General features: G+C 37.3%; 82 protein-coding genes and 1 pseudogene (2 of these 83 running past the window's edge). 9 read left to right on the forward strand and 74 right to left on the reverse strand.

The annotated features are described in order from the left end of the window. Positions 1 to 2,367, forward strand: the 3' portion of a protein-coding gene (locus LB452_RS01900) for a carboxypeptidase-like regulatory domain-containing protein (RefSeq protein ID WP_224460027.1). 366 nt of this gene lie to the left of the window's left edge; only the last 2,367 of its 2,733 coding nucleotides appear in the window; the start codon falls outside the window, past its left edge; the stop codon is at positions 2,365 to 2,367. On the opposite strand, the gene mscL is transcribed toward LB452_RS01900, so the two are convergent. The 22 genes from mscL to LB452_RS02010 form a co-directional block, all read right to left on the reverse strand. Continuing rightward, a complete protein-coding gene (gene mscL / locus LB452_RS01905; protein WP_224460028.1) occupies positions 2,364 to 2,789 on the reverse strand; it encodes a large-conductance mechanosensitive channel protein MscL in 426 nt (141 codons plus the stop codon). The two genes, LB452_RS01900 and mscL, sit on opposite strands and share 4 nt — an antisense overlap. Before the next feature lie 29 nt (positions 2,790 to 2,818). Next, complete coding sequence (locus LB452_RS01910; RefSeq protein WP_224460029.1) at positions 2,819 to 3,814, reverse strand: LacI family DNA-binding transcriptional regulator; 996 nt, start codon at positions 3,812 to 3,814, stop codon at positions 2,819 to 2,821. Between the two features lie 68 nt (positions 3,815 to 3,882). Beyond that, complete coding sequence (locus LB452_RS01915) at positions 3,883 to 5,196, reverse strand: T9SS type A sorting domain-containing protein (RefSeq protein ID WP_224460030.1); 1,314 nt, start codon at positions 5,194 to 5,196, stop codon at positions 3,883 to 3,885. A gap of 96 nt (positions 5,197 to 5,292) precedes the next feature. Next, on the reverse strand, positions 5,293 to 6,219 hold the full coding sequence (locus LB452_RS01920; RefSeq protein ID WP_224460031.1) for a glycoside hydrolase family 17 protein: 927 nt from the start codon (positions 6,217 to 6,219) through the stop codon (positions 5,293 to 5,295). A gap of 6 nt (positions 6,220 to 6,225) precedes the next feature. After that, positions 6,226 to 8,721, reverse strand: a complete 2,496-nt coding sequence (locus LB452_RS01925) for an MFS transporter (protein WP_224460032.1) — start codon at positions 8,719 to 8,721, stop codon at positions 6,226 to 6,228. Between the two features lie 11 nt (positions 8,722 to 8,732). Beyond that, positions 8,733 to 10,226, reverse strand: a complete 1,494-nt coding sequence (locus LB452_RS01930; protein WP_224460033.1) for a glycoside hydrolase family 30 protein — start codon at positions 10,224 to 10,226, stop codon at positions 8,733 to 8,735. A gap of 23 nt (positions 10,227 to 10,249) precedes the next feature. Then, positions 10,250 to 11,533, reverse strand: coding sequence for a glycosyl hydrolase family 17 protein (locus LB452_RS01935; protein ID WP_224460034.1), 1,284 nt, complete (start codon positions 11,531 to 11,533; stop codon positions 10,250 to 10,252). A 7-nt stretch (positions 11,534 to 11,540) separates the two neighbouring features. Further along, positions 11,541 to 14,996 carry a hypothetical protein gene (locus LB452_RS01940; RefSeq protein WP_224460035.1) on the reverse strand — a complete coding sequence of 1,152 codons (3,456 nt, stop codon included), beginning with the start codon at positions 14,994 to 14,996 and terminating at the stop codon, positions 11,541 to 11,543. A gap of 43 nt (positions 14,997 to 15,039) precedes the next feature. Beyond that, positions 15,040 to 15,798, reverse strand: a complete 759-nt coding sequence (locus tag LB452_RS01945) for a PKD domain-containing protein (protein ID WP_224460036.1) — start codon at positions 15,796 to 15,798, stop codon at positions 15,040 to 15,042. Between the two features lie 15 nt (positions 15,799 to 15,813). Then, positions 15,814 to 16,674, reverse strand: coding sequence for a glycoside hydrolase family 16 protein (locus LB452_RS01950; RefSeq protein ID WP_224460037.1), 861 nt, complete (start codon positions 16,672 to 16,674; stop codon positions 15,814 to 15,816). A gap of 17 nt (positions 16,675 to 16,691) precedes the next feature. Continuing rightward, the gene (locus tag LB452_RS01955; protein ID WP_224460038.1) at positions 16,692 to 18,134 is read right to left on the reverse strand and encodes a carbohydrate-binding protein; all 1,443 of its coding nucleotides are present in this window, start codon (positions 18,132 to 18,134) and stop codon (positions 16,692 to 16,694) included. An 8-nt stretch (positions 18,135 to 18,142) separates the two neighbouring features. Then, positions 18,143 to 21,313, reverse strand: a complete 3,171-nt coding sequence (locus tag LB452_RS01960; RefSeq protein WP_224460039.1) for a glycoside hydrolase 5 family protein — start codon at positions 21,311 to 21,313, stop codon at positions 18,143 to 18,145. 452 nt (positions 21,314 to 21,765) lie between these two features. Further along, positions 21,766 to 24,039, reverse strand: coding sequence for a beta-glucosidase BglX (gene bglX / locus LB452_RS01965; protein ID WP_224460040.1), 2,274 nt, complete (start codon positions 24,037 to 24,039; stop codon positions 21,766 to 21,768). Positions 24,040 to 24,225: 186 nt separating this feature from the next. After that, positions 24,226 to 25,149: a glucan endo-1,3-beta-D-glucosidase gene (locus tag LB452_RS01970; protein ID WP_224460041.1), complete on the reverse strand. Its 924-nt coding sequence runs from the start codon at positions 25,147 to 25,149 to the stop codon at positions 24,226 to 24,228. A 12-nt stretch (positions 25,150 to 25,161) separates the two neighbouring features. Further along, the gene (locus LB452_RS01975) at positions 25,162 to 26,739 is read right to left on the reverse strand and encodes a PKD domain-containing protein (protein ID WP_224460042.1); all 1,578 of its coding nucleotides are present in this window, start codon (positions 26,737 to 26,739) and stop codon (positions 25,162 to 25,164) included. A gap of 12 nt (positions 26,740 to 26,751) precedes the next feature. Then, the gene (locus LB452_RS01980) at positions 26,752 to 28,245 is read right to left on the reverse strand and encodes a RagB/SusD family nutrient uptake outer membrane protein (RefSeq protein WP_224460043.1); all 1,494 of its coding nucleotides are present in this window, start codon (positions 28,243 to 28,245) and stop codon (positions 26,752 to 26,754) included. A 10-nt stretch (positions 28,246 to 28,255) separates the two neighbouring features. After that, positions 28,256 to 31,300, reverse strand: coding sequence for a SusC/RagA family TonB-linked outer membrane protein (locus tag LB452_RS01985; RefSeq protein WP_224460044.1), 3,045 nt, complete (start codon positions 31,298 to 31,300; stop codon positions 28,256 to 28,258). 236 nt (positions 31,301 to 31,536) lie between these two features. Continuing rightward, positions 31,537 to 34,392 (reverse strand): helix-turn-helix and ligand-binding sensor domain-containing protein, encoded by a 2,856-nt coding sequence (locus tag LB452_RS01990; protein ID WP_224460045.1) that lies wholly within the window; start codon positions 34,390 to 34,392, stop codon positions 31,537 to 31,539. Continuing rightward, the gene (locus LB452_RS01995) at positions 34,364 to 35,740 is read right to left on the reverse strand and encodes a sugar porter family MFS transporter (RefSeq protein WP_224460046.1); all 1,377 of its coding nucleotides are present in this window, start codon (positions 35,738 to 35,740) and stop codon (positions 34,364 to 34,366) included. Before LB452_RS01995 ends, LB452_RS01990 begins: the two co-directional genes overlap by 29 nt. Positions 35,741 to 35,935: 195 nt before the next feature. After that, complete coding sequence (locus LB452_RS02000) at positions 35,936 to 36,475, reverse strand: YceI family protein (RefSeq protein ID WP_224460047.1); 540 nt, start codon at positions 36,473 to 36,475, stop codon at positions 35,936 to 35,938. 99 nt (positions 36,476 to 36,574) lie between these two features. After that, positions 36,575 to 37,837, reverse strand: a complete 1,263-nt coding sequence (locus LB452_RS02005) for an OprO/OprP family phosphate-selective porin (protein ID WP_224460048.1) — start codon at positions 37,835 to 37,837, stop codon at positions 36,575 to 36,577. Between the two features lie 12 nt (positions 37,838 to 37,849). Next, on the reverse strand, positions 37,850 to 38,434 hold the full coding sequence (locus tag LB452_RS02010) for a YceI family protein (RefSeq protein WP_224460049.1): 585 nt from the start codon (positions 38,432 to 38,434) through the stop codon (positions 37,850 to 37,852). A 224-nt stretch (positions 38,435 to 38,658) separates the two neighbouring features. On the opposite strand from LB452_RS02010, the gene LB452_RS02015 reads away from it, so the two are divergent. Further along, positions 38,659 to 39,708 (forward strand): NAD(P)-dependent alcohol dehydrogenase, encoded by a 1,050-nt coding sequence (locus LB452_RS02015; RefSeq protein ID WP_224460050.1) that lies wholly within the window; start codon positions 38,659 to 38,661, stop codon positions 39,706 to 39,708. A gap of 98 nt (positions 39,709 to 39,806) precedes the next feature. On the opposite strand, the gene LB452_RS02020 is transcribed toward LB452_RS02015, so the two are convergent. The 3 genes from LB452_RS02020 to trpS form a co-directional block, all read right to left on the reverse strand. Beyond that, positions 39,807 to 40,202, reverse strand: a complete 396-nt coding sequence (locus tag LB452_RS02020; protein ID WP_224460051.1) for a DUF2237 family protein — start codon at positions 40,200 to 40,202, stop codon at positions 39,807 to 39,809. A 415-nt stretch (positions 40,203 to 40,617) separates the two neighbouring features. Next, positions 40,618 to 41,124 (reverse strand): hypothetical protein, encoded by a 507-nt coding sequence (locus LB452_RS02025; RefSeq protein WP_224460052.1) that lies wholly within the window; start codon positions 41,122 to 41,124, stop codon positions 40,618 to 40,620. A 224-nt stretch (positions 41,125 to 41,348) separates the two neighbouring features. After that, a complete protein-coding gene (gene trpS / locus LB452_RS02030) occupies positions 41,349 to 42,317 on the reverse strand; it encodes a tryptophan--tRNA ligase (RefSeq protein ID WP_224460053.1) in 969 nt (322 codons plus the stop codon). Between the two features lie 79 nt (positions 42,318 to 42,396). On the opposite strand from trpS, the gene LB452_RS02035 reads away from it, so the two are divergent. The 3 genes from LB452_RS02035 (at position 42,397) to LB452_RS02045 (ending at position 45,041) form a co-directional block, all read left to right on the forward strand. Continuing rightward, positions 42,397 to 43,134 carry a lysophospholipid acyltransferase family protein gene (locus LB452_RS02035; protein ID WP_224460184.1) on the forward strand — a complete coding sequence of 246 codons (738 nt, stop codon included), beginning with the start codon at positions 42,397 to 42,399 and terminating at the stop codon, positions 43,132 to 43,134. A gap of 392 nt (positions 43,135 to 43,526) precedes the next feature. Beyond that, positions 43,527 to 44,285 carry a YebC/PmpR family DNA-binding transcriptional regulator gene (locus LB452_RS02040; RefSeq protein WP_224460054.1) on the forward strand — a complete coding sequence of 253 codons (759 nt, stop codon included), beginning with the start codon at positions 43,527 to 43,529 and terminating at the stop codon, positions 44,283 to 44,285. 54 nt (positions 44,286 to 44,339) lie between these two features. Next, on the forward strand, positions 44,340 to 45,041 hold the full coding sequence (locus LB452_RS02045) for a hypothetical protein (protein WP_224460055.1): 702 nt from the start codon (positions 44,340 to 44,342) through the stop codon (positions 45,039 to 45,041). On the opposite strand, the gene LB452_RS02050 is transcribed toward LB452_RS02045, so the two are convergent. From LB452_RS02050 to LB452_RS02065, 4 genes are all read right to left on the reverse strand, one after another. Then, positions 45,038 to 45,517, reverse strand: coding sequence for a DUF4199 domain-containing protein (locus tag LB452_RS02050; RefSeq protein ID WP_224460056.1), 480 nt, complete (start codon positions 45,515 to 45,517; stop codon positions 45,038 to 45,040). The two genes, LB452_RS02045 and LB452_RS02050, sit on opposite strands and share 4 nt — an antisense overlap. 174 nt (positions 45,518 to 45,691) lie before the next feature. Then, positions 45,692 to 49,051: a preprotein translocase subunit SecA gene (secA, locus tag LB452_RS02055; RefSeq protein ID WP_224460057.1), complete on the reverse strand. Its 3,360-nt coding sequence runs from the start codon at positions 49,049 to 49,051 to the stop codon at positions 45,692 to 45,694. Positions 49,052 to 49,142: 91 nt separating this feature from the next. After that, positions 49,143 to 49,364 carry a DUF2795 domain-containing protein gene (locus LB452_RS02060; protein WP_003441576.1) on the reverse strand — a complete coding sequence of 74 codons (222 nt, stop codon included), beginning with the start codon at positions 49,362 to 49,364 and terminating at the stop codon, positions 49,143 to 49,145. Positions 49,365 to 50,199: 835 nt separating this feature from the next. Then, the gene (locus tag LB452_RS02065; protein ID WP_224460058.1) at positions 50,200 to 50,760 is read right to left on the reverse strand and encodes a cob(I)yrinic acid a,c-diamide adenosyltransferase; all 561 of its coding nucleotides are present in this window, start codon (positions 50,758 to 50,760) and stop codon (positions 50,200 to 50,202) included. 186 nt (positions 50,761 to 50,946) lie between these two features. On the opposite strand from LB452_RS02065, the gene LB452_RS02070 reads away from it, so the two are divergent. After that, positions 50,947 to 51,312, forward strand: a complete 366-nt coding sequence (locus tag LB452_RS02070; protein WP_224460059.1) for a four helix bundle protein — start codon at positions 50,947 to 50,949, stop codon at positions 51,310 to 51,312. 312 nt (positions 51,313 to 51,624) lie between these two features. Here the strand turns inward: LB452_RS02070 and LB452_RS02075 are convergent, their stop codons facing one another. The 5 genes from LB452_RS02075 to LB452_RS02095 all read right to left on the reverse strand — a co-directional run bounded on the left by LB452_RS02075 (position 51,625) and on the right by LB452_RS02095 (position 59,410). After that, on the reverse strand, positions 51,625 to 53,892 hold the full coding sequence (locus tag LB452_RS02075; RefSeq protein ID WP_224460060.1) for an inorganic phosphate transporter: 2,268 nt from the start codon (positions 53,890 to 53,892) through the stop codon (positions 51,625 to 51,627). A 431-nt stretch (positions 53,893 to 54,323) separates the two neighbouring features. Next, positions 54,324 to 55,610, reverse strand: coding sequence for an OmpA family protein (locus tag LB452_RS02080; protein WP_224460061.1), 1,287 nt, complete (start codon positions 55,608 to 55,610; stop codon positions 54,324 to 54,326). Between the two features lie 953 nt (positions 55,611 to 56,563). Further along, positions 56,564 to 56,752, reverse strand: coding sequence for a hypothetical protein (locus LB452_RS02085; protein ID WP_224460062.1), 189 nt, complete (start codon positions 56,750 to 56,752; stop codon positions 56,564 to 56,566). Positions 56,753 to 56,941: 189 nt separating this feature from the next. Continuing rightward, positions 56,942 to 58,063 carry a hypothetical protein gene (locus LB452_RS02090; protein WP_224460063.1) on the reverse strand — a complete coding sequence of 374 codons (1,122 nt, stop codon included), beginning with the start codon at positions 58,061 to 58,063 and terminating at the stop codon, positions 56,942 to 56,944. A gap of 1,173 nt (positions 58,064 to 59,236) precedes the next feature. After that, positions 59,237 to 59,410, reverse strand: coding sequence for a hypothetical protein (locus LB452_RS02095; protein WP_224460064.1), 174 nt, complete (start codon positions 59,408 to 59,410; stop codon positions 59,237 to 59,239). 471 nt (positions 59,411 to 59,881) lie between these two features. Between LB452_RS02095 and LB452_RS02100 the strand changes: the two genes are divergently transcribed. After that, positions 59,882 to 60,637, forward strand: a complete 756-nt coding sequence (locus tag LB452_RS02100) for a hypothetical protein (RefSeq protein ID WP_224460065.1) — start codon at positions 59,882 to 59,884, stop codon at positions 60,635 to 60,637. A gap of 477 nt (positions 60,638 to 61,114) precedes the next feature. Here the strand turns inward: LB452_RS02100 and LB452_RS02105 are convergent, their stop codons facing one another. The 21 genes from LB452_RS02105 to LB452_RS02205 form a co-directional block, all read right to left on the reverse strand. After that, positions 61,115 to 61,735: an acetyltransferase gene (locus tag LB452_RS02105; protein ID WP_224460066.1), complete on the reverse strand. Its 621-nt coding sequence runs from the start codon at positions 61,733 to 61,735 to the stop codon at positions 61,115 to 61,117. A 194-nt stretch (positions 61,736 to 61,929) separates the two neighbouring features. Beyond that, positions 61,930 to 62,544 (reverse strand): sugar transferase, encoded by a 615-nt coding sequence (locus LB452_RS02110; RefSeq protein WP_224460067.1) that lies wholly within the window; start codon positions 62,542 to 62,544, stop codon positions 61,930 to 61,932. Positions 62,545 to 62,623: 79 nt separating this feature from the next. Further along, positions 62,624 to 62,989, reverse strand: a complete 366-nt coding sequence (locus tag LB452_RS02115) for a GIY-YIG nuclease family protein (protein WP_224460068.1) — start codon at positions 62,987 to 62,989, stop codon at positions 62,624 to 62,626. Between the two features lie 151 nt (positions 62,990 to 63,140). Next, positions 63,141 to 64,370, reverse strand: a complete 1,230-nt coding sequence (locus LB452_RS02120; protein WP_224460069.1) for a glycosyltransferase family 4 protein — start codon at positions 64,368 to 64,370, stop codon at positions 63,141 to 63,143. A gap of 5 nt (positions 64,371 to 64,375) precedes the next feature. Next, on the reverse strand, positions 64,376 to 64,942 hold the full coding sequence (locus tag LB452_RS02125; RefSeq protein ID WP_224460070.1) for an acyltransferase: 567 nt from the start codon (positions 64,940 to 64,942) through the stop codon (positions 64,376 to 64,378). Further along, positions 64,939 to 65,814, reverse strand: a complete 876-nt coding sequence (locus LB452_RS02130) for a glycosyltransferase family 2 protein (protein ID WP_224460071.1) — start codon at positions 65,812 to 65,814, stop codon at positions 64,939 to 64,941. Before LB452_RS02130 ends, LB452_RS02125 begins: the two co-directional genes overlap by 4 nt. A gap of 1 nt (position 65,815) precedes the next feature. Continuing rightward, the gene (locus LB452_RS02135; protein ID WP_224460072.1) at positions 65,816 to 66,922 is read right to left on the reverse strand and encodes an EpsG family protein; all 1,107 of its coding nucleotides are present in this window, start codon (positions 66,920 to 66,922) and stop codon (positions 65,816 to 65,818) included. Continuing rightward, positions 66,919 to 68,031: a glycosyltransferase family 4 protein gene (locus LB452_RS02140; protein WP_224460073.1), complete on the reverse strand. Its 1,113-nt coding sequence runs from the start codon at positions 68,029 to 68,031 to the stop codon at positions 66,919 to 66,921. Before LB452_RS02140 ends, LB452_RS02135 begins: the two co-directional genes overlap by 4 nt. Next, positions 68,018 to 69,088 (reverse strand): polysaccharide pyruvyl transferase family protein, encoded by a 1,071-nt coding sequence (locus LB452_RS02145; protein WP_224460074.1) that lies wholly within the window; start codon positions 69,086 to 69,088, stop codon positions 68,018 to 68,020. Before LB452_RS02145 ends, LB452_RS02140 begins: the two co-directional genes overlap by 14 nt. 5 nt (positions 69,089 to 69,093) lie before the next feature. Then, the gene (locus LB452_RS02150; RefSeq protein ID WP_224460075.1) at positions 69,094 to 70,011 is read right to left on the reverse strand and encodes a glycosyltransferase family 2 protein; all 918 of its coding nucleotides are present in this window, start codon (positions 70,009 to 70,011) and stop codon (positions 69,094 to 69,096) included. Next, a complete protein-coding gene (locus LB452_RS02155) occupies positions 70,008 to 70,961 on the reverse strand; it encodes a glycosyltransferase (protein WP_224460076.1) in 954 nt (317 codons plus the stop codon). Before LB452_RS02155 ends, LB452_RS02150 begins: the two co-directional genes overlap by 4 nt. 109 nt (positions 70,962 to 71,070) lie before the next feature. Next, positions 71,071 to 72,129 (reverse strand): sulfotransferase, encoded by a 1,059-nt coding sequence (locus tag LB452_RS02160; RefSeq protein ID WP_224460077.1) that lies wholly within the window; start codon positions 72,127 to 72,129, stop codon positions 71,071 to 71,073. Positions 72,130 to 72,137: 8 nt separating this feature from the next. After that, the gene (locus tag LB452_RS02165) at positions 72,138 to 73,235 is read right to left on the reverse strand and encodes a DegT/DnrJ/EryC1/StrS family aminotransferase (protein ID WP_224460078.1); all 1,098 of its coding nucleotides are present in this window, start codon (positions 73,233 to 73,235) and stop codon (positions 72,138 to 72,140) included. Then, on the reverse strand, positions 73,235 to 73,786 hold the full coding sequence (locus LB452_RS02170) for an acyltransferase (RefSeq protein WP_224460079.1): 552 nt from the start codon (positions 73,784 to 73,786) through the stop codon (positions 73,235 to 73,237). The genes LB452_RS02165 and LB452_RS02170 overlap by 1 nt, the downstream gene beginning before the upstream one ends. After that, on the reverse strand, positions 73,776 to 74,195 hold the full coding sequence (locus tag LB452_RS02175) for a sugar 3,4-ketoisomerase (protein WP_224460080.1): 420 nt from the start codon (positions 74,193 to 74,195) through the stop codon (positions 73,776 to 73,778). The genes LB452_RS02170 and LB452_RS02175 overlap by 11 nt, the downstream gene beginning before the upstream one ends. Further along, positions 74,195 to 74,584, reverse strand: coding sequence for a sugar 3,4-ketoisomerase (locus tag LB452_RS02180; RefSeq protein ID WP_224460081.1), 390 nt, complete (start codon positions 74,582 to 74,584; stop codon positions 74,195 to 74,197). Before LB452_RS02180 ends, LB452_RS02175 begins: the two co-directional genes overlap by 1 nt. 29 nt (positions 74,585 to 74,613) lie before the next feature. Continuing rightward, positions 74,614 to 76,056, reverse strand: a complete 1,443-nt coding sequence (locus LB452_RS02185; protein WP_224460082.1) for an MOP flippase family protein — start codon at positions 76,054 to 76,056, stop codon at positions 74,614 to 74,616. Between the two features lie 3 nt (positions 76,057 to 76,059). After that, positions 76,060 to 76,404, reverse strand: a complete 345-nt coding sequence (locus LB452_RS02190; RefSeq protein WP_407692597.1) for a phosphomannose isomerase type II C-terminal cupin domain — start codon at positions 76,402 to 76,404, stop codon at positions 76,060 to 76,062. Between the two features lie 77 nt (positions 76,405 to 76,481). Next, positions 76,482 to 77,894, reverse strand: coding sequence for a UDP-glucose 6-dehydrogenase (locus tag LB452_RS02195; RefSeq protein ID WP_224460084.1), 1,413 nt, complete (start codon positions 77,892 to 77,894; stop codon positions 76,482 to 76,484). 1,275 nt (positions 77,895 to 79,169) lie between these two features. Further along, positions 79,170 to 79,457 carry a HepT-like ribonuclease domain-containing protein gene (locus tag LB452_RS02200; protein ID WP_224460085.1) on the reverse strand — a complete coding sequence of 96 codons (288 nt, stop codon included), beginning with the start codon at positions 79,455 to 79,457 and terminating at the stop codon, positions 79,170 to 79,172. After that, positions 79,447 to 79,755, reverse strand: a complete 309-nt coding sequence (locus LB452_RS02205; RefSeq protein ID WP_224460086.1) for a nucleotidyltransferase family protein — start codon at positions 79,753 to 79,755, stop codon at positions 79,447 to 79,449. The genes LB452_RS02200 and LB452_RS02205 overlap by 11 nt, the downstream gene beginning before the upstream one ends. 1,244 nt (positions 79,756 to 80,999) lie before the next feature. Between LB452_RS02205 and LB452_RS02210 the strand changes: the two genes are divergently transcribed. Continuing rightward, the gene (locus LB452_RS02210) at positions 81,000 to 83,339 is read left to right on the forward strand and encodes a zinc-dependent metalloprotease (RefSeq protein ID WP_224460087.1); all 2,340 of its coding nucleotides are present in this window, start codon (positions 81,000 to 81,002) and stop codon (positions 83,337 to 83,339) included. A gap of 817 nt (positions 83,340 to 84,156) precedes the next feature. Beyond that, complete coding sequence (locus LB452_RS02215; protein ID WP_224460088.1) at positions 84,157 to 84,576, forward strand: CBS domain-containing protein; 420 nt, start codon at positions 84,157 to 84,159, stop codon at positions 84,574 to 84,576. 483 nt (positions 84,577 to 85,059) lie between these two features. On the opposite strand, the gene LB452_RS02220 is transcribed toward LB452_RS02215, so the two are convergent. From LB452_RS02220 to LB452_RS02310, 19 genes and pseudogenes are all read right to left on the reverse strand, one after another. Beyond that, positions 85,060 to 90,921 (reverse strand): T9SS type A sorting domain-containing protein, encoded by a 5,862-nt coding sequence (locus LB452_RS02220; protein WP_224460089.1) that lies wholly within the window; start codon positions 90,919 to 90,921, stop codon positions 85,060 to 85,062. A gap of 319 nt (positions 90,922 to 91,240) precedes the next feature. Next, on the reverse strand, positions 91,241 to 95,605 hold the full coding sequence (gene dnaE / locus LB452_RS02225) for a DNA polymerase III subunit alpha (protein ID WP_224460090.1): 4,365 nt from the start codon (positions 95,603 to 95,605) through the stop codon (positions 91,241 to 91,243). 717 nt (positions 95,606 to 96,322) lie between these two features. Further along, a pseudogene (gene tnpA, locus LB452_RS02230) lies at positions 96,323 to 96,788 on the reverse strand (IS200/IS605 family transposase). A 237-nt stretch (positions 96,789 to 97,025) separates the two neighbouring features. Next, a complete protein-coding gene (locus LB452_RS02235; protein WP_224460091.1) occupies positions 97,026 to 98,108 on the reverse strand; it encodes a bifunctional 3-deoxy-7-phosphoheptulonate synthase/chorismate mutase type II in 1,083 nt (360 codons plus the stop codon). Then, positions 98,098 to 98,967 (reverse strand): prephenate dehydrogenase, encoded by an 870-nt coding sequence (locus LB452_RS02240; RefSeq protein ID WP_224460092.1) that lies wholly within the window; start codon positions 98,965 to 98,967, stop codon positions 98,098 to 98,100. Before LB452_RS02240 ends, LB452_RS02235 begins: the two co-directional genes overlap by 11 nt. Further along, complete coding sequence (locus LB452_RS02245) at positions 98,964 to 100,124, reverse strand: pyridoxal phosphate-dependent aminotransferase (protein WP_224460093.1); 1,161 nt, start codon at positions 100,122 to 100,124, stop codon at positions 98,964 to 98,966. Before LB452_RS02245 ends, LB452_RS02240 begins: the two co-directional genes overlap by 4 nt. Then, a complete protein-coding gene (locus LB452_RS02250) occupies positions 100,121 to 100,939 on the reverse strand; it encodes a prephenate dehydratase (protein ID WP_224460094.1) in 819 nt (272 codons plus the stop codon). The genes LB452_RS02245 and LB452_RS02250 overlap by 4 nt, the downstream gene beginning before the upstream one ends. A gap of 405 nt (positions 100,940 to 101,344) precedes the next feature. After that, positions 101,345 to 101,626 (reverse strand): Uma2 family endonuclease, encoded by a 282-nt coding sequence (locus LB452_RS02255; RefSeq protein ID WP_224460095.1) that lies wholly within the window; start codon positions 101,624 to 101,626, stop codon positions 101,345 to 101,347. 47 nt (positions 101,627 to 101,673) lie between these two features. Beyond that, positions 101,674 to 101,859: a hypothetical protein gene (locus LB452_RS02260; RefSeq protein ID WP_224460096.1), complete on the reverse strand. Its 186-nt coding sequence runs from the start codon at positions 101,857 to 101,859 to the stop codon at positions 101,674 to 101,676. 113 nt (positions 101,860 to 101,972) lie between these two features. Beyond that, positions 101,973 to 103,322 (reverse strand): M24 family metallopeptidase, encoded by a 1,350-nt coding sequence (locus LB452_RS02265; RefSeq protein WP_224460097.1) that lies wholly within the window; start codon positions 103,320 to 103,322, stop codon positions 101,973 to 101,975. Between the two features lie 208 nt (positions 103,323 to 103,530). Continuing rightward, positions 103,531 to 104,763 (reverse strand): ATP-dependent Clp protease ATP-binding subunit ClpX, encoded by a 1,233-nt coding sequence (gene clpX, locus LB452_RS02270; protein ID WP_224460098.1) that lies wholly within the window; start codon positions 104,761 to 104,763, stop codon positions 103,531 to 103,533. Positions 104,764 to 104,766: 3 nt separating this feature from the next. After that, a complete protein-coding gene (locus LB452_RS02275) occupies positions 104,767 to 105,441 on the reverse strand; it encodes an ATP-dependent Clp protease proteolytic subunit (protein WP_322965860.1) in 675 nt (224 codons plus the stop codon). Between the two features lie 113 nt (positions 105,442 to 105,554). Beyond that, positions 105,555 to 106,877: a trigger factor gene (gene tig, locus LB452_RS02280; RefSeq protein WP_224460099.1), complete on the reverse strand. Its 1,323-nt coding sequence runs from the start codon at positions 106,875 to 106,877 to the stop codon at positions 105,555 to 105,557. A 106-nt stretch (positions 106,878 to 106,983) separates the two neighbouring features. Further along, complete coding sequence (locus tag LB452_RS02285; RefSeq protein ID WP_224460100.1) at positions 106,984 to 107,568, reverse strand: CPBP family intramembrane glutamic endopeptidase; 585 nt, start codon at positions 107,566 to 107,568, stop codon at positions 106,984 to 106,986. 110 nt (positions 107,569 to 107,678) lie between these two features. After that, complete coding sequence (locus LB452_RS02290) at positions 107,679 to 108,029, reverse strand: phage holin family protein (protein WP_224460101.1); 351 nt, start codon at positions 108,027 to 108,029, stop codon at positions 107,679 to 107,681. Between the two features lie 85 nt (positions 108,030 to 108,114). Then, on the reverse strand, positions 108,115 to 109,671 hold the full coding sequence (locus tag LB452_RS02295) for an SGNH/GDSL hydrolase family protein (protein WP_224460102.1): 1,557 nt from the start codon (positions 109,669 to 109,671) through the stop codon (positions 108,115 to 108,117). A gap of 9 nt (positions 109,672 to 109,680) precedes the next feature. Further along, positions 109,681 to 110,937 carry an OmpP1/FadL family transporter gene (locus tag LB452_RS02300; RefSeq protein ID WP_224460103.1) on the reverse strand — a complete coding sequence of 419 codons (1,257 nt, stop codon included), beginning with the start codon at positions 110,935 to 110,937 and terminating at the stop codon, positions 109,681 to 109,683. A 248-nt stretch (positions 110,938 to 111,185) separates the two neighbouring features. Further along, positions 111,186 to 112,850: an SGNH/GDSL hydrolase family protein gene (locus LB452_RS02305; protein WP_224460104.1), complete on the reverse strand. Its 1,665-nt coding sequence runs from the start codon at positions 112,848 to 112,850 to the stop codon at positions 111,186 to 111,188. An 18-nt stretch (positions 112,851 to 112,868) separates the two neighbouring features. Beyond that, a protein-coding gene (locus LB452_RS02310) for a TonB-dependent receptor (protein WP_224460105.1) crosses the window boundary here: on the reverse strand, positions 112,869 to 115,343 show its 3' portion. Its footprint extends 324 nt past the window's final position; the window shows 2,475 of its 2,799 coding nt (coding positions 325-2,799); its start codon lies beyond the right edge, outside the window — the gene reads right to left on this strand; it ends in the stop codon at positions 112,869 to 112,871.

Here is a 115,343-nt window from a genome sequence, read left to right on the forward strand (position 1 = left end):
CTAGAAGAGGTCATTATACAAGACGAGCGACCTATTTCTGTAAAAAAAGATACTGTTATATTCAATGCTGATAGTTTTAGGCGTGGGACCGAGGTTGTTGTAGAGGATTTACTTAAAAACCTTCCTGGGGTTAGTGTAGAAAGCGACGGTACCATAAAAGTGGGGGATCGCGAAATTGAACGCTTGATGGTAGGCGGAGATGACTTGTTTGAAAAAGGCTATAAAGTCCTGAGTAAAAATATGACGTCGGATGCTGTGGATAAAATTGAAATTTATGATAAGTATTCTCACAATCGCTTACTAAAAGGCATAGAAGAAAGCGACCGCGTTGCCATGAATATTGAGCTCAAAGAGGATTACAAACAGCAATGGTTTGGGAATGCAGATTTAGGTGCAGGTGGTTTTGATGAGTTCTATCATAAAAACAGAGCGAACTTAATGTCCTTTGGACAGAAAAGTAAATACTATTTTTTGGCCAATTCCAATAACATAGGAGTAGATGCTATTGGAGACATAAGCCAGATGATTTGGCCTATGCGTTTTAATCAATCTGGAACTGTAGGCGATGGCGAAAGGGCAAATGCCTTGCTGGGTCTTAGTACTGATGTACCTCAACTTAAACGTGAGCGAACTAATTTTAATGATGCGCGTTTAGTCTCTCTGAATGCAATTCATAATCTTTCTGAAAAGATGAAACTTAGAAGTATAGGTTTTTTCAATTGGGATGAACAGGACTTCTTTAGAAACCAGACCACACAGTTTGTTCTAGATGAACAAAACTTTACCAACACAGAGGATTTTTCTCTAAATAAAACAAAATTTCTAGGTTTTGGAAAACTCGATTATACCTATGATATTGAGGATAACATTATGCTGGAATACACAGGAAGTTTCAACAGTAGTGATGGAAATTCTGAGAGTAGTCTGGTGTTTAATGGTAATTCCACTTTAGAAAACTTACAAAGCGATAACCAGCTTATCGATCAAAAACTACTTTACACGCATAAGCTGAATGAAAAGGAAGTGGTGTTACTAAGCGCTAGATATATCAATGAAGAAAGACCTCAATCTTATGTTAATAATCAATTTCTATTTGAAGATTTGTTTGAAAACACTCAAGATGCAGATGCAGTTGGTCAATCGAGTAAAAATCAAATGAATTTTTACGGCACCGAAGCTGAATATAAAAAACGCAAAGACAATGAACAGCTCATTGAGTTTATTACAGGTCTTACTTACCGAGAAGACCATTTGAGTTCTTCATTTCAACTACGTGATGAAGCCGAAAATGATATCATTTTGCCTCGAGATTTCCAGAATGAAACGACTTATACGGTATTGAATGCCTATGCAAAAACTAAATACCTTTATCCTGTTACAGAAGACTTAAAATTTATAGGAAATCTATCTGCTCATCAACTAGTGAATAGCTTATCTCAAAATGATTTACCAGAACAGAATCAAAGTTTATTCTATTTACAACCTAGTTTAGGTTTACGATGGAAACTTAATTCTAAAAACACATTCATAAGTAATTACACTTATTCAACCAATAATGCCTCCATTATAGATGTCTATGAAAATAATATTTTAACCAATTTCCGGGGATTCAATCGGGGTATTGCCGAGCCTACTCAGCTGAATGCTTCCAATTACCTGCTGACGTATCGATTAGGCAATTTTGGAGATAAATTTTTTGCTAATGCTACGATCAATTATATGCAAAATCATGATTTCTTTAGTAGCCGATCTACTATAGAGCAAGATTTTCAACTTTCTGAAAAACTTTTGATAGAAGACCAGGAACTCATTTCTGTAAACACGACTATAGATAAATACATTAAGGCGTTTTCATCCAATTTAAAATTAAAACTCAATTATAGTCAAATCAATTTTGTCAACTTTGTCAATGCTTCAGGAGCAAGAGAAATAAATAACCAAAGCTTTGTGTATGGGCTTGAGTTAAGATCTGGATTTTTATCGGGGTTTAATTATCATCTGGGAACTGAATTTAGAACTTCAGAAGTTAAAACCACTCAGAGCAATTTCAGAAACAGGTTTAGCAATACAGATAATTTTTCCTTTCTGGATTTGAGTTATGTCTTTTCAGATCGATTTAATATGACCTTAAATACGGAGCGTTATTACTTCGGAAATCTGGATTCTGGCAATAACACGTATTACTTTTCAGACTTTTCGGCGATGTATATCACTAAAGACAAAGCATTGAATTTTGGATTAAGTGCCAAAAACCTATTCAACACCCAAACCTTCACCAACTTCTCCATAAGTGATATTTCAACAAGCACAACCAGTTACAGGTTATTACCGCGGATTGTAATGCTCAATGTCAACTTTAAATTCTAAGACTCTTTTCGATCTTTCAATAAATCGCGGATTTCCGCCAAAAGTTGAATGTCTTTTGGGGTTGAAACAACAGGGTTGGTTTCGTCCTGAGCTTTAGTTCTGAGTCGGTTTAAACCTTTAATCACCAGAAAAATACAAAGTGCAATAATTAGAAAATCTATAGATGTTTGAATAAAGTTGCCATAAGTTAGCTTTAAGGCTGGCTGTATGACGATTTCATCCTGAATGACTTCTTCTTTCAAAACTATATTCAATTCTTTAAAATTGATGTTTCCTAATACCACACCGAGCAAAGGCATGATGAGGTCATTTACCAAAGAGGTCACTATCTTGCTAAAGGCAGCACCAATGATGATACCGATAGCCATGTCGAACATATTGCCTTTGATGGCAAATTCTTTAAATTCTTTAATGATTTTCATTTTAAATGAGTTTGAGCTTAAAATTCAGCTTAAGAAATATGAATCTCAAATGGCATTTCAAAAGTCACCGGTTTGGCATCAATTTCTTTGGACTCAATACGCTTGATAAGCATTTCTGCAGCCTTTTCACCGATTTTCATGGCTTTCTGATCAATATAATTGATTTTAGGATAACTCAATAAGGCATTTTTTTCGTCTGAAAACCCTATCAACATGATTTTATTCATCATCTCAGGTTTTTCTGACTGGACAATGCTTTGAAACATGAGGGAAGAGGTGTTATCCGCTGAGATAACAGCATCAAAATCATGTAAGGAAAGAAAAGCTTTGATAAGACTGTGTGGCTGTGAAGATCCTGTAAGGTCCAATTCTAAATCTGGATCTGGCTCCAAACCATGATCTATAAGTGCTTTCTGGTAACCACCTTTTCTCAGCAAACCAATAGGTAAGTTTTCAATAGAACTCACAAAGGCAATTTTGGTCTTTTGTTTTGAAATCAAAATTCTTGTGGCATCGTAGATAGACTTTTGATCATTAATAACAACCTTATCGCAGTTGATTTCAGAAGTCGTTCTATCAAATAACACCAAATCTTTTTTATTGAGACTGATCTGATCCAAATGAAGAAAATCTTGTTTTGAAAGGGTTTCTGTTGACAGGGAAATTATAAAACCATCCACTCTCCCTTGTAGCATTAATTCTACGCTTTTTACTTCCTTTTTGAGCTGCTCGTGACTTACACAGATGATCGTATCATAACCTTTAATGGTTGCATACTCTTCTATACCATGAAGAACTTTTGCAAAAAAAGGGTTTAAGATATCTGGCACAACAACACCAATAGTGTTGGTTTTATTGACTTTGAGTGCGAGTGCAGTTTTATTGGGTCTGTAATTATAAAGCTCTGCCGCTTCCTTGATTCTTTTTTTGGTTTCCTCACCAATATCTTTAGCATCATGGAGTGCCTTCGAGACTGTAGATACAGAAACGTTGAGCTGTTTAGCAAGTTCTTTTAATGTTATCATATTGAAAAAAATAAAAAAGCGTATGCTCGATCATATCAAACATACGCTTTTTGGCTAATTTATTGAATTTATTCTTTTATTAATTTAATAGTTTTCGTCTGATCAAACTCATTCGAAACCTTAGCTAAATACACTCCACTAGATAAACCATTCGTGTTTATCACAGCTTCTGAAGCATTCACATTTACCTCTCTCACTAAACGTCCTGTGATATTATACACTTGAACACTTTTAATAGTCTCTGTCGTTCTAATATTCCAATCTCCTTTAGAAGGATTTGGATAAACTTTAAATTCAGCTTGAGTAAATTTATTGTTGCTTAAAGGAGTATCGCTTGAGAAATAGATATTATCAAAATAAACGATTTTAGAGTATAAATCAGATGTTGTTCCTAATTTATACTGGAAAAAAAGTGATTTATCAAAACCCAAGTTTTCGAAAAAAGATAGCGGTACATCAACACTGACCCATGAACCAACTTGTAAAGTACCATCACTTCCTCCTAATGTAAGTTCATAATTATATTCGTTAGTTCCGCCATCGTTATCTATTAAAATAAAAAGCACTTGTTCACCCATAGATCCTGGATCAAATCTATCGTCAACGTAGTAATCGAAATGAACTCTATCGTATTGACTTATATCAACAAGATTTGAAGGCTCTCTACCTTGGCCCCAACCTGCTGCAGAAAAGTCTATTTTTATTGTTTGATTGCCTGAAATATCAACAAATGAAGCTTCTCCAAAAGAATACTCAGGTACCCAAATGTTCGTATAATTGTTTGTATCATTATAAATGCTTAAAACATCTGAATTTGCTTCAGTTGGGTCTGGCGCAGAAACGGTAATATCTTCAATGGGCTCAGGAACTGGATCTCCGTTTGGTCCATCAATATCATCTATGTAATATGTACCAGTTGCGGTATTACCAACTCCAGCGTCTGCAAATAAGACCAGCGTTGGATAATCATTTGCTAATCCAGCTGGAAAATCAAGTGTAATGGTTTGCCATCCGTCAATCGTGGTGTCGAAATAAAGCTCGGCAGCACCTGGACCATTAGTTGCACCTTCAAATTTCAATAAATGTGTTCTTGTAGTAGCATCTGGTGACCAAAACCTCAATGTAATCGTATTATTTGAATCGTCAGATAAATCTACATATGTAGCTAAATTAATGCTAGCTCCATCAAAATCATTCCCTGCACTGGTTAACTCTAAAACTTGGTTTGTAGGATCTGTTGGATCTTCAACTACATTTGCTGTAGCATCATTAAAGCCAGAAAAAGAATCATCCTCTGCAACCTCAAAATCTAGCGGTAATTCTTGAGCCATAATTCCAAAAGGAATTACCATCAATAAAAATAAATAAGTAATTTTTTTCATAGTAAAAATTTAAAGGATTAATAATAATTTTCTTAAATATAGTAATAACTACAACGCAACAGTGTTAAATTAACCCATACAAAAACTATACGCTTTCTATTTCTTTACATACTTTATTTTTTCGTTTTTATCCCATAGACCCCAGTAGGCGCCTACGATACCCTCTGCTCCAACCTTCCAGGACTCGTCAAAAGAGGAAAAATAAAAACTTTCAATTCCTGCTTTTTTACACCATAACTGTGTGTTAATGAAATATTTAAGCGCATTTTCATACGACGGTTCTGCACCGCCTAAACTTTCTCCTTTACTAGGCCAGCCTGTTTCGGTGATAATTACTTTTTTACCTCTTCCAGCGTTCATGGCCTGACCAAACATTTGCTGCATATGGGTTAACGCATAGTCATGATGGCATTTCTCCCAAAACGGATAACAATTGGATAAAATAACATCACACATGTCTGTTAAATCCGGATGTACGGAGAATTCATAATAAGCATCAACATAACCTACGGGAATATGTGAAGGAATAGAATCTTTGACTTCTTGGATATGTTCTTTTAATTCCTCAAGAGGGATATCGTCTCTGTATAAAACTTCATTTCCAACAGCGGCGATATCTACAAGCCCATTATTTGCCATTTCTATAAGCGCATCCAACTCTTCTCTGTTTTTTTCCTTATCGTCACTTATCCAGGCTCCCACCAAAGTTTTAATCCCTAATTCTTTCGCAACTTTTGGAACGAACTCGTTGCCTTCAATGCATGAAAACGAACGAACCCACTTGATGTGCGGTTTTAGAATGGTCATACGACGTCGCACCTGCTCTTCTGTAATATGGTCTCCTGGTTTCTGACCATCTTCATACATACTGAAGCAGATTCCATGAAAACCATCTTTCATGATCGAATCGAATAAATCTTGTAATTCTTCAATGGGGACTTCCGGCACAAAATCAAGATTTTGTACGGAGGCTAAAAATTGTTCTTGCTGTTTAGTTATTACCTGTTCTTTTCTGTATGACATAAGTGATTAATATTTAAGTTTTTCTTTCTCGTTCCATAGACCCCAACTCTGTCCAACATCTCCTTCATGATGAATTTTCCAGGACTCATCAAAAGAAGAAAAATAAAATAGTGGAATATCCTCCTGATCGGCCCAATTCTGAATATCGATAAAATATTTCATCGCGTTAGTTTGAGATGGTTCTGCCTGCTCTGTACTTTCACCATCACTCGGCCAACCAGTTTCGGAAATAATAACGGGTTTACCTCCAGATTTTTCTTTGATAAGTTGATACATATAACGCGTATAGGCAGGTGAAATATTTATATCAGCTCCTTCCCAGAAGGGATAGCAGTTAATAGATATCATATCCAAGGCTGGAATAAGTTCAGGATGAATATCGAAAATGTAATACGAGTCTACATAGGTTACAAGAATCTCTTTGGGGATTGCTTGTCTTACTCTTGAAATATACTCTAAAACCTCATCAACACTCAGCTCCTCGCGAAGTAGAACTTCATTTCCGATAACCGCAATATCCACAAGACCATCATTGGCCAGTGAAATAAGATTTTCAATTTCCTTTTGATTTTTGGATAGATCGTTACTAATCCATGCTCCTACTGCAGTTTTAAGGCCTTTATCTTTTGCAATCTTTGGAATGTATTCGTTGCCATTGGTACAAGAAAATGATCTTACCCATTGAGTATAAGGCTGAATGATTTTCATTCTACGAACTATTTGACTTTCGGAAAGAGTATCGCTTAAATCCTGACCCTTTGTATAGGGACTAAAACAAATACCATGAAGACCTTCGTGTAGCTTAGTGGAAAATAAAGCTTTGATCTCTTTGTTTGATTTATTGGAAAAATCAAGATCATATTGTCTATCTGGTGTTATATTGAGTTCTGGTAACAATAGATGAGATCTCTTCAAATAGGCTGAAGAAGTTATGTTTTTAGGTTTTACTCTTCTTCGCTTTAGTTCTTCTCCTATTTTATTCACTCGTTTTTCATCAAGATTATAACCCCACATCACCAAAAATGCAGCTGCAGCAGTACCGGCAGGAACAACGATATCTGCAATCCTTAGATTGGTCATTGTCTCCACCGTTTGATCTGTGATATTCTGGTCAAAACCAACAATTTTTAGAATGACTCCACTTAGTATAATTGCTAAAGCCTGTCCAACTTTAACCATCCACCAGTAGATCGCTCCAAAGGTGCCTTCTTTACGAGGCAGGCCGTTTTCAAGTTCGTCCAAATCACAGACATCTGCTGTCATGGACATCATCAAGGTAAATAAACCACCCATACCAAATGCAAAAAAAGGAATTGGCAAAAAAATTAGCCAGGGCACACCATTAGAGACATCAATTGTAAACCAAGTCGCCCCAATACTTTTCAAATGAGGATTTAAAAAATTAAACACTGTACCCAATCCACCAGTTAAGCTTTCACCTAATAACGTTTGATTGAATTGTTCATTTAACTCAACATCAAAGCCCCACCATTTTAAAATATATCCTATGATTGATAAAAATGTAGAAATAAGAAAAGCATTTCGTTTCCCAATTTTGGTTGCCATTTTAGAAACTATAGGAATAACGATTAAGGCAGTAATTACTGCGTTAAGAGAATTAAACCAGGCAGGCCATGTCCCGGCCACTTCCCAGCTTCCCTGATACATATAAAACACAATGATAAATACTGAAAAAGCGGCTACCAATTGAAAACCATTGAACACTAAAAAGGTTGCTCCACAAAGCTTCATAAAAGGTTTGTTCTTGGATACTTGAACTATACCCTTATATAGTTCTCTCATGTTGGATCCTAATGTTTTCAGAGAGATCCTTTCCCTATCTTCCATTTCTCCTGCATCTATCCCTTTGCAAAAAAGAGCAGGTAAAACTCCAAAAACTATACAAATTCCTCCTACGATATAGGCCATGGTTCTAACACCTTCAGCTGGATTATCAAAGGTATCCGGATCAGGTATAATAACATACAGCCAGGGCACTATAATCCAAGCTATTTGTCCCATGGAGTTGGCAAGACTCATCAAACGAGTCCTTTCGTTATAATCTGGAGACATTTCGTAGCCTAAGCCAACCAGTGGTGTTGCAAACATGGTATTCCCAACCAGGAATAGGATTTGCAAAATCATCACGTACCAAAAATTATAGGTCATTGATGCATTTTCATTCAATTGCCACATCAGAATGAATAGTAGCCCACTTATAATTGCACCTGAAAAAATATAAGGCCTTCGCCTTCCATATCTAGATTTTGTATTGTCAGAAATAAATCCCATGATTGGGTCCGATAGCGCATCAAAGATTCTAGGTAAGCCACCCAAAAGCCCTGCCCAGACTGGATCCATTCCAAAAGCCGTAAGGATAAATACTTGCAGATAAACACCTAAGACCCCTGGCAATAAGTTCAGAACAAAATGACCCGCACCAAAAGCCGCCTTTTGACCTACTGGAACTTTATCTTCTTCGGGAGTTTTAATTTCAGACATACAATCTCAATTTAATTGGCGATAGTTATCGTTTGAATAGCTTGTGGACTTATAGATATAGTTCTGGAAACATCATTCAAAGTAAGGTCAAATACTTTCTGTTCTTCTGAAGGATTAAATACGATCACCACATGGCTACCATCTGGATTGGTTGCAGCACTGACTTGCAAATCGACATCCGTGGATTCAAAAGCGATGCGTTTTGCTCCCGGTCTTATGTATCTACTGAAGTGAGACATGGTGTAATACAAAGGTGTGAAATATACCTCATCTTGGTCTGGATCGACAATCACAGGCGCTATACACCAGTTTTCAAACCAGTTCGGCCCACCTTGACGATCCAGAACCATGTTCCAATCTATCCAGCCATCTACTTCATTGTTCATGCACCCTATAATATCGCGCGCATACCTATACACCGGTCTGTATTTGGGGTGAAGGTATTTGTTTTCCTCACTAGCCCAGTCGTAACCCCAGTCAGTGGCTTCTTTTTGCCAGTACCAGTCATCATCTTGCCAAACCGGAACCTGGGCGTCAATGCAACCCTCGGTTTCAATTAAGTATTTTTCTGGAGCTTTATTTTTAGCATATTGTAATTGGTCTCCAAATATTTTATAAGTACTGGCGTACCAATGTACAGCAGTTCCATCAAAGTATTTTCTAGACGTTTCGTCTCTGTACATTTCGTCCACCCATTCATCCAGATGTTCTCTATTTTGGTCGTAACCTAAAATTGCTAAATCGCTTTTACCATCTTGTTCCAGCTGAGGACCAAGATGATTGACTACAAAGTCAGTCATTTCTTTAGGCGAGAAGTGCATACTCTCCCAGTTGCTATCATTTCCTAAAGGCTCATTTTCGACGGTAAACCCCCAAATATCTATACCTTCAGCTTTGTAGGCATCGGCATATTTGGAGAAGAAAAGCGCCCAAGTGTCGTAGTATTCTGGCTTCAACTTCCCTCCAACCCATTTGTTGTTATCTTTCATCCAAGGCGGTGCTGTCCATGGTGAAGAAATAATTTTGAAGCCATCTTTTGAGGCGTTCATCGCCTCTTTAATCATGGGGATCAAATCATCTTTATCCTCTTCTATACTGAAATTTTTAAGGAGCGTATCTCCTTCAACAGGGGCATAAGAATATTGACTTAAAGAAAAGTCACAAGAATTCATATGAGTTCTGGTCAAAGAATAACGTGCTCCAGAATCTGCAAAATAAGCATCGATGACTTTTTGACGATTTTCTTCGCTCAATCGATTCAGTAAAGAGGCAGATGCTTCCGTAAAAGAACCCCCAAAACCAGTAAAGGTCTGAAAGGTTTGTTCAGGATTCAAGCTTATTTTTGAAGTGGATTTAGCCTTGCTAAAGGTTTCTATTTTCGATAATTGATTTCCACTTCTTGAAGTTTCAAAAACTTCAACTTCTGAAACTTCAGTCTTCTTAGCACAAGAACTAGCAATCATAAGTATAATTAAGACGATTGATGAAAATTTTAAAGACTTCATAATATGGATTTTTAATCATTCAACTAATGGTTCACATTAATTTCTTTTTTAACCGGAGGCATACTAACATCTAAGAGTAAGTCCTCGATTTTACCATCATAGGTTTTAATAACAGGTTGGTCACCTCTTTCCAATCCTTCAAAAACACCCTTATCTACTGCATCCCAGAGCACATATTTAGCTTTACCTTCTACGGTAAATATGCCAAAATAATTCTCAGATCCGCTTGGGTTTTGCGCATCTTTCCATGGCTCATCAAAAGCCTGGAAATAAAAGCACTTTATTTTGTTTTTAGTCGCCCATTCTCGCATTTTATCATAGTACAATGCTTGTTTGTATTCATCTGTAGCTTTGGATCCTTCATGACCATAATGCCCGTTTGAGAAACTTGCCCAGCCTGTTTCTCCAATATGAATAGGCTTGTTTACCCCCAAAGTTTTCATATAGCTGGCAACACTGTCATACTGAGAAATCGCGTAACTCAAAGAGCGATTCATCGCTTTATCAATCTTTTCGGTATTGCTTAGTTGACTTTCTTTGTGTAAAGTCCCCCAAAAGATCGGATTGTAATGCGTGTCGTGCATCGGATAGGTATGAATAGAAAGGTAATCCACACTTTTAATGAGCTCTTCCAGTTCTGGAGTATGGTATTCACTTTCACCACCTCCCCAAGAAGCAAAGTTATCTGAACTTGTAATCCAGAGATCTTTGCTAAGTTCACCTTCCTCCTTAAGAGCCTGGAGATGTTTGACCCATTTTAAAATAATGTGAGGTTGAACATAGTAGGCTTCCGCCCATTTCACCATAGCTTCATTCCCTACAGCAATAATTTTTACAATATCCGGAAATTGATTGGCTAGTTCTACCGCTCTTTCGATTTCAGTTGCATTACGCACGCTTTCTTCGTTATGATTGAGCGGTAACTCAGTCCATGCATTTTTACAATCTATCCATGCGCCTAGCATGACATACATTTCAAAATCTGGATATTCTATTTTAAGTTCCTTAATGGCCTGAAGAACATTGGCCGCATGGGGTAAACGAACATTGTAAGTTCTCAATACCTTAATGTCCATTGCATGTAAAATCTTCAAGTCTTCCTTAAGTTCACTTATCTCAGGTTGTATACTTCGAGTATTTTCACGGTAACCCCCATAAGAAATGGCTAGATATTCTGGTTTATTGAAAATCTCTTTTGCAGTTAAATTTCTATCTTTTTGCATTGATTCGAGCTCTTTTTGAGATTGTTGGCAAGAAGCTACTAAAACTAGACTTAAAGCTAAAAGGCTATGCATAGCTGACTTCATGACTTATTTATTTTAAAATGGAGGTTTCTACATGAACTGTGATCAATCTTACCTGACCAGATCTCTGGAAAATATCGTGGCTAATTGTCTTAGAAAGCTCAAGACCATGAATGGTTTCAGTTGAACCATCACTCATGTCAATTTCTATTTTGCTTTCAGCAGACATAATATAAACAATTGGCACCTGACAAAATGTAAATCCTAATGAACCGGGATGTAAGTCCATTTTATGCTTATCATTATTTAGATCTACATATCTAAAAACATGGACTTCATCCAAAAACTCAGTTTTCCTTAGCAGATAAGGTTGAAACTGAAGCCTTCCCTTTTTGACCTGAACACCCAATTCGCCAAATCGGCTAAGGATATCTTCTTTAACCTGACCTGTCATACCTGGTTGTTGTGCGCCTTTCCCGATAGGAGTATGTGAGTACGGATCTGTAGAAAAAGCACCGTAGAGTTTTGGAGATTTATGCACGCCAATACCTTCGTTGATTTCATAGTAATGCTCCAGTAAACGACCAACCACTTCTGCCGATGCTTCGTTATTTATAGCATCTAAACAAGTTTCTAAAACCGCTAATTGCAGTTTTGAAACCATATGCCAATAGATGGAACCTAAACCTTCATAGCCGTAAAATGTTCCCGAGCGTCCTGTAAAGGATTTATGGTTGAAAACCTCTTCGTAAATTTTCAAAATCAAATTCAATTCTTTTTCAACTAAACTTGAGTAAGCTGCTTCACCTTTAAGAGAAAGCAATGCTTGTTTTAACTTCTTAGCATTGTTGAAATTACCATTGAAGTGATACTGATTTTTAATGTCTTTTTCAATGATTCGTCTATCGCCATCTTCTACTAATTTTTGAAGCAATTCAGAAGATTTTACTGAAGCTTCAGGAACATGATTACGTTCCAAAAAGCCTTTTAAGTTTTTGAATGGGTAAAGTAAATAACTAAATTGGTCTGGTCTAAATAAGTCACTTTGTTTCAGGGCGTCCAACACCTCTAAAGACTGAGTTGATTCTAAGTAACCTGAACTTAATACAGCTACCTGGCCTTCGAGCATTTCTGAAAGATAATTAATCGAGACTTCATCGTCTTCAACGGTCATTAGATTATAAGCATGGTACAAATTGTCAGTTCGCTTGTTAGCCTCAATGGAATGCTCTAAATAATCTATACTTGTTTTAATAAACCCTTGAATTTGTTCTGCAGAAAGCTCAGTTTTCTCTCCTGAGAATCCTTTGGCATACACCTGAGTTCGGTAATGACTGGCAGCCTCTCCTAATTCATCCAAAATAACTTTACGCTGAACATCATTAAAACCAGATTTTATAAGGTCATGATGGGTAATGAAAGTATTATGCATTTTTGTAAAAAGCTGTGCCAATTCTTCTGAAATTGAGTAGTCTTCGTCGCCCTCTACATTTTCAAAAACCGTTTTGAAGAATTCTAAAAATCGTCTCAAATAAGATAACGTTACCATAGACACTCCGTTCCCTACCAAAGCATTGTTAGCATCGTTCCATTCCGGACGCTGGGTGTTCATCCAAATACCAGCTTCTGGAATAAAGTTGGATAGCTTAGCCAAAGTTGTTGCTAATATCTTTTCAACGAAATTGACGTGGATTATTTTACCCCTTTTGGTTTGAAGTAAGGCCCCATCAGCTCCTATTTTTTCACGCTTATCTCTGATTTTTGAATCCGCTTTATGGTCAAAATCGATAGTATCCTTTGGATCGCTTAAAATATCCTGGTAAGATTTAATTCTATAAGGAACATTGGCATATACAAATTCGGATTTTTTAAAGAGTTTAGCTAAACTTTGGGGCTGATAATCTTCATAAAATTCTAAAAATTTCAGCAAATAAATGATCTGATGATCTCCCCAGTAACCAATGTAAGACCACGGGTCGTCTGGTTCTATAGTTTCCCAATCGAAGCCATCTTTGGTTACCCGATAAGGGTTATACCCATCGAATGTAGTTGCATTCAGAAATTTATAGATCATGCTTTCGATAAACTCAGGATAGGAATGTGAAAGACTTTCCCAATTCTGAAAAATATCACGCCAATTGCCTTCGTAATTTAGAATTTTATGGCCTTGTTCATCTTTAGTATTGATAGAGAATTGATTCCAAGGTCGACTCGGGTCTCCGTGTCTGCGACTAAATTTCAGAGGTAAATACTCTGTACAGAGCCTTGTAAAATCTTCATTATTTATAGAATGCGCAAGTGCTTTCAATTGGCTTAAAGGAAATTCCTCTGGTAAAGCTTTTAACTTGGACTCCAGTTTTTTAGATAAAGGTTTATTGGCTTTAGACAAATAATCTCTAAAGTCCCATCCTTCTATTTGGTAATTATTATCAAAGATTCCACCGCGCATGATATTGAACATGGTGTTGGCATAATGACGGATGTCTCTTAAATTATCATTAGAACGTTGAAGTCCATCAGCTGCAGCATTGAGTCGAATCAGTTTTTCGGTGCCCGCTAGAATATCCTCTTCAATGATGTCCAAAAGATTTTCGTTGTGTAAATCTTGTTGAAGTTTAATCACTGACGCATGATTGTAATTGACATCGGCGACAATAAGCCATGTCTTTTTCTCTTCTGGCTCTAGATGAAGGGTTTTGTGAACAAAATACGCGCCCTTTTCAGCCTTGACATCGGTTTCTTGATGAATGTCCTGTCCAGTTCTGAAGTTTTCAAGTTGCAGAGAGGATAAAAGATAACCAGGATTATCTAGTCCTAACTGCCAAACTACATTTGCTTTTAAGGCCTCACTAGGTTCAGCTTTGTCGACTGGTACGGCACTTAAGGCAAAAATACCTAAGCCCGTGTTTTGATCGAGTTCGTTACGTTTATACGCATCAACAAGATTGCTACTCTGACTTTGCAAATCACTGACTACGCCAGCAGGTAATACATTTTGAAGACCATCTAAAACTTCAATTTTGACGGAAGATGGATTATGGTTGATCACTTCAGAAGTTTTTACAAAACCATATTTATCACTCGATGACCATCTGTAGGTAAAACTCAAGTTTAAACTGTGATTGATTTCTTCAAACATCAGTTTGTTTCCATAGATATTTTTGTACAAATGTCTTGTGATCTGATATTGCTCTAAAAACCTATTGGAGAAGGGCTCCCATACCTGAAAGCCAGCATCACTATGTACCTTAAATATGGTCTTACTACCAGTATAATGTGCAGATTCAGTTATTTTATCATCTGTATAATAGGGAAAAAGTGCATAATCTGCATTACGTCGACCTGCTGTAAGTCCTCCATTGCTAGATATAAACATCCAGTGGTTGGAATCGCTGACTATACTCATAAAAAATGGGCGTTGCGCATCATTATTGGTGATTTTTAAGAACTTCTCACCATTTATTCTCACTTGTTCCAATACACTTTCTTTGGTTGATTGTTGTGTCTTGTTGTCTTCTTGAATCATTCTTTGTTAATTGGTTCTACTTATTTAAGGTTCTATTATAAAGCTATTGCAAATCTAAGGATACGTTATCTATCCTAACCAGGCCAGCTTCACCGTTATTATCAAACAAAACTCTAGCATCTGGTGCACCAAACTCCTGAGAGCTTAAGGTTAACTCAAAAGTTTGTGGTGTATCCGTGAGGTTTACAGTTTGAATATCGTTGGAAAAATCACCGCCGCTTAGACCTATTCCTGCAATTATGGTTCTGTTTCTATCAGACCAGGCATCAAAAGTCAAAACATAAGGTTCGCCTTGAGTAATTGGTAATTTTTGACTGAGATTAACGAGGAATGGTTGATCGGGGTTGGGGTTGGTGATATTGACTTCGTAAAATGAATTGCCATTTTCAGTAACTACAGGTGCAGAAGCATTATCATTAACACCCACTATCCAACCTTGAGAACCATTCTCAAAATTACCATTCACTATCAAAATCAATTCAACCTCAACATCATCCTGAAATGTATCTATATCGCCATTGTCATTGATTGCAGTGAGCGACACTGTATAAGTACCATCCTCATCATAAGTTTTGACAGGATTAATCAAAGTGGAACTCGTAGCATCTCCAAAATCCCAAACAAAACTTGTCGCTTCATTGGATAAATTATTAAAACTAACGGTTCTATTATTTACTTCACTGACAAACCTGGCTTCAAAATCTACAAAATCGATACCGCTATCATTCTCTTCACACGAGAATTGAAACATGATCAAAACCATAAGAGGCACAACTATTAAGCTTTTATTTGATAATTTCATTTTAGTAAATTTTAGTTAATTGTAAACTCTTACGTAATCCACAACCATGCTTTGTGGAAAAACAGTTTCTGAATTCGGGTTTCCTGGCAAATTACCACCTATGGCTACATTAAGAATGATGTAAAATGGTCTATCGTTGAAAATCCAGTTTCCAGCACCATTAGTTTCTTCATCTACATCTTCTGGCGTAAGGGTATGGTACAAAACATCGTCTACATAAAAATTGATGCGATTTGGTGACCATTCCATTCCATAGACATGAAAACCTGTATCGAAACGGTCATTTTCTAAATTATATGCTTTAGAAATAGATTCAGCTCCAGAATATTGAGGTCCATGAATTGTACTAAAAACTGAAGTTGGCTCATCGCCTAAAAATTCCATAATATCAATTTCTCCACAAGCAGGCCATGGATTAACATCGCAGTCATTACCCAATAACCAAAATGCAGGCCAGTAGCCTTTTCCGTAAGGTACTTTAATCCGCGCTTCATATCGACCATATTTTTGTTCAAACAGATTTTGAGTGGTCAATCGCGCAGAAGTATAGTTATTGCCTTGAAAAGATTCTTGCCTGGCAGTGATGAGCAATACGCCATTTTCAACTTTCACATTTTGTGGTCTATCGGTGTAATATTGTAATTCATTATTACCCCAACCGGGTATGCCTTGGTCTGTGCCATCACCAATTTCAAAGTTCCAATGTTCCGGATTTGGAGCACCATCAATGTCAAACTCATCGGCCCACACCAAGTTGTCAAGCGTAACCACTTCCTGAGTTTCATCTAAATCGCAACTCAATATGCACATTAAAATTAGTAGAAAAATTGATGAATATTTCATCATATTAAGTTTACTATCTTTATTTATTTTCATAATCAATGGGTTTATATTTATTCAGTGTAGAAATAAATGTTATCTAAAAATATATTAGATATCGTAGGGTTATTAGGCCCATCTTCAGAATTAAAAAGGAGTAGACCAATCCTGTTTTTATCCCCAAGTCCCGAAAAGTCCGATAAAGGAATATCAAAACTGACCCATTGGTCTTCGACTAATTGATTTCCAGATATTAAAAAAGAGCCCACAGTTTCTGAAGCACCATAATTTGTAAGCTGTAATAATAATCTGTCGTTGGCTTGAATAGCTTCTTGAACATTAATATCTACATGTAAGTGAGTTAAATTAGTGGCATTAACAGGTTGAACTGCTTCTGACGGGAAGGTTACATCATTAAAAACAATGCCTACAAAATTTAGATCTGTATAACTTATTATAGACTCTGGTCCAACCGGGACAACACCGCCAAGCGTGTTTTGAAAGGGCTCAAAAAATGAATTGTATCTTGATACTGGAATATCCTGATAAGCATCACTAAATATAGAAACAACATTTTCTGCGGGCTGTGTTGGATCGGGAGCAAAATTGAAGCCTCCTTCAACATTAAGTGACAATGAACCTTGAGCTCCAACACCATCTAAGGAAGCAGATATTGTCACTTCGCCTTCACCTATAACTGATGCCAGGCCAAATTCGTCAACTGTAGCAACTCCTGGGTTTGAAGATGAAAAATCAAAAAAAGAAGGAGCTGCATTAACACTTACATTTCTACCAGATTCGGTGTTGAATGTTTGGGTAAGTCCAGTGAGCTGAAAAGGTACATTAATAAAACCTTGCTGTGATATGTTTTCACCATTTAAAATTCTTGGTTGTGGTTGAGCAATTGTTCCTAGATTTTCAAATCTTATTTCATCTATCCAAATTGTAAATCCAACACCATCTGTACTTGAAGTACCTGTTGAAAAGAAAAACATTCCTTTTTCCTGAATCAATTTTGAAGGATCTGGAATTGGTATGATTACTTTTCTCCAATCTGTTGATAATTGTATGTCTGTCCTTGCCACTGTGTATTTATCCAATTCAAAGTCGAACCCAAAACCAACTTCATCGAAAAGAGCGGTTCTTGAAGCCTTCACCCAAAAGGTTAAAGCATCATACTCTGTCAGATTTCTTCCTTCACCTCTATCTTTAAAAATACCACCAATAAAACCACCATCTGGATCATTTGGTGCGGGGATATCTAGTCTTATTGAAGAAGTGCCAACATAGGCTTCATTTTGGTCAGTTCCAAAACCTTCAGGGTTTGCCCCATCGGCAGGATTAAACGAGATGAAAAACTCATCTGTTAATCCCACAGGATTATCAGTATATACGTCTGCATTGGAAGGGAAAGTAGCCAATACCGCATCGTCGGATACGTCTCTTTCGCAACTTGTAGTCATGATCATAGAAAGGACAGCAAGTGCTATAAATTGAATATATTTTTTCTTTATCATCTTGAATATTATTTACCAATATTAAATCTTACATAAGTCATGATTTCCCATTCAGAACCATCTGGAAAGCCTACTGGACTAATTGCTGGATTAGTGTCGAAGGAACCAATCGGTGTTGCATTGGGTGAATATCTGGGAGAAAATTCATTTAATGACCGCCATATGCCTCTTATACCAACTTGTGTAGTGGGCAAAATATACCACTTTGGTTTTCCTAATGTAGTTGACAAATCTATCATGGTTTGGACAGGGAAAGTTAAGTTGAAATCCCTGTGGTAATCATAAGGACCCCAGTCGTTGATTTTCACATCCCCTCTAATCCAATATTTTTTATACCTCACGTCGAGATTGGCTCCAAACCTATCGGTCACTAACCGATCAGAGTCTCCATTAGCCTGACCGTTTCCGTAATAAAATGTACCCACGATGCTGAGATCAGGCCCTAAACTTGACACCATTCTAGCGTGAGCTTCCCATAAATCCTGAGCTGGGACTGTGTTTGCAAAAGGAAAAAATTCACGAGTGTCGAGAAAACCAATATGTGCATCCATCGTCGTTGGTAAGTGTCTGAATACAAAACCTGCACTCATTGCAAATTCAGCATCTTCAGATCTATTGTTATCCCAGTCATACATATAAGTTCCCGGAGTAGGATCGAAGGTGAAAAGAATTTCACCGGCTGTAGTTTCTCTATTAAAACGAACAGCAAATGGATCGTCGATAAAATTTCTTAATCGACCTGGAGCGTCACCATTATCTGGCATAGCGTCTACCAAAGGCTTTTGCCATAAAAAATTTGGGGCAATTTGCCATTTCCCAATATTATAGGTGAAACCAGATAAAAAATTGGATTGGTTACCACTTCCATTATCTTTTAATTTCCATCCTGTAAAGGTTAAAGTAGGGTCGAATCCCCCATTGGCTACAAGCCCTGAGATACCTCCTTGTGCATACCAGTTAAATTTACCGCCTTCATAAGTCAGTTTGGCTTTACCTCCCCAGTTATCGGATGCTTTTACATTATCTACTACGACATTGCCGTTATCATCGATATCTTGATAAGTACTTCCGTTAAGCGGACTTCCTGCCCATATACCACCTACCGTCAATCCAAATTTTCCAAAATCTCGTTCTAGAGCCAAAGTAGCTCTTTCCTGGGGCCACGGTGGAATCACACCACTTCGCACCTGATTCTGATCTAATATTCGTCGTCCGTTATCATCAAACTCTAATTCGGTTTCTAAGTCTCTATGGTAAATTCCTGTTACATCCCATTTTTGAATGGTCTTGGTATATTTATAAAGCATAGTAGGATTGGCACCCCACCACAATTGAGGACCAATGGCAGCTTTTAAACCATCAAGTTCTCCTTTGGCATCAATCTCTATTCCCGAGATTACACCTCCGTAGATATCTAAGTTCGGACCATAATTAGCTTCTGGATACAATCCAAAAAAATCACCTTCGTAACCCCAATGGTAATGACCTGTTCTGTAGAATCCTCTTAAGTCGAATAGATCGTTGTTCCATTCAAACTCAGCTTGGTAGACCTGCAAATTATTATTGTCTTGGATTATCGTTTCTCCGTCTGGAGTTTGGACTCGAATGGGTCTAGCTCTATTTTCATAAAAAATTTCGTTAATTGGATTTTCAGCGAGATCTCCAACGATGTTGAAGTCCACATTGAAAGTGACATTAGCTGCAGGTTTACCACCCACACCAATAAAATAGGATTGCATCTGGTCAAAACCCAATTGATTGGGATAAGAAGTGGAGTTTGGATCCGGATTGTCTGGTGTTGTAATTAAACTACCTCCAGTATAAAAGGTTGATAAATGAGCTGCTACTCTGCTAATTCCAACCTTTTGAGTTTCCCCACCACCTAAAGCGGCTTTATCTCCTCTAGCCCTTAAAACGGCATCCATCAAAGAAATATCCTCAAAATGCTTGGTCACAGTTAGACCATTAACATTTTCATCGTAAGGATTGAGTTCATGTGCTTCTTTTAGAGCGTAGTAAGCCGCCCTTGGGTATAAGTCGTACAAACCTCTTGCATTAGTTGGACCTTTGGCACACACTCCAAACCACTCTTCATTCATGTTATTTTTACCTTCCTTATGGTCTCTGTCATAACCTCCGTTTTCCCATGAGGCATTAGAATCGTGAACATCTAAATTATCTGTCTGTCCAAATTTCCACCAACCATCACTAAATTGGAAAGTAAAACCTCCAATAGAATTTTCAGCTCTTCCAAGTCCTGCAGCATTTGCGTAAATATCTTTCCAGTTATTCACCATGTAATAAGCCTGTGATTTCTGATCTTCTTGCATTTCGATGGCATTAAAAGCATCTGCTCCAAATTCTGTGAATAGAATTGGTTTGCCGTAGACCTCTTTTACTTTCTGAAAAGCATCTCCAAATGAGGCCCCTCTGTACATATTGGTTCCATAAATATCTACATCAGGACATTCTTCAGCGATAATATCAAGAAAGAGAACGTCACCGTTGCAAATTGCAACTGGAATATTGCTATTGATTTCCTTCATGTCTACAGCTGCTTCATTCATAAGGCGGTACATCGGACGACCCCTAATTTCACCAACAGCATTGATTTGATCTTCCTCGTCAGGGAAATCTTCTGTTTCAGCACCTGCCCAAAACAACCCATAATTGTTTTCGTTACCTAACAAGAATAACAGAAGCCCTGGAGTATCTTTATAATTCTGAGCTAGTTCATTAACTTCTGAGAGAAGTAATTCTACAGTGTCTGGATCATCGTATTTAGTTACTGGTGTCCATACTCCGTTTATCGTCAGTCCATACCGGCCAAAAGAATGGTTGAGCATGGTATAGATCCCATAATTTTCATAAATGTAAGTGATCCATTTTGGCTGAATGCCAGTGTAAAGTCTTACCGTATTAACCCCCATATTTTTCAGCAAGCCCATCTCTGCATCCAAAGCAGCCTGAATTATATCATCAGATTGTTCCCAAAGACTATAACTGAAATTTGTTCCTCTGGGAAAATAATCCCAGTTCATACCATTTACCATAAAATCTTTACCATCTACTTGAAGCTTCATTCCTTGCTCGTTAGAAATGACCTTTACATCATGAGCTTGTGAAAAACTAAAGCTCGTAAGAAGTAAAAAAGCGATTGCAGTTAGAAATTTTTTCATATCAAAGAATCTAAAAAATTCGTTATTCTCAAACTTAAAGGTTTTCGCCGTTAAACATTTGATTTAACACACTACAAAAAATATACACACTCGCTATGATTTTTTTTACTCCGAAAAATGAGTAAACCCGCTTAAGACCCTTAACTTAATATTAAGAAAGGATTTTCAGCGAGAGCTTTGATTTGGGTTGAGAGGATGTTTTGTATAGGAAATGTATAGCTGTAAACTGTTTAAAAAAAGGAAATTTCAAATTACTACACTTAAAAAGCAAAGATTTTAGTCATCACCTAATCAATACATTGATTATTCCTTATTTATTATACAAAATATATAGCATTTGATTATTAATAGCTTATAAAATATACATAAGTAGTAATTTCAATGAAAAAGATTATCAAATCAATTTTTAAAATGAAGATTTAATTCTTTTTTTTAACTATACATCTTTATTATTATAATTCTATACGCTTCGAGTTAGTATCCTGTGAATTGTATCCTAGAAATATTTCAAATTCACCGCTCTCAAAAATCCATTCACCGTTAGGCAAATAGTATCCTAGATCTTCTTCAGTAAGTGTAAAGCTTAAGCTTTCGCTTTCACCAGCTTTGATTTTTACCTGTTGAAAGGCTTTAAGCTCCTTTACAGGTCTTGAAATTTGAGCAACCAAATCTCTGATGTAGACCTGCACAGTTTCTGTGCCGTCCATATCTCCGCTATTTTGAACATCAACAGTGACTTCGATAGTGTTTGAGGAGGTTAACGGAGTTACTTTAAAATTACTGTAGATAAAGTTTGTATAGCTTAGTCCAAAACCAAAAGGATAGAGTGGTGTATTTTGTTCATCGGTATAATGTGACCTGAAGACGTCGTTTTGATTAGGATCATTAGGGCGTCCTGTAGATAAATGATTGTAATACAAAGGTAGTTGTCCGACATGACGAGGAAAGCTCATTGGCAACTTACCACTTGGGTTGTAATCTCCGTAGAGCACCTGAGTAATTGCTGAACCACTAAAGGTACCAAGTTGCCATGCCTCTACAATTGCTGGAATATGTTCATCTGCCCAGTTGAGTGTAAGTGGTCGCCCGTTCTGTAATACTAAAACGATGTTGGGATTCACTTTATAAACCGCTTCTAATAATTCCTGTTGTAATCCTGGTAATCCAAGTCTTGTTCTGCTTCTTGCTTCTCCGCTTTGCAATCCATGTTCACCAAGGTTCATAATGACAACATCTGCATTTTTAGCAGTTCGTACGGCTTCATCAAAACCTGATCTATCTGTTGTATTGACATTAAGTTCTTTTACAAATTTGGTTTCTCCTATAATTAGCTGAGGACCAGCTGCGTAATTAAGTGTATTATTTGCTTCATAAGCTTGCATAGCTTCCATCAAAGACTCAGCCGTTCCATCGTCAGCAGCTATTCTCCAACTTCCTAGTGGTGAAGTTTTATCCTGAGCGAGATCGCCAATTATAGCAATCTTTTGATTTGATTTTTGAAGCGGTAAAATATCGTTATCGTTTTTTAGTAAAACGATAGATCGTCGTGCAATATCTAAAACCTCATCTTTAAATTTAGGACTGCATACTAGTTCGTTTTCACGATCTTTAGATAAATATTTGTAAGGATCGTCAAAAAGGCCGAGTTCAAATTTAACTTTAAGAATACGTCCCGCTGCATCATCAATTAAGTTTTCATCTACTTCACCATCTTCTACCAGGCTTGCTAATTGCTCAATGAAATGATAAGACTCCATGTCCATATCAGTTCCAGCTAGGACAGCTTTTTTAGCAGCATCCCGACCGTCTTCTGCATAACCGTGGTTAACCATTTCACCTACAGAATCCCAGTCGGATACCACAAAGCCCTGAAAACCCCATTGATCTTTTAAAATATTCCTGAGTAAAAACTTATCACCTGTAGCAGGGATACCATTAAGAACGTTGAAAGCGTTCATTACACTTTTGACATCGGCTTCTAATGAAGCTTTAAATGGTGGAAGTATTACATTGTATAAAGTGGTAGTCCCCACGTCAACAGTGTTATAGTCACGACCAGCTTCAGCAAAACCATATCCTGCAAAGTGCTTGGCAGTTGCTGCAATAGTATGAGAAGCAGCTAAATCCTGACCTTGAAAACCATTTATTCTAGCTTTGGCAATTTGACTGCCAAGAAAAGGATCTTCTCCAGCACCTTCCATCACTCTACCCCAACGTGCATCTCTGGAGATGTCGACCATAGGCGCAAAGGTCCAGTTAATTCCTGCGGCTGATGCTTCTTCTGCGGCAATTTTAGCAGAACGCTTTATAGCTTCTAAATTCCAACTAGCAGCTTCTGCAAGTGGAATAGGGCTTATTGTTTTATATCCATGAATCACATCAAAACCAAAAATCAGTGGAATTCCAAGTCTCGACTCTTCAACAGCTATTTTTTGAACGGCTCTTACATTTTCAACGCCATGAACGTTGAGCATAGAACCTACCCAGCCTTTTTTGATGTAATCTAATTTTGTAGCAGCCTGACCTTTATCTGGCTCAGGACCCGTAAAATCCATAAATCCACTGTACTGGTTCATCTGGCCAATTTTTTCTTCCAAAGTCATTTTAGCTAAAAGCTCTTGAACTTGAGCGTCGATATTCTGTGAGGCATAGTTACTTTTAGGGTCTTGCTGGCAAGATAAAATGAGCATTGCAATACCCATATAAATAAAATGTTTAAAATTCATGTGTTGTTTATTATGCGATTTACTTTTCTAGTGACTCATTGAATTTTAATGTTACTTTTTATAGAAATAGTATTCATAAAAGAACCTTTAACAAATCAAATCAAACTTATTTTAAGCAATAATATCAAAAAAGAGGATATTAAAATCCTCTTTTTTGATATTGATATGGAGTTTATATTGTTGTGTCTATTCTGAAGTAATTATAAACCACCAGTCAAATTCAGAATTACCATCAGTTATTTTTAAAGTCATTTCATTAGGCTCAGAACGATCAAATATTTGATAACTGTGTGTTCCCGTATAGTATCCGATAAACCCTAGTCCTGATAGACTAATGGTTTCTGCACCACCAGGATTGATAAGTTGCCAAGTAGTTTGAAAATCATCCAAAGGTAAATTTTCTATATCTGCCCCATTAGGAGTTCCACCAGAACTTCCTAATTGATCAACATAAGCATCTCTACCAAAAACAGTTCCTGAAGTATCATCGTTATTGACGTTTGTGATAAATGTAAAAGTACCGTCTGATTCAAAAATATAGCGATCATCATACATTCCTACACCAACTTTTTCTTCTGGCGCAACACCAAAAAATTCAACAGGAATATTACCACCAACGGGACCTAAACCAAAATGACCAGGTACTGAAGATTTAATTCTCCACGTTTTTGAAGTGTCAGCGTCGGGATTATCAGGATCAAAATTATAAAGTTTAGTTTTTAATTCTACAGGTGGTTCATAGGTTGCTAAAACATCAACATCAAATGTTTCTGATGAAGAAACACCACCTTTACCATAAGCTATCACTGAAATGGTATAAGTATTAACACCTAAAGTGGAAAATATAAAAGATGCTGATCCTGATGGGGCATTCTTTTTATTGGATTGGTAAACGAAACCATAAGAGATTGCATTGTCTGCTTTAGCTGTAAATATAACTTCACCTGATCCATCACCATTAGGGTTTTCGCTATCAGCACCAATAATTTCTGCTGAAATATCAATATTGGATGGCGCTACGATTTCCCCAAACTGTTGATCGTCATCCTGGCAACCTACAACAAGGAGGAGAACCAGAAGACTTAAAATTATGTGATTGTATTTTTTCATTGTCTTAAAAATTTAATTGTAAAAATAGAAGTTATCGATATAAACGGTATCGTCAGCATCTGCTTCAACTAGGTTATCAAAAATTAACTGAGTAACAGCAGAAAGATCCATATCAAAATCAGCAAGTGGAATATCCACACTAACCCATTCTCCTAAAGTTAAAGCTCCAGCATTTTCTATATCTTCCTGAACTGGATCTAGTGCTGTATTAACTAGCTTAAGCCCAAGGCTTTCTGCATTAGGAGACCAATAGTCGAAATGGACATGTGTCATACTTGTTAAATCAGTTGGATTACCATAATCTGTCACAATTCCTAAGAAATCAAAGTTTGTAAATAACATGGCATTATTTCCATCTACTGAAACCTCCTCATAGCCTGAACCAGACCATACAGTTGGAAGCTCACTTACAGTAATTGAAGTATATGTATCACTATAAATTGAAATTACGTTTGATGCGTCTTGAGTAGGAACTGGAGCTGATGTAGTTGGCTCTTGCGCTACTTCTTTTGAAAAATATAAGTTATCGATATAAACGGTAGCTCTGTTTCCTGCTGTGTCAAATAACAACTGAGTCACCTGAGATCTATCCATGGCATAATCTGCTAGAGGGAATTTTACACTCACCCACTGGCCTGAAGTAATAGATTCTACAAATTCCATATCTTCTTCGCCAATAACAGTATTGACTAATTTAAAACCTAGTGCAGAAGCATCGGGAGTCCAATAGTCAAAATGCACATAGTCCATATCTGTCAAATCAGTTGGATTCCCATAGTCCGTGACTATACCGGTAAAAGCAAGATTAGAATACTTAATAGTATTATCACCCTCAATTACAACTTCCTCAAAGTTAGTGTCTGACCACTCTGTTGGTAATTCAGTAACTGTAATTGGCGTGTATCTATCACTATAAATAGCTATAACATTAGGAGAAGGTTCCGATGGTCTTGGTGCAGGAACGACGGGTACTAAAATCTCTTCAACAAAAAAGTTTTCTTCTACATAAGTTGTAGTTTGTGATGCAGCACCCATAACTTCAACTGAAATCGTATACGATCCAGATTGTTGATACGTGTAAGATAAAGTTTCCTCGATTGAACCACTAACTACAGACTCAACACCCTCTTCGCCAAAATCAACTTCAAAGCTTGTCGCAAAGTCAGCAGTGACAGAAACATTTACAGTATTGGATTCTACGCCATCATTCTCGATAGTAACTTCAAGATTTTCGGGTGCATTAAAGGACACTTCTATAGGCTGGACTGATTCTGTTTGCCTATCAGCCGCGTTCATAGCTACCAGGGTTAAATCAAAAGTACCTTCCGCGTAAATGTGTGAAAGTGATTCTCCAACGCTAATGGTATCTGAAAGTTCACTTCCATCGCCAAAATCAGCATAAAAAAAGTTCACATTTTCAGCTTTAGGCAGGATAGTTACCAGTCCTGAATTATCTTGAGTAAAACTAATCTTAGCGTCAATATTGGAAGGAGCCCCAATTGGTATATCTTGAAGACCCTCATCATCGGAACATGATACAGTAAACACTGTAATCATGAGTAGGTATAGTATTAAAAATTTCTTTTTCATCTCTATTATGTATTAGTAGTTTGCGTTTTGTTCCCAATTTCCTTGAGAAAATTGAATTTCTTCAAGTGGTACAGGGAAAACTTCATTTTTGTTTGGAGTAAATCCATCAATCACGTTAGCTGCTCTTCCAGTTCTTACTAAATCAAAGAAACGGTGTCCTTCACCTACAAGCTCTAGTCGTCTTTGAGTATATATCTCTTCGGTTAACTGACCTCCAGATAAGTTAACATTAGGCAAGCCTGCTCTGTTTCTAACTTGATTCACATAATTAAGAGCTAAACCATCATTGATGCCCCCTCTGTTTAGGGCTTCAGCTGCCATCAATAGAACATCTGCATATCGAATAGCTCTGTAATTGTTTGGTTGTGTCAAGTTAGCATCCCCTAAATTATCATTTTGTCTAGGAATATACTTTCTATTGTAATAACCGGTATGACCTGTTGTAGGGTCTTGGTTTCCTATGGTGAAAGTCGCACCTGTGTCTGCAGCCCAAGCTTCAATGTTTAAGATAGAAACATCTCTTCTTAAGTCATCAGAATCAAAGGCATTATAAGTTTCTTCAGTAGGTAAATTAAAACCAAATCCAGATTCAAAGACAGGACCATTGTAGCCTCTTACGCCACTAAACCCTACCATTACATTACCTTCACTACATTGTAAACAGTCAAAACTAGCTCCTTGGGCTTGACCAGAATATTGAATTTCAAATACAGATTCTGCACTATTTTCAGCTTCAAATTCAAAAAGGTCTTCGTATTCTTCATCACCTTCTGTTCCATACAAATGAAACTGTTGTGAACCAATAACTGCATCAAACAAAGGAGCTGCTAGATTAAACTCATCTTGGTACAAGTGTACCTTACCAAGAAGTGCCTGAGCAGAAGCTTTGGACGCTCTTCCTATTTCTAAAGCCTGAGAAGACATGTTCGGTATGGCCAGAGAAAGATCGTTCTCAATATATTCGTAAACTAAGTCAATTGATGTTCTAGGCAGAGATGTTTCTTCACCTAGTTCAAATTTACCTTCTGGCTTAATAGGAATAGCCCCAAACCATTTGACTAGTTCAAAATTGAAATAAGCTCTTAAAAAACGTGCTTCTGCAATAATCTGCTCTTTACCTTCAAATTCTATCTTATCAGCATTTTCAATGATATAAGATGCTCTGTAAACGCCAGCAAAATTGAAATCCCAAATATCATCTAAGTTATTGTTATCCGGGGTATGAGCCATTCTATCTACCTGCTGCCATCCTACAACGTCGGTTGCACTTTCTCCTCCAGCATGTGTATTGTCTGATGCAATTTCTCCAAGAATCACATTGACATAAGTAGACTGCAAAATATCATAAGAGCCAATCAATGCATTTTGAAAGTCTTCTTCAGCCTCAAAAAAGTTTTCTGAGGTAAGTCGGTAAGGTGGTTCTAATTCCACAAAATCGTCTGAACATGACACTAAGGCTAACGCCATTAAAATCATGATCCATTGGTTATATATTGTCTTTGCCATTTTCATTCGTTTAAAGTTTAACATTTAGTCCAAGCGTATAGGTTCTTGGCAGCGGATAAAATCCAAGATCAATTCCTCCTCCAATTGGAGCTCCTGTAGAGGCTGTAGGATCGTATCCAGAGTATTCTGTAAAGGTAAATGCGTTATCAACTTTAGCATAAATTTTAACTCCATTGATACCAAAAGCCTTTAGGTTTTCTACAGGAACATTATAACCCAGAGAAATGGTTTGTATTCTTAAAAAAGAGCCGTCCTCAACAAAATAATCTGAAAATAACTTGTTGGCTGTAGCTGCAGTTGTTACACGAGGTTCTGTAGAAGAAGTCCCTGGACCTGTCCAGCGGTTTAATCGTCTGCTTAACATATTAACGTTGATCTGATCTCTTTCAAAATTTCTTACAATTTCATTGCCTAAGTTAGCAAATGAATAAGCGCTAAAGTCAAAGTTTTTGTAAGTAAAAGATAAATTAAGACCCATGGTTACATCTGGTATTGGGTCACCAATATATGTTCTGTCATCTTGACTTATAACCCCATCTCCGTTCGTATCGACGAACCTTAAATCACCAGGACTAGCTTCAACACCTGCAAGTTGGGATTGAGAAGGATGTGCCTCGACTTCAGCTTGAGACTGAAATATTCCATCAGTCTTAAGACCGTAAAAATATCCTAAAGGTAATCCTACTTCCATTCTGGATGGGGGTTGCTGTCCTACACTAAACTGCCCGCCTTCTAGAAACTCTGCACCGTTAATTTGAGTAACCTCGTTATTAATTGTACTTACGTTATAATTGATAGAGAATGAGAAGTCATCACTAAAATCTTTGCTATAGCCCAATGTTGCTTCAAAACCAGTATTTTTAACTGTACCAGCATTGATAGTTGGAGCAGAACTTCCAGGAGCAGCTATACCAAATATACCTGAGGTTGGTATCCCTGGTATCAGAAGGTCCTCCCTTGTGTTATCGTAATAATCTAATGTGATATCCAAGTCATTATTGAATAACTGAAGATCCAAACCTATATCCAATTTTTTAGCGGTTTCCCACTTTACAGCTGGATTAGCTAGGGGACCTAAAGCTTGCCCGGTAGTTAAACCTTGGTCTGGACCTAATAAATACTCTGCTTCACCACTCAGTACAGATAAAAAGAGAAAATCTCCAATCTGGTCGTTTCCAAGCTCACCATAACTTGCTCTTAATTTTGCAAAATTTAAAAAATCACTGGTGCCAATAAAATCTTCTTCTGTTAACAACCAGCCTGCTGTCACCGATGGGAACCATGCAGTTGAATTATTAGGACCAAAATTTGACGAAGTATCTCTTCTTAATATGGCTGAAAACAAATATTTGTCTTGATAATCAAATTCAAATCTTGTGAAGTAAGATAATCTTCTGAACTCGCTTACAAATGATCCGTTGGTTTGATTTCCTTCTCCAACACCAGTAGCAGAACCTAAGTCAGCAAAGTCATATCTGTTTCTTAAAACACCTGTTCGAGAACCGAACAAACCTTCTCCATGAAACCTAAATACAGTTAAACCAGTTGTGTTTGTGACATCCAATTCATCGAAAAATGTTTTTTCTATAGTATTGAACAAATCAAATGTGTAATCATAAAAATCTTGCTGATCCAAATCGACTTGATTGACAGGTCTGTTGAATACTTTCCCCGTTCCAAAATTAAATTCAGGGAAAAATTGTCTGTTATTTAATTTGGAAGAATTAAAACCATATCGAGCAGTTAATTCAAAATCTTGAATGTACTCTAATTCAGCTACCACATTACCACTTAAACGATTACTTTCAAAATCATTAAATGTATTATTGATTTGAGTAAGTGGATTTACTACTTCGTTTCCTAAGTCAATAGTTCCGTCTAAATTATTTCTATTTTGATTAATGGTAGGAGCAATGTTCAAAGCATTGAACAAAACCGAGCCTAAACCAAATGAGTTAATTCCCTGGGATCTGTTATTTGTAAAAATAACATTGGCCTGAATGTTCAAGTAATCCTTCACTTCAGTATTTATAGATAAGTTAGCCGTAGTACGTTTAAAATTTGATTTATCTGGAGCTACAATACCTTTTTGATCTAAATGGGAAGCACTAAACGAGTAATTTGTTTTTTCAGAACCACCTCTTATCGCAAAGTTATTACTAACCACTGAGCTTGTCTCTAAAACAGCATCTTGCCAATCTGTATCGTTTTCAATATTGTTAAGATTTGAAAAAGGCAAAGATTGTCCCGCATTAGCGTATTTTTCATTGATAAGCAGTGCATACTCATTGCTGTTAAGCAAAGGAAGTTTTCTTGTTGTTTCCTGTAAACCTACATACGTGTTATATGTAATTTCTGGAGCCGTGTTTTTACTACCTTTTTTAGTTTCAATAAGAACAACACCGTTTGCACCGATAGAACCATAAATAGCAGCTTGTGCATCTTTCAATACCGTGATGGTCTCTATATCTTGTGGGTTTATGGAATTAAGACCGCCGTCATATTGAAAACCATTAAGAATAATAAGAGGGGAACTGTTACCGTTGGTGGAGACACCTCTAATTCTAATGTTAGATTCAGCACCCGGAGATCCAGATTGTGGAGTTACATTGACACCTGCAGAAGTACCCTGTAAAGCAGTCGCTGCATTGACAGGCTCTAAATCTTGAATCGATTCAGAGTTTACTGTAGATACAGCCCCTGTCACTTTTCGCTTACTGCTTTTACCATAACCTATGACAACTACATCGTCTAGAGCCTGAGTGTCAGAAGTCAATTTAACATTAAAGTCTGAGGCTTCTGCAACCTTAATTTTCAGGGTTTTAAAACCTAAGTATGAGAAAACCAGAGTTGCATCGTTAGGGACAGACGATAAAGTGAAATTACCATCAAAATCCGTTGTGGTTCCTGTAGAAGTTCCTTCAACTATTACGTTGACTCCTAATAAGGGCATTCCAGACTCAGCATCTGTAACACTTCCTTCAATGTCGTTTTCTTGTGAATATGTCCACATAGAAAGTAAACAAATTGTCGCTATCAAAAAGTTTTTAACCATATCATAAATTATTTAACGTAAATCTAATTTTTCATAAACTCTATAAACAGATTTGGACATTACAAAAAAACTACAGAAAGTTAAATGCATATATTTAATAGGCATTAAATACTGATAGGTGTTGATTTTATTGACACCTCAAGAGATGTTAAAATTACAACTACATCGATGTAGAACTTACAAAAATAGCTTAATGTATAGGTAATGTATAGAAAAATATAGCTCATGTATTGGTGCTAGATTTCTAGAATATAATCTGTCAAGCCTATTTCTCTATCTAGATCCATCTTTTTACGCAAACGATATCGTTTGACTTCTACACTTTTGGTTGAAATATTGAAAAGAGGTGCAATCTCTTTTGAAGATAAGTTGAGCCTTAGGTAGGCACATAATTTTAGATCGTTAGGAGATAAAGAAGGGTGTTTAGATTTCATTGTCTTTAAGAAATCTTTGTCTAAATTATTAAAAGCCTCCTTAAACATTTTCCAGTCATCTGTGTTATTTATGTTTTTATTAATGATTCTAATGACATTTTGAGATGACTTTGACAAAGGTTTTTCCTTCTGAAGCTCATCTTTAATCGATCCTAAAAATTCATTTTTCTTGATTAAGCTCATTGTAGAAACCGCTAATTCACGGCTTTTGCTATCAATATCCTGCTGAAGCTTTTCATTCTTAATATTTATAAGTTGCTTTTGGCTTTCAAGTTCTTTTAGCTCAAGCTCTCTATTGGCTTGGAGCTTTAATTCATGTTTTTGCTTTTTATAATAACTCTTATAAGCGTTATGAGTAATGATAATAATAATTACAAGTAGTAGAACATAAAGTACGATCATACCAGTGGAAAAGATAAAGGGCTGCTTTATAGTAAAAGAATAAGACTGGATTTCAGATTCATAAAGTTCGCCAACGCGAGCTCTTACTTGAAATTCATAATCTCCAGCAGGAAGATTGCTAAATGAGGTTTCATGAACCTGACTCCAATCGGACCATTCGTCTAAGAATCCTTTCAACTTGTACTGGTACTCAGAAGCGAAATATTTTTGGAAGTAAGGAATACTAAAGTTGAAGTAAAGATTATTGAATTTATTCTTAAGTGTCGGAGAAACTTCAAATTCAGCAGCTTCATATGTCCCCCCATTTTTTTTGAATTGAATTGAATTTATTTTTAAGGGTTTATCGATTTTGGTTTTAAAAAATTTATCAACATCAATAACAAGATAGCCTTGTGTGGTTCCCACTAAGTATTGATTTTCATCTCTTAATTGGTAGATATTTTCATAGCCTGCCATGGTTTCCCTAAAGTCGGAAGTGATAGGGATTGAGGCAATCCTGAATTCTTTTTCGAATTTACCCTGAAGCGTAAAATCGATGCTAGTTTTATTAAAACTCCACAGACCAATTTCTCCTTCTGTATTTACCAGTTTTCCTGATGAATACGTGAGAGGAGTATACATTTGACTTAGTAATGAGTCCCGCGCGAATTCATTTTTATCTTTTTTGTATTTCCAAACTCCAGAGCTTTGAGCATAATAAACAGTATTCTTGAATTTAATCAGACTTGAATATAAACCTAAATCGAAACCTTTAAACTGATGAATATTTTCAACTTCTGTGTAATTAGTGTTCAAACTGACTTTATAAACACCTTTATACTCATGATCTATTAAAATTTCAGTTGGGGATATAAATTCAATAAATTTTGATGAAACATCGAAGCCTTTAATAGGATTCCGAAAACTCCAAGTCCCAATATCTTTTTCTAAGATGCTCATTCCTTTATAATTCCCCTGCAGAACTAAATGAGGATGATTGGGAACTGGCTTAAAGCACCAGGTACCGGTTTGATCTGATATTTGATTAAACTGATTGTTGGTATAACTGAAGGTTCCGTTATTGTGACCACATAATAAATCACCATCGATCACATTGAGTGACCAAACCTGACCACTGGATCCCTCAACGAGAGTGAAGTTTTCTTTTGTGTCCTCTAAGGACCTGAAGAATAATCCTTGATTGGTCCCCAAAAAAAGTTTATCCTCAAAAATTGCAGAAGCGTAAACAGTACCCAAAACCCCCTTATCACCCTTGTAAACGGAAATTGGTGAGTCAAGGTTGACACAATTGATCCCATTGTCTAAACCAAGCCATATGTTTTTATCCGAATCCTCAAAAATAGATAGAACTGTATTGTTGTATAAACCTTCTTGTTGAGAAATTTGTTTATCAATAGTTCCGTCTTTATTCAGAAAAACAACTCCTTGCGATATTGTACCTAAAACGAAGTCACCTGATTTAGTCTGAAGACTTGTGTAAACCGAGAAATCTTGAAGTTTATTGTTTGGTGAAGGCCACTGCTTTGGAGAGGGTTCTAAGGTTAAAATACCATTAATATCAGTTTGAACTAACAGTTCAGAATCCTGCTTATAAAGATTAATTATCAAACTTTCTTGAAATACTGGATGATCTGAAACTAAGAGTGAATTGCCATCCTGTATTTTATAGAGTCCTTTATTTGCAATTTGAAAGAATAAGTCATTTTCCAGCTTATACATTTTTGTAATAGACCCGTCAATCTGAACTTTTTTAAGACTTTTATCTTTTAAATGATAGGTGTAAATATGATCTAAAGATTGAAATATAATCCAATCTTCTAGACGATCGATTTTCCAAAACTGCTCATCGGGTCCTATGGAATCGATAATAGGATTGGATAATGAACGATATTCTAATTCTCCAGTAGGTAAACTTTCCCAAAATCCAAACTCACGATAACTTCCGCTATAAATCTTATTGTCATGATAAAAGACAGATCTCAAAATACTTTGATTAGGCGAAGGATATAAGTTCCAAGCTTCACCATCATATTCTAAAAGTCCTTTGTTATTGGCCACATACATATGCTTATTATCACCTTGAGTTATGGACCAATTTTGATTATCTGCTTGGTAAACTTTAGGTGAAAAGGTAAGAACCGGAGGTAGTTCCTGTGAAAATGAAGTTGTAGGAAAACCCCATGTGAAAAAGAATAACACATAAACAATAATAACCAGGGAAGGGATTTTAGTCCCAAATGTCCTCAAGTTCTTCAAGAGATTTATTTTTGGTTTCAGGAATAAATTTATAGGTAAAAATTATAATTATGATTATAAACCCAATAAAAATATAATAAGGCAATGACCCATTCCAGAAATCATTCATGTTTGTTTCACTTTCAGAAACCACTGGAAAAAACTGAGACACCAAATAATTGGAAGCCCATTGAGCAGCAACCGCAATGGACATAGCGGCACTTCGTATACGATTTGGAAACATTTCAGAGAGTAAAACCCATACCACTGGTCCCATGGACATAGCAAAAGAAGCAATAAATAAAAGTACTCCAATCAGTGACAAGATTCCGACACTTTCCATTTGAAGGGTGACACCAAGCAGAGCAAAACCGACTATCATTCCTATACTACCAATATAAACAAGAGGTTTTCTACCAAATTTATCAACAGAGAACATAGCAATGAAAGTAAAAATCAGATTGATAAAAGCAAGTAATATTTGCTGTTCTAAAACATCATCTTTACCAAATCCTAGAGCTTTTTCGAAGATATCTGACCCGTAATAAAGTACTGCATTTATACCTGTAAACTGTTGAAGCATTGAAAAAACAGTTCCAATTATGATAATCCCCAATACGGCTTTAGAAAAGAAATTGACTTTTGGCTTTTCTGTGTTTTGATCTATCGAGTCTTGTATTTGGGAGGCTTCTTTCTTAGCCAAATCCTTACCGTGTATCCTTACCAATGTCCCAAAACCCTCCTCTGGTCTTCGCATCAAGTACAACCAACGCGGGCTTTTTGGAACAAAGAACAAAAGAATTAGAAAAAGTCCACTTGGAATAAGTTCGGACCAAAACATTCTTCTCCAGCCAAAGGCAATATTTTCCTCAACACTTAAATTTTTTCCTATAAAATAGGTTGCTAGAAACACAAGGAAAAATCCTATAACTATAGCCAACTGGTAGAAAGTAACTAAACTACCACGTTTGTGAGATGGAGCAATTTCAGCAATATACATGGGAGCGCTCATAGATGCAATGCCGATACCAAGTCCCCCAAGAATTCTAAACATAACCAAAAGCGAAACTGACTCTGGAAGAAACGAAGGAAGACCGGAACCCCAGGCTGAAATAGTAAACAAAAAAGCCGATATAATTAAAGAATTTTTACGACCAAATTTCATACTCAAATACCCAGCACTTATAGCCCCTACCAAACAGCCTATAAGAGCAGAGCCTACCACCCAGCCTTTCATCGCTGGATCAAGGTCAAAGTACTGACTTAAAAAATATTGAGCGCCGTTGATTACTCCTGTATCGTAACCAAACAAAAACCCTCCAAGAGCAGAAACAGAAGTAATAAGCAGTAAAAAAGTTCTGGGCTTCATAGAATAGTTTTAAAAGGCAAAGTAGAAAAGATATTTTAAATAAAGGATATTAAATGTAAAGAGATTTTTTTGTTGCTTGAATTTTGTTGCTTGAATTTTGAAGAATTCTATCTAAAAATAAAATCCCACTTCTTTTGAAATTAAAGAAGTAGGATTTTGAATGTATTGATGATTATAACTACACGTCAGATACTTTTAGCCTTTAATGGATAAGCCTAAGCGAAGATTTACATGAATTGATATCTCTTCGTGAACTTTTATTAATCCCATCGCCTTGGTAGGAGCGTCCAGATTAAAATCTTCAATATTTAAGTTTAAAGTAACATTATAGTTGATTTCTTTGCCTTCTTGTAATGATATAAGCACAGGAAGTGATTTTTTCACTCCTGCTATGGTCATTTCAATCTTGGCTTGAAAATTTGCCTTTTGAGGTATAATTTCATAAACCTCAATCTGTATGACAGGAAATTTATTAGCTTTTAAAAGCTCCTCAAAATCTTTATTTATCCGACGTCCGCCACAATCAAAAGAACCAGATTCCAGTTGCAGTTGAGCATCCTCTATAAGCCATCCGTTTTCAATATTTTCATAAGACAAAGTGAAGCTTTTAGGTTGAATTGGTTTTAAATAATCACAAGTGAATTCATTTACATTGGAAGCGCCATTAATATAAAGATGACTTCCTTCCATGATTTTTACCTCAACTTTGTTTTCTGCATTCCTATTAAGGAGCATTGAAAAAAGACTTAAAAATATTATACTTATTAATTTCATCATATAGGCTTAAAAAGTTAGACCCACTCCAAAAGAGTGAGTCTAACAGGCTTTGCTAATTTAAAAGCTAATTACTGCTTCAAGCATAAGTCCATTAAACTGTCCGTCAGCAAGAATGCTTGCAGCATCATAATCAGAATAAGATTGATTCACATATTCCAACTTTGCAAGAATATTTTTGGTCATAAACCATCCTGCACCAAGTTGTAATCTATCTACACTTATATCTTGTCCTGAAGCTTGTTCCCCATCAATATAGCTATACCTTCCACCTACATAAAAATCTTCAGTAGCTCCAAATCTGTAAATTAAGTCTGCCGCATAATGATTGTAAGTTCTGCTTGGGAGATTAGGACCAAACCCTTTACCTGAAGCATTTTCATACAGACCGAAGAACTCCAAACCTTTGTATCTCAAAAAAGGGTTGATCATTACAGAAGTTAACTCAGTAGATAATCCTGGGTTTATGCGACCAGATCTAAAGTTTCCAGAAGATGAGGCCCCTACTTCTTCCATCACCAAATAGTATCTTGAACCTGCTCGGTCACCATCATATAACCAAGTTTTAGAAGACTCTTTTGTAGTGTAAAGAGATCCCGTCATTCTGAATCTGAAATCGTCATTAAATTGCTTATCATAACCAAATTTAGCCAAGAAAGAAGGCTTGGTATTGGTCTCTTCAACAGATTGATTTAACTTACCGTTAGTTACACCAAGCATAGCTAACCAGCCATTGTTTCTATAATAAGCTTCAAAACCAACTTCTGTGGTAAAAGCATCCATCAAATAGTTACCAATAAAAGGGTTATAGATGGTTGCTGCATTATCTGAACGTCTGAAATGCGCATCACCATAATTATTCTCCATGTGTCCAAACTTGAAGGTTAAATACTTCATCGCATCGGCCATAAAGCCTTCACTTACAAATTCAAGTTTATCGACCAAAAGATATCCTCCTTTGACATAAGGTTCAGGATGGTGACGTGAGGATAGATAAGTCCTTAAGTGCATACGTACACCATCATAAAGAGCTACATCTAGATCTAAGTTGGCTGTTGCAAGATTAAAGTTGTCTCCCAAAGCTATTAAAGGCACAGCCCCATTATTCTCGTGATCAATAGATTGAAACTGTAAAGTGGATGCTCCACCGATTCTGACTTTTAATCCATCAAAAGTAGAGACTGTGTCTTTTGGTGCTTCAAAAACATTTATACCTCTTTGGTCTCTAGGCCTGAAGTTATCCAGGTCACGCTTCTGCGCAAAAGAGTTTAAAGAAAATGCCATTGTAAGGCAAATCATTAAGGTTAATTTTAGTGTTCTCATTGTTATTAGTTTTTAGGATTTATAATGTGTTAAGTTGAAAATTATGTTGACTGTCTCACCTGTGGTGATTGTTCCAAATAAAGCAGTGGGTGGTTCTATTCCGTAGTCTGTCATATTAAGACCTTGGTCTGCTTTAAGGATAAATCCAGCATTGGTTTTATGAAACTCTACAGGGATTTCGACGGTTTTGGTAGTGCCTGATATAGTTAGTTCCCCTTGAACCATAGCCTTGTAAACTCCTGTTGATGTTTCTACTAATTGAACTGGTATAGAAGAAGTAAAGGAAACTAGCTTATACTCATCTTCATTCAGAGCCTTATAAGTGTTTTTATCCATTTTACCTTTTCCACTATTGAAGCTTTTCACAGGTATAGAAAGGTCTATAGAGTTGACTTTTTCGAGCTCACCTTCACTTGCAGTTAAATCGATTTGACTAGTAAAATTTTTAGCGAGGATTTCCCAATCGTGAATGTTGGAAGTTCCTTCTATCAATATAGAATTATTGCTACCTGGAGCTGCATTGTATTGTACCTGAGATTGTACTACTGAAAAAACTAGGAGCAAAAGCAAAACCGGAATACTTTTAAAATGTATCATATATGTAAATTTAAATAGTTCATCAATTATAAATTATTTGTTAATTCAAAGTTGAGAAACAAGATATCCTTAGAATATGAGCGATATCATAAAAAGAGAATTTGAGTAACAAATGTTACATTTGAAAAGGTTTAAAATCTTGTGACAAATTCTTTTAAGGTTAAAGTGAAGTCAATTCTCCTGTCAAACCAATATCAAATCTTACTTTTAAAAAAATTGAAATTATGAGTGAAGTAAAAGCATATGGCGCCAAAGCTAGCGACGCCAATTTAGAACCATTAGACATCAAAAGAAGAGACTTACTTCCAACTGATGTTCATATAGAAATCGATTTTTGTGGCGTTTGTCACAGTGACATTCACCAGGTGAGAAACGACTGGAAAAATTCAAAATATCCCGTGATACCTGGACACGAAATCATAGGTCACGTTGTTGGTGTTGGAAGCGAAGTCACCAACTTTAAAGAAGGACAAAAAGTAGGTGTAGGCTGTATGGTAGATTCCTGCCAGGAATGCAATTCTTGTAAGGAAGGTCTCGAGCAGTTTTGTGAAAACGGCATGACGGCAACCTATAATAGTCCAGATGAACATCTTGGCGGACATACCTACGGTGGTTATTCCGAAGAAATTGTAGTCGATGAAAAATTTGTCTTGAATGTTCCAGAAAATCTAGATATAAAAGCAGTTCCACCATTGCTTTGCGCAGGAATCACCACCTGGTCACCATTGAGACAATGGAACGTGCAAAAAGGAGATAAAGTAGGTGTTGTAGGCCTTGGTGGTCTTGGGCATATGGGCATCAAATTCGCTCATGCTCTTGGCGCACACGTAGTGATGATTACAACGTCTCCAGAAAAAAGCAAAGATGCCGAACGTCTTGGTGCCGATGAAGTCTTAATTTCTAAAGACGCCGAGCAAATGAAACAACACGCCAATTCTTTTGATTTCATCTTGAATACCGTTCCCGTCGGACATGACGTAAATCCATATTTGAATCTGCTTAAGCGCGACAAAACCATGTGTTTGGTCGGAGCTATCGAGCCACTAAAAGGAGTCAACGGTGGTGCTTTAATCGTAAAGAGAAAACGATTAGCCGGATCACTAATCGGTGGAATTGAAGAAACTCAAGAAATGCTGGACTTTTGTGGAAAACACAATATAGTTTCTGATATAGAAATGATCGATATTCAAAATATCAACACAGCCTACGAAAGAGTAGTCAATTCTGACGTCAAATACAGATTCGTTATCGATATGCAGTCATTGAAAAATTAAGAAAGCACATCATAATTGTTTCAACATCGAGCGAAGTCGAGTTGAAAAGATACAATAAGATAAATTCCCTACCGAAATTAATTTCGGTAGGGAGTTTTTTAGTCCTTGTATTCCCATTCTTTTAGAGTGTCCATAGACACATACTCCAGCATTTTTTCATGACAGGATTCCAACTTTAGATACAAAGGGTGCCCTGATTCTTTACTTTTCAACCAAACTCCCATACATACACACCACCAGTCTCCGGGCTTCAAGCCGGGGAAACTCCACTGGGGTTTAGGGGTTATTAAATCATTCCCCCGTGCTTTATTCCATTCCAAAAAGCCCTCGGTCACTTTTGCCGCTACAATGTGCAAGCCTCTGTCCTGCTCGGCATATTTACAAAATCCATCCCGAAATACGCCTGTCATTGGATCATAAGAACAGGCTTTCAGTTCTGTCCCTAATACATTTTTCATCACTTTTTTCTTTTGATTTTGTTCTAAGTTAAGCATTAATAAGGAAAGTTAGTGTGCTTTCTAGCTAAGAACTCACTTAATTTGGGTGTCTGGATTTGAATCTAATAATCCATTTAGAATAAACTTAAAACAACATCTCAAACTGAAGTCGGCGTGTTTAAGATTACCGTGCGATAGAAAGGCTCTAGGAAATTTAGGCCAGGATGCTATAAGGTTAAATCATTAGATATTAAACAAAAATCAGTTTAAAACTGAATTCTGGTGTTTGTATATATAAGGAAAAAAAAAGTGATTAAAGAAGTAATATAGATTACAAGTAATTATACTATTTTTTTAAACTGAACTAAACGATTATAGAATAATTGATGACAAAATGTATAAATTTTAAAAAGAAAATCTAAATTTATGATTATACCCTTTTACTCTTATGCAGCTAATTTTAGTGTTAATTTCAAAAAGATATCATAGTAAAATTGCTCGTTGTTTTTGTACATGTCCCTCCATTACCGCAAGGTGTACATGACCCTGGAGCACCAGGCTTACTCAGTTTATAAGAGACGACACAACCTTCGGGTTCTTGAGAACAATCTGATGTTGTACAAGATGTATCTCCAGAAGCAAATAATTTATTGTTTTCTGATTTTTGAACAAAAAATGATGACTTAAATTCATTGCCTTTAAATACAAGCTGATATTCTTCTTTACCAATTTCAGTGATATAAATGTCGGTGAATTTTGCATTTATTTTGGATAATCTCAATAAATTTCTTTCCCAAGATTTTATTAAAACATCCTTATCTCCTTTAATGACTGGAAGACCATCTTCTAAAACACCAATTTCGATTAAATTATCATTATTGACTACTTTTTTACTTGAACTTTCACCTTTATCATTACTACACGATAAGATAAATAATGAAATAATTGCTACAGTAATTAATTTGAAGTAATTTCTCATTTTTTAAGTTTTAAATTTTCTTCTTTGGAATTTTCACAAATAAAAAAATAATTTCTACCAAATTAAATTACGAATTATTTTAAAAAGAAGTAGGTAAATGCATTTAATTAACACTATTGGATATACAAAGCCAGTTTAATTAGCTTTCTAAATCAATATCAAATAATCTAGAGAACCACATTAAACTACTGAAAGTTCAATATTATCTCACGCACAAATTAAATTTAGTACCCCAACTTTACTCTTACTCTTGTCAGAACCTTATCTGCAACTTCTTTTGCTTTAGTTGCCCCGATGCCAAGAAGCCTATCAATCTCAGGTTTATTGTTCATAAAATACTCAAACTTTTCACGCTCTTCTTTATAGGTGTCGCGAATCAATTCAAACAAAGCTTGTTTGGCGTGACCATAGCCAAATCCACCGGCGAGGTATTTGGATTTTAAATCAGCGACCTCAGCTTCGCTTCCGATGAGTTTATAGATCGCAAAAACATTACAGGTCTCTGGATCTTTAGGTGCTTCTAGTGGCGTGCTATCCGTTTCAATCTGCATGATCTGCTTACGTAATTTTTTATCAGACTGGAATAAATTGATCGTGTTACCTTTAGATTTACTCATTTTTGCCCCATCGGTTCCAGGAACGTACTTTGAAGATTCAGAAAGTTTTGCTTCTGGCAACACAAAGGTTTCTCCATATTGCGCATGAAAACGCTCAGCCACATCTCTGGTCATTTCAATATGCTGCAACTGGTCTTTTCCTACCGGAATAAATTCAGCGTCATACAGCAAAATATCGGCAGCCATTAGCATAGGATATGTAAATAGTCCTGCATTCACATCACTCAACCGGTCAGCTTTATCTTTAAATGAATGAGCTAAGGTCAGGCGTTGGTAGGGGAACATACAGTTGAGGTACCAGGTCAATTCTGTGACTTGCGGCACATCACTTTGTCTATAAAAGGTAGTTTTATTGACGTCCAGACCAAAAGCCAACCAGGTGGCTGCTGTAGCATAAGTATTCTCTTTTAAGACTTCAGCATCCTTTATTTGAGTCAACGAATGTAAATTCGCTATAAATAAAAACGATTCGTTTTTAGGAGAGTTAGCCATCTCAATTGCAGGGATAATGGCTCCTAATAAATTTCCTAAATGCGGGACTCCTGTGCTTTGCACACCGGTTAAAATTCTTGACATAACTCTGATAAATTACAAAAGCGTCAAAGATAATTGTTTTGTTTATGTGAACCCGTTCTATTTATTAAATTTGCCGCCTATGAAATGGATTAAGAAGTTTTTTATACTTGTTTGGCGGATTTGGTTTTACATCCTCGTCATTACACCACTCATTATACTGCTTCCGTTTCTATTGATTACCACATCTAAAGAGAAGTGGTACAATGGCACCTTCTTTCTAGGCAAGATTTGGGCAAATATTGTGTTGTACGGCATGGGATTTTATCCAAAAGTCACGTATAACACAAAGTTAGAGTGGAATAAAAGTTATATGCTCACCGCCAATCACACCAGCATGATCGATATCATGATGATGATTTATGTGTCCAAAACCCCGTTTGTGTTTATCGGTAAAAGAGAGCTAACAAAGCTTCCGGTTTTTGGTTTAATCTATAGACGCTCCTGTATATTGGTCGACCGAGGCAACGCTAAAAGTAGAAAAGATGCTTTTTTACAGGCTCAGCGCCGACTCAAAAACGGGGTAAGCATTTGTATTTTTCCTGAAGGTGGTGTTCCGGACGATATTCATAAGAAGCTGGACGATTTTAAAGACGGAGCTTTTAGATTATCTATTGAACATCAAATTCCAATAGTCCCTATTTCATTTCCCGATAGTAAAAAACGCTTTCGTTACGGCTTTGACAGTGGAAGCCCAGGTGTGCTCCGCGCTGTCATTCATCCTCTAATCCATACTGAAGGATTGGAGTTGAATCTTCCTAACCGCAAACTTCTAAAACAACAAACCGCAGAAGCCATTGCCTCTGAGCTGTACTGGTAATATCATTTTGCCTTATTGAAGCCATAGTAGGTCTTAGGTTGGAGGTGTTAGGTTTTAGGTTTTAGGAAAAATTAAATAATCCGCTATCGCGAGCGTCTCGCTCTTGAAAAGTTAAATAGCAGGCCCTATTTCTTTGATTTATCTCATCACGAATTTCAAAAGTTAACGCACATTCCAAGCAACAGGCAACAGACTTTAAATTTCTTGCGTTAAAATCAGAGGTAATTTTAATAGAAAATCTTTTCCCTCCAATGCTAGCTAAAAAAGATAAGAGAAATTCTTGTAACAATTAAAAATGAATTAACCTAACACCTCATTATTACATTAGGTTCTTTAAATTTGATAGTATTACACGGATTAATCATATTGAGTAAAATTTGAATTTATAACACATGGCAGGACATAGCAAATGGGCAAACATCAAACACAGGAAAGGCGCCCAGGATAAAAAGCGAGCAAAGCAATTTACAAGAGCGATCAAGGAAATAACGGTGGCCGTAAAGGAAGGTGGCGGGCCAGATCCTGAAAGTAATCCTACCTTGAGGAATGCCATTTCCAATGCAAAAGGGGTCAACATGCCCAAAGACACCATTGAACGCGCTATAAAGAAAGCCTCAGGAGCTGATGCGGATAACTATGAATCGGTCACTTTTGAAGGTTATGGTCCTCATGGCATCGCCATTTTTGTGGAATGTACCACCGACAATACCAACCGAACCGTTGCTTCTATCCGTTCTATCTTCAGTAAAAATGGAGGTAGTCTTGGAACCAATGGTTCTTTAGAGTTTTTATTTGACAAGAAAGGCGTTTTTGTTCTGGAAACTACTGAGTTAGAACTAAGCACCGAAGAGTTGGAGCTGGAATTGATTGACGGAGGAGCTTTAGAATTTGAAAGAGACGAAGACTTATTAAGGGTATATACTGAATTTACTGACTTTGGAAAAATGTCAAGTAAACTCGAAGAACTCAGCATTGAACCCAAAAATGCAGAAGTGCAGAGAATTCCATTAAATACTACCAAATTATCTGTTGAACAAGGCACACAAATCTTAAATCTAATTGATAAATTTGAAGACGATGATGACGTACAAAATGTTTATCATACTTTAGAAGTCACCGACGAATTGATTGAATCTATGGAAGAGGATTAGATTATTAATTTCAATTCACTAAAATGATCACTTAAAACTTTAACCCAATTTACCATGAAAACATCCTACACCACTTTAGTATTTTTATTAGTCTTTGCCTTAGGCTATAGCCAAAATGAGAACGAGTCTCAAACTGATGCTTCTAAGACTGAAAATGAGAACAGTAATTTCAAGCTAGATTACTATTTAGGTTTTGGAATGCTCTATACAGACGCCCTGGATATCAATCCCTTTTTAAGTGAAAGCAATGTTCCCACTGTTAGGCGTTTTCCGTTTGAGTTATCCTTTGGAATAACCGGAGATTTTGGCCGAAACCGAATTGATTTAGATTTTGGATTCTACAATCAGGAGCGTGAACGCGATGAATTTGGTCATAAAGTGAATTCAGCGCAACTGACGTTAAGATACCTCAGAAATGTAATTCAGTTTGAAAACAATGACCGAATTTTCCTAGGAGCAGGACTCAGTTATATGACCACTGAATTGGAATTTTACGATAAAAGCGACGACATCGATTTAAATGATCCGGGAAACTTTGGAGATTTAGCAAAGCTGAACAACTCACAATTCCATATCAGCCCAAGTATTGGATATTCTATTTTTGATTCAGATGATAATGAGGAGTTTGTAAGGATTCAATTGTCTTATGATATCAATGTGACCAGTGACAGCTGGGAATCTGATTATGCCAGAGTAAACAACAGCATCAGTGAAGCAGGGAATAGATTCCGTTTACAATTGATATTGCCGTTCTAAACCTTTTTGTTTTTCAGGAATAATGCGATAATAGCTGAAAAGAAAACGCCAGTAGCCAGATTATTAAAGACAGCGTCTCTTAGCATAGTATTGAGGTTGTAAATTTGCTCTAGGCCTTCTCTTGGAACTCCTTGTTCGGCTCTTACCTCTACAATATTCGACATGAATTCTGGTGAGATAAATTCGGTCATGAGATAAACCGCTGCCGGGGAGAGACCAGCTATTATGGCCGATAATACCACACCAGAGATAAAGGCTTTCTGCCAGGTGATCTCACCACCGTAGTACCTTTCCCGTTTTTGTCTAATCGCAATGATGTAGATCAAAGCCTGCGGAACCATCAACCAAAACGAAAAAATAGGTTGGCTGCTGACGTTTTCACCATGGTAACCCAGGTACTTTTCAAAGTACACCCAGGCTATACTAATAGCTGTAAACGCTGAAGCCCATTTTAATTCAATTTCAAATTTTTTCATGCTGTTGATTTTGAATTGATTATTTGTTATTAATAAGCAAAAGCTGAGCATCAACTCCATCTCAACTCTGCTCAATATTAAAAAAGAATGTAAACGTTATAATCTACCAACAAAACCAAAGATTACAATTGGCTCAATTCTATATTAGTATACTACTAGTACAAAGTCTTGAGCCTAGTTATTGATTAATACCCATTCGCCTTTATCGATCAAAGGAATGGCTTGTTTGTACTTCAACGTTTTTTCTTCGCCAGAACCTACGTGTTTGATAGTAACTTTATCGTTTCTACCAATCTTCGGTTGCTCTCTTACTACAGTTTCCACAACTTGTTGCTGCTGACTTGCCTGTGCACCTGCCTTCCTGGATTGTGCTGCACGCTCATCCAGATTTTGAATTTCGTCTTTCTGTGTTTTCAGATTTTCTTTTGGTCGGCGTTGTTTAGCTTCTGTGATTTGCTCTGGCTCACGCTGTGGTAATTCTCCTTTGAATAGGAAGGAAATCACATCTTTGTTCACCTCTTCAATCATGACTTTAAACAGTTCAAAAGCCTCAAACTTATAAATCAGAAGAGGATCTTTCTGCTCATGAACGGCTAACTGAACGCTTTGTTTTAGCTCGTCCATTTTACGCAAGTGGTTCTTCCAGGCTTCATCAATGATGGCGAGTGAAATGTTCTTTTCAAAATCGGTAATCAGCTCTTTTCCTTCACTTTCGTAAGCCTTCTTTAAATTGGTAACCACCTGCAAGGTCTTTTGACCGTCAGTAAAAGGAACCGCTATACGTTCAAATTTCTCACCTTGTTTTTCGTAAACTTTCTTAATGACCGGGAATGCCTCTTCAGCATTATTGATCATCTTATTTTTATAATTTTCGTAAGCTTCTTTGTAAACTTTACCAGCAGTCTTTTGAACAGGTTGCTTTTCGAATTCACCTTTAGTTACAGGAGAATTCATAGAGAAGAAGCGAATTAATTCAAACTCAAAATTCTCAAAATCGTTAGTGGCATTATTGGATGCCGTGATGACTTCAGCCGTATCAAATATCATGTTGGCGATATCGATTCTTAATCGCTCACCATATAATGCATTGTAACGGCGCTTATAAATCACCTCACGTTGCGCGTTCATAACATCGTCATACTCAAGTAAACGTTTTCTAATTCCGAAGTTATTTTCCTCGACTTTCTTCTGCGCCCGTTCAATAGATTTGGAAATCATGGAATGCTGAATCACTTCACCTTCCTCAAGTCCCATTCTGTCCATCAATTTGGCAATTTTCTCACTACCAAATAAACGCATCAGGTTATCTTCCAGAGACACATAGAATTGTGAACTTCCAGGATCTCCCTGACGACCAGCACGACCTCTCAGCTGCCTGTCCACACGTCTGGAATCGTGACGCTCTGTACCTACAATGGCCAGACCGCCTGCTTCTTTCACTTCTTTGGACAACTTAATATCCGTTCCACGACCCGCCATGTTGGTAGCGATAGTAACTACTCCAGGCTTACCCGCTTCAGCAACAATATCAGCTTCGCGTTTGTGTAATTTGGCGTTCAAAACATTGTGAGGCACCGAACGCAACTTCAACATTCTACTCAGTAATTCTGAAATTTCTACAGAAGTCGTACCAATCAAAATCGGTCTTCCCTGGGCTGAAAGCTGAGCTACCTCTTCAATGATAGCATTGTATTTTTCTCTTTTGGTTTTATAAACCTTGTCCTGCTTATCGTCTCTGGCAATGGGTTTGTTGGTTGGAATTTCCATCACATCCAAATTGTAGATCTCCAGGAATTCACCAGCTTCTGTCATGGCTGTACCGGTCATACCCGCCAGCTTGTTGTACATTCTGAAGTAATTCTGAAGCGTGACCGTTGCAAAGGTCTGGGTAGCATCTTCAATCTTTACATTTTCCTTAGCTTCAATCGCCTGGTGAAGTCCGTCGGAATACCGTCGACCATCCATGATACGACCAGTCTGCTCATCAACAATTTTTACTTTATTGTCCATGACCACATACTCGGTGTCTTTTTCGAATAAGGTATATGCTTTCAGCAATTGTCTCAAGGTATGAATACGCTCACTTTTGACGCTAAAGTCTCTGTATAGTTCTTCTTTTTTCTCTGCCTCTTCTTCTTTAGATAGGTTTTCTTTTTCAATCTGAGCAATTTCCATCCCGATTTCCGGCATGACGAAAAAGTCCTTGTTATCATCACCAGAAAGAAAATCAATTCCTTTGTCGGTTAAGTCAATCTGATTGCTTTTTTCTTCGATTGTAAAATACAATTCGGCATCCACCTTATGCATTTCCCTGTTGTTGTCCTGCATGTAGTAATTTTCGGTCTTTTGAAGCAATTGCTTCACACCTTCCTCACTTAAGAACTTAATCAGTGCTTTATTTTTAGGCAAACCTCTGTAAACTCTCAACAATTGAAAACCTCCTTCTTTGGTGTCGCCCTCTTTAATCAGTTTTTTAGCTTCCGCCAAAACGCCGGTTAATTGCTTACGCTGAACTTCAACGATTTTAGCAATCTGAGGTTTTAGGTTTTCAAACTCGTGCACATCGCCTTTAGGCACAGGACCAGAAATAATCAATGGTGTTCTTGCATCATCAATCAACACAGAATCCACCTCATCCACAATCGCATAATGATGCGGACGCTGCACCAAATCTTCTGGTGAGTGACTCATGTTATCCCGCAAATAATCAAAACCAAATTCGTTGTTGGTACCGTAAGTAATATCGGCGTTGTAAGCCTTTCGTCTGGCAGCCGAGTTCGGCTTATAGTAATCTACGCAATCCACGCTCATCCCGTGAAACTGGAAAATAGGAGCCATCCAGGCACTATCCCGCTTGGCTAAGTAATCGTTTACGGTGACCAGGTGCACGCCTTTCCCGCTAAGAGCGTTAAGGTACATTGGTAAGGTAGCGACAAGGGTTTTACCCTCACCAGTTTGCATTTCAGCAATCTTTCCCTGGTGCATCGCAATACCACCAATCAGCTGCACATCGTAATGAATCATATCCCAGGTCACAGGCTTTCCAGCGGCATCCCAGGAATTGTTCCAAATGGCCTTTTCACCGTCAAGAGTCACATAGTCCTTATCTGCAGAAAGTGTTCTGTCAAATTCAGTTGCTGTGACTTCGAGGGTAGTATTGTGAAAAAAACGTTTTGCTGTTTCTTTTACTGTAGCAAAAGCTTCAGGAAGGATGTCATTTAAGACTTCTTCTGTCTTTTGATAGACCTGCTCGTTCAGCTCATCAATTTCAGTATAGAAATTTTCTTTAACGTCGATGTCGATTTCGTTTTCAGCTTTCTCTTTTAGCTCGTCGATCTGAGCCTGAAGATCAGCGGTAGCTTCTTTGATCTTAGCTTTAAAACGGACTGTATTATCACGAAGTTCATCTATGCTTAGTGCTTCAAACTGACTTTCGAAGCTTTTAATTTGGTCTACAATTGGAGTGGTGGCTTTAAGATCCTTCTTGGTCTTATCGCCTACAAATACTTTTAATACGGAATCTAAAACACCCATAAGTGGCTTTATTAATTAGTGATTCAAAGGTAACGAAAAAAAAAAGTCTCTTTAAGAGACTTTTTATGTGATTTTAATAAGAGGATGGACGTTAATATTCGTCTTCATTCCATAAATAATCGTCATCTGTAGGATAATCTGGCCAGATTTCTTCTATGGAGTCGTAAGTATCACCTTCATCTTCTATGGATTGTAAATTTTCTACAACCTCAAGCGGCGCACCAGTTCGTATCGCGTAATCTATCAATTCATCTTTGGTTGCTGGCCAAGGCGCATCACTCAGGTAGGAAGCAAGTTCTAAAGTCCAATACATTGTAAGGATATTTTAATTTTTGCAAATGTAATTTTTTTAGCATAACGGCCAACATTTTTCAGATTTATTTGGTGGTAAAATTTTGCTAAAGCTCTGATTTCAAATTGGATTAGATCAAAGAGTCGTTTATGGTTTACTGTTTTTCGCTGATCGTGTATTCGTGTAATCGAGTAATCGAGTAGTCGTGTTGTCTGTCATCCTGAATGCAGCGTAGCGGAATGAGGGATCTTTAAATTATCGGTGAATGAAAAGATTCCTCATATCATCGGAATGACAGGTCGGCTTTTCGTTTACGGATATTCGTGTATTCGTATAGTCGTATAGTCGTGGGTTAAAAGCTGGTTGTCATCCTGAATGCAGCGTAGCGGAATGAAGAATCTTTAAATTATTGATAAATAAATAGATTCCCTGTCTTTGTTGCCAGGCAGGCTCGGCGAAGCGAAAAAGTTTCTTTGTCGGAATGACAGGCCGGTTTTTGGTTTACCGTGTATTCGTATATTGGTATAATCGAATAGTCGTAGGTCTTGAATCAAGGTTCAAAGAATTGCTTGTCATTCTGAATGCAGCTTAGTTGAATGAAGAATCTTTAAATTATCGATGAGTGAAAAGACTCCTTCTATCGTCGGATTTAGTTTATTGTGTACTAATGTAAATATGGTTCTCGACTCCGCTCGAACATGAAACAAATCAGGCATGTCATGATTAAAAGGTCAACCTGCCCGACTAGCGTCAGTCAGGCGGGCTGGTCAAAAATTAAATTTTTCGGAGTAAACTCGCAAATTCAGAGCCTTTTTTATTTCAATTTCTCAAAAACTCATTACTCAAAGACTCTTCTCTACTTACTAGTATCGGGAATCCATTTGACTTCGTCCGCGTTTTTTTGTTTGGCGATGCTTCTGGCCAGTACAAAGAGATAATCTGAAAGTCGGTTGAGGTACTGAAGCACTTTGTCGTCAAAAGGTTCCAAATTGAAAAGTGCTGCACAAATGCGTTCGGCTCTTCTGCAAACGGTTCTTGCAACATGGCAGTGCGATACAGCTGTGTGACCACCAGGCAAGACGAAATGTGTCATTTCCGGTAATTCTTCATTCATCCTGTCGATTTCTTTTTCCAGGAACGTAATGTCTTCGGCTTTAAGCTGAGGGAGTTTTGATGTGTTCGATGTTTTTCCGGGATCTGAAGCTAAAATCGCTCCCACGGTAAATAATTTCTCCTGAATTTTGATCAAACCTTCTTTAGAGCTGGCATCCAGATCCTGGTCTCTCACTAAGCCTAAATTGGCATTTAATTCATCTACCGTTCCGTAGCTGTCAATTCTTATGTTATGTTTTGCTACACGCTTCCCTCCAAATAAAGAAGTAGTTCCTTTATCGCCTGTTTTGGTATATATTTTCATTCTTAAGTTTTTTAATGTAAATATAGAAAGAATAAAAGGCTTATGAATAATTGGATTTTTGAGTAACTGGTCAACTGGTCAACCTGCCCGACTAGCGTCAGTCAGGCGGGCTGGTCAAAAATTAAATTTTCCAGAATAAGTACACAAGTTTAATGTATTTTTTATTTCAAATTTAAACATAGAACTATGAAAACACACAAGGATTTGGAGGTTTGGAAGGAGTCAATTGGTTTTGTTACAGAACTTTATAAAGAGACTAATGAGTTTCCGAAAACAGAACAATATGGACTTACAAGTCATATAAGAAGAGCTGCTATCTCTGTACCATCTAATATTTCAGAAGGCTTTGCGAGAAAAGGAATCAAAGAAAAAATAAGGTTTTTATATATCGCATTAGGGAGTAATACAGAAATAGAAACACAGCTTATCATAGCTAAAAATCTAAAGTGTTTGACTGATAATCAATTTCAAGTTCTAGAAAAACATAATCAAATGATAGGCAGACAACTTATTAATTTGATGCGCCATTTTGAGGATAAGAACAAGAGCTAATTAACTGGTTGACTAGTATACTAGTTAACATTTTATCGTATAGTCGTATAGTCGTAACTCGTAGGTCAAAGAGTCTTAGTTCTTGGGGCGTGAGCCAATGGTCAAAAGTTTTCTGTCATTCTGAATGTAGCGCAGCGAAGTAAAGAATCCATATTTCTCAATGAATAAAGAGATCTCTCGCCACTGCATTTCCCCCGAGATGACAATGGTTTATCGTATAGTCGAATAGTCTTGAGTCAAAAAGTCTTAAACATAACGACAACACAATTTAAAACTGAACAAAAAACAGACAACTGTAAACAGTCAACTACCTCAAAACTCCTGCCGTGCTTCTTCGTAGTATTCCTTAAACAACTCCAGGAGGGAAATGGAAGTTTTGGTTAGGTTTTTGGTCTCAAGCAGAATGCCGAAGTAAAGTTTTGAATTTTTTGGACTATTCTCTGTATCGCGAATTCTATCGATCTGTTTTTGAAGCAGGTCCGATATTTTATCTAAAACCTTTTTTTCATTGGTGATCAGCTGCTCAATACTATCAAATTCAGAAGACTGAAAGGCTTTCACCAATTCATTATACACCTCATCCAGATCCCGCTGAACGCTTTTCAGATCCCGAATCTGACTAAACTTCAGATTTTTATGATTATTACTCACATGGGTGTGGCTGCTTCTGGTAATGTAGGCCAGGGACTGCACCATATCCTGCAGATAATCCAAAGTCAGTACATAGAATTTTGAAGCCTCCACATTGGTATCCTCCAAAGATTTGATGTAATAAAATATATTATCTTTTAGTTCATCTATCATCAATTCAAGCTCTTCCTGTGTTTTCAAACTTTTTTTCAATCGGCTTAAATCATGATACCCTAAATTGTTGACGACATCCAACAGCAAATCATTGACCCCTGAAATGATCTTTACAATATTTTCAGAAGACTCTTTGGTAATTTCATTGATGGTAATGATGTCGGTTTTATTAAATTTCTTATGATTTCGCTGATATTTGACCTGTTTGGAATGACGAATCGCACTCCTTACGATAGAAAACAGCGCGAGAATAAGTAAAACAACAATTGCATAATAGGATCCAAACCAGATGATGAGCGATAATACTCCTGCTGCCGTGAAGGCAATGGCGGCTGTAGCAATCCAGCTCCCTATCACATTGAACACCCCGGCTACACGGTACACGGCACTTTCTCTTCCCCATGCTCTATCCCCAAAGGAAGTTCCCATCGCCACCATAAAAGTAACATAGGTCGTAGATAAAGGCAAGGTATAACTTGTGGCTAGCGAAATCAATATACTTGCCAGGACTAGATTTACCGAAGCCCTTAATAAATCGAAAGCTGGCTTAGCAACTCCTTTTTTGTAACTGAAAGCCTTTTCCGGATAACTAAACCTATTATTAATTTTATCCTGAACAGGATCTGACAAGACCTGAGAAAACGTCTGCCCCACAAAGACGGAATACCTTACGACGGTTCTTGACAAGGCATTGGGCTTGAAGCGCTCCTGCCCTTCACCTTGTCTGCCAAGATTCACTCCCGTCTGAACCACGTATTGTGCCTTACTAGAAAACCAAAGGGTTACGACCATAATCGCTCCAGCAATAACCAGTAAATAGGCCGGGGTTTGTACCTCCCCCGATAACCCGTCCATCAGGAATTGCGAAGGCAGTACGCCAGACGCTAAAAAAGCCTCCTGCCACAATATAAATGACTGCCAAGCAGCAATACTCACTCCAATAAAGTTAACCAGATCATTTCCTGCGAATGCTAAAGCCAAAGCAAATGTTCCTAATACCACAATGACTTTTAAGATATGAAAACGAAAAACCTGAATCAGCATCTGAGAAATCACTGTCCAGAACAAGAAGCTAAAACCTATGATCCAGAGCTTGTTTTCTAAAACTTGTTCTACTACATTTTGATCTAAAAAGGTAATCGAGTTGGTTCCTTTTAAAAGGATAAAATAAGTAATGGCTGAAAGAGACACACCCCCGTATAAACCACCTATATATTTTAATTTTTTGTGGTAATCGAAGGAGAAGATCAGTCTTGAAATGAACTGAACAACCGCCCCAACTCCAAAGGCTATAAACACCGAAATCAAAATACCAAAACTGATTTCTGAGGCTTTTTCAACGTTGATAAATTGCTCCAAACCTCCAAAGCCTTCTCCGTTTTCATAAAGCTTCAACAGAGATATTACGACTGCAGCCCCCAGCAATTCAAAGACAACAGAAACTGTGGTTGACGTTGGAATTCCGATGGAATTGAAGAAATCGAGAAGAAGAATATCGGTGATCAGTACGGCTAAAAATATGATGATAATTTCATCGAAAAAGAACATCTCCGGGTTGAAAATGCCCTTTCGAGCTACTTCCATTAAACCCGATGAAAATACGGCACCGACCAACACTCCTAGTCCCGCTACAATCAGAATTGTACGCATAGGCACCGCTTTGGATCCTATCGCCGAGTTCAGAAAGTTCACAGCATCATTACTCACCCCCACAACCAGGTCGGCTATGGCAAGTAAAAACAGAAGAACAATAAGGGAAATGTAAAGCGTTTCCATCCAGTAAAAATCAACCGCAAAAATGATACTTTCTTATGGTCTAAAGAAGGGTCTATTGTTATGAAATGATTAAGTTAGTTATCTGTTGTTCGTTGTCTGTTGTCTGTTGTCTGTTGACGGTTTGTTCGTGTATTCGAATAGTAATGTAATGGTATAATCGAGAGTCTTGATCAGTTTTCGGTTTTCAGTTTTCTGTTTACAGTTTTTCGTGTATTCGAATAGTAGTGTAATGGTATAATGGTGTAATCGAGAGTCTTGAGTAGTTTTTGGTTTTCAGTTTTCTGTTGACGGTTTGTTCGTGTAATCGTGTAATGGTGTAGTCGTGGTTCTTAACATTTTGACTCAGCTAATTGCTGGTAAGCTCGAACTTAAAATTAAAAACCTTGTGAGCTTAAGCTCACAAGGTTTTTAAAACTATTTGTAACTTATATTTATTTCAATTCGAAAGACACACGTCTAACGATTTGTCTGGCTTCTTCAGAGTTTTTATCTACTGAATCGTCAACTCCTCCACCTCTATAGCTTAAGCGGGATTCATCGATACCTGAAGCGATAACAATGTCATACACTTTCTTAGCACGATTTTCGGACAATCTCTTGTTGTAGTTTGAGTTTCCAATTTGGTCGGCATAACCTGTTAGCACGGCTTCTGCTTCCGGGTGTGCTCTCATGTACTTTACAATTTGATTGATCGCATCCAAAGAATAGTATTCTGGTTGCGTACTGTCAAATCTGAAGTAAACATTGATTAAGTTATCGTTAGCATCTGGCTTTACACCTTCCACACCACCAGCAAAGTAAGTTTCGCTCGCGTATTCTTTAGTGACGTACATTTTCTCAAGTGAGCTTTCCAACTCATCTGGAATACCGTTTTGATTTCTATCAATGGATTCACCTTTGGTGTTGACCGCTACACCAGAAGTTGTGTTTGGTTCTCTATCCAAATAATCTGCTACTCCATCTTTGTCTGTATCCTGCAGGTCACGCTCAAGCTTAGCGATTTGCTCTTCCAATTCTGATACGCGTTCTCCAAACATTTTTTCTGGTGAATTGTTAACCCAGTCGGCATGTTTGTCGTTACTTCCAAGATAGATTGACAAACCAGCAGTTGCAGATACCACCATTCCGTCAAAATTTCTTGTCTGGTTAGTTACATAGCCATCTAGAGATAAGTTTTGATCTAAAGTTCCTATGACTGATAGATCTAGATTTAATGCAAACCGATCTGACAATTTGATTTGTGGAGTAATCCCCCCCATAAAATTCAAATTGGTTTCACTTTGGTTTGCTGCCGGAACATTGGCAGGTAAACTAATATTAGTTATACCAGCACCAGCATGGAATAACAGGTTGAAACGTTGCGTGAATTCTCTAAATCCAAGAATGTTCCCCAAATTGGCTACTCCTTCGAGGTTCCCGCGAAAGATCTCCGCATTTCTTTCTGGGCCACTATTATTTGTATTTGTACTTTCAAAATAGAGTCCGCTCACTTTAAGACCAAACTTATCATTGAACATGTATCGCGCTCCCAATTCAAAGGCTAAATCTTGCATTTTAGTATCAAAAGGAACATTTTCTGACACCGGAGTCGATGCTTTCGCCACTCCTAAACCGAGGTCGATAGAAAACTTATTATAGTCTTGATTTAAACCTTCCTGAGCAAAGCTACTCAGTGAAAAAGCTGCCAGGATAAAAGTTAATAGCGTAATTTTTTTCATAATTCTGATTTTAATTTAAACAAATATAAAGTCTTAGTTTTTAATTAAGTGTAGAATTAATTTGATATTTTAAGAATTGTATAGTTTTTTTAATGATTTGGTTAATCATTTTATTATAATTTGTTGCAAGTATATATTAATTGCTTACTTCTTCCCCCTAGCCTTCAAAGGTGGAATTTTTTGTGTAGTTGTTATCAGTTTTCTGTTGACCGTAAATTTGTGTAATCGTGTAATGGTATAATCGGATAGTGGGGCTTCGATACGTCCGCCTGAGGCGGACACTCAGCCAAGGTTTTAAGTTTGTTATTGAACTAACTTGCGTAACTTAGGAGGTAGGTTCAACCTAATAGATTGAGATAAAATAATTGCTTCTGTTCATTTTTTCTTGACAAAAAACGAACCAAAAAGTCAAGCCTGATTTAAGGAAATTTTTGCTTCGTTACTCTACGCAAAACCCCTGCTGGCTTATTCGCTTCATGCCTGTTACTTCGTAACGCACTTCCGCGAAAGCCACAGGTATTTCTGGAAATCAGTCGGCTTTCTACTAATTAGATATTTACTATTTTAATTTATGTGAAATTTAGTCTTAAACATGTAATAACGGATGTCTCCTCGAGTGTTTTCATGGAGTAAGACGGAATGAAAAAGTATCGAGAGGTGGTTTCGGTGTTTTATCCCTGCTATACCCTAAGTATCCCCCTAGTATCCCCTAAGTATCTCCCTAGTTGACTATTTTATTTTAAGCGTGTATTTGGGTACTGGTATAATCGAATAGTCGTATAATGTTGCATGTTGACAGTTTTTTGTCCTAGCCTGTAGAGCCCTGAATAGGATTGACCTTTTTTAGAGTTGTTTATTTAATTCGAAGTTATTAATTATTTGCTGCTTTAGATTCTGCAAGAGCAGAATGTATTCCTAAGAATGAGTTAGTTTTAACAGCCCATAGGATTCTATTACATAATTTCCAAAAACTCATCTTTACTGATGTTGTAGTATCTACAGAATTCGCTAAGCGTAACGGGCTGGTGTTTTTGTTTTTGAAATTCCTGACGTACATCAGAAATGTACTGACGTGCCTGACGAGTGCCTATTCCGAAGAAGGCTTCTATGTCTGCTGCTCTTATTACACGTCTTTTGGTCATCACAATAACTCAATAAACTCCAAATTTAAAAGCAAACTATAGCATAGGGTGTGACAACTCAAGAGAATTTAGTCACATAACTCGTTAATTTTTAGGCCATTAAAAATTTATTTATTTCAATTTTACTCCCAATTGTGGAAAGTTTTAATGTTGAGGTCTCAAAACCAGATAGGTGAGTCCCAAGAGTGGTTAGTTCTTTAAATTTAAAAGTTTTTTAGCCAGATTATATAGTGTTAACCTATCGATAGTTGAGACATCACTCAACCTTTTAGTTACATTCTCTAATTCTAAACTATAGCCTTCTGTATTGAACCATTCTCTAAAAACGGCATCGCGACATATAATCATTGCCGGTTTTTCGGCTTCACTCATTTGTCGGAATAAAAAACTCAGCTGAGCAGGTTTTGTCATTTCTTTGGCAATAGTATGAAATAAGGTAAAGGCTTTTTCATCCCTAAATACGTGTTTAGGGTAATCCACCTCCCTTTCTAATTTTTGAATAGCTAAATCTTTTATCACTGAAGTCATTTTTCGCTTTTGAGCATCATCTCTACCCGATTTATAAGTACCCAGATCAGTTTCCAATACGTTTATTTCATCATGTATAAAATTGAATATTTTCAGCTTTTCATTTATAATAACTTTGATTCTAAACTCTTTTTCAATACTTAAAATAGTTTCTCTAAAAGTTTCAATAATATAGTTTTGATTTTCGCGCTTTTCTTGTTTGAGTTCATTTTTGAGTAGATAAAAATTTAATATCTGAGCTTTTTTAGTTTGAAAATTAATGTTATCTGAATATGTCATTGCATTGAGCAAAGAAAACCTAGTGAATAAGATGAGGAAATCAGTAAATTTATTTATTTCATCTACAAATACTGACACACTTACCTTAGTATCGTACAGACCTGCAAGTATAAAATTTAATTCTGGAGGGGATAATTTAAAATCACTTGACAATATATCTAAAGAATGAAAATAAGAGTCATTTTTCTCTAAAAATCGGCGGTACATATTTATTTTATCATCAAAAATGTCATGATCCTGAGCTAATTCCCATTGAGCATATTCCTGAAATCGGAGCAGTCCTTTACCAGAATTACCTGCTAACAGCTCTTTTAACATGTGCTCCTCCCTTTTGATGAAATTGAAGTCAAATATATTTTCAGATAAAATATAATTAAGATAATTGGCTACAAAGACCTGTACTACATTAGATCCTAAACCATCAATATCTTCTACTCTATAATCTGCATCATGGTCTTTAAATGATTTATCAGCACTAAAATATGGATTGACAAGGATTTTCATTTTTATGTCAAATTTGGTTATAAGATAAAAATAAACTTTTTTCGGTTTTGGGTTCTTGATTTTAGTTTATTCTGAGCGAAATCCCAGTGATACATGTTCTCGACTCCGCTCGAACTTAAACATATAAGAGTTCTCGACTTTAGTTTATCCTGAGTATGGTTCCAGCTAGAATGGTTCTCGACTTTAGTTTATCTTGAGCAAGCTTCAAGTGATAACGGTTCTCGACTTTGGTTTATCCTGAGCATGGTCGAAGGGCTTGAACTTAAACAAAGAAGGAATGAATGTTTAGACTTTTTGGTTAAGCTCATTGGAGACTTAGTTCAACAGAAGTATCGAGTAGTTTGATGTTAGAGGGTCAGACGAGGTTTCGATACATCCGCCTGAGGCGGATACTCAACCACCGGTTTTTAGTTTGTTATTGAGCTAACCTGCGTAACTTAGAGTGTAGGCTAAACCTGACAGGTTTCGATAAGGCTATTGCTTTCTTTCTTTTTTGCATTGCCCAAAAAAGAACCAAAAAACGCTAGGCTCGCTAAAAAAACATAAGAAAACCCTACGGAATCCCCAGCCACAGATAAAAAATAACTCATCACGCCAAAAAGCGTGACTCAAACCCGCCTGAATGGAACGGGCAGGCAGATTTTTATCTTTTAGCCACCTCTGCTTCCTTGTTTTTCAATGTTTTTTTAGTAGGCCGGGGTTTTATGAGCCGTTTTCATTGGTGCTTCGATACATCCGCCTGAGGCGGACACTCAGCCACCGGTTTTAGTTTTTAGTTCTTCGTTTTTAGTTGATCGTGTATTTGTGTAATTGTATACTGGTATAATTGTGTAGCGAGGTTTCGATACGTCCGCCTGAGGCGGACACTCAGTCAATGGTTTTTAGTTTTTTATTGAGCTAACCTGCGTAACTTAGAATGCAGGTTCAGCCTGACAGGTTTTGATAAGGCTATTGCTTTCATTCTTTTTTTAGTTCACCCCAGTTGTTACTGATTAAGTGTTCATGAATCTCGTTCCTCGATTTCCATCGCTGAAAAAAAGAACCAAAAAAAATCTAGGCTGACTAATAAAACATAAGAAAACCTTACGGAATCCCCAGCCACAGATAAAAAATAACTCATCACGCCAAAAAGCGTGACTCAAACCCGCCTGAATGGAACGGGCAGGCAGATTTTTATCTTTTAGCCACCTCTGCTTCCTTGTTTTTCAATGTTTTTTTAGTAGGCTGGGTTCTATGATCCGTTTTCAATCTGGCTTCGATACATCCGCTTAAAGCGTTCACTCTGCCACCGGTTTTTAGGTTACTTGTCTGGAAAGAAATAACGGATATCTCCTCGAGTGTTTTCATGGAGTAAAACGGAATGAAAAAGTATCGAGAGGTGGTTTGATGTTAGAAGATCTGAGGAGGTTTCGATACAAATTCCACTTTTTCCAAAAAAAGTTAAATCCACTTAACCTGACATGCTTTCAATATTTTTTAGTAGGCCGGGTTTTATTATCCGTTTTCAATGCGGCTTCGATACATCCGCCTGAGGCGGACACTCAGCCACCAGTTTGGATTCTGTTCCAGACACGGAATGATGGTGAACTATTGTGCGGTTTTGTGCAGTATGGTGCAGTCTGGAAATTAAGCTCTTTTTATGCTTCTATGTTTGTGTTGTAATTCTTTAAAAACACAAAATATGAGATAGCAATTTTCGAAAAAAAGAGACAGGATGTGCCAGGATTAATGCCTTTCCTGAGCCATCGATGAATCCCATTTATCAACTCTGCAGATGACCAAGGCAAACATTATTTAAACAATTTAAATTTTATTATTATGGCTAAGTTTGATGGGATATTTGATATCCAAGGGACGTTAAAAGGGATGACCTTTTATAAGTCTAAAGACGGTTCTACACTGATTAGAACCAAAGGCGGAGTTAGCAAACAACGGATCATGAACGATCCAAATTTTGCCAGGACTCGAGAAAATGGTTTGGAGTTTGCTCACAATGCAAAAATGGGGCAGTTGCTTCGCAGAAGCGTCCGTAATTTGCTACAAATCGCTAAGGACAGTCGAGTGAGTTCGAGGCTTTCAGGGCAAATTAGTAAGGTGAAGAATCTAGATACCACTTCTGCCAGGGGTGAACGCAAATTCTGGATTGGTCTCGAAGATCCTAACGGTAAAACACTTCTACAGGGATTTGATTTTAACCTCAACGCTAAATTTGGAAGTATTTTTGGAGCTCAGTATGTCTTTGATCCAGCTACTTCTACGCTGAGTGCTACTGATTTTGTAAGCGGAAATGACGTTGCAGTCCCAGAAGGCTGTACTCATTTTAGCATCCGAGTAGCAGCCAGTCGGATTGATTTTGAGGCTTCAAGCTTTGATACGGAGATTAGTGATGTCTTCAATTTTGCACTATCCATGACCCCTGAAGCTTTATCTATAGCTCCAGAAGCAGTTCCCGTTGGAGATGGATTTTTGTTTCATTTTGTGTTAATTGAGTTTTTCCAGGAACGCAATGGGATGCAGTATCCGCTTAAGAACAATGCGTTTAACTGCCTGAATTTGTTGCAGATTACAGAGTAGATTTTTCGTTCAAGATGGAAACCCCCGTTACGTGATGTGGCGGGGGTTTTTTGTTTTTTTAGTCTTTAACTGTTATTGGTTCTTAGTTGATCGTGTTGTCGTTATCGGTTTTCAGATTTCAGTTTTCAGTTTTCAGTTCTCTGTTGATAGTAGGGTTGTTATCGGTTTTCAGATTTAAGTTGATCGTGTAGTCGTGTAATTGTATAATGGTATAATCGGATAGCGGGGCTTCGATACATCCGCTTGAGGCGGACACTCAGCCAACGGTTTTTAGGTTCCTTGTCTGAAAATAAATAACGTATGTCTCCTCGAGTGTTTTCATGTAGTAAAACGGAATGAAAAAGTATCGAGAGGTGGTTTGATGTTAGAGGGTCAGACGAGGTTTCTGTATGGGTATCATGAAAATCAACAAGCTATTGGGTTTATAGATAAAGATCCTTATCCCGAGGCTTCGGGACATGATGACAACTGATTGATTTATAAATGGAACTTGATAGGTTTTGCAGGATTACCTACAACCTTAGCTCCATCTGGTACATCTTTTAAAATTACAGCGCCAGCACCAATTATACAATTGCTGCCAATTTTAAGATTAGGAATCACTATAGCGCCAGCACCAACATGAGTTCCGTTTCCAATACTCACCCCTCCACAGATGCAGGCTTTTGGAGAGATGTGCACAAAATCTCCAATTTCACAATCATGCTCAACAACAGCCCCAGAATTAATAATACAATGTTTACCAATTTTAGTCGAAGCGTTTATAACCGCCAAAGGCATGACTACACTTCCTTCCAGGATTTCGGTTTCTTCTGAAATTTGTGCAGAACTGTGCACTAAAGCTTTAGAAAATGAGCTTGAAGCCAATTGGTTCACTAGTTGCTCTCGCAGGAGGTTGCTGCCAACACTAATGATTAATGGATACTCATTTAATTTATCCTGATGCACTGAAGGTGACAAGACCTCACGATCTAATAAGGTTGTAACTGAAGTATCATCGTCAAATATGTAAGCCACCTCAACGTCTTTCAAAGTCGATATAATGTCTAAAATGACTTTAGCGTGACCGCTGGCTCCGTATAGATTTATTGTATTCATTTATTAATTGAAATTTACTTTATGCAAGATGCTGAAATAAATTCAGCATGACAAAGATATGGTTCAGCATGACAAGGAAGATCCTGAAACGAGTTGAGGATGACAATGGTTTGGAACAGGATGAGAGATGCTGAAATAAATTCAGCATGACACAATGATTTTTTTGTCACCCTGAATTTATTTCAGGGTCTGTTTCAGTGTCTGTTTCTATTCCCTTCAAATTTCTGAGCGGTGGCCTGCCCACCTTGATTGATGCCTTCGGACTTGATCACTTTTTTCAAGGTCAATATCAGGATCTGTAAGTCAAACATAAAACTTTGCTTGTTGACATAGTCTACGTCTTTTTCAAACTTTCCCTGCCAGGATAAGGCGTTTCTGCCATTGACCTGTGCCCAGCCAGTGATGCCCGGTTTGACTTCATGGCGTTTTCGTTGTTGATCATTGTATAAAGGTAAATATTCTGGCAGTAAAGGTCGTGGTCCGACTAAGCTCATATCGCCTTTCAATACATTAATCAATTGCGGCACTTCATCCAAGGAGGTTTTCCGTACAAACTTACCAACAGCGGTAAGCCGATCTGAATCTGGAAGCAATTGCCCATCCTCACCTCTTTTATCATTCATCGTTTTGAACTTAATGATTTTAAAAATTCGTTCATACTGGCCTGGTCGTTGTTGAAAAAAAAAGGGTTTACCCTGATTGGCTATGGCTAACAAAAGTGTCACGATGATAAAAATCGGACTCAACACTAGTAAGCCGATAAGGGCGGTGAGGAAGTCAAGTAAAGGTTTTATGAGGTTTTGGTACATTTTGGTTAGTGACTAGTTGATATGTAAGATGCTGATCTTGATAGCTGTCGGGACAGGATGACAAGTAAAATAACGCGTGTCACCCTGAACCTGCCTGACTGCGACACGCAGGCAGGCTTGTTTCAGGGTCTAGGTCTGGGTCCTTGCCTAAAGGCTTATACAAATCCTTCCACTCTGGATTATCCTGTTCTATTAAATTTATTTTCCATTGTCGATGCCAATTCTTTAACTGTTTTTCTCTTGCAATAGCATCTTCAATGTACTGAAACTCTTCAAAATAAACCAAGCGTTTTAGTTTGTATTTTGAAGTGAACTGACTGCCCTCTCCTTTTAGATGTCGCTCCATCCTGTCATCTACTCCACCGGTTACGCCGATGTATAAAGTTCCTCTTGGCTTGTTTGTGAGGATATACACAGTATAATTATGATGGCTTCGTTTGGGCATAGAAACATTTAAGATGCTGAAATAAATTCAGCATGACAAAATAAGTTTATTTGTGAGGAGATACACAGTGTAGTTGTGATGGCTTCGTTTGGGCATTATATGTTAGATCCTGAAACGAGTTCAGGATGACAAGTAAATAAAATAACGCGTGTCACCCTGAATTTATTTCAGGGTCTAGTTCAGGTTCAAGACCCAGATCTTTCCCCTTATCTTTCAACAAACATTTATACTCCACCAACAAAGCCTCCCACACCAATTGTTGTTCATATCTTGAGGTAATCATATCTCTGGCGTTGCTTTTTAATTCCTGATATTGGTCGGGATCCTGTACTAATTTTAGCATGGCTTGTTGTAAATCAAGTTGCAAGGCATTGGATGGTGAGGTTCCCGCCTTCGCGGGAACTATAATACCATTTTTGCCGTCTTCTATAATTTCATTACAGCCGTTGATATCACTCACGATACTGGGTAAGCCCATCGCTCCCGCCTGCATGACCACATTGGGAAAGCCTTCGCGGTAACTGGGGAATACCAAGGCATTCGCTATGGCGAAATACGGCCGAACATCCTCCTGAAAGCCTGTGGTGATAATATTGGGGTTGGATTCTATTTCTTTTAAGGTTTCAGGTTGTAAAGGATCGAGTTCGGATTCTAAAGGACCAACCAGTAATAATTTCAAATTTTGAATTTCAAATTTTAAATTTTTAAAAGCAGCAACAAGCTCATTGATCCCTTTGTCTCCGACCAGGCGACCGACGAAAATAAACACAAACTCTTTTTCTTGCATGCCAAGTTGCTGTCGTAAAGCCTGGTTTTGCTGTTGGGTGTAAATTTCTGGATTGAAATGTGAAGTATCGATGCCGTTGGAACTGCCATTAGCAATGACTTTTACTTTCTCTGCTCGAGCATAATTATTTTGAAGTATAAAGTCATATAAGCCCTGACTATTAGGATAAATTCGTGTCGCGTAGGCATAAGTCAATTTCTCGACCGCATCTAAAACTTTACGCTTAATTCCCGAAGCTTCCATGAGTGGCATGCCTGCCACGGTGTGCAAACGAATAGGAACACCAGCTAGATTTGCCGCCAGCATGCCTAAAATTCCAGCTTTGGGCGTATGCGTGTGGACTATGGCAGGTTTCTCTTTCCTAAATAAACGCATGAGCTTAACTAAAGACATCACATCTTTAACTGGTGTGATTTGACGGGTCATCTGGATTTCTTTCACCTTTACTTGTTCGTAAACAGACACTTTTTCCAGTTCTTCTTTGGGTCCTGAAGACACACACAGCACCTCAAAAAATGCACTCATAAACCTGGGCTGACCTTTGATTAAAAACTGAAGGGAAAGTGGCACCGTGGTGAGGCGGAGGAGTTTCATTTTGATTAAATTCTTTTTATAATTTTAGCTGGAATACCCGCAAGTAATACTTTCTCTTCAAAGCCTTTGTTAACAACTGCTCCAGCTGCAATAACTGTTCTTTCAGAAACTCTTACTCCTGCTAAAATTCTTACACCACAAGCTACCCAAACATCATTCTCAATTAATATTTCTTGAAATGATTCTTTATTATATTTAATTGGAGTTTGTAAGTCATTCCAACCATGATTAGTTGAAATAAGTGATGAATTATGGGCAATTGAAACATTATCACCAATTTTAATACCTCCTGCACCTTCAATATAACACATTGGATGTATGCTTACATTATTACCTATAGAAATATTTTTATGATTAAAAATGAACACATTAGGATGTATTGAAACGTTATCGCCTAAATATTTAAATATATTTTTTGCAAAAATATATCTCAAAATAATACCAACCATGCCATTAGTATTTCTAAAAAAATGAAATAAAAATTTATTAAAACTTATTCCAAATATTCTAGAAAAAAACCATAATAGGTTAATTATCTTTTTGTGCTTATTAAATTTTTCTCGTCCTGTCATTTAACCCCTTTCTTTTTTGATAACTCTAAATAAACAAAATATGCAAGACTGAATGGAAAAACTGCTAAAATGATCAAACTTGGAGCATTAATATTGAAAGGATTAACTTTAGCATAAAAACACGAATAAATTAAATGAAAATAATTTTTAAGTAAATCTGTCTTATTGTTTGCTAACCTTATCCTTTCTCTTCTGTAGAAAATAAAAGAATTAGGATTCTTTCTTAACTGATTGAATTTATTTTTAGAAATACCATCTTCTAGATATTCTACTACGCACAGTGGTTCATTAATTAACTTTAATAAATAATTTTGGTCGATAAGTCTATAAATGTAGCCGGGTGCTGGGAATTTTTCTTTTTTTATCGTTGGATATTTATAGTTTCTAATTATATCAGTTTTAAAAATGAATTTTTTATCGCCATATATCTTGTATTTTTTAAAATCTGAAAAACGTAGGAATTCAATATTATCAGGGAACTTACTACCCACAATATTTTTATCAGAATAAATATCCAGACCCACAATACCAGCAATTTTCTTTGAATCAATTTTACTCCATTCATTTAATATTACTTCTACAGCGTCGTTCAAAAAATAATCATCAGAATCTAGGCAAGTATTTAATTCTGTAGTAATCATCGTGTGAGCCCTATTTACAGTTTCTTGTTTACCTTTATTTTCATGGAAATAATAAGTGATATCAATTTTATTATCATCAATCCAGCTTTGTACTAATTCCCTGGTATTATCTGTAGAACCATCGTCTAATACCAACCATCTAAAATTTTGATTGGTCTGTCTCAATAAACTTTGATATAAGTCAGGTAGTCTGTAAGCTCTATTGTATGTTGGAGTATAAACAGTTAACATTTTAAATAAATTCCATGATTAAAGTAAAGGCTAAACTTCCAAAAATTACGTAAATCAACTTTGTTTGATTTTTACTAATTGTATGCTTAATGTCGCTAATAAAAGGAGCGGTTAAAATAATAGGCATTAAAAACCAGGATAAATAAGCAATTCTATTGGTATATGGTGCGTAAATCAATAAAATCCAGATGCCGTTAGCAATTAAGTAGGTTCTAAAAAGAAGTTTATAAAGTGAATTTTGATATTTCTTTTTTAAAATCGCCCAATACCCAATAAAAATAGCAATAGCACTATAAATAATAAAGTCGATTCTAAACTGACCAGAAACTTTATACTTTTGACCTTCATCAGAAAAATAAGTTGATGCTCTTTCATCTTGCACGTAGCTATCACTGCTAAAAATGAGTTCTGCAAAGCTTTCTAGACTGCTTCTGAAAAATAAACTAATAGGTATGCAAAATATCCAAAACAATAAAGCATTTTTCTCTTTTTTTAGGAATAATGAAGACGTCACAAAAGCTAATAAAGGTAGTAGCATAGCTTTGTGAAAACTTACCGATAGAAGCATCATGGCATACATTAGCCATTTTTTTTCAAAAAACATTAAAGCATATAAAAAAATAGCGACAGCTAAGCCGTTTCTAACACCATTAATTCCAAAAGGGAGAAAAGAAAAAGAAACGACATAAGCTATAAATATATATACACCTAAATTTCCAAAGTGTTTTTTAAACATATAGTATGGCAACAAACAATACATCAAAGCACAAACCACATAAAAAACTTTTACGTTTGTAAAAAAAGTAAAGAATTTCATGAACACGTAAAAACCAATATCCTTGGTGAATTCAGTTTTTATGCCATACTTAATAGCCTCGAAAGTTTTAGTATAAGCAATTGTATCACCTAGATATTTTGGTGATGTATTAATATCTCTTAAACCGATAAATAAAACACAACTAGTAAGTATTAAAAAAAAGATGGCATTCTTTTGCTGCGTTATAATATAATCTATCGGCTTCTTAATGAGGACTGGCAAAAGGAAAAATAATAAGATAATACTCAACAGCAAAAAGTAGGCAGGCTTGTAGTACTCTATAGGAATCATCCTAACATTTCTTTTAATTTGTTATTATACTTTACCCAAGAACCCTTTTCTACACATCGTTTTCTTGCTAATTTAGATTGCTCAATTAATATATCTTTATTGTTTATTAAGCTTTCTATCTGTCGGCTTAAACCATAAATATCATCTTGTTCAAACAACCAACCGCCATTATTATGATCGATAGCGTCTGAAATACCACCAGTATTAGTCCCTATAACAGGCGCACCACAAGCCTGAGCTTCCAGAAATACAAGACCAAAGCCTTCTACCGAATTTTGTGTCGAAACATCTTGCGTAAATAAGACAAATACATCTAATTGGTTATAAAATTTAACCAAGCTTTCATCTGGTATGAAACCTTCAAATTCAACATACAGGTGGCATTTAGAATGTTTTATTTTTTCTTTGAGTGTTTCAAGGTAAGGACCTGTACCTCCAATTTTCCAGTTAATTTTTTTTTGAGTCTCAATCGGCAAATTCATTAAAGCTTCTAACACCTGATCAAAGCCTTTAAACTGATGTATACGAGATAAGCTCCCTATAGTAAAATTAGTGTTGTTTAATTTTAAATTTTGAGGCTTAAATTGGTCTATATCTACTCCTAAAGGGAGAGCTACACAATTCGCCGTTTTAGCTAATTGATCTACTAATTTTTTTGTGTAGTTGGAATTAGCAATTACCAATTTAATACGGCTCAAAACTCGCTTTGCAAAAATAGCCTGCCAGATGTATTTTCTAAATTTTGAGTTTCCGGCTTGTAATTCTGCACCATGGGCTAAACTGTACACATTTTTATGACCACTTAATAAAGCTAAAAAAGCCTCTGGATACCATAAGCTACATAGAATTTTGGTTGAGGATGTATCAAAGCTTTTTAATACTTTTAAAGCTTCCATTTCGCATTTCAACCTTTTAGTAGGTAACTCGATTAACCGAAAATTAGACTGTTTAGCAGGAACGTATTCCCCCTTTTTTTTTCGGGTTAAAATCACTATTTCTTTAAAATAGTTTTCTTGTCCAGCAGCTATTTCATAGCATAAACGTGAAATACCGCCTGAAGAAGGAGGAAAGTCGTATGCAAAAATAAATAAAGTATTAATTAAGTTCATTAAGTAATTCTATTTCTTTATGCAGCTTAGTCATGTATGATTCAAAACCATCTCTATATTCAGCGTATTTATTTATGTGGCTTTCAAAATTGATAGTATTATAAAACTTAACATCTTTATTTGAGATGTACTTAAAATTATTAATTTCATCATTTATATTCTCAACTTTATCTGCATAAGCAAAACAAATAATTGATTTTTTATTAATTAATGATAATAAATGAAAGTGATATCTTGTAGCAAACACTTCTTTAGCTTTGGAAATGATTGATGATATTTTATAAAAGTTGCTTGTATACTCGTAGATGTAGTCTACTTTATCAATAAAATATTCTTTTATAAACACTTCGTCATCTATTGTCATTGGTAAAGCGCTTATTTTAGTTATTCCTTTAGAACGATAATAGTTAATTAATAGATTAATGAATTTTAAATAATTTGATTTTTCAACAGGAACGTTTCCTTTCTTTTTCAACCATTCGTTTGCAAGTATAGCAGAATTAATTTCTTTAATATTTAATATAACTTCATCATTATATGATTGTACATCTTTACTAAGCAACTCTTTTATTAAAAAAGCATTGTCTACTCCATTAAAAATATTTTCTAAATTAAATTTTTTCAATCTTAAAAAGCTTTTCGAGTCTCTCGTTATAATTAAACTAGCTTTATTCAGCAACTCAAACACAACTTTATCAGAAGTTAAATAAAACCCTGGCACACCTACACCTAAAAAAACGACCTTTTCATTTAGGCTTAAAAGTTTACTTAACCATTTTATATTATTCTTATTGTTATCATGTAAAATATCACCTCCACAGACAATCACATAATTACTTTTAAATGAAATTATTTTTCTTTTGCTTTGGATATTGACTTTATATCCTTTTTCTAAGAAAAAATGAGAAGCCGCATCACAAAGTATTTTATCACCTGCGTTAGATGTATTGTACGAACCAATAATAGTAATATCATGTTTAATAATATTTCTAATACTTCTAAATCTGTCAATAATTGACTCAATTTTCCTATTAGCTTTTAACCTAAATTTGATCATACTAACTAAAATTTTGCCCAATGTGCTTTAGTGACTTTGTTGTATTTCCTACTATCCTTTAATGTTTCTTTTAAAATAAACAAAGCTTGTTTAAATGGAAATGGTTTTAGCTGACCTATATTTAAAAGCTTCTGTGCCAATTTTAAACCTAAAAATTTGTACATAAAGCTATTGTAAGTTGATTTTGAAAAATTCCGTTTTACAAATAGAATACGATTCCTATAGGTGTTATATAGCATTTTAGCAGACGTATGGTCATGTGATCTACCTACCTTATGGTAGATTATTGATTTAGGCGCATATATTAATTTAAACCCATTTCTTTGTGCTCGTAATGAAAATTCCCATTCTTCTGAGCCAAAAAAGTAGGCTTCAGGAAGTAACCCGATATTTTTAAATACTTCTGCTTTTACTAATGCTAAGCAGCAGGTTATAAAACCAACTTCATTAACACTGTCTATGTTAGCATGATTTTCTCGTCTTCGAATCCCTCGGTAAGTTTTCTGACATATATAACCGCCAGCATCCCAAATGGATTTTCTGTCATCATTAAATAAAGTTTTTCCTCCAACAATTCCTACTTTAGTGTCTTTTCTGGCTATGCTTATCATTTCTGACAGAAAAGAGTCAGTTACAATAGTATCGTTATTTAAAAGTAACACATACTCAAACCCTTGCTTTAGTGCTTCATTTATTCCCACATTACATCCCCCAGAAAAGCCTAAGTTTTCTTTTGATGTCAAAAAGCTTACCTTATTTACTTCTTGAAAGTTATTATTCAATCGAGTTAAAGAATCATCTTGAGATGCATTGTCTACTATATAAATTTGATAATTTGATTCATTTGACTCTAAAATACTCTCAACACATTCAAAGGTGTCCTGGTAAGAGTTAAAATTGAGAAGAATGATGGCTGTTTTCAATTGAAAAGATGTTTTAAATTATTTAATCTCAGTTTAATTAAATACTTAGCTTCTATATAAAATGCATTAAAATAGGTCATAAATTGTCGGCTTACTAATTTATACGCAAAGTGTAATTTACTATCGTAAAATTCATAACGAGCATTAGCTAAGGAGATTTCATAAGTAATAATCTTATTTAAATAATTAAATTTCAGATGCTTAGACTTATTTAGATCCAACTTCCTTTGCATAAAAGTATCTATTCTATGAGCGATTAGTTTTCGTCTTTCTTTAAGTCCCTTAATAGAAATTAAAGAATTAGATGATATCCCAACATTAACACGATATTTTACTAACTTTTCTTTTATAAATTCGATTTCACCAATTAATACTGCTCTAAAACCATATATCTGGTCTTCGTATGTATTTTCAAATGTAATTGGCCCAAAATACTGAGGTAATACCTTACGAACTGCTCCTGTAGCTCCAATATATAAACCTGTTGATTTAGTTACATTCTCAATTTCATATTTGGTTCCTAAAGGAGGTGAACCTTTGCCTATGTCTGAACCATTTTCAGTTATTTCTGTTACTTCTGAATGGACGAGAAGTGCTTTAGGATTATCAACAAATTTAGATACTAGTTTTTGGGTACGGTTGGGTATTGAAATATCATCACCTGCTGCAAAAACAAGTATTTCGCCTTTCATGATAGAAGTAATGTAGTTAACATGTTGAATTAATCCTTGATTGATATTGTTTTGTCTTACAATTACTTTATGTAAGCCATCGTATTCTGAAATAATTTCTCGAATAATCTCAAAGGTATTGTCAGTTGAGGAATCATCTGATATAATAATTTCAAGTGGCTTATAAGTTTGAGACAAAGCCCCTTTTATGGCTTCTCGAATATATTTTTCTTGATTGTAAGCTAATAATGCAAATGTTACTAATGGTTTTTCTTTCATGAAAAAATCAAATATGCCAGATCTTTTTAGGTCTGTTTAATACTAGTCTTGGTTTTACAGGTTTTAAAATTCAATGAACAATAAATCCATTAAGAGATCCTTAAACACATTAATAATCGAAAAAATCAATAGCAAATTTCAATCGATTAGAAGCATAATCTAAATCTGATTTTTCCATATCATCAACATAATAATTCATTTTCTTTGGATCTATAGATATATTTCCTGAATATTTAGTTTGATCTAATTCTAAAAACTTACTAAGTTCCTTTTTTTTAAACTCAAAAGCCAAATCTTCAAGCTTTACAAAGAGATAATTATTACAAGACTTATACTCTTGATGAATATCAATTAGGCGTTTATAGAGTTCTGATAGCAAATCGCAACGCTGTTTCAAATTACTTGGCGCCCAAACCATGCGTTCCATGGAGTGAACTACTCCAACTGGATGTCTCATGACATGTATATATTTTCCATTAGGAAAAAGCTTCTGAAGAAAATTTATATTTAAGATATTTGAAGGTGTATCTTCACACCAAATTTTAGCATTACTTTCCTGTTCTAAAACGTCTGTAAATATATCTAGAATAAAAGCTTTAAGGTATTGCAAAAGTTCATCTTTCTCTCTAAAGTATTTTGGAATATAAATGGTTTCCTTTGATGTTTCCCTTTCTATAGAATTATCTAAAACAGATAATCTCTCTCCTATTGCCAAGTAACTTAGTTTACTTAAAACACGATTTAATGGCGAAAGTGTTCTTCGAAAATGGTGTTTGTAGACAAATTTATCATTAGAGTGAAAATCCAAGCCTTCAAATGTTCCTAAAGATAAATTAGAGATTAAAACTTTTGTAGCTTTTTTCAAAGTCGAACTTTTAATTAAACCGCTACGATTCCAACCCAAATAAGGTGCTTTATAAGGGTTTGACATTTGTTTCAATACTTTTTCTTCAAAAGCTCTTATTGCAATTCTTCCTTGATCAATGGAATAGTTATTTGACAAGGCTTCATATAAATCAATTAATCCATTTTTGTCAACAATAAATCGGCTTTCCACTGGAATTTTCACACCCTGCTCATTACTTCCTATAAATTGAGATAAAATAGTGGTCCCACTCCTTCCGGTTCCTCCAATAAAAATTGGAGTTAAGTTCTCGTATTTATGCATCTTGAGTTTTAAAACGGTTCTAAAATAGATTGTATTTTCTTTATTGAATCTTTACCTAATCCTACCCATAAGGGTAAGCTAATCATGGTTCTAGCTAATTCCTCCGCAATGGGAAAATCGCCTTCTTTATAGCCTAAATGTTTATAAGCATTTTGGAGATGTGGTGGAATGGGATAATGAATTAGCGTCCCTATGCCATTATTGTTTAAATGAGCCTGTAACTCATCGCGCTTTTGGGTTCTCACTACATAAAGGTGATAGACGTGATCTGCGTTATTAGCAACTTGTGGTAATATTAAATTCGTATCTTTTAGTTGCTTATTATACATTTCAGCTATTTGTTGTCGCTCTTGTGTCCATTGGTCAAGGTATTGTAATTTAACTGATAGAAAAGCCGCTTGTAATTCATCTAAACGTCTGTTGAGGCCAATGTATTCATTATGATACTTTTTCTGGCTACCATAATTTCTAAGGGTTTTTATTTTTTCGGCAACTTCTTCATCATCTGTGGTTATGGCTCCTGCATCACCAAGCGCACCAAGGTTTTTTCCCGGGTAGAAACTTACCCCATTGACGTGTCCAAAACTTCCTGTTAGTTTCCCCTTATAACTAGACCCATGGGCTTGCGCATTGTCTTCTACCACAACTAAGTTATAAGCTTCAGCCAGCTTCATGATGTGATCCATCTCACAGGCCTGCCCATACAGATGCACCGGCATGATTGCCTTTGTCTTTTTGGTAATCTTCTCTTCTATCAACTCAGGATTAATGTTATAAGTCTCTAGTCGCGGTTCAACAAAAACTGGCGTGGCTCCAACGGCTGTAACGGCTAGCACTGTGGCGATATAGGTGTTGGATGGCACAATGACTTCATCGCCCTTACCAACACCAAGAGCTTCCAAGGCAAGAATCAAAGCATCCAGCCCATTGCTTACACCTACACTGTACCTGGTTTGATTGTATTTCGCGTAGCTAGCTTCAAAAGTGTGAAGTTTTTCGCCCATGACATACCAATAGCTTTCATACACCTCATTAAAAGCTTGCTGCATTTCAGAGCGGATTTGCTCGTGCATGGGTTGAAAATTGAGAAAAGGTATTTTTTTCATTAGGCTTTACTTAGGGATTGGTTTTGTTCTATCCAAATTTGACCTTGATTATCCTCAAATTTAAAATCTTTTATTTTTTTCATCTGGGTACCGTTTTCTGATAGCCAACCTATTAGTCTTGAGGGATTGCCTACTACTAATGCACGGTCAGGAATATCCTTAGTCACTACACTTCCAGCACCTACCATAGCGTATTTACCTATATTTAATCCTCCTAAAATTGTGGCGTTTGCACCGATAGACGCCTTTTCTTGAATTTGCGTTTGTAGAAACTGATCTGGATACTGTTTGGATCTCGGAAGCTTATCATTAACAAAGGTCACGTTCGGCCCTATAAATACGTCGTTACTAATTCTCAATCCGTCCCAGATTTGAACTCCTGGTTTTATAGTCACTCGATCGCCTATAATAACATCATTTTCAATAAACACATGACAATTAATATTACAATGATCGCCAATCACCGCATTTTTTAATACGATTGAAAATTGCCAGACACTCGTGTTTTGGCCGATATTCTCAGCTTGTACCTCCGCTAATTTATGTATCATTTTTATAACTTATAAAATCTTGATAACCTCTGATGTAATCTTTTTCATCATACGTATGCGAAGCTAAAACCAAACAAATCGCTCCAGATGAAAAATTATTGATTTCACGCCAAAGTCCAGCGGGAAAGTAAAGACCTTTGTTTGGTCTGTTGAGGGAAAAAGTTTCTTTCTTAGTTCCGTCATCAACCACAATATCAAAACTACCTGAAACAGCTACAATAAGCTGTTGTAATTCTTTGTGAGCATGTCCCCCTCTTTCTTCTCCACTTGGCACATCGTATAAATAATAAACCCGTTTAACTTCAAAAGGGACTTCTCTATTGTTTTCCACCACCGAGATATGCCCTCGTCGGTCTCCAATCTGGTCAATTTTAATCAACTTACAATCGTCTACAGTTGTTGGTTTCATTATAAGTCATTTATATTTCTGATATAATCTTGAGTATCAAATTTATGACTGGACAGATGTAAAGATACGGCATTGGTAGAATGGTTTTCTATATGTCGCCAGGTTTTGGGCGGGATATAAATGGCGTTATAAGAGCGATTGAGTTGGAGTGTTTCTTTATCTCCATTCTTGTGAGTTATGATCACATCAAAACTCCCAGATAAGGCAATAATAATCTCTTCCTGTTGGTGATAAGCATGTCCTCCTCTTTGTTGTCCACCAGGCACATCGTAAGTCCAAAACACACGTTCCACCTTAAAAGGGATGTGCGATATCTCCTGAAGAAACGTCAGATTACCTCGATCATCTTCGATTTTAGGGAGGTTTAATTGTTTTACTTCTTTAAGCATTTTTTATTTTAAAATTATTAGCAGCTTAATTATTTGCTCATAAGGTATTTTGAGTATGAAATAATATTTTTTTTAAAGAGTAAAATATAACCTATAAATACAATAGAAAAAAGAATTGCTTTTAGAATCAAGGCAAAAACATCTAATAAATCTAAGCTTTGAAACGTAAATAAAATTATTAATGTTCCCAAAAGAATAATCGCCAGATCTTTAAAAATAAGTGATAAGAATTGATTCAAATTTATATCAAATAAAGGTTTAATTATGAATGTATATATTGGAAAAATTATAATTATAGTTTGAATTAAGATACCAACTGAAATTCCTAAAATCCCCCAATAACTTCCTATATAAATCGTTATTAAATTCATTGGTAACATAATTAAATTATTATAAAACCCCCATTTAGCTTTACCACTTGCTAACATGGCTTGTCCAAAAAAAGATTGCATCGTCCTAAAGATAAAAACCAAAGCTAAGATTTGTAAAACATAATAACTTTCTGACCATTCATCGCCTAAAAAAAGTCTTGTGATTTCTGGTGCAACTAAAGCTATTCCAATAAGAATTGGAATTCTAATAGCATTTAATAACTCTAATATTTTTTTAAACATTTGAGTGACTCTTAATTTATCCTCATGCACTTTTGCCATCAATGGATAAGTCACCTTTTGAATGATCGGAGACAGTAATCTTATAGGTTGCTGAACAATACGTTTAAAAACATCATAGACACCTAATTCTCCAACACCAATAAATTTTCCAATTAAAATTGAATCTAGTTGTGTGTTTAAAAAACTTACTAAAAAAGATCCCGTTCTAAATGAACCAAAATTAAGAAAGTATTTTACTTCTTTTAAATTAAAGTATAATCTTGGAATATGTGCTTTTAAGCCTGTTATAAGTAATAATATAGACTTTACTCCCGTTCGCGCCAATGTTCCCCAAACCAAGGCATAAACACCATAACCTAAATAAGCCATACTTAAAGTAACACTTAAATAAACTGTAAACGCAATAATATCTAAGCTTGCCATCAGTTTAAAACGAAGTTCTTTCTGCAACAAAGCTTGATATTGTGCACTTAAACCCGAAAATAAAAAGCTAAAACTAACTAAGCCTAGGAGTTTGGGGAGCTCAGCTTCTTCATAAAAATCACCAATAAACCCCTTACTAGCATTGATTACCAAAAAAACAAGTAATGCTAAAAAAATATTTACCCAATATAAAGTAGATAGCTGTTTCTTATTGATTTCCTGTTTCTGGATGATGGCTTGGCTTATGCCTATGTCAACAAATTCAGCAGAAAAACCAACAACTATGTTCACTAAAGCAAAAAGTCCAAAGTCCTCTTTACCTAATATATTGGTTAAAACTAATATTAACACAAAGCTGCCCCCAGCTGTGAATATAGAAGATAAACCAGTCCATTTTACGCCACTTACAGCTTCTTTTTTATAGCTATTCTTCAAGATTTACTTCCTATCATAATCATCTTCTAGCCTTACAATATCGTCTTCCCCAAAATACGTCCCCAGTTGAACTTCGATAAACAGACAGTCTTTAGTTTTAGAGGGGTTTTCAATTCTGTGTTTTATGCCCTGAGGAATTTTTATCACCTCTCCGGGGTTGTAATCTTGAGTTTTACCGTCTAAGGTAATTCTTCCTGTTCCACTTACAATGGTCCAGACTTCAGAACGCTTGTGATGGTATTGGTAGGAGAGTCTGCCTTTGGGTTTTATCTTAATTCGCTTTACTTTATGCGTTGCCGAGTCTTCTAACACAAAATATTCTCCCCAGGGTCTGATGTCGTGTTCCATGTTTTTAATTTTTTTTCCATTTCGATAAACAGTAAACTGGCAACGCTCAACTTTTTCACTTCCGCAAAAAACTGATATCACTTTACTGCAGTATTACTTTTCCCGAGGCTAAACAATTGAAACCCGATTTTTGTCAAATTTTTGAGGTCTAGAATACCTCGTCCATCAAATACAAAAGCAGGCTTCATCATATTCTCATATACCTTTTGCCAGTAGTAAGCAGCAAACTCGTCCCATTCTGTCAGTATGGCTACGGCATGGGCCTCTTTCATGGCTTCATAAGGATTACTGACTACAGTGATGCGTTTATGGATAGCTTCCGGATCCAGTGTTCCCAGATTTTCCAGGTCGGTTATGATTTGTGCTTTCTTGACCTTGGGATCGTAAATGCTGATGTTGGCCTGTTCCTGGAGTAATTTTTCAGCCACGTAAATGGCTGCAGACTCCCTGGTATCATTGGTGTCTTTTTTAAATGCCCAGCCCAGAAACGCAATTTTTTTGTCAGCTACCGTATTATACAGCGTTTTTACGATTTTTCGGGCAAAGCGGTGCTTTTGGTAGTCGTTCATAAGGATGACCTGCTCCCAGTAGTCGGCGACTTCCTGCAGACCCAGCGAACTTGCGATATACACTAAATTAAGTATGTCTTTTTGGAAACAGGAGCCTCCAAAGCCCACCGAGGCTTTCAGAAATTTGGATCCGATACGGCTGTCCATGCCAATAGAGCGGCTTACCTCGGAGACGTCTGCTCCAGTGACTTCACAGAGCTCTGAAATTGCATTGATGGACGATACCCGTTGTGCTAAAAAGGCGTTAGCCACCAATTTGGATAATTCTGAAGACCAGACGTTGGTCGTCAAAATGCGCTCCTGTGGCAACCAACTGGCATAAATATTGACCAGCTGCTGCATGGCTTCCCGTCCTTCTTCAGTATCATCACCGCCTATAAGCACGCGATCGGCATTTTGCAAATCCTGTATGGCCGTTCCTTCTGCAAGAAACTCAGGATTGGAGAGAATCTGGTAACTGACTCCGTTACCCGTATTGTGGAGTATGCTTTTTAAAGCCTCTGCGGTTTTAACAGGTAGTGTTGATTTCTCAACGATGATCTTATCATCTTTAGCCACCCGCGCAATTTGTCGGGCACACAGTTCGATATACTTCAGGTCAGCCGCTTTGCCTTTCCCTTCTCCGTAGGTTTTGGTGGGAGTATTGACCGAAATAAATATCATATCGGCTTTATCTATCGCTTCATCTACTTCTGTAGAAAAGAAAAGATTCCTGCCGCGTGCTTCTTTCACCACCTCAGCCAGTCCCGGCTCGTAGATGGGTAAATTATCTAGATTGTCATCATTCCAGGCGTTGATTCGGGCTTCATTAAGATCTACGCAGGTCACTTTTATATGTGGATTCTTTTGTGCAATGACTGACATGGTTGGCCCCCCAACGTAACCAGCTCCTATGCAACAGATGTTTGTTATGTTTTTCAATTTTTTATTTGTTTATGGTTGACAGTTTTCAGTGGCTAGTGATTTGTGACTGGTGATTAGTAACTGATTATTTTTTTAGTTTTGAGTTTAATGTTATCTCTTAAATTGAAGCTTTCATTACTTTTTGTAGCTCACCCGCGACTTTATTGTTTTAAGTGTTCGTGAATCTCGTACCTCGATTTCATCGCCGCAAAAAGTAATCAACAACCCCGATAGCTATCGGGGAGGCTTATTTTTATGTCTTTGAAAACTACAAAAGTGTTTCCTCCACGCAGTGCCAACCGTTGCACTAGGGCACTGCTCCTCTTCCTTCCATCACCACTTTCTTGTTTTGACTACATCCATAAAAAGTAGGCCATATCTTTTAATTCAGAAATAAATTTCACTAGTGATAATTTTTTATCGATAAACAGTAAACTGGCAACGGTCAACTCTTTCACTCAATACTCACTTCCAGGAACGGCTTCGCCGCGGTGAGTCCCATAAGTGGGAGCACCGTAGCTCATTGTCTACATCACTACAACGTTGAAAAATGAGATCCTAAGTCAGTGTTAGCCTAGCGATTTGGCCTTTTGTCATGAAGAAATAGGATAAATTTTTCACTAGTTAAGTAGCATATAGATTTGGTGGTGCAAAGTAGGGGAGTTTCTTAAAAAAAACCAAAGGAATTGGAAAGTATTTTTTGTGTAGTCGTGTAATGGTGTAGTCGAGTAGTCGTGTAGTTGAGGAGTTTTTAGTCTGAGAGTCAAAGGGTCGAGGAGTGAGCTGTTGAACTGGTAGACTGGTGTACTGGTTGACTGGTAGACTGGAGATTAATTTTAAATTATGAATTGAGAATTTTTAATTTTTTGGTAAATGTGACTTCGATAGAATTCTCCAGAGGTCAAATTACCAGCCCAATTAGGTCATTCAGGCGGAGTCAGCCACTAGTTTTTGTTGGTCATTGAGCCTGCCCGACTAGTCATTCAGGCGAGTGGTCCGCCTATGGCGGATGTATCGAAATGACGTTAATTTTTATATTCCTTTTCACAATTACACGCTAAACTGAACACTGACAACCGACGACTGTTTTTTCTGCATCCATAAAAAGTAGGCCATTTTCACTATACTACTATTCCACTACTCCATTACTCAACTACACGGTGAACAGTGAACTAAAAACAGTCAACTAACTTACATCTATAGAAATAACTCAAGTTTATACATTCACCAAAGAATTAAAAACTACTCTCCCTTAAGCTTTTTAATTTCAACCACAAGCACTGGTATGTTTTTTTAAATGATTCCCCAGAGCATTTCTGGTTCGACTGAATCATAAGCATGAGCGATGATATTTCTCAATCCAATGATGTGTTTGGAAGATGAGATTTCAGCATCAGGTTTCAATTCAAGGATTTTCCGAACGGCTTCACCGATAATTTCTAAATCCCGTTCTATAGCCCTCTGGAGAATAATGTCATCAGAAAAATTAATGAAGTTATTTTCTGTTCTCAATTTTATAGATTCGATTTCAGCTATTACTGTTTCAATATCTAATATGTATTTGAGAAGTTTAGGCTGCATACAAATCTACTTTGGATTGATAGATGTGTTCTTTTAAGATCGGGTTTTTTAGTGATTTAGCTGAAACTAGATCTACATTCTTGTTTAGAAGTTCTTCCAGATTCTTGAGTAAAGAAAAATAGTTATCTGCGTAATCCAAAACATTTATCTGATCTGAAAACTCAACTAAAAAGTCAATATCGCTTTCAGCGTGCATTGTGTTATTAGCAGCAGAACCAAAAAGAGAGACTGACTCTACCTTATGCTGTTTACAGACAGTGATAATCTCATCTAATTTATTTTGCACCAAGTCTACCATGTTTCAAATATAATTTAAAATATCCATAAGTCTTTTGGGCCTGAGTTTGAATGATGGAGTTGCTGGTTTTTCGTGTAGTCGTGTAATGGTATAATGGTGTAGTCGTTTATTCGTGTAGTCGTGTAGTGGTGTAATTGGGGAGTTTTTAGTCTGAGAGTCAAAGGGTCAAGGAGTGAGCTGTTGAACCGGTAGACTGGTTGACTGGAGATTAATTTTAAATTATGAATTGAGAATTTTTAATTTTTTGGTAAATGTGACTTCGATAGAATTCTCCAGAGGTCAAATTATCAGCCCAACTAGGTCATTCAGGCGGGTGGCCTGGCGATAAAGAGGGTGCACTTCGACTTCGCTCAGCAGAGCTATTGAAATGATACTGGTTCTTCTTTTACTTTTTAGTTCACCTGTTATTTATATTTGATTTACTCTTACAACCTAAAAATTTCGTTAAAGTTGATGTTTTCATTCATTTTTTAGTTCACCCACTTTGCTATTGATCAAGTGTTCATGAATCTCGTACCTCGATTTCCATTGATGAAAAAACGAACCAATCCCCAAAGCTTTGGGGACTAGACTGATTTAAGAAAATTTTTGCTTCGCTACTCTACGCAAAACCCCTGCTGGCTTCTTCGCTTCATGTCTGTTACTGCGTAACGCACTTCCGCGAAAGCCACAGGTGTTTCTGGAAATCAGTCGTTTTCAATAAAAAGCAATGCTTCATCTATGATTAGTTTCAGCAAACCCAGAACATTTCACTAGGGCATTGCTCCTCTTCCTTGCTTCACCACTTTCTTGTTTTCATACATCCATAAAAAGTAGGCCGGTTTCTTTTAATTCAAAATTGAGAATTAAAAATTATTAATTTAAAACTCACCTCTCAAAAACTCACTGATTAGTTGACTGAAAACTAATTTTGAATTGAGAATTTTTAATTTGAACAACTGTGGCTTCGATACTATCCCAACAAAAATGTCGGGATCACTCAGCCACCGGTTTAAGCTGGTCATTGAGCCTGCCCGACTAGTCATTCAGGCGAGTGGTCCGCCTGTAGCGGATGTATCGAAATGACATTTCGAATAATTCAAAATTGAGAATTAAAAATTATTAATTAAAAGAGTCTCACTTCTCACGGACTCAAAAACTACTTTTCCTAACACCTATTCAGGACTCTACAAAAAGTCAATCGAAAACAGTCAACGGTTTTAAACTTTAAGCCTTATTTTCAGTCCAAATAAAAATTCAAACTCATGAAATACGTATTACTTTTTGTTTTTGCGCTTAGCTTTCAAATCGGTTTAGCTCAAGACAAGTCCGAAAAGAAACTGGATTCCATTCTGGAAAGCATGCCCAAAAGTGAAGGGCTGATCACAACTTATTTTGAAGACGACAAGCTTTACTTCAAGCTTCCAGAAGAGGCACTTGAAAAAGATATGCTGATGGTCACAAGACTTAAGCAATTGCCTGCTAACTATTCCGCGTACAGAAATGCGGGGTCAAAGACTTCTGAACAGATGATCCACTTTGTAAAAGTGGGCAAGTCGATAGATTTGGTTCAGGTGCTGACCACCAATGTCGCCGATGAGGATGATCCCATCAGTTTGAGTGTAGCTCAAAACAACCTCAACCCGATTTTAGCCTCGTTTCCTATCAAATCTGAAGATGGTAAAGACATCGTGATTGAAGTCTCATCGTTTTTTAATGCTGATTCCCCTTCCTTCAACATCATTCCGGACGGATTAAAATCAGAATATAAAATTGGAAAGGCCGATGATAAGCGAAGCCGCATCAATACGGTGAAAAGTTTTCCACAGAACACGGAAATCACCCATACGCTTACCTTCCCGACCTCCAATCCGCCACGTGGCAATTCTACCAACACCTTTACCTTTCAAATCAACCACTCCATCATCGCCTTACCAGAAGATAAAATGCAGGTGCGTTACGAAGACTCTCGCGTGGGCTGGTTTGGTTTGACCAAATACAATTACAGTTCAGACGCTTTAAAATCAGATGAAGTGAAGCTCGTTCGTCGCTGGAGACTGGAACCTAAAGACGAAAAGGCTTATGCGAGAGGCAAATTGACAGAACCCAAAAAACCTATCGTGTACTATTTAGACCCAGCCACTCCCAAGAAATGGAGAAAGTACTTTATCCAGGGGATTGAAGACTGGAATTCAGCTTTTGAAAAAGCTGGATTTAAAAATGCCATTCAGGCAAAAGTCGCACCTACCGAAAAGGAAGACCCAGACTTTAGCCCGGAGGATGTCCGTTATTCCACCGTTAGGTATGTGGCTTCTACGACCAGAAATGCTGTAGGACCTAGTGTTTCCGACCCAAGAACTGGAGAAATTATTGAATCGGATATCATCTGGTATCACAACCACCTAAGGTCTTATCGTAACCGCTATTTACTAGAAACTGGCGCTGCCAATCCGAAAGCGAGAAGCCTGGATACACCGGAAGAGGAAATCGGAGAGATGATGCGACGCGTGATTTCTCACGAGGTTGGTCATGCCTTAGGCTTACCTCACAACATGAAAGCCAGTTCTGCTTACGATGTGGAATCTTTGAGGTCGGGTGAATTCACTCAAAAAATGGGAATCGCCGCGACGATTATGGATTATGCCCGTTACAATTACGTCGCGCAACCTGGAGATAAAAACATACGTTTTGTAAGGCAACTCGGGCCTTATGATGATTATGCCATCGAGTGGGGTTACCGGTATTTCCCAAATAGCTCTGCTAAGGAAGACAAGGATATTCTGAAAAAATTTGTAGACCAACGCAGCACCGATCCTTTGTATATGTTTGGAAGCAGAGGAAACGATCCAGATGCACAAACCGAAGATGTTGGTAATAATTCAGTCAAAGCAAGTACGTATGGATTGAGCAACTTGAAGATTGTCGCTAAAAATCTCGACTCGTGGACCACAAATGAAGGTCAGGATTACGAGGATCTGGAAGAGCTATACGGCGAAATGCTGGGTGTTTACAGACGCTATATTTATCATGTGGTTTCCATCGTTGGTGGCGTTCATGAAACACTGCTGCATAAAGGTCAGAAAGGGGTTCCTTACAAAGTGGTCAATAAAACTGAGCAGGAAAACGCATTGAATTTCATTAGTGAAAACGTGTGGACGCCTCAATACTGGCTGGTAGATGAAGCTTTGGTGTCTAAATTTGCGAAGGATGGAAAGCTTGAGAGCCTGATCAGCATGAAAAAAGGAGTTCTCAATCGCCTATCTAGCGCAAGAAGACTCAATATGATGTGGGATACCCATTCTACCCTGCCGGGCGAAGGTTTATCTCCTCAGGAGCTTCTCGATGCCTTGGTAAAAGATATCCTGACGTCAAGGACTACACCAGACCAGGTGGAACGGGAATTACAGAAGCATTTAGTGCATCAATTGATCGAATTGGAAAAGGACAAAGACCTGGCAATGGAGTTAAAAGGACATAGTCTTGCTCTTCAAAATAAGGTCTTATCAAACTTAAAAACCAAAATGAGTACTAGTGACCAGACTTTAAAAGCACACTACGCCTATATGGTGAAAATGCTGGAAAAAGCTATGAAAGCTGGTGATTAGTGAGTAGTGAATCGTGGTTGGATTTTCAGAAAAAAATGATTTTGAAAATAAAAATCGCTCCATTATAAATGTAAAATCATAAAAAGTACGGTTCGACCGTAACACAAGTACGGTCGAACCGTAACTCAAAGTCAGTTCTAAAATTAATATTTGCCTAACTAAACCAAAGGTTAGTCAAAATTTCATCTGATTTTGAGACCGTTCCAATGAAAAGCAAGGCCTTCAAGCCTTGCTTTTTTATTTACAAGTAGTTTCCTTTTTTTCTTTTGACCTGCCTGACTGTATCACGCATGCAGGATTTTGGGCTGAGGAAGATTTCATGTGATTAGACATTCAGCTTAAGCATTAGGTCGACTTGGAGCCACGTCCGGGGTTTGGAGTTTTATCTGCAGCAATTAAGATTAGAAATACATTTTGTAGATTCTAAAAGTAAGTATAGTAGATGTCAGGGCGATGCCTCTTCAGTCGAATAGTCAATGGGGCGGGAGTCGGGAGTCAAATATAATGCAACCTTACTATTTCAGATTTCTTATTTCAAATTTGGTATTTCAAAAATATTTTGACGTCTGGAAACTAACTAATTATTGGAACCATGATGTTTTGAATCACGATACAGGACTTTAATACTGAATAACCAATATCGAATTATAAGATTCAAAATTTAGCGGTGAACTTATTTACTGGTAGGACGTTTGACCAGTTCACTGGTTGATGGTTGACTGGTACTTAAAAATCTTAATTATCGAAATCCTGATTTTAGTCATGGTAAAAGTGTTAGATAAAGAGCATCTTTATAACGAATTCAAAATCAGAAGCCATGAAAACGACCCCCATTCACAAATTAATGACCCGAAATCTAGTAAAACTCAATCTTGAGGACACACTTACCAAAGCAGAATCTTTGTTTAAGAGTAACAAGATCCGCCACCTCCCTGTGGTGAAAGGTGATAAAATTGTTGGAATGCTGAGTTATAACGACCTCTTGCGCATTTCGTTTGCAGACGCGACAGACGATGATGGTGATACCGTAGAAACTACTGTATATGATATGTTTTCGCTGGAACAAGTCATGTCTAAGCAAGTGTCTTTTGTCAAGGCCTCAGATGATATTGAAGTTGCGGCTGAACTGTTTACCACTAAAGATTTCCATGCGCTACCGGTTTTGGAAAACGACAAACTGGTAGGCATAGTGACTACTACAGATATGATACGATTTTATAATACGAAGTGTAAATAGAGGTTTTCTATGTCAGTTTTCAGTAGTCGGTTTTTTTGACTGTTTTCGGATGACTGTCTAGCGTTATTCGTGTAGTCGTATAGTCGTATAGTCGAGTAATGGTATAGTCGGAAGTCAAGGAGTCATGAGACCAATAATTTTTAATTATGAATTCTAAATTTGATAAAGACTGACATTACTAATAGCTAAAAGTCTCAATTGACGTTTTATGGCTTCGCCGAAGAGATTCAACATTTCCTTGAAACAGAGATTATTCAGTCGCCAAAGAAGTTCCTTCAGAATGACATCTGACTCAATTTAAAATTATGAATTCAAAATTCTTAATTCGTTACATACGAACTTTCCTAAAACCTAAGACCTATAACTTAATATCCTTACACAACTCCCTCAGAATGACAAGTACATACTGAAAGGGCTTCGACCAGAACAACAAAAGCCTAGCTGATTAATCAGCTAGGCTTTTGGTTCACTATTTTTTATTTGTTACTTCACCATCAGCTTGACTGACTGGCTGGCTTTTCCGTCTGAAAGGTTTAAGATATACACACCGGAAGCTAACTCTTTGTTTAGGTTAACTTCAACATTAGGAGTATTCTCTATAGTTTGATTGATAATCATTCTCCCCTGAAGGTCGAACAATTTCAAACTAAGATCTTTACCCTCAAAAGCTTGCTGATGCGAAATACTGAAACGCATTCCTTGTAGCGGGTTTGGATATACCGATAAGCTGGAATTCAATTCAAAATTGTCATCACTTAGGGAGACTTCTTCAAACTTGATGACGAATCTATTTGGTGCTTTGGAAGCAGGAATAGAGTTGTCGATCTCAAAAGAAACTGCCGTGGTCGCCTCCGATGGTAACTCAGTAGAAGTTTCTAAGTATCTATCGAATAAGTAAGCTTTTGCACTCGTAAAGTTTTCAGGCTTGATTTCAAAACGATAAGCTGTTTTGGTAAAGTTACCCAAGTAAAACGGTACACTGTCCTGTGCTGTTGGCATGTCTCTAGATTCAATCGACATATAGTTTGGATTTCTGTCAATAGCAAACCATTCATCGTAATTCCAGACTTTAGTAGCATCTAAAGTGTCTTTCGCATTGTTGGCGCCTGCTCTAAATTTCACTTTCACGGCATCAACCGCTTTGGTATCTATATTGTCGTAATATAGGTTGACGTAAAGATTGGTAACTGGCTCAGGAACGCTGAACGCTACATTTCCTCCTACTTCTGAAGCTTTATAAGATTCAGAATAAACAACAGCCTGTAATTCTAAAGTCGTTTCTACAAAGAAAGACTGATTGGGTTCTAAGATATTAGTAGCATCAGAAGTTGGAGGAGTTGGTTCTGAAATTTCATTAGTACCAGTTGCCAAATCTACTGTTGCATAACCTCCTCGAGTTCCCAAGGTAGCGTCGTATATATATACAAACTGAGTACTAACCCCAGAAGAACCATTCATGAATTCAGTCAAATTTATTCTGGCCTGATAAGGATTTCCAATCAACGAGAAATCCCCTGTACTTGAGCCTACTTTATCAACACCTCTAGACCCTACAACCAATCTTCCAGTTGTCCTCAACGTAGTCGCAGGCCCAACTGCCGTATTGGAATTCAGTGTTGTTGACCTGTCTCCCCGAATCAATATTGCATAAGCTTCACCAGCATTAAATCCTTTGGAATTGGTATTTGGGATTGCATTCCATGACTGATTACTGGCATTCCATTCAAACATGGAAGGATTTCCAGTAAGTGTAACGTCAAACCCTTTAATATCTGTTGCATCAGGCTTAGAACCAGTAATATGAGTTCCATAACCTGAATCAGGGCCAAGTTGATTATTAGGGTCTTCACCGTCAACAATAGTTTCTGTGTTATTTACTCCTTCCTGCCAGTTATCACGTATAGTAGGTTTTGGTGATAATGCTGTAGTAACAGGAGAAGACAAATATCTAAAAGCTCTATTACTTGCTGGAATGTAGCGTTCGATCTCGTAATTGTTTCCTACTAATTTTCTATTTGTAGCATCAAAAATTCCTAGAACAGCTGTTTTGGATTCTGTACTCCTAAACGTCACTTTCCCATTCTGTGAGCTTGTAAAGTTTGCAAAATCACCATTTAAGGTAATGGCATCTTCAATGATCAAAGTAGCACCATCTCTGACGACCACATCTGAAATGGTATTGGATCCAGTTAAGGTTACAGTACCACTTTCTATAAAAATACTTTTGTCTGGATTGCTTCCAGTATTAGAAGCTTCCGGATCGCCAAGGCCAGTTGTTGTCCAATCACCGTTGTATACAAAATCGTTATCACCGACTCCAGGGGTAGCATCGTTAACGGATGCAGATTCTAAAATCCATTCTGAACTAGTATAAGTAGAATTAGACTCTCTTACGGTAGGAATGTTTCTGTAGGCTCGTTGACCCGTAAATTCCCATCCAGTGTTTTCTGCATCACCATAGACATCCAATATAGCTCTCGGTTCGTTAACGTCAAAAGAAAGTTGATAGATCTCGGTACCATCTGATCCTAAAGTGGATGATGCTACAAAGTCGGCATCTCTTTCATAAATAGGATTAAAATTTGCATTATCTGTGAAACTAATAATGAAATAAGATTTTGGAGGAATAATTTGACCTGTAAGTTGTATACTTTCTCCAGTTCCTGAAGGATTGATTAAAAAGTAATTCTGATCATCCAAATCTATAGGTTCAACATCCATATTAAAGAGCTCGACATATCTACCATTTGAATCACCACTTGGATCTATGACTTCAGAAATGAGTAATGTTGACTCTAATATTATATTGAACTCATCACTATCTATACTTGTTGGACCTGATGTTGTTGAGGCTGTAAGTGTCAAATCAAAGCCTGTGGCAGTATGTTGTAGAGTGTTAAAATTAGCATAACCCAAAGAAGAACTTATGTTTCTTGAAACTGGGTTACCGCTTAAAACTCCTGTAGAAGTAATTGAAATGTTAACTGTATTATCTAGATCTACATTACCTTTGGCATCCAGATTTCTAACTCTTACAGAAGGTGACATACTAACACCAACGAAAGTAGTTGTTGGTTGTTCAAAAAACTCGAGTTGTGTTCCTATAACTTCAATATTGAAAGCGTTGCCTTCAAAAGCAGTGATGTCCTGAGAAAATATAGAACCATCACTGGAAGCGAGCTGACCCTGGTTACCTTCAGCTATTGCCAGCTGAATGACCTCTCCGTCGGTAATCCCTCCCCCATTTAAATATACACTTACGGTATAGACTTTTCTAGTGCCATCAGCAACTTCAAACATCGTGTCAGGATCTCCAGTGATGCTCAGTAATATTTCATTGGGATTTATGGTCACAGTTTGATTGGCTTGTATTAAGGTATTGGTTCCATCTGAAATGGAAATTCCCTGGATTTCATTTGACCAATCCGCAGAATTAGCAGTTCCTGCTACAAACCTCAACTGAGTAATGTTGGTTGGGAGATTATCGAAATTTCCAGAATCTACCACCTCAAAACTAAACACCTCAACCGCCTGTCCAATCTCATTATTCACATCTGCTATAAGCGTCCCTGCTGGAATTTGTGGGTCTGATGCAATAATATCAGTATCTCTGGCATTGGAATTTCCGGTTAGTTTAACGTTATCCACTCCAAAATAATCGTCTGCTCCAGTGTCCTGAACTATAATTCTTAAGGCTACGGTTTGTGTTCCGTCAGGAATAGTTACGTTCACTGTACCAGATCCATCAGAAGCTCCACTATCTCCTGTGAAAAGAGAAACTGTACCTGTATTACTGCCATCTATCAAGACTTCATATTGAATAAAATCTGAAGTTGTATCATATCCGTTAACTTCCCAGTCAAAACTAACATTAACATCAGTAAACCCAGTCACATCTATAGGATCAAAATCAAGTGAAGCTGATCCAGAGTTTTCTGTGTTTAAATTATTAACACCAAAAATATTATTTATAAAACTGCTGCTTGCAAGAGGAAAAGCAGCGCCTGAATCTATGACATTAAAATAAGAAGTACCCCAGCCACTATTAATAACAATACTAGGAGTATAAGTCCATTCTGGTGTCGTTCCATCAAAATCCTGGATGGCAATAATTGCATTTTGAACATTAAATGAATTACTTTCTATTAATTGACTACTTGTTAAACTAGTGTCTGTTGTTTCTGCCGTTAAAGTCAAGCCAAGAGCTTCTTCAGAAAAAACAATAGTAGGAAATGAAGCTATACCTCCTGAAGCAGAAACTGTAAAGGGTAAATTAGAAACTCCACCCGAAGACGACATCTCAACATTTGAAGTTTTTGAAGTATCTATATTTCCATTAGCATCTACAAAACCTACCTGAACCGTCGGTACAAACGTATCACCGACTTCAACATCGGTTGGTTGCTCAAGAAACGCTAGCTGTGTGGCTACTACATCAACAGTGAATTCATTTCCAACCACAGAACCATTAGTAAAACTAGAATTAAAAAGAGAGCCAGTAGGTTCAGCGGTAAAACCAGAATCAGTGCCCTCCACCTGAAACTGAATTACAGACTGATCATCAATTCCAGTGGAGTTAAGCAAAATATCGACGGAAAAGTTTAAAACGCTTCCCTCACCAACTATAACTGGAGAATCGGGTGTAAAGATGATTTCATTAGTAGTTATAGAAAAAGTTCCTGCTATTGAAGTTCCGGCAGCAACATCATTGATAATAACTTGCTGCAAGTCAGTTGACCAATCCACAGAATTATTTGTAGCAGGCACGAATCGCATCTGATTCACTTCAGTTGGAACGTTATCGCCCCCTAGATCTGAAATATCAAATCGAAACACCTCTTTAGCATTGACTGATGCATCCACAGCTTCAAGTATGTCTGGTCCCACCTGAGTTCCCGGACCAACAACCTCTGAAGTCAAATCATTGGCTGCAATGTTATAAGTTGTACTTATTATCTCAGTAAAAGAACCTGAAACAGCCTCCATAGTTAAGCCTGAACCTGCTGCGGAATGCGTCAGGTTAGAAAATGCAGCTACTCCATCCACCGCAGGTTCACTTACGGGTTGGCCATCTAAATCTCCAGTAGAGCTTAACTCAACAGCGGAGACTTGATCGGTATCCAAATTGCCGTAAACATCTACAAAACTAACTTCCACAGCGGGGTCCATGATGTTGTTGACATTGGTATCGGTAGGTTGTTGTGAGAATACAATTTTTGTAGCTTCAACGTCTATGGTGATTAAATTTCCAACGATATCAGCCGGGAAAGTATCAGCAAATTGAGAGCCCGAAGCATCTGCCTGGAAATCTGCATTGGTATTGATTTGAAGCTGAATCACCGACCCGTCATCTATAATACCAGTTTCATCTGATAAAACAGCTTCAATTGTAAAATTTTGAGTCAAACCATCGGGGATGCTTAAGGCCGGACTTGGCGTAAATTCAATTAAACCTCCAAAAATATCAAAAGTTCCTGACACTGCTGTACCGGTTTCATCTTTTAAAATGAGGCTGTTCAAAGTTGATGGCAGGTCTGCCGTATTCCCTGTAGCAGGTTCAAATTGCATTTTAGTTACGGTAGTTGGTAATCCGTCGCTGGTTCCTGCATCCTGAATATCAAAAGTGAAAATGGACTCTGCCTGAGAAGTAGTGGTCACATCTGCAGCAATGATGGTTTTAGCAGGCACTTGTTCTGCCGGATCTACAACTACAACTGAATCGTCATCATTTGTACTGATCGGAGTTCCAAGTAATTGTACATTATCAATTACGTTATCACCAGTATCAGATGTGGCTCCTCTTAAAATAATTCGGATTACGAAGTTTTCATTATTGTTTACATCTTGAATACTTGAAAAATCAATAGTATTTGCCGAACCAAAATTTCCGCCTCCACTTGGGGAATATTGAATAAATTGAGTAAAGTTTGAGCCACCATCGATAGAATATAATACATCATTATCATCAAAACCATCTGTAGTCCTAGAACTAAAAAATCTTAATCCAATTGTTTCGAAACCTAATGTTGAAAATTTTAAATCTAAATGTTTACCATTATTACCTGAAGTTGCATCTCCTCTTCTGATACGAATAGCCTTTCCGGCAGCTGCTCCATCACATGAAGCAGTTGTGCTACCTGGAACATCTGTTACATTTGTCATATCAAGATTATGTTCTATAGCACCATCTCCAACTGACCTATTATCAATATTAATAGGAGATGCATATGGGGTTGTCCCATTAAAATCCCAGCAATGGATAACGTCTTGAGCGGAGATGGACGGGGCGGTAAAAAGGAGAATGATCAGTAAACCTAAATACCTGGGATGTAGTAGTTTATTCATAATAAAAGATTATTTAATCAAATATATAAAAAAACGCTCTGAAGCTCACTATCTATTTCTAAAATTAAAGCCGTATCGCTTTCATAATCAAATTTATGCAGCGCTTTTAAGAAGCTTAGAAGATCTTTTTCAACCATCAGATGATGCTCTCCTCTGGCATTTTTCAAAGCTTAAAATAAACCAGGATTGAAAGGCGATTTGAATTTATCCGGCTGATAAAAAGTATCGACTCCGCTCGGCCCGACCTCATCAGTGAGTTTACTTGACCCGGCCCTTACAAGGGTTTATAAGATTGCTTATCCGGCTGTATTTCAGCTGCTTAATTCAGTTTAAAGCTGATCTTTTTCTCCTCCAGTTCCGAAATCAGTTCATTACAAATATTTACTTTCCTGGACTTACTCGGCATGTGGATTTTGATCTTATTCTTCATTTCATAGACCACAAAATTCAGGATATGATCACCGGTATAGCTGGACAATAAGTCCTGCATGGCCAGGACCTGGGACTCGGTCAGGTCTGCGACATCCATTTGGATCGTCAGCTTCTTGGCGTTTTCTTTCAGCACATCCTGCAGCTGCTTAAAGCCCAGAAATCCGATACGCGTACGTCCGGGCTCTCCGGTTTCCCTGTTGATAAACTGGGTGGCTTTCAGCTTCACATGCACAAAGTTGTCCTGGATTAAAAAGTGCCTGTACTTCAAATATTCCTCTCCAAAAATCCAAAATTCGTGGCTTTCGTTATAATCTTCGAGCACAAAGGTGGCGAAGCCTTTTCCGGTTTTGCTCACTCTGTGGTTCACATCGGTGACCACACCTGCCAGACTTATTTCTTTGTTCAAATTCTGATCAATATGAGACATATCCCTTAAACTTGAATTGCAAAATGAATTGATCTCCAGTTTGAAATCATCCAGGGGATGACCCGTCAAGAACAAACCCACCACTTCCTTTTCAGCCTTTAAAGTCCGCATGGTATGCCAGGGCTCACAAGGTGGCACTTCTGGCTCGGGAATCTGCACTTCACTGGCATCGCCAAACAAGCTCACCTGCGCCGAATTTTTATTCTCCTGGTACCTCGCCGCATACTTAATGACTTTTTCCAGAAATGTCAAATCGCCTTCGGTCACCTGGAAATACTGCGCACGGTGTACATCTCCCAAACTATCAAAGGCTCCAGCATAAGCCAGACTTTCAAAAGCTTTTTTATTGGCTGCTCTCAAATCGATACGCTTGGCCAGATCAAAAATCGACAAATAATGCCCTTCCTCTTTTCTGTGTTCCACGATGGTATTCACGGCTCCGCCACCAACACCTTTGATAGCACCCATCCCAAAGCGAACCGCATTGTCTTTATTTACCGAAAACTTATAGTAAGATTCATTCACATCTGGTCCTAAAACGTCTAAGCCCATGCGCTTACACTCTTCCATAAAGAAAGACACCTTTTTGATGTCACTCATGTTATTGGACAACACAGCCGCCATATATTCCGCTGGATAGTGAGCTTTGAGGTAAGCCGTTTGGTAGGCTACATAAGCATAGCAAGTCGAGTGAGACTTGTTGAAGGCGTAACTCGCAAAGGCCTCCCAGTCTTTCCAGATCTTCTCCAGCTTTTCTTCATCGTGCCCGTTATCTTTGGCTTGGTTAATGAATTTAGGCTTCAATTTCGCCAGAACGTCTTTCAATTTCTTACCCATGGCTTTTCGCAAGATATCGGCTTCACCCTTGGTAAAACTGGCTAGTTTTTGAGACAATAACATCACCTGCTCCTGATACACCGTAATCCCGTAAGTTTCTTCCAGATATTCCTGCATTTCGGGTAAGTCGTAGGAAATCTCTTCCTCACCGTGTTTCCGCTTAATGAAACTCGGGATGTACTCCATCGGTCCAGGTCGGTATAAGGCATTCATCGCAATTAAATCCGCGAAAACCGTTGGCTTCAAATCCTTCATGTGTTTCTGCATCCCAGGCGATTCGTACTGGAAAATCCCTATGGTTTCTCCACGCTGGAAGAGTTCGTAGGTGGTTTTATCATCCAGCGGAAAAGCATCCGGATCCAGCTCAATGCCATGACGTGCTTTTACAATCTCTACGGTATCTTTAATCAGCGTTAAGGTCTTTAAACCCAGGAAGTCCATTTTCAGCAGACCGGCATCTTCCACCACCGAGTTGTCAAACTGAGTGACGTACAAATTGGAATCTTTGGCCACCGACACAGGAACGAATTTGGTGATATCATCGGGCGTAATAATCACTCCACAGGCATGAATCCCAGTGTTCCTTACCGATCCTTCCAAAATTCTAGCCTGGTTGACCGTTTCAGCTTCGGGCGAATCCTGTTCTGAAATTGAAATTAGTTCCAGAACCTTATCGATTTCTTCAGCTCTAAATTTCTTCCGAATTTCTTTCTCGTCCATGCTAAAGATCTTGCCCAGCTTGGACATGTCTGGAATCAATTTAGCAATACGATCGGCTTCATAAAGCGGCAGATCTAAAACCCTGGCGGTATCCCGAATCGCCGACTTCGCCGCCATCGTTCCGTAGGTGATAATCTGAGCTACCTGGTTCTCTCCATACTTATCGATGACATAATCCATGACCTTACTTCGGCCTTCATCATCAAAGTCAATATCAATATCGGGCATGCTCACTCGCTCCGGATTCAAAAACCGCTCGAAAAGCAAGTCGTATTTAATCGGGTCGATATTAGTAATTTTCAGGCAGTAGGCTACCGCACTACCGGCCGCAGAACCTCTACCAGGTCCTACCGAAACGCCCATTTTACGAGCTTCGCGAATGAAATCTTCTACAATCAGGAAATACCCAGGATAGCCTGTGTTGGCAATGACCGATAATTCGAATTCCAATCGCTCTTTTATGGCATCGCTTAAATCGCCGTAACGCTCTTTGGCGCCTTCAAAAGTGATATGTTTTAAATAGGCATTCTCCCCTCTTTTTCCATTATCGTCCTTGTCTTTTTCATCCAGAAACTGCTCTGGAATTTCAAAAGCAGGGAGTAAGACTTCTCTGGCCAGTTCAAAAGCTTCTACTTTTTCGGCAATTTTTTCAGAATTGGAAATGGCTTCAGGTAAATCTTTAAACAAAGATTTCATCTCCTCCGCCGACTTGAAATAATATTGATCGTTTGGCAAACCATAGCGATAACCTCGGCCTCGCCCTATTGGCGTGGCTTGTTTTTCACCGTCCTTTACACACAACAAAATATCGTGAGCATTGGCATCTTTCTGGTCGGCGTAATACGTATTGTTGGTCGCCACCAGATTAATATCGTGTTTTTGTGCAAGGCGAATCAGAGCTTCGTTGGCCCGATCTTCATCCTCCTGCTGATGACGCATGATCTCCACATAGAAATCATCGCCAAAGGTTTCTCTCCACCATACTAAAGCTTCTTCCGCCTGATTTTCACCAAGGTTCAACAACTTGCTGGCAATCTCACCGTACATGCTTCCCGAGAGCACAATCAGATCCTCTTTATAGGCTTCAATGACTTTCTTATCGATTCGCGGTACATAGTAAAAACCTTTGGTAAAGCCAATCGATGACATTTTAGCCAGGTTATGATAGCCATTTTTATTTTTAGCTAAAATCACCATCTGGTAGCCATTGTCTTTGTGTGTGCGATCCAAGTGATCTTCACAAACAAAAAACTCACAGCCAATAATAGGTTTAATAGGCTGAGAGGAACTTTCAGCATCTTCAGAAGCCACTGATGTATTGTGTTTTTTCACTGCATTGACAAAATGAAAAGCTCCCATCATATTCGCATGATCGGTAATCGCCACCGCCGGCATATTGTATTTTGCTGCTGCTGATACCAAATCTGGTACGGCCGTGGTCGATTGTAAGACCGAAAACTGGGTATGGTTATGCAGATGCACGAAGCTTGATTCCTGAAGCTGCTCCAAGTTTTCATCCAATTCTGCTTTAGAAGGCGCTTTTTCTTCTGATGTTGCCTCTTGCTTTTGCTTAAGTTTTTCAGAGGCTTTTTTAAGGTTGACGTGATTCAGTCCGACCTTTTCAATCGGCTGAGGATGTTTAGCTTTAAATTCTCTTAAGTACGTCGTCTCTACCTGAAGCTCTTTCTCCGAGTAGTTTCCAATTCGGATCAATTCCAAAAAACACCTTGTCGTCGCTTCCACATCGGCTGTGGCATTGTGCGCTTCTTTAAATGGCTCACCAAATAAATGCTCGTGCAATTCCGTAAGCGTTGGTAGTTTAAATTTACCACCACGCCCACCAGGAATCTGACAGAGTTTTGCTGTTTTCTCAGTACAGGTGTCCAGCACAGGCATTGACGCCATCGGCGACTCCAATCGAGCCCGATGAAATTCTGCACCCATCACATTCACATCAAAACCAACGTTCTGCCCCACGACAAATTTTGACTTCAGCAAGGCCTCATTGAACTCTTCTAAAACAAAATCCAGCGACTCTCCTTTTTCCTGAGCCAATGCGGTCGAAATCCCGTGAATTCGTTCCGCATCGTAAGGAATATCGAAACCATCAGGACGGATCAAGTAATCCTTGGCCTCCACCAAATTTCCCCACTCATCGTGCACCTGCCACGCGATCTGTATGGCTCTTGGCCAGTTGTCTGTATCGGTAATTGGTGCGTTCCAACGTTTAGGTAAGCCGGTAGTTTCGGTATCGAAAATGATATACATGAGCAGAATTTTGGATCATAAAATTAGCAAAAACCAGAGTTTAAAAAGGCTTTATTCTGAATTTATTCCTGCTAAATTAAGCGCTTTCCGATAGTGAGTTTTAAGCCTTTCGTCAACTTGATTTTAGCGTCAAGGGTTTTGAGAAAATTTTGAATAAATTCGACATCATGATGATATTGGAAACCTGAAATATCAAGATCTTTACTCGCCACAGTAATGTCAGGGCGATGCCCCTCTTTACAAAAATCAATCATACATCTATTACGAAGATTTCAGGGCTAAAGCCCCATCAAAAAAACACTTACTAAACATAAATCACATTCAATTCTACGAAGATCAAAAAGCTAAAACCCCTTTCTATCTGTATCACGTTACTTAAATTTAATCCAAAAATCTACATGATTGCAGAGTTAACGTCACTTTCAAAAAACGTTATTAAATCTACAAAGATTTCAGAGTTAAAGCCTATCTGTATCTGTATTATGTTAATCAAATTTGATTCTAAAATATACGAAAATTTCAGGGCGATACCTCCTATCAAAAAAAACGTCTATAAAGTACAAATTGCATTCGATTCTACGAAGATTGCAAGGCGAACTCCCGTTTCGAATAGACACCTAAAATACACATCGCATTCAGATCTAGGAATATTAAGGAGCTTAGCTCCTTAATAACTGTTCGGAGGGGCAGAGCCCTGATATCTTTTATGAGATTAAATTAGCTCAAATCATACCATTTAAATAAATACTTAGTCTCATAATCAACATCAAATTTCTCTAGAAGCGATAAATACTCTTCTCTAAAGGATTGCTTTTTATGATGTTGTGGCTGGTTCAGAATGTATTTCACTACCCTATCAATATGGGATTTGGAGTATATAAACGCTCCAAATCCCTTTTGCGAACTGAATTTTCCGTGGACCAATCCTTTGTCATTGATCCATTTAGATGAACCCGATTTTACTTGTTCCATCAACTTAGATGGAGATAAATCAGGATGCATCCCTACAAACATATGCGTGTGGTCTGGATTGCAATAAATCGCATAGGTTTTGCATTTATGATTATCCACAATACCACACATCACTTTTTCCAATTCTTTCCTGAAAGGTTCTCGGATGAGATTGCCTTCCTTTGACGGAAAACACAAATTGAATGTATAATTGCGTGTATGTATTTGCCATCGCTTTTTATGTCAGGGCGCTGCCCCTTTTTAATAAAATCAATTGTTTTTCTACGAAGATATCAGGGCTAAAGCCCGTATCTAAAATATTACATTCAAAACACAAATTAAATTCAAATCTACTACAAAGATATTAGGGCACTGAACCTATCAAATAGCACCTATAAACACAAACCGCATTCTAATCGAGGAAGTCGCTAGAGCTAACACCTCTTTTTTTTAATAAAACATCAATCTACTACTCACTAATGATCTTATGTTGATGGCTTATGGATTCTTCGTGAATCGCCTTTAAAATTTTAGTGATGAATTCTTCACTCAAATTATGTTCTCCCCCTGCTTCTATCATAGAATCCAGCACAAAATTCCAGCGTTTGGCCTGAAGAATCGCTACATTGTTTTTCTTTTTGAGCCTACCTATATCATCTGCGATTTTCATTCGTTTTCCTAAGAGATCAATCAGCTGGTGATCGACCACATCAATCTGAGTTCTTAGCGTCTGTAGTTTATTTTGGAAAGCGGTTGCTTCCGTGAACTCCTTCCTCATTTTTAGATCAATTGTCATTTGATCTAAAGCCTTTGGCGTAATTTGCTGCTTGGCATCGCTCCAAGCATTGTCCGGATCGAAGTGAGTCTCCACCATGATTCCATCAAAATTCAAATCAAGCCCTGTTTGGCAGATATCAAAAATAATATCACGTCGTCCGGCAATATGAGAGGGATCCAGAATAATTGGTAAATCTGGAAATTCAGTTTGCAAGTCAATCGCAATTTGCCATTCAGGATTATTCCTGTACTTCGTTTTTTCGTAAGTAGAAAATCCTCTGTGAATCACTCCAAGATTTTTAATATCGGCATCATAAAGTCTTTCTACTGCACCCAACCAAAGCGCTAAATCTGGATTGACGGGGTTTTTGACCAGGACAGTTTTATCGGTTCCCTTTAAGGCATCCGCGATTTCCTGGACAATAAATGGACTCACGGTGCTTCGTGCTCCAATCCACAGCACATCAATGTCCGCTTTGAGAGCCAATTCGACATGATTCCTGTTGGCCACTTCGGTCGCTAGCTTGAGTCCTGTTTCCTTTTTTGCAGTTTTTAACCATTCCAGACCAATAGCACCTACGCCTTCAAAATTACCAGGTCGGGTTCTGGGTTTCCAGATGCCTGCACGCATTACGCTTGTGTCTGTATCTTTAAGCTGATGAGCAATTTTCACCACTTGCTCTTCGGTTTCTGCACTGCAGGGTCCTGCTATAACTAAAGGATGATCTAGATTGAAGGCATCTAACCATTTTCTCTGTGTGTTGTTAATTTCCATGACTTTCTTTTTTTAATATTCCGTTTAAAATAGGTGTTAGGTTATTGACTTCTTGTAATTGTTGATTGATTTCTGAATAATGGCTTTGTTCAAGTTGACCTTTAAAAGCCTGTAGGTTATGAATATATTCTTCCAAAGCCCGTACAACTTCTTCTTGATTTTCTTTGAAAATTGCGGTCCAGGTCACCGGATTGGATTTCGCCAATCTTACCGTAGAAGCAAATCCACTTCCTGCCAAATCGAAAATAGTCTTATCATTTTGCTCCACCTGCAGTACAGTTTTACCTAGCATAAATGAACTGATGTGCGACAAATGAGAAACATAAGCCAAGTGTTTGTCGTGGTCCTCTGCTCCCATGTATTTGATGCTCATTTCCAAGGGGGCAATTAATGATAAGGCTAAATCTAAAAGCTCTGGACGTGAGGCCTCAACATCACAAAAAATCATTGTTTTCTTCTCAAAAAGCAAACTAAAAGCCGCTTCCGGTCCTGAAAACTCCGTTCCAGCAATTGGATGTGCTGCCAGAAATTGATCGCGTTTTGGGTGTTCGGCAATAGCTTTGCATAATTTACCTTTGGTCGAACCCATGTCCATCACCAAAGCCTTTGGATGAACCTTGTCCAGCACATCCAGAATCACTGAGTTTGCCTTATCTACAGGTATACTTACTACTACTAAGTCCATTTCAATTAGATCTTCATCACTCAAAGCTTGATCTATAATATTCAGCTCAAGAGCTTTTTGAAGATGTTTCGGATTCTTATCCATTCCATAAAGCTGTATTTCAGCAAAATTCTTTTTGAGAGATAATGCAAAGGAACCTCCTATGAGGCCTAGACCTATACTTGCTACTTTCATACGGCTTTTGGCTTTAAGATGCGTTCTTTGCACGTTTTTAGTTCATCTTCAGAAACACATAAGGAAAAGCGGACGTAGTTGGAGCCGTTTGTCCCAAACACGGTGCCTGGAGTGACAAACAAATTCCGGTCATACAGTAATTCATCAGCAAGATCTTCAGCGGTTTGGTTAGATTTGATTTTAGCCCAAACAAAAAGCCCAACAGCTGAAGGATTGACTTTCAAATCTAAAGCTTCACACATCTCCCAAATCAAAGCCCGGCGTTTTTTGTAAATGACATTTTGAGCTTCAAACCAAGCTAAGTCGAGTTGCAAAGCTTTGGTGGCTGCCTTTTGAATAGGAAAGAACATACCACTATCCATATTGCTTTTCACTTTTAAAACCGCTGAAATAAATTCAGCATTGCCCACCAAAAAACCAACTCTAAAGCCAGCCAGATTAAAAGATTTGCTCAAAGAATTCAATTCTAGACATACTTCTTCCGCCCCTTCTAGTTGAAAAATTGAAAATTTTTCATCCGTCAAAACCATGCTGTAAGGATTATCATTGACCAATAGAATATCGTTGGCTTTTGCAAAACCAATCAATTCCTGAAGCTTTTCCTGATCTGCAGGCTGACCCGTAGGCATGTTAGGATAATTGATCCACATCAATTTCACCTTTGAAAGATCCAGTTGCTTCAATTCTTCCACGTCTGGATGCCAGGAGTTGTCTTCGGTTAAATTATAAGAAACGAGTTCTGCGTTGAGCAATTTGGTAGCCGCCTGGTAAGTAGGATAGCCAGGATTTGGTACCAAAACCTGATCACCTTCATTTAGAAAAGCCATAGAAATCAAAGCAATTCCTTCCTTGGATCCCATGAGCGGCAAGACTTGAGTTTCTGTATTGACATTTACATCATAATGATTTTTATAAAACCCAGACATGGCCTGCCTTAACTCATCTAAACCCTTATAGGCCTGATATTGGTAAGCACCTTGTTGAGAAGTGGCCTTCACCAATTCCTCAACCACTTCTTCTGGCGGCGCTAAATCTGGACTCCCAATCCCTAAATTGATGATGGGTTTTCCCTCTTTTTTGAGCTGAGCAACTTCCCTCAATTTTTTACTGAAGTAGTACTCTTTGGTTTCCTGAAGTCTGTTGGATAACGAAATCATGACTTTCCATTTTTGTATTGACCTACACAGGTCGGGTTTATACTTATTGCTGAAATTGCTTTGAAAGCTTTTTGAAAATGCAGTTCATTTTGAAAACTAACATCTACTATAAAAGCGTATTTCCATATATTATTTGGAATCGGAATGCTTTGGATTTTGGATAAATTCAAATGGTGATCTGCCATAAGATTAAGCACTCGCGCTAAACTTCCAGACTCATGAGCAATTTCAAACTGAAGGGTCGCCTTATTGACATCATCGCTTAAGTTGGCTTGTTTTTCGATGACCACAAAACGAGTTTCATTGAGGCTATTGTTCTGAACATCTTCAGCAATTACATTTAAATTGAAGAGTTCTGCTGTGCCTTTGGGCACAAGTGCTCCAACGCCAGAGATTTGCTGCTGGGCAATTACCTGAGCAGGTAAGGCCGTATCCACATCCTCTATAAGATGAATATGGGTTTGATCTGTAAAGAAATAACTGCATTGGTGCAACGCCATCTGATGCGACTTAACCTGAACTAAATCTGCTAGCTCCTGACCTGGAAGCGCCACCAAATTATGACTGATGTTCAAGTAATATTCAGCTGTGATTTGCAGGTTATAATCCAGAATGAGTCGGTAGTTTGGCAAAATACTCCCTGCAATGGAATTTTCAATAGCCATAATGGCTTTTTGAGATTCGCCAGTAACGACGGAACTAACCAGTCTTTGGAAGGTTGAACACTCTTCAACCTCAACATGATCAACATCAAAAAGCTCGGTTAAAGCTTTGTAATGGTTGGATCCCTTTATTCCTTGTATGGCTACTTTCATTTTTATAAATAAAAAAAAGCCCCGTAAAAACGAGGCTTTATATATTAATAATGAATTTATTTCATATCAACCTCGTTTCGCCGAATTAGCAAAATAAAAGTTGAAATAAAAATAAAAACGAGTTGTCATTTGTCTTGTAATATATGACTAAATTAAAATTTATTTTGAATAAACAAGCTTAAACCTAAATAAAATTCAAGAAATTAATCTTTATGATAAGTTTCTTGCCTTGGAAGGTTTAAAAATTCTTTCACTATAGCTAGTTCAGAATTGTCTTTTAACCAAAACAGATGGTAAATCTTTAGTAATGATTTAAAAAATAGAGTTTTAATATTCAAACACAAGATCCATAGGAAACTGTAAATCTGGAAATAATTTGGAGGTTATAATTTCATCTTTGTCTTCTTAGATCTGGAATTCCTGAAATTCTTCATTTTCTAAAGAGAATATTTGTAGTGACTTTCCTTCCGGATTCACAAGCCAATATTCTTTGACACCGTTTTCCTGATAGAGATTAAACTTTTCGTTGTAATCTTTTTTCATTGTAGAACTTGAAAGCACTTCCATAATTAAATCTGGCGCTCCAACACATCCACAATCATCCAATTTGGAGGGGTCACAAATCACACAAATATCGGGCTGCACAACAGTAGTGATTTCTTTATCTTCTTCACCAATATTTTTCACTAAGCATACATCAAACGGCGATTGGTAGACTTTACAATTCTTATTTTCTAAAAATTTCTATAGCTGTACGTGGGTAACACCTTCAATTCTTTTATGAAAAGCCTTGGCGCCGGACTTATTTTATAAATACGCCCTTTGATGAGCTCTACCCGTTCCTGAAACCTCCAGGTCAGATAATCAGTATATGTTTTGCTGAAAGCCAATTGCGATATATCGGTAATTTTTGGCTTCATTACGAAATTAATTGTTTGTAAATCACCTATATAGAATATTTGTTTAGGTGTGTTTTTGGTCAAACTTAAATCAGGTTACAACAGCTGTTGCCTTCAAAAAATATAATCGAAACTTAGTTTTTTAAATATGATTCTTGTCTTGGAATGGTTAAGAATTCTTTCTGTCTGCCATTCAAATAAATGACTTGTTCTCCCTCATAATGCGCTCCTTCTTCCAACATGACTCTGAAGGGTTTTTGCCATTCTTCAAGAAAAACTTCAGCATTCAATTCAATAGCGTATACGGTATTTGGATATAAACTGTAATTTCCAGAACCAGGCACATCACCCTGATTATCCCACATGCCGATAGTTGGACCTGCAGCATGTCCATGATAACCCATGGGGTGCGTATAAATCGTACCCTTGATATCTTCAGCTTTCATTTGTGTTCTAGCCTGCTTCAAAATTTCATTGCCTGTTCGTCCTGTTTTGAAATTGGAAGTTAAAATATCCTGCAAACGATTTCCAACAGCTAAAGCATCTACTAAATATTGGGGAACCTCTTTCTCATCCGGTTTTAAGACATAGGCCAATTCTTGGGTATCTGTGTTAAGTCTTAAGTAGGTAATCCCAAAATCCATATGTAAAACATCACCGGGCATAATGACTTCGGGATCTGGGTTGTTATCGAAGGTTCTTAAATGCTCCTTGCTTTCGTTACTTGCTCTTTGTATATCAACGGTCGGATGAAACCAGGTTTCTAGTCCCAAGTCTTTTATCCTGTCTCTATACCACCACACCACATCTGTAGTTTTGGTAACCCCAGGAGTGATCACCTGTTCTGATAAACCCTCCTGAATAATGTCATGCGCAATGCTTTGAATGTGTTTGTAAGTCGCTAATTCTGAAGCAGTCCTTGTTTCTAACCAACCCACTGCTAAATCTTCAGCTGAAGTCAATTTCTTATGATACGATTTCGGTAAATTTTCCAAAAGTAATTTATATTCTGTATGATTTAATCCATCAGCATGTCCAAAATCATCTGAAGTATTGATGCCGATTTTATTCGGGTTTCTCTCTTTTATCAATTCTACCAATCGCTTCCACTGGTCTGGTTGTTGTTCGGGATCCCAGGCTTTTTTGAAATGTTCTCCCACATTATACCTTGCTACAGCAATGGTTTCTACTTTGTCACTAGATTTTGGCTTGTACATCAACAACATGGTTCTTCGCCTGGCTGCAAGCCAGGTGCTTGGTAATAGGGTTTTAATGATAGGATCTTCGTTGTACTCCCTGGAAATCACCAGCCACATGTCTATACCTGCTCTATCCATCACTTCTGGAAGGACCGTTTCCAGACGCTCACCAAGCCATTGGTCAATCACTTCAGATTGCTCTTTTTGAGACAAAACAGCGAAATCCTGAGCTTGAAAGCTAATGGACATTATTAAAACAAGAAATAGAGTTAACAAGGTTTTCATGAGTTGAAGTTTTAAATTATAATTCTAAGTTAGAAATAATTTTAACGTTACTTCTTTATTGTGTCAAATTAAGTACAACATCAATTAAATTCCTTAGATATTTTAACCCAGTTCTTATGGCTCTGGAAAAATCCTATTCGAATAATTTCATAAAAAAACCTCATCAAAGTTAATTGATGAGGTTATATAGTTACTTATTGAATTTAGTCTAACCCACTGCTTTCAATTTTCTAAGACTTGTTCTTTCTAAAGCTTTTTCAGCATAAGTTTTAGTGACTTTTAGTTCTGTTTCGTCACCTTCCGGCATGTCAAACATGGCATCAGTAAGAATAGCTTCACATAATGAACGCAAGCCTCTGGCACCTAATTTATACTCAAGAGCTTTCTCCACAATAAAATCTAAAGCACCGTCTGTAATTTGAAAATCGATATTATCCATTTCAAATAACTTCTGATACTGTTTTATAATTGCGTTTTTCGGTTGCGTCAGAATCAATCTCAAGGTGTCTTTATCCAGAGGATCCATGTAAGTTAGAACAGGTAAACGACCAATAATTTCTGGAATAAGTCCGTAATCTTTAAGATCTTTAGGGATAATATACTGTAAGATGTTTTCTTTATCTACGCTTTCGCCCAACTTTGAGGCACCGTAACCAACAGCCTGCATATTCAGGCGCTTGGAAATGTTCTTTTCAATACCATCAAAAGCACCACCTGCAATGAACAGAATGTTTTCAGTATTGACCTCAATAAACTTTTGGTCTGGATGTTTTCTACCGCCCTTTGGTGGTACATTCACTGTAGTTCCTTCCAAAAGTTTGAGCAACGCCTGTTGTACGCCTTCTCCACTAACGTCTCTGGTGATAGAAGGATTATCACTCTTTCTGGCTATTTTGTCAATTTCATCTATGAACACGATACCGTGCTCGGCTTTTTCCACATTGTAATCTGCTGCAGCAAGGAGTTTGGTCAAAATAGTTTCAACATCTTCTCCAACGTATCCTGCTTCAGTAAGAACTGTTGCATCGACAATAGCTAAAGGTACATTCAGCATTCTAGCAATGGTCTTGGCAACTAATGTTTTACCAGTACCTGTTTGCCCTGCCATGATGATATTACTCTTTTGGATTTCAATATCGTCATTTGAGTTTGGCTGTAACAATCGCTTGTAGTGGTTATAGACAGCAACGGACATTACCTTTTTAGTTTGGTCTTGTCCTATTACATATTGATCTAGAAAATCTTTAATCGCTTTAGGCTTTCTCAACTTCAATTCTGAAGTCAATTCCTCCGTACTATCCTGCTTAGATTCTTCTAATACAATACCGTGAGCTTGTTCTATACATCGGTCGCAAATATGCGCATCCAGTCCTGCAATGAGCAAGCTGGTTTCTGCTTTTTTACGTCCGCAAAACGAACATTCTAACTCTTCTTTAGCCATAATTTACTCTCTTGTCAATATTTCATCTATCATTCCGTACTCTTTGGCAGCGTCTGCCTTCATCCAGAAGTCTCTATCACCATCGTTGTATACATCATCATAAGATTTTCCGGAATGCTTGGAAATGATTTTGTAAAGTTCTTCTTTCAAAAGAACAATTTGTTTTGCAGTAATTTCTATATCATCTGCCTGTCCTTGAGCACCCCCCATTGGTTGGTGAATCATAACTCTTGAGTGTGGCAGACCGCTTCGTTTTCCTGCAGTTCCAGCACATAATAATACTGCTCCCATAGATGCTGCAATTCCTGTATTGATAGTCGCAACATCGGGTTTGATAAATTGCATGGTGTCGTAAATTCCAAGACCAGCATAAACACTTCCTCCAGGAGAGTTGATGTAAATCTGGATATCTTTAGAAGAATCTGTACTTTCTAAAAATAACAATTGAGCCTGGATGATATTGGCTACCTGATCATTGATCGGTGTTCCTAAGAAGATGATTCTATCCATCATCAATCTTGAAAATACGTCCATAGCCACTGCATTCATTTGTCGCTCTTCGATGATATTTGGAGTCATCGCAGTAGGAATCATACTTGTGATGACCTTGTCGTAATAATTGGCATTGACACCGTGATCTTTGGTGGCAAACTTTTTAAATTCTTTATCCATTTTCATAGTATCCTCTGTATTTTAAAACGAATATAGCTTGAAGTTAAAGTCTAGCGTTGTTCTTTTACTAAATGTTAACTTCAAGCTATAGGCTTAGTTTTTTATATGTTGAATATGATTTACTTATAAATCTTGTCGACAAACTCTTTATAAGTTACATCTTTTTCTTCAACTTCCATTTTATCTTTATAAAGCTCAAGTAGTTTTTGAACCATAACTTCTTCAGAAAATTGTCTCACTTGTTCTTCGTTGGACATTAAGTTCTGAATGATAGGATCCATTTGGTCTTCTGGGAAATCTTGCTGACCAAACTGCATCATTTGCATTCTGATTTTTTCCTTGGCTACTTTTTTAACATCTTCGACTTCGACTTTGATATCGTTGTCTTTAGCGATTTTAGCTTCGATCAATTGGTATTTAATCCCTTTTTCGCTTTTTGTGTATTCTTCTGTAGCCTCCTCTGGCGTCAATTGCTTTTCTCCCTGAGTTTGAAGCCATTTCTGAAGAAATTCTGCTGGCAATTCCATGTCTGCTTTTTCGATTAAAAGCTCTGTGACATCATTGAAAAATTGTTGATCACCTTGTTGCTGAAAAGTTTGCTTAGACTGTTCTGCTATCTTTTCTTTAGCTTCTTTTTCTGAAGTTACCTCACCTTCACCAAATGCTTTGTCAAACAATTCCTGATTAAGTTCAGCTAAGATTTGTTCGTTGATTTCTTTGATCGTGAATGTCAAATCCACTTTAAGACCTTCAACTTTATCTTTTTCAAGACCTAAATGTCTTGCTAAAGTGTCGTCATCTTTAAAAAGTTTATTGGATTTTAAAGTCACTTGATCTCCGACTTTAGCACCTAAAAGCGCTTTTTGATTAGTCTTACCTTCAATATCTTCAACCTTGAAAGTCGCTTCATTTTCGATGCTTTCCTCTTCATTATGGAAAGTACCAACAACTGTATAATTCTCTTTAACCTCTTCTTGAGTCACTAGTTTTCCATACTGACGCTGAATGGTTTTGATTTGATTATCAATCATCTCCTCGTCTGCAGAAATATTATAATAAGTTACAGGACCTTCACCCTCCAGAGTGACATCAAATTTTGGAGCTAGACCTAATTCAAATTCAAATGTGTAGTTGTCAGACTCCCAGTTAAGGTCATCCTGTGGTCTAGGAAGTGGATTTCCTAAAATATCGATCTTTTCTTCTGTGATGTAAGAATTTAAAGATTCTTGCAATAATTTGTTGACTTCATCTACCAAAACAGCCTGACCGTATTGTTTTTTAATCATCCCCATTGGAACCATGCCTTTTCTAAAGCCTGGAATGTTGGCAGTTTTGCGATAGTCTTTAAGGATTTTATCCACCTTTGGACTATAATCGTCCTTTTCAATATTAATTTTGACTACAGAATTCAGTTGATCTTTGTCTTCTCTCGTTATATTCATTCTAAAGGATTATTTTTTGAAAGTGCAAAATTACAATTTATTTCACTGCTTACCAAGTTTTTATAAATCGTGAGCGCTTTCTAAAGCTTAAAGTATTCCAAATAAATCAATCCAATTCTGAAGATTCTGAAGCGATTGCTTTGGAATCTCTTTTCAGTTTGACGAACATAATGACATCAAAAATAAAATGAGCAGCCATCGCCGCATAGATATCAAAATACAGAACTAAATATCCAAAGCCAGCTGAAATGAAAATCAGAAAAATTCCGTAAATAGATTTTTTCCAATCTTTGGTAGATATGTATCCATGAAGTATTACGAACAAAATCGCAGCAAACCACAATCCTAGCAAAGGCTGTAGAGCCCCTCTAAACAAAATTTCTTCACCTACCCCAGCACAAAACGAATAGAAAAGTATGTCTGGCCAATGTAGGTCCAAACTTTTAAAAAGGTTGGCATAAAAAGTATTCGTTTCTTTTAACGGTGGTAATTTCAACAGTAATACCCCAATGAAAGCAGCTACAGCACCAAATCCCAAACCTAAAGGAATTGACAAAAGCAAGTTGTTATAATTAAACATTTCAAAATACTGAACCTCATCTGAAAATGCTAGAATGAGATAAGCTATGCCACTAAATCCAAAGAGCGTAAATACAGATAAAGTAAACATGGCTTTTTTGGTTAAAAGCATAAGTCGATAAATTTTAAAAATTCAATTCTTTAGTAGAATAAGTTGATGTGACGGTTCTAGTGATAAGTGTGCAAGACTTACTTATTAAAAATATAAACTCTTACTCGAAGCTATCTTCTTCCTGAGCGTTCGGCAACTGAAAATATAATAGACTGGAGAAATGAAAGCAGGATACTAAACAACACTGCCCACCAGAATCCATCGACTCTAAAAGCATCTACGAGACCGTCTGCCATCAAAATAATAAGCGCATTGATTACTAATAAAAAGAGACCAAAAGTTACTACTGTGACCGGCAGCGTTAATATAAGAAGAATGGGTTTTACAAATATATTGAGTAAGGCTAAAATCGCAGCAACTACAATAGCAGTAAAAAAATCGGAGACATAAACTCCGCCGAGGATATTGGATAACACCAAGACAATTATTCCTGTGAGTATAATTTGTAATAAAACTTTCATCGGTTAGGGTTTTGGTTGAATGTAAAAATAAAAAAACTGCTTCAATAAATCTATTGAAGCAGTTTTTAAAGAATTTAAACCTTAATTAATTGACGTTATCGCTTAATGTAACCGTTCCGTATTCACCAATATTGACTTCTGGCAAGTCAGAACCGTAAGTCATATTGATAGCTCGGAGAGTTTCATTGGCAACCAGGGCATAGCCACGTGGGGTTAAATGCACTCCATCCAAAGAAAAACCACCACCACTCACAAAATCTGAGGTCACAATACCTCCAGGAAAACTAATTCCTTGTGATACCTGCTGTAATAAACCGTCAGCATCTACAAATGCTAAATTATTGGCTTCTGCCAGACCTTGGATTGTAGAATTGTAAGCTGTTCTCGCATTTGAAATATTTTGTAATTCTGATGTATCTAGAGCATCCTTATCATCAATACCATTGACCGCATTCAAGACCAATTGTGCTTGCTCCGGACTTGGACTACCCCCTTGTTGAAGAAGACCTAAAACCTGAAGAACCTCTGGTGAAAGCGCTACAGAACCATAACCTTGAGCTAATGCGCCTTGGTCAATCGTAAGCAACAGCAATTCTTCGGGTTGCATTTGTCTAAATCCTAAAGGATTGGTTTGTGTGACAGGAACATCTATGATGAATCTATTAGGACCTTCATTAAATGTGATAGCATATTGACCCGCTATTGCTTGTGCTTGTTGAGGGGGCACTCCTTGCTGAATAAGTCCTTGGGTAAAAATACCTGCAAGAGCTTGAAAAAAGCCTGTTAAGTTTCCTGCAGTTTGAGCATCCAAAACCAAGGCGTTGTTGGGCACAGTAGTAAAGAATGGAATATCTGTAATGTTTGGAATGTTGTAAACTACACCTCCAGAAGCTGACTCTGTTAGACCGCTTACCAATTGACTATAAACACTGGCAAACACGTTAGGATCCGTAATGTCATTGGGAGCATAAGTAGAAGGGTCTATATTTCCAGTTTGGTCTACACCTGTACCTCCACTTGTCGCATAGCCTAAAATATCATTGTTTCCAATCCATAAGGAAAAAAAGGAAGGATTTTGTGCTAAAGCATCACCAAGAACCGTAGCATTATCTGTTGAAGAAAATCTAACAAAATAAGGATTTGCCTGAGCAGGGAGACCTGCAGCATTTCCATATCCAGGAGCTAGCAGATGAAAACTTTTTGCACCAGGAACTCCCATGTTATTGAAAGGTCCAGAAAGTTTGTTTGTAATTTCAGTTTGTGGGTCTCCAGCTAAAGGAGCTGGGGGTATAACTGGTTGTCCAGCATTTGAAGACAACACCAATCTATTATTAGTTATTTGATTTCCATTCAATTTCAACCCACCAAGGTTGTCTGCCATAAGTGGCTGAGTGAATTCTCCTCCACCAACAAGCTCAAACTGACCTGACAAAATATTCGGAAAGGAGTTTTCTTGCCCCTCTACATAAAGAGCATTATCAGCATAACCGGCGGTAAGAGAATTTCCTAGTGAAACGTAATTAGAAAAATCTGCTTCACCAGCTGTATAGATTTCGTTTTCTTCAATACCTTCTTCAAACTCAGGCTCACAAGCGAAGAGTCCGAAAGCTAAAAAGGGTAAAAATTTTATATAGTTTTTCATTATCTCTGATTATAGTTTATAAGTTACTCCGATACCTGGCAGAAATGCATTGGACTTATAAGTCCCTTCGAAAGGCACGCTTTGCCCATTTTCTGTGTAAGAATCATAAGAAGCATCAATTTCTTTAAATCTTAAATAAAGAAAGGAAGCATCAACTGCGAATTTTTCTGAAATTTGAAAAGATAGACCGGCAGTATATCCGTTTCCATCATTCCTTGGTGTTTCAGGAGCGAAGAACCCCTCCTGAACAGGAGAATCATCAAAGTAATATCCTGCTCTCAAAGTCAGATTATCTGTTGCTTTATACTGAGCACCAAACCTATAACTAGAAACATTTTTATAATTTCTTGGATTGATTGAAGTTGCAACGTTTGGGTTTGCAAAATCTATATCCAGTGAGTTATAAACCTCCCAGAATACTCTTTGATAATCGAATGCGAATAGCCACTTTTCATTCATTTCATAGGCAAAACCCATCGTTAACTCGGCAGGCATTGGAAGAGTAGCATCAAATTCAGTTGTTCCACTTTGTGGAGTAAGCGTAGAATTTGGGAAGTCGACAAAGGTAGCCTCTCCACCTTCCGCGTTGAGTAGTATTTCTGATCTGTAATTGAACCCGATTCTAAGCTCTTCAACAGGGGTAAACATAAAACTCGCACTCCATCCGGTGTTGGTCACACCAGTATCGTCAATGGTAATGTTCGATCTGTTGCCCTGTTCATCTGTAAGTGTTCGGTTGGCATTTCTATTGAAATTTACGTTACCAGTCACGAAAATAGGTCCACCACCAATACTGAAATGTTTAGAAAGTTTTATAGAAGCTAGAGGTTGAATAAAAATAGCAGCAAGATTAATGTCATTAACCAAATGAGAACCTGGCCAATCCCTTTCCCATTCTACAGAACTACCAAAAGGAGTTGAAACAGATAAGCCTAAACTTATCCACTCATTAACTTTATAGGCGGCGTGAAAATAAAATGGGGTACCAGGATCCTGACGTGTTTCTGCAAATTGACCTGTAGATGTATTTTGCCACTTGACGTTTGAGAACACACCGGTTATACCAGCTGAAACTGTGAATTTATCTTCAAGGTATACTAAACCTGAAGGGTTGAAAAAGGCTGTTTCTGCACTATTGACAACGCCTACGCCAGCATGACCCATCGCTAAAGCTCTCTGGCCTTGGGCTGCTACTCGATAGCCTCCTGCATAAGCTGAAGCAGATGCTAACATGAGAAGTAAACCTGAGATTAAAAAGTTCTTCATATTGAATTTATTTTATTATGAAATTCTAAAATTCGTATTCAAATTTATCATTTATTAATAATTTTACAACGCTGAGGCTGCTTTCTTTCAATGGTGAATGGTACACGGGCTTATAAGCATTTGATTTCCAGTGATGGGAAAACTTAAATTTTATTCATTATAAATGCTTAGAACTAAAAAAGCTTCGTTTACAAAAACGAAGCTTTTTTTAGCAATTTAAATGAATATTAGTAAGGTATGGTGTTTCTCTAATTCAGTAAGCTTGGTGAATAGGTCGTATTGAAATTTGATATGTCAATAAGGTTTCCGGAAGCTTCAAAGTTTGTCCCATAATTAGAATCAATAACTTTTAGAATTTCATTAGCTATTAAAGCATAGCCTCTGGAAGTTGGATGAACTCCGTCTAATGAAAAAGCTCCACCGGTTACTAAATTTGAAGTTAATATTAAGTCATTTTGTTCCACACCTACAGAAGCGATCTGATCTAACAGAGTGTTGGAATCAAATAACCCAAAACCATTCGCACTAGCAGTTTGTTCTATAATCTGATTAAATTCGATTGTAGCATTCAAAATATCTTCTTGTTCTTCAGGAAGTAATACCCACTTATCTTCCAAAGGAAGAGTAATTCCTTCAGCAGAAAATTGACCAGCCAAGGCTTGAGGAAGTCCTTGAGACACAAGGAACCCAACTCTAGCCGTGTTTACAGTTCCTATAATCGAACTGCTAGGCAAAACAAGCAAGTCATCGGGAGTAGCTTGTCTGGCTTGGCCATAAGTATTGCCAAGTAACTGTGCAACTTGTGGAGCTGCCTGCGGTGGCAATCCAAAGCTTGTTACCAGAGCTATAAACTGTGGATTTGGAGCTAAGGCGCCAGATATTTGAGCTGAAATGTTAGTTAGGTTTTCATCCTGAATAACTACGGCGTTAGCAGCATTTGGCGAAAATTCTATAATTCTTTCAGTTTCTCCTAAAGCCTGGAAAACTTGATTTATCGCTCCAAAAATAGAATTCAATGTTGGAATCTGTGCTCCAAAATCTGGATTGGATGGATCCAAAGGATTATGAGGGACAGTTGTAAAATGTGGTATAGCTGCTACATTTGGAATATTGGCTAAAACGCCCTGAACATTAGGAACATTTCCAACAAGCGAACCTACTATAGCTTGGTAAGTCTGGCTAAAGCCAACTCCCGGAGGACCATCTACTGGTGTAATTGGGTTGGAACCATCTCCACCAGAAAGCGCATATCCTAATACATCGTTATTGCCAATCCATAAGGTGAAAAAAGAAGGTTGCTGTGAAATTGCATCTGCCAGAACCGAAGTTTGTGGCGAACTTGCCATCCTTACAAAATATGGATTGGCAGTTGGAGGATTCGAAACCACTCCGGAAAAGTCACCATAACCTGGAGCCAGCAAGTGGAAACTTTTTGCACCAGGAACCCCTAGGTTGTTAAAAGGTCCGGATGGATTATTTGCCAAGATGTCTGTTGTAGGCTGGACACCAGAAACAAGACTTGAAAGAGGCACAGGACCTGAACCATCAAAAACCAGCCTTGGCCCAAAACCTGGAAGCGGTGAGCCTCCTGCTAAAAGTCCACCTATATTATCGTTCATTAAAGGCTGTACAAAAGCACCGCCATTGGCAACCAAGGAAAATTGCCCTGCTAAAAGAGAAGGCATTGAGTTTTCCTGTGAAACCCGGTATAGAGCACCATCAGAAAATCCAGCTGTAAGAGAATTTCCTAAAGATACATAGGTTGAAAAATCAGCATTTCCAGCCGTAAATTCTTCAAAGTCCTGACCAGTGCTTTGAGATGCTCTTTCCTTATAATCCTCCAAAGCATCATTTTCACATGCCCATAAACTTATTATTAAAAAAGCGAGAATAAAATATTTAGAATTTTTCATTTAAAAAATTTTAGAAAATTAAAAGTTATTTATGGTCAAAGAAATATAGTACTGAGAGCCAATAAAGCCTGTTCCAAATGCTGTGAAATATTCGTCTTGTAATATGTTGGCAGCACCAAGCTTGAGTGTAGACTTATATTTTGGGATTCTGTAATTCACTTGTGCATCGAAAACATTGAAAGAAGGAACAATTCCATCTCCAAAACTCGCTTCCCAGAAATAACTATCTCTCCATCTCCAGGCGACATTGAAACCAAAGTTTTCAAAAAGGTCTGTGTGACCAAATGAAGTTTTAACCTGATGTTCCGGAGTATTAAAGCCTAACCTTACGTTAGGATTTGCAGCGACATCGAAGTCGAGCAAGGCATAGGTATAATTTGAACTTAAGTCAAAACCACCGAAAACTTTTGTAGATAAACCTATCGCACCTCCGTAAGATCTAACTTCTTCTTCTGTGTTGGTATAGGTTTGGAAGACCTGAAAGTCTCCATTAGCGATGGCAGCAACTGCCAAAGGAGTGTTTGTACCAGGGACTGTTTCTGTTAATTCCACATCACCATAAAAAGGAGCAAGAACATTTTCGTTGGATAAAAAGTCTTGATATATGTTGTGATAGACCGATGCATCAATTACAAAACCTTCGATCTTACCTCTGTAACCCAACTCAAATGAAGAAACCTGCTCAGGTGTCGCAAGACTTGAGTTTCCAATTTCAAGATCTGCTGGATTGCCTGACTGAGAGAAATCCTGACTAACAGAATTTGCCGTGAAAGAATTTTCGTAAGCTCCTGTTCCATCAAGATCTAAAGTTGGTGAACCCAAAACAGCAGCTCCAAAAGAACTCAAGTTTCCTTGAGCAACACTGAATTGCTTCGAATATCTTGCTGGGTTATCAAAGGCGCTACCTATTAAAACAGCTCTTCCTACATCAAGTCCGATATATAAATCCTGAGTGGTTGGATTTCTAAAACCTGTTTGGAAAGAGGCCCTAATATTGTGATCCTTGGCAATGGTAAATCCAGCGGAAAGTCTTGGCGAAAAGAAGCCGTCAAATAATTCTGATTTGTCATACCTCAATGAGCCTGTTAATTTCAATTTTACTAAATCTGATAATTCCACATCTTTTTGAATTTGCGTATAAAGTCCAAATTCAGAATATCCGATGCTTCCATCATTATCTGTATAAATTGTTCCGCCTGAGTTGAGTTCATAAACTCTTAACGAACCACCAGCCTGTACCTCTGCAAAGTCCCATAAGTGTCCAAAGTTATAATTGGCATCAGAATGATAAAATCTTGAATTATCCTGAAATTTTGATCCCTGACTTAAATCTGGATTTTGTATCACCTGATCAAAAGCGTTTTGAAATTCTGGAGTCCCTGGAATTAGTCTACCTGTATCTGCGGCTGCTCTGGAAGCATCATGCTTTTGTTGTGTTGTCAAACCTTGTGGATTTCCTGATAATTCAATACCTGCAAAAGTTTGAATGTAATCTCCAAACCAGTCAGCATCACTTTTCCAACTTCTATTGATATTGATTCCAGTGAAGACCATATCATAGGAGTTTCCTGCGTCGTCAATGTTCACATAGGTTCTGAAAAAGAAATTATTGTTTTTCACCTCAATTTTATGCTGTTGAAGAACAAAATCTTTAATGTTATATCGGTTAGCTCCCTGATAGATGGTGTTTCCACTTCCTATTTTACCAACATATTGTATCTCAAAATCATCTTCCCATGGTCTGTAATACAATCCCCAGTCTGCTTTCAAGCTCTCTGCATTGTAATTAGTAAGATCCACTTCATTGTAACCTGTTCTACTCACCTCAACATCTGGTATAATACCAAGCCCTGAAGCGCTTCTTATATTTGTGGAAACTTCGTCTCCGTAAATATTTATTCCATCATAATCTGTATCTGCTCTTGTCAGTCCTCTACCCAATTTATCTTCCTGGTTTGTTGCCCACCAATCAGTCCCTTTGAGATAACCCAAATTGACTTTAGCCGCAAATTTATCGCTGAATTTATGAGCTAATCTTATCCCAACGTCTGTGAAAGAGTTATCACCAGCAGCTTCCTGTGAAGTAATCCCTTGTTTCACATAACCACTTATACCCGAAAATTCGAATGGGTTTTTACTTCTCATGAATAAAATACCGTTGAAAGCATTGGCGCCATATAATCCGGACGATGCCCCTGGTAAAATTTCCACACTTTGCACATCAGTTTCAATCATCCCAATCAAATTACCAAGAGGGAAATTAAGTGCTGGAGCTGAGTTGTCCATTCCATCTACAAGCTGCATAAATCTTGCATTGGCAAATCCAGCAAAACCTCTGGTGTTGACAGAACTAAAGGTTAAACTATTTTTATTGATATCTACTCCTTTCAGGTTTTCGAGTCCTCCATAAAAATCTGCGGAAGCTGTGTTTCTTACCTCATTGATTCCAAATCGCTCAATGGTAACTGGAGATTCAAAAACACGTTCTGGTGT

It is taken from the genome of Psychroflexus longus, from assembly GCF_020164595.1.
GTDB lineage: Bacteria > Bacteroidota > Bacteroidia > Flavobacteriales > Flavobacteriaceae > Psychroflexus > Psychroflexus longus.

What these genes read in the sequence shown, in the direction of transcription:
- LB452_RS02285 (WP_224460100.1), bottom strand. Translation starts at nt 107,568, where the DNA reads ATGCTTTTAACCAAAAAAGCCATGTTTACTTTATCTGTATTTACGCTC.
- LB452_RS02240 (WP_224460092.1), bottom strand. Translation starts at nt 98,967, where the DNA reads ATGAAAGTAGCAAGTATAGGTCTAGGCCTCATAGGAGGTTCCTTTGCA.
- LB452_RS02275 (WP_322965860.1), bottom strand. Translation starts at nt 105,441, where the DNA reads ATGAAAATGGATAAAGAATTTAAAAAGTTTGCCACCAAAGATCACGGT.
- LB452_RS02025 (WP_224460052.1), bottom strand. Translation starts at nt 41,124, where the DNA reads ATGAGAAATTACTTCAAATTAATTACTGTAGCAATTATTTCATTATTT.
- LB452_RS02080 (WP_224460061.1), bottom strand. Translation starts at nt 55,610, where the DNA reads ATGAAAAAAATTACGCTATTAACTTTTATCCTGGCAGCTTTTTCACTG.
- LB452_RS02090 (WP_224460063.1), bottom strand. Translation starts at nt 58,063, where the DNA reads ATGAAAATCCTTGTCAATCCATATTTTAGTGCTGATAAATCATTTAAA.
- LB452_RS02180 (WP_224460081.1), bottom strand. Translation starts at nt 74,584, where the DNA reads ATGCTTAAAGAAGTAAAACAATTAAACCTCCCTAAAATCGAAGATGAT.
- trpS (WP_224460053.1), bottom strand. Translation starts at nt 42,317, where the DNA reads ATGTCAAGAATTTTAACCGGTGTGCAAAGCACAGGAGTCCCGCATTTA.
- bglX (WP_224460040.1), bottom strand. Translation starts at nt 24,039, where the DNA reads ATGAATTTTAAACATTTTATTTATATGGGTATTGCAATGCTCATTTTA.
- LB452_RS02005 (WP_224460048.1), bottom strand. Translation starts at nt 37,837, where the DNA reads ATGAGAACACTAAAATTAACCTTAATGATTTGCCTTACAATGGCATTT.
- LB452_RS01915 (WP_224460030.1), bottom strand. Translation starts at nt 5,196, where the DNA reads ATGAAAAAAATTACTTATTTATTTTTATTGATGGTAATTCCTTTTGGA.
- LB452_RS01975 (WP_224460042.1), bottom strand. Translation starts at nt 26,739, where the DNA reads ATGAAAAAGAAATTTTTAATACTATACCTACTCATGATTACAGTGTTT.
- LB452_RS01995 (WP_224460046.1), bottom strand. Translation starts at nt 35,740, where the DNA reads ATGAAGCCCAGAACTTTTTTACTGCTTATTACTTCTGTTTCTGCTCTT.
- LB452_RS02135 (WP_224460072.1), bottom strand. Translation starts at nt 66,922, where the DNA reads ATGATTCCTATAGAGTACTACAAGCCTGCCTACTTTTTGCTGTTGAGT.
- LB452_RS02035 (WP_224460184.1), top strand. Translation starts at nt 42,397, where the DNA reads ATGAAATGGATTAAGAAGTTTTTTATACTTGTTTGGCGGATTTGGTTT.
- LB452_RS02305 (WP_224460104.1), bottom strand. Translation starts at nt 112,850, where the DNA reads ATGAAAAATTCTAAATATTTTATTCTCGCTTTTTTAATAATAAGTTTA.
- LB452_RS02115 (WP_224460068.1), bottom strand. Translation starts at nt 62,989, where the DNA reads ATGCCCAAACGAAGCCATCATAATTATACTGTGTATATCCTCACAAAC.
- LB452_RS02050 (WP_224460056.1), bottom strand. Translation starts at nt 45,517, where the DNA reads ATGAAAAAATTTGAAATTGAATTAAAATGGGCTTCAGCGTTTACAGCT.
- LB452_RS02040 (WP_224460054.1), top strand. Translation starts at nt 43,527, where the DNA reads ATGGCAGGACATAGCAAATGGGCAAACATCAAACACAGGAAAGGCGCC.
- LB452_RS02190 (WP_407692597.1), bottom strand. Translation starts at nt 76,404, where the DNA reads ATGGAACACGACATCAGACCCTGGGGAGAATATTTTGTGTTAGAAGAC.
- clpX (WP_224460098.1), bottom strand. Translation starts at nt 104,763, where the DNA reads ATGGCTAAAGAAGAGTTAGAATGTTCGTTTTGCGGACGTAAAAAAGCA.
- LB452_RS02045 (WP_224460055.1), top strand. Translation starts at nt 44,340, where the DNA reads ATGAAAACATCCTACACCACTTTAGTATTTTTATTAGTCTTTGCCTTA.
- LB452_RS01950 (WP_224460037.1), bottom strand. Translation starts at nt 16,674, where the DNA reads ATGAAAATAAATAAAGATAGTAAACTTAATATGATGAAATATTCATCA.
- LB452_RS02290 (WP_224460101.1), bottom strand. Translation starts at nt 108,029, where the DNA reads ATGAAAGTTTTATTACAAATTATACTCACAGGAATAATTGTCTTGGTG.
- LB452_RS01920 (WP_224460031.1), bottom strand. Translation starts at nt 6,219, where the DNA reads ATGTCATACAGAAAAGAACAGGTAATAACTAAACAGCAAGAACAATTT.
- LB452_RS02015 (WP_224460050.1), top strand. Translation starts at nt 38,659, where the DNA reads ATGAGTGAAGTAAAAGCATATGGCGCCAAAGCTAGCGACGCCAATTTA.
- LB452_RS02300 (WP_224460103.1), bottom strand. Translation starts at nt 110,937, where the DNA reads ATGAAGAACTTTTTAATCTCAGGTTTACTTCTCATGTTAGCATCTGCT.
- LB452_RS02105 (WP_224460066.1), bottom strand. Translation starts at nt 61,735, where the DNA reads ATGAATACAATAAATCTATACGGAGCCAGCGGTCACGCTAAAGTCATT.
- LB452_RS02010 (WP_224460049.1), bottom strand. Translation starts at nt 38,434, where the DNA reads ATGATACATTTTAAAAGTATTCCGGTTTTGCTTTTGCTCCTAGTTTTT.
- LB452_RS02130 (WP_224460071.1), bottom strand. Translation starts at nt 65,814, where the DNA reads ATGTTAACTGTTTATACTCCAACATACAATAGAGCTTACAGACTACCT.
- LB452_RS02260 (WP_224460096.1), bottom strand. Translation starts at nt 101,859, where the DNA reads ATGAAGCCAAAAATTACCGATATATCGCAATTGGCTTTCAGCAAAACA.
- secA (WP_224460057.1), bottom strand. Translation starts at nt 49,051, where the DNA reads ATGGGTGTTTTAGATTCCGTATTAAAAGTATTTGTAGGCGATAAGACC.
- LB452_RS02125 (WP_224460070.1), bottom strand. Translation starts at nt 64,942, where the DNA reads ATGACAGGACGAGAAAAATTTAATAAGCACAAAAAGATAATTAACCTA.
- LB452_RS02250 (WP_224460094.1), bottom strand. Translation starts at nt 100,939, where the DNA reads ATGAAAGTAGCCATACAAGGAATAAAGGGATCCAACCATTACAAAGCT.
- LB452_RS01940 (WP_224460035.1), bottom strand. Translation starts at nt 14,996, where the DNA reads ATGATTCAAGAAGACAACAAGACACAACAATCAACCAAAGAAAGTGTA.
- LB452_RS01935 (WP_224460034.1), bottom strand. Translation starts at nt 11,533, where the DNA reads ATGAAGTCAGCTATGCATAGCCTTTTAGCTTTAAGTCTAGTTTTAGTA.
- LB452_RS01925 (WP_224460032.1), bottom strand. Translation starts at nt 8,721, where the DNA reads ATGTCTGAAATTAAAACTCCCGAAGAAGATAAAGTTCCAGTAGGTCAA.
- LB452_RS01945 (WP_224460036.1), bottom strand. Translation starts at nt 15,798, where the DNA reads ATGAAATTATCAAATAAAAGCTTAATAGTTGTGCCTCTTATGGTTTTG.
- dnaE (WP_224460090.1), bottom strand. Translation starts at nt 95,605, where the DNA reads ATGTATATCATTTTCGATACCGAAACTACCGGCTTACCTAAACGTTGG.
- LB452_RS01930 (WP_224460033.1), bottom strand. Translation starts at nt 10,226, where the DNA reads ATGAAGTCTTTAAAATTTTCATCAATCGTCTTAATTATACTTATGATT.
- LB452_RS02065 (WP_224460058.1), bottom strand. Translation starts at nt 50,760, where the DNA reads ATGAAAATATATACCAAAACAGGCGATAAAGGAACTACTTCTTTATTT.
- LB452_RS02070 (WP_224460059.1), top strand. Translation starts at nt 50,947, where the DNA reads ATGAAAACACACAAGGATTTGGAGGTTTGGAAGGAGTCAATTGGTTTT.
- LB452_RS02170 (WP_224460079.1), bottom strand. Translation starts at nt 73,786, where the DNA reads ATGATACATAAATTAGCGGAGGTACAAGCTGAGAATATCGGCCAAAAC.
- LB452_RS02235 (WP_224460091.1), bottom strand. Translation starts at nt 98,108, where the DNA reads ATGGAAATTAACAACACACAGAGAAAATGGTTAGATGCCTTCAATCTA.
- LB452_RS02060 (WP_003441576.1), bottom strand. Translation starts at nt 49,364, where the DNA reads ATGTATTGGACTTTAGAACTTGCTTCCTACCTGAGTGATGCGCCTTGG.
- mscL (WP_224460028.1), bottom strand. Translation starts at nt 2,789, where the DNA reads ATGAAAATCATTAAAGAATTTAAAGAATTTGCCATCAAAGGCAATATG.
- LB452_RS01985 (WP_224460044.1), bottom strand. Translation starts at nt 31,300, where the DNA reads ATGGTTAAAAACTTTTTGATAGCGACAATTTGTTTACTTTCTATGTGG.
- LB452_RS02220 (WP_224460089.1), bottom strand. Translation starts at nt 90,921, where the DNA reads ATGAATAAACTACTACATCCCAGGTATTTAGGTTTACTGATCATTCTC.
- LB452_RS02085 (WP_224460062.1), bottom strand. Translation starts at nt 56,752, where the DNA reads ATGACCAAAAGACGTGTAATAAGAGCAGCAGACATAGAAGCCTTCTTC.
- LB452_RS02120 (WP_224460069.1), bottom strand. Translation starts at nt 64,370, where the DNA reads ATGAAACTCCTCCGCCTCACCACGGTGCCACTTTCCCTTCAGTTTTTA.
- LB452_RS01955 (WP_224460038.1), bottom strand. Translation starts at nt 18,134, where the DNA reads ATGATAAAGAAAAAATATATTCAATTTATAGCACTTGCTGTCCTTTCT.
- LB452_RS02110 (WP_224460067.1), bottom strand. Translation starts at nt 62,544, where the DNA reads ATGTACCAAAACCTCATAAAACCTTTACTTGACTTCCTCACCGCCCTT.
- LB452_RS01970 (WP_224460041.1), bottom strand. Translation starts at nt 25,149, where the DNA reads ATGAAAAAATACAATCACATAATTTTAAGTCTTCTGGTTCTCCTCCTT.
- LB452_RS02145 (WP_224460074.1), bottom strand. Translation starts at nt 69,088, where the DNA reads ATGATCAAATTTAGGTTAAAAGCTAATAGGAAAATTGAGTCAATTATT.
- LB452_RS02000 (WP_224460047.1), bottom strand. Translation starts at nt 36,475, where the DNA reads ATGCTCCTTAATAGGAATGCAGAAAACAAAGTTGAGGTAAAAATCATG.
- LB452_RS02075 (WP_224460060.1), bottom strand. Translation starts at nt 53,892, where the DNA reads ATGGAAACGCTTTACATTTCCCTTATTGTTCTTCTGTTTTTACTTGCC.
- LB452_RS02245 (WP_224460093.1), bottom strand. Translation starts at nt 100,124, where the DNA reads ATGATTTCGTTATCCAACAGACTTCAGGAAACCAAAGAGTACTACTTC.
- LB452_RS02165 (WP_224460078.1), bottom strand. Translation starts at nt 73,235, where the DNA reads ATGAAAAAAATACCTTTTCTCAATTTTCAACCCATGCACGAGCAAATC.
- LB452_RS01910 (WP_224460029.1), bottom strand. Translation starts at nt 3,814, where the DNA reads ATGATAACATTAAAAGAACTTGCTAAACAGCTCAACGTTTCTGTATCT.
- LB452_RS01960 (WP_224460039.1), bottom strand. Translation starts at nt 21,313, where the DNA reads ATGAAAAAATTTCTAACTGCAATCGCTTTTTTACTTCTTACGAGCTTT.
- LB452_RS02265 (WP_224460097.1), bottom strand. Translation starts at nt 103,322, where the DNA reads ATGAAAACCTTGTTAACTCTATTTCTTGTTTTAATAATGTCCATTAGC.
- LB452_RS02200 (WP_224460085.1), bottom strand. Translation starts at nt 79,457, where the DNA reads ATGCAGCCTAAACTTCTCAAATACATATTAGATATTGAAACAGTAATA.
- LB452_RS02215 (WP_224460088.1), top strand. Translation starts at nt 84,157, where the DNA reads ATGAAAACGACCCCCATTCACAAATTAATGACCCGAAATCTAGTAAAA.
- tig (WP_224460099.1), bottom strand. Translation starts at nt 106,877, where the DNA reads ATGAATATAACGAGAGAAGACAAAGATCAACTGAATTCTGTAGTCAAA.
- LB452_RS02295 (WP_224460102.1), bottom strand. Translation starts at nt 109,671, where the DNA reads ATGAAAAACTATATAAAATTTTTACCCTTTTTAGCTTTCGGACTCTTC.
- LB452_RS02155 (WP_224460076.1), bottom strand. Translation starts at nt 70,961, where the DNA reads ATGAAAGAAAAACCATTAGTAACATTTGCATTATTAGCTTACAATCAA.
- LB452_RS02210 (WP_224460087.1), top strand. Translation starts at nt 81,000, where the DNA reads ATGAAATACGTATTACTTTTTGTTTTTGCGCTTAGCTTTCAAATCGGT.
- LB452_RS02175 (WP_224460080.1), bottom strand. Translation starts at nt 74,195, where the DNA reads ATGAAACCAACAACTGTAGACGATTGTAAGTTGATTAAAATTGACCAG.
- LB452_RS02205 (WP_224460086.1), bottom strand. Translation starts at nt 79,755, where the DNA reads ATGGTAGACTTGGTGCAAAATAAATTAGATGAGATTATCACTGTCTGT.
- LB452_RS01980 (WP_224460043.1), bottom strand. Translation starts at nt 28,245, where the DNA reads ATGGCAAAGACAATATATAACCAATGGATCATGATTTTAATGGCGTTA.
- LB452_RS02020 (WP_224460051.1), bottom strand. Translation starts at nt 40,202, where the DNA reads ATGCTTAACTTAGAACAAAATCAAAAGAAAAAAGTGATGAAAAATGTA.
- LB452_RS02140 (WP_224460073.1), bottom strand. Translation starts at nt 68,031, where the DNA reads ATGAACTTAATTAATACTTTATTTATTTTTGCATACGACTTTCCTCCT.
- LB452_RS02100 (WP_224460065.1), top strand. Translation starts at nt 59,882, where the DNA reads ATGGCTAAGTTTGATGGGATATTTGATATCCAAGGGACGTTAAAAGGG.
- LB452_RS02095 (WP_224460064.1), bottom strand. Translation starts at nt 59,410, where the DNA reads ATGAAAACACTCGAGGAGATATCCGTTATTTCTTTCCAGACAAGTAAC.
- LB452_RS02160 (WP_224460077.1), bottom strand. Translation starts at nt 72,129, where the DNA reads ATGCATAAATACGAGAACTTAACTCCAATTTTTATTGGAGGAACCGGA.